The following is a 94,583-nucleotide window of genomic DNA, read 5'->3' on the forward strand; positions in this document are numbered from 1 at the left end:
AAGCCGACCCGCGTCGGCCACCGCGTCGAGGAGCAGACGAAGGATGGCGTGAAGCGCACGGTCCGCGTGCGCTACGCGAAGAAGTCAGGCAAGGACCTCTGAATATGAGCACCACTGCCGCGCCCGCTGGCAAAATCCAGCCGCGCCTGAAGCAGAAGTACAACGCCGAGATCAAGAAGGCCCTGCAGGAGGAGTTCGGCTACCCGAACGTCATGCAGATCCCCGGTCTGGTCAAGGTCGTCGTGAACACCGGTGTCGGTGAGGCCGCTCGCGACAGCAAGGTGATCGATGGTGCGGTCGACGACCTCACCAAGATCACCGGTCAGAAGCCCGTCGTCACGAAGGCCCGCAAGTCGATCGCGCAGTTCAAGCTGCGTGAGGGACAGGCCATCGGCGCGCACGTCACCCTTCGTGGCGACCGCGCGTGGGAGTTCGTGGACCGTCTGGTCAACCTCGCGCTGCCCCGCATCCGTGACTTCCGTGGCCTGTCGGGCAAGCAGTTCGACGGCAACGGCAACTACACCTTCGGTCTCCAGGAGCAAGCCGTGTTCCACGAGATCAACCAGGACAAGATCGACCGCGTCCGCGGCTTCGACATCACGGTCGTGACGTCGGCGAAGACGGATGCCGAAGGCCGTGCGCTGCTGCGCCACCTCGGCTTCCCCTTCCGCAACGAAGACCAGCAGGCCTGATCGACGGATGCCCCTGCCGGCGCGCCGCGCAGGCGGGGCATCCGGTCTCCACAACTGAAGATCGTCATCATGGAAGGTCGTCTGTCGTGTAACGGCAGCCGAAACCTCCTGAACAAAGGAATCAACTCATGACAATGACAGACCCGGTCGCAGACATGCTGACCCGTCTGCGCAACGCGAACTCGGCGCACCACGACTCCGTGTCGCTGCCGAGCTCCAAGCTCAAGACCCACATCGCCGACATCCTCAAGCAGGAGGGCTACATCGCCTCGTGGGACGTCAGTGACGCCCGCGTCGGCCAGACCCTCACCCTGACGCTCAAGTACGGCCCGAACCGCGAGCGGTCGATCGCCGGCATCAAGCGCGTGTCCAAGCCGGGCCTGCGCGTCTACGCGAAGTCGACCGAGATCCCCCGCGTGCTCGGTGGCCTCGGCGTCGCCATCCTGTCCACTTCCTCCGGTCTTCTCACCGACCGTCAGGCCGAGCAGAAGGGCGTGGGTGGGGAAGTCCTCGCCTACGTGTGGTGATCTGACATGTCGCGTATCGGTCGTCTCCCGATCGACATCCCCGCCGGTGTGACCGTCACGGTCGAGGGCCAGGGTGTCGCCGTCAAGGGTCCCAAGGGTGAGCTCGCGCTGACCGTGGCCCGTCCCATCGAGGTCAAGGTCGAAGACGGACAGGTCGTCGTGACCCGTCCCGATGACGAGCGCGAGTCGCGTTCGCTCCACGGCCTGACCCGCACGCTCATCAGCAACAACATCATCGGTGTCACCCAGGGCTACACCAAGGGCCTCGAGGTCGTCGGCACGGGCTACCGTGTCGCGCAGAAGGGCAGCGCGATCGAGTTCGCGCTCGGCTTCTCGCACCCCGTGCTCGTGGAGCCGCCCGCCGGCATCACCTTCGCGGTGGAGGGCAACAACAAGGTCACCGTGAGCGGCATCGACAAGCAGGCCGTCGGCGAGGCGGCTGCCAACATCCGCAAGATCCGCAAGCCCGAGCCGTACAAGGGCAAGGGTGTGCGCTACGCCGGCGAGGTCGTCCGGCGCAAGGCCGGAAAGAGTGGTAAGTAACCATGGCTGTTAAGACGAAGACCGACGCCCGCGCGCGTCGTCACGCCCGCCTTCGCAAGAAGGTCGTCGGCACCCCTGAGCGTCCGCGCCTGGTCGTCACCCGTTCGGCACGTCACGTGTTCGTCCAGATCGTGGACGACAGCAAGGGCCACACGCTGGCCTCGGCGTCGACCCTCGAGACCGACCTGCGCGTGTCCGATGACGACAAGACCGCCAAGGCCCGCAAGGTCGGCGAGCTGCTCGCCGAGCGTGCGAAGGCCGCCGGCGTGTCCGCCGTCGTGTTCGACCGTGGTGGCAACCGCTACGCGGGTCGTGTCGCCGCGATCGCCGAAGGCGCCCGCGAAGGAGGTCTGAACCTGTGACCGAGAACAAGGAGAACAACGTGACCGAGCAGGCTGCTGCCGAGGCTCCGGCCGAGGCCGCTACGGCGCCCGCCGAGCGCGAGCGCGAGCCGCGTCGCGGCGGTCGCGAGCGCAACCAGACGCGTGGTGACCGTGGTGGTCGCGACCGCAACGAGAGCCAGTTCCTCGAGCGCGTCGTCACCATCAACCGCGTGTCGAAGGTCGTCAAGGGCGGTCGCCGGTTCAGCTTCACCGCGCTCGTCGTCGTCGGCGACGGCAACGGTGTGGTCGGAGTCGGCTACGGCAAGGCCCGTGAGGTCCCGCTGGCGATCTCGAAGGGCGTCGAGGAGGCCAAGCGCAACTTCTTCCGCGTGCCCCGCGTCGGTGCGACCATCCCGCACCCGGTGCAGGGTGAGGCCGCTGCCGGTGTGGTGCTGCTGCGCCCCGCCTCGGCCGGTACCGGTGTCATCGCCGGTGGTCCGGTGCGTGCCGTGCTCGAGTGCGCCGGGATCCACGACGTGCTGTCGAAGTCGCTCGGCTCGTCGAACACGATCAACATCGTCCACGCGACGGTGGAGGCCCTGAAGCAGCTCGAGGAGCCCCGTGCGGTCGCCGCGCGTCGCGGACTCGAGTTCGACCAGGTCGCCCCCGCCCGTCTCGTCCGTGCCGAGGCTGAGGCCGCGGCCGCCGCGAAGGCAGGTGTCTGATGGCTGCGCGTCTGAAGGTCACGCAGGTCAAGTCCAAGGTGAGTGAGAAGCAGAACCAGCGTGACACGCTGCGTTCGCTCGGTCTGAAGCGGATCGGCGACTCGGTCGTCCGTCCTGACGACGCGCAGACGCGCGGTTACGTCCGGACCGTCGCTCACCTCGTGAAGGTTGAGGAGATCGACTGATGGCTGAGAAGGCCGAGAAGAACGAGGCCGTCGAGGCGGAGAAGACTGCTCCCGCCAAGAAGGCTCCCGCGAACAAGGCTGCCGCCAAGCCGGCTGCCGACAAGGCTGCCGCCAAGCCGGCCGCCGACAAGGCTGAGAAGGCTGCCGCAAAGCCGGCCGCCGCCAAGGCTGAGAAGGCGCCTGCTGCCAAGAAGGCTCCGGCCAAGAAGGCGGCTCCGAAGGCCGATGCTCCGGCATCGCGCCCCGGCGTGCTGAAGGTGCACCACCTGCGTCCGGTTCCCGGATCGAACACCCCCAAGACCCGTGTGGGTCGCGGTGAGGCGTCGAAGGGCAAGACCGCCGGTCGTGGCACCAAGGGCACGAAGGCCCGCTACCAGGTCAAGGTGGGCTTCGAGGGTGGGCAGATGCCTCTGCACATGCGCACCCCGAAGCTGCGCGGATTCAAGAACCCGTTCCGCGTCGAGTACCAGGTCGTGAACCTGGAGAAGCTCGCGGAGTTGTACCCGGCCGGTGGCGACGTCACCGTCGGCGACCTGGTCGCCAAGGGTGCGGTGCGCAAGAACGAGAAGGTCAAGGTGCTCGGCACCGGCGACATCTCGGTGAAGCTCAACGTCGCGGTCGACAAGGTCTCGGGTTCCGCCGAGCAGAAGATCGTCGCCGCGGGCGGCACCGTCAAGTAAGCGGTCACAGTGGGGGTCGGAGCTTGCTCCGGCCCCCACTGGGTTACCCTGGACGTCGGTACGTCGCCGTGCGTACCGGCATCCCCTCTGGAGGAGTCCTCTTGTTCAGCGCCATCGCGCGGGTCTTCCGCACTCCCGACCTTCGGCGGAAGATCGCTTTCACCCTGGCGATCATCGCCCTGTACCGCTTCGGCGCGCACGTGCCGGCGCCGTTCGTCGACTTCCCGAACGTGCAGTCCTGTCTGGACCAGTCGCAGAGCACAGAGGGCCTGCTGTCGCTGGTCAACCTGTTCTCGGGCGGCGCGCTGCTGCAGCTGTCGATCTTCGCCCTCGGCGTCATGCCGTACATCACGGCGACGATCATCACGCAGCTCCTGCGCGTGGTCATCCCGCACTTCGAGACGCTCTACAAAGAGGGCCAGGCGGGTCAGTCGAGGCTGACGCAGTACACCCGGTACCTGACGATCGCGCTCGCGCTCCTCCAGTCCACGACGCTGGTCACCGTCGCTCGCAGCGGACAGCTGTTCGGCACCACGGGCATCCCCGAGTGCGAGCAGCTGCTCACCAACGACGTGTGGTGGGCGCAGTTGCTCATGATCATCACGATGACCGCCGGCACCGGCCTCATCATGTGGTTCGCCGAGCTCGTGACCGAGCGCGGCATCGGCAACGGCATGTCGCTGCTGATCTTCACCTCGATCGCAGCCACCTTCCCGGCGGCCATGGGCGCCATCTGGGCCTCGCGCGGCTTCGAGGTGTTCCTTCTGGTCCTGGCGGTCGGCATCGTCGTCGTCGCCCTCGTCGTCTTCGTCGAGCAGTCACAGCGCCGCATCCCGGTGCAGTACGCCAAGCGCATGGTCGGCAGGCGTACATACGGCGGCACGAACACGTACATCCCGATCAAGGTCAACATGGCGGGCGTCGTGCCGGTCATCTTCGCCTCGTCGCTGCTGTACATCCCCGCGCTCATCGCGCAGTTCAACATGCAGCCCGACGCCGACAACACGATCCCCGGCTGGGTGCAGTGGATCCAGACGTACTTCACCAACGGCGACAGCCCCATCTACATGGCGGTGTACTTCCTCCTCATCGTCGGTTTCACCTACTTCTACGTCGCGATCACGTTCAACCCGGTCGAGGTCGCCGACAACATGAAGAAGTACGGCGGGTTCATCCCCGGCATCCGTGCCGGCCGTCCGACCGCCGAGTACCTCGACTACGTCCTCACGCGCATCACGCTGCCCGGCTCGCTGTACCTCGGTCTCATCGCGCTCATCCCGCTCATCGCGCTGGCCACGGTCGGTGCGAACCAGAACTTCCCGTTCGGCGGCGCGTCGATCCTGATCATCGTCGGTGTCGGCCTCGAGACGGTCAAGCAGATCGACGCGCAGCTGCAGCAGCGCCATTACGAAGGGCTCCTCCGATGACAGCTCGCCTCCTCATCGTCGGCCCGCAGGGCTCGGGCAAGGGCACGCAGGGCGTCCGCATCGCCGAGACCTTCGGCGTCCTCCCCGTCTCGACCGGCGACGTCTTCCGCGCCGCCGTGTCGGCCGGCACACCGCTCGGCGAGCAGGTCAAGGCGATCATCGAGGCGGGCGATCTGGTGCCCGACGAGCTCACGAGCGCCGTCGTGCGCGACCGGCTCGCGCAGCCCGATGCCGCAGACGGCTTCCTGCTCGACGGCTACCCGCGCAACATCGCGCAGGTCGCCCACCTCGAGGAGTTCCTCGAGGGTCGTGGCGAGTCCCTCGACGCCGTGATCGAGCTCGATGTGCCGCGCGATGAGAGCATCGCCCGGCTGTCACGCCGCGCCGCCGAGCAGGGTCGCAGCGATGACACCGAAGAGGGCATCGCGAACCGCCTCGCGATCTACGAGCGCGAGACGGCGCCCATCCTCGACGTGTACCGCACGCGCGGGATCGTCGACCGGATCGACGGCGTCGGCTCGCTCGACGAGATCACCCAGCGCATCATCGCGGCGCTCGAGGCGCGCGGGCTCGACCGCCCCGCCGCCGCCTAGTCGTGTCGCTGCGCCGCTCGATCTACAAGACGCCCGCCCAGCTGCGGGCGATGGTGGAGCCCGGCCTGATCACCGCTGCGGCACTCGAGGCCGTGCGCGAGCTGATCGCACCGGGGGTCACCACGGCGGAGCTGGATGCCGCGGCATCCGATGTCATCACCGCCCGGGGCGCGAAGTCGAACTTCCAGATGGTGCGCGGGTACCGCCACACCATCTGCGCCTCGGTGAACGAGCAGGTCGTCCACGGCATCCCGGGCGACCGTGCGCTCGAGCCGGGCGACATCCTGTCGATCGACGCCGGTGCTGAGTACAAGGGCTGGAACGGCGATTCGGCGTTCACCTTGGTCGTTCCGGATGCTGCCCGCCCGGAGCTCGTCGCCGAACGGCAGCGACTGTCGGACGTCACCGAGGGGTCGCTGTGGGCCGGCATCGCCGCGCTGGCGACGGCCAAGCACCTCGACGAGGTCGGCGCCGCGATCCAGGAGTACATCGAGGCCAACTCGCCGGGTTCCTCGGACGGCGCGGGGGGCTCGTACGGGATCCTGCGCGAGTACGTGGGGCACGGCATCGGCCGCAAGATGCACGAGTCGCCGTCGGTGTTCAACTATCGCGTGGCCGACCCCGGCCCCGAGGTGCGACCGGGCCTGGCCCTCGCGATCGAGCCGATGGTCGTCATCGGAGACCAGGCGACATTCGTCGAGGACGACGGCTGGACGGTGTCGACGATCGACGGCACGGCAGGCTCCCACTGGGAACATAGCGTCGCCGTGCATGATGACGGTATCTGGGTGCTGACCGCACCTGACGGCGGTGCCGCCGGCCTTGCGCCTTTCGGCGTGACGCCGCGCGAGCTCGCATAGTTTTCGGCGCCGGATGGTCGGCGCAGGGTTTCGTAAGGAGTCGACATGGCACAGGGTGCGCGCAAGGTCAATTGGTTCGCGATCTGGGTGAGCGCCGCGGTCGTCGCCGCGCTGGTGATCGTCGCCGTGCTCGTCGTGACACTCAACAACGCGGCGGCCCCCCGGCCGGTGCCCACCGACGTGAATCCGCCCAGCGCCGCGGGCATCGAGGTCGAGACCGGAGCGATCCTCATCGGCGACGGCGAGAACCGCCTCGACACCTACATCGACTTCATGTGCCCGGTCTGCAACCAGTTCGAGCAGATCTACGGCGCTGAGATCGAGGGCATGGTCGAGGACGGCAGCATCACGCTCGGCATCCACCCGATCGCGATCCTCGACGACCGGTCCCGGGGCACGCAGTACTCCACGCGCGCGGCGAACGCGGCATACTGCGTCGCCGAGGCCGACCCCACGGCGTCACTGTCGTTCCTGCAGGCGATGTTCGCGAATCAGCCCGCCGAGGGTTCGAGCGGCCTGACGAACAACGAGATGCTTCAGATCGCGTCGGGCGTCGGCGTCACCGGCATCGACGCGTGCGTGAACGACGGCACCTACGCCGGCTACGTCACCGAGATGACCCCGCAGACCCCGATCCAGCCCGGGTCGGAGGGCATCGGCACGCCCACCGTCGCGGTCAACGGCCAGGTCATCTCCAACAGCCAGCTCCCCGAGCCGGGCCAGCTCGCCACGCTCTTCGAGTAGGCCGCCGGCACCGGCGCAGGCAGGCCGGCGCGGCGGCGATCCACCATCGCGACGCTGGTTTGCCGAGGCATCCGATATCACGTATGATTGATCTTTGGTGCGTTGCGCCTATATTGGCGTGTCGCCGCACCGAATCCCATCCACCGCAGACCGGCCGGTCTGCAGAAGCGTAAGCGAGTATATGGCGAAGAAAGACGGTGTCATCGAGATCGAGGGCGTGATCTCCGAGGCGTTGCCCAACGCGATGTTCCGCGTCGAGCTCACCAACGGACACAAGGTGCTCGCCACGATCTCAGGCAAGATGCGGCAGAACTACATCCGCATCATCCCCGAGGACCGCGTGGTCGTGGAGCTCAGCCCCTACGACCTGACCCGCGGCCGCATCGTCTACCGCTACCGCTAGACCGGTCGAGAAGTAACGCCCCAGGCGTGCCCGAGAGGGTCGTGCCTGCCCGGCGAAGACAGCGAAACAGGAAAATCATGAAGGTCAATCCCTCCGTCAAGCCCATCTGCGACCACTGCAAGGTCATCCGCCGCCACGGCCGCGTCATGGTGATCTGCAAGAGCAACCCGCGTCACAAGCAGCGCCAGGGCTGACGGATGCCGCGGCTCGCGGCATCCCGAATCTCATAACTCAATACACACACGGCAGCATCAGAACCCGTCCTCGACAGAGGCCGGCGGACACCTCGGGCGGAGGCCCGGGCACCGATGCTGCTCCACACCTCCACTCACTCCTTAGGAGAACCGCATGGCACGTCTTGCTGGCGTGGACATCCCGCGCGACAAGCGCGTGGTGATCGCACTCACCTACATCTACGGCGTCGGCCGTACCCGCTCGAACGAGATCCTCAAGGCGACGGAGATCGACGAGAACGTCCGCGTCAAGGACCTCAGCGACGAGCAGCTCGTTGCGCTCCGCGACTACATCGAAGGCAACTACAAGGTCGAAGGTGACCTTCGCCGCGAAGTGACCGCCGACATCCGCCGCAAGGTCGAGATCGGCTCCTACGAGGGCATCCGCCACCGCCGCGGCCTCCCGGTGCGCGGTCAGCGCACGAAGACGAACGCTCGCACCCGCAAGGGCCCGAAGCGCACCGTCGCCGGCAAGAAGAAGGCGCGCTAAGGCGCGGCCCCCAGGGTTTAGGAGAGCAGAGCAATGGCACAGGCCAAGACCGCCGCGCGCAAGCCGCGCCGCAAGGAGAAGAAGAACATCGCGTTGGGCCAGGCCCACATCAAGTCGACGTTCAACAACACGATCGTTTCGATCACCGACCCGTCGGGCGCCGTCATCAGCTGGGCGTCGTCGGGTGGCGTGGGCTTCAAGGGCTCGCGCAAGTCGACGCCGTACGCCGCCGGCATGGCCGCGGAGTCCGCTGCCCGCCAGGCGCAGGAGCACGGCGTCAAGAAGGTCGACGTCTTCGTGAAGGGCCCCGGCTCGGGTCGCGAGACCGCGATCCGCTCGCTGCAGGCCGCCGGCCTCGAGGTCGGTTCGATCCAGGACGTCACGCCCCAGGCTCACAACGGCTGCCGTCCGCCGAAGCGCCGCCGCGTCTGAACTTTCGCAGCCGGGGCACCGTCATGGTGCCCCGGCAACCGTTCGTTTGCGGATGCCTCTGCCCGGGGCATCCCTCGAGTAAAACTCAACACCTCACCAACCGCACGTGTCATATAGCGGGCACGTGATCGAAAGGAACACATAGTGCTCATCGCACAGCGTCCCACTCTGACCGAGGAGAAGGTCGGGGAGTTCCGCAGCCGTTTCGTCATCGAGCCGCTGGAGCCCGGCTTCGGCTACACGATCGGCAACGCGCTGCGTCGCAGCCTCCTGTCGTCCATCCCCGGCGCGGCCGTGACGTCGATCCGCATCGACGGCGTCCTCCACGAGTTCAGCACCATCCCGGGTGTCAAGGAGGATGTCACCGAGATCATCCTCAACATCAAGCAGCTGGTCGTCTCCAGCGAGCGCGATGAGCCCATCACCGCGTACCTGCGCAAGACCGGTGCCGGTCAGGTCACCGCCGCCGACATCTCCGCTCCCGCGGGCGTCGAGGTGCACAACCCCGAGCTGGTCATCGCGACGCTCAACGACACCGCGAAGTTCGAGCTCGAGCTGACGATCGAGCGTGGCCGCGGCTACGTCTCGGCGACGCAGAACCGCAACGAGTACGCTGAGGCCGGTCAGGTCCCGATCGACTCGATCTACTCGCCCGTCCTCAAGGTGTCGTACCGCGTCGAGGCGACGCGTGCCGGTGAGCGCACCGACTTCGACAAGCTCATCCTGGACGTCGAGACCAAGTCGTCGATGGCCCCGCGTGACGCCGTCGCGTCGGCCGGCCGCACCCTGACCGAGCTGTTCGGTCTGGCGCGCGAGCTGAACGTCGAGGCCGAGGGCATCGAGATCGGCCCCGCGCCGGTCGAGACCGTCCTGTCGAACGAGCTGTCGATGCCGATCGAAGACCTCGATCTGTCGGTCCGTTCGTACAACTGCCTCAAGCGCGAGGGCATCAACACCGTGTCGGAGCTCGTGGCCCTGTCCGAGACGCAGCTCATGAACATCCGCAACTTCGGTCAGAAGTCGGTCGACGAGGTGCGCGACAAGCTCGTCTCACTCGGCCTGTCGCTGAAGGACTCGGTCCCCGGGTTCGACGGTGCGCACTTCTACGGCGGCTACGACGACGAGACCGTCTGACCGGATGCCTCAGCCCGAGGCATCCGTCATATCGACCGACTTTTCCCACTGGAGTAATTGAGAATGCCCAAGCCCACGAAGGGTCCCCGCCTCGGAGGCGGTCCCGCACACGAGCGCCTGCTGCTTGCGAACCTCGCCGCGGCCCTCTTCACGCACAAGTCGATCAAGACGACCGAGACCAAGGCCAAGCGTCTGCGTCCGCTCGCCGAGCGCCTCATCACGTTCGCGAAGCGCGGCGACCTGCACGCGCGCCGTCGCGTGCTGTCGATCATCGGCGACAAGTCGGTCGTGCACGAGCTCTTCACCGAGATCGCGCCGCTGGTCGCCGACCGTGAGGGTGGCTACACCCGCATCACGAAGGTCGGCAACCGCAAGGGCGACAACGCCCCCATGGCCGTCATCGAGCTCGTGCTCGAGCCCGTCACCAAGAAGCCGTCCGCCAAGAAGGCGGCCAAGGCGGATGCCGCTGCCCCGGCTGCTGCTGCCCCTGCCGCTGACGCTGCCGAGGAGTCGAACGTGAGCGACGAGCCCATCGAAGACACCACTGCCGAGGAGTCGGCGACCGCGGCCGGCGCCGAGTCCCCCGAGGAGGGCGCTGCCGCCGAGGCTGCTGCCGAGGACGCCGTCGAGGCCCCCGCCGAGGAGAAGTCCGAGTAATCGGACCGCCGGGCGTCGCCGTCCGGCCGAGCCGGGACATCCTGTTCCGGCGTCCCTTGCACCCGCGAGACCCGCGGCCCTTCGGGCCGCGGGTCTCGCTGCGTTCCCGCTCGGTTCCGCCGCCCGTCCTCCGGGTGTTTCCACCCCCTGTGTCGCCGCCGAGCATGTGGGTTTCCCGCCGAGCATGTGCCTCTCGCGCCGAGCATGTGGGTTTCTCGCCGAGCATGTGGGTTTCTCGCCGAGCATGTGGGTTTCTCGCCGAGCATGTGGGTTTCTCGCCGAGCATGTGCCTCTCGCGCCGAGCATGTGGGGCATGGTCGCTGAGAAACCGACATGGTCGCTGAGAAACCGACATGGTCGCGGGGTCGCGGGGTCGCGGGGCGGAGCGGTCGCTCGGACCCACGCAACCGCGGGGCGAGGGGTTACGGGGTGAGGTCGATGCCCAGGTTGCTCTCGATGCGGCGGATGGCGTTCGCGCGGCGCTCGAGGTGATCGCGCTCGGCGGCGTCGACGGCGTCTGCGATCGTCTCGGCGAAGAGCCGCCCTCCTTCGCCGCCCGGATGCACATGGTCGCCGGCGAGCAGGTCGACCCGGGCAGAGATCGCGCCCGACCAGTCGGCGATGCTCACGTTGTGCCGCGCGTCGGCGAAAGCCTGCAGATCGGCGTTGACACCGGGAATCCAATCGCGCGGAGCGTACGCGTTCACGAGCACGAGGTGCCGCTCCGGGCCGATCGCGGCCGCCATCCGCTCGAGCGACTCGATGTTGACCGGGCCGTTCGTTCCGAGGGCGACGACGACGTAGGGTCTCAGCACGCCGCCGGCGGCAAGGGAGTCCAGGATGCCGGGACCCGCCCAGATCGACCGCGACACCTCCGCGTCCACCGCGATGCCGGGCAGGCGTTCGAGCAGCCCTCTGGCCGACGCCAGCATGACCGAGTCGCCGACGGCGGTGATGCGGTCACCGGAAACGTGGACGGCGGCCGGGTCTGCAGCATCCGTCGCCCCCGGCTCGCCCGAAGCGCCCGGAGCCTCCGTCGCGCCGGGAGTCGCGGTCGCGTCCGCGGTTTCCGTCGCGTCAGGAGTCGCGGTCGCGCCAGGGTCGCCGCCGATCTCGGCCTCCCGCTGCGCCTGCTCGAGCGCGTGGCGGCCGGCGGCGACGACGGCTTCGCTGGTCGACGCGGCGGGGGCGGCGGCGATCGCGGCGCCTGTTCCGGCGACGAAGACCACGCCCGCGAGCGCGACCCCGATCGCGCGGATGCGGGCGCGCGGGCCGCTGCGCAAGCGCGCGGCGAGCACGCGGGCCGAGCCGCGCAGTCCGCGGCGGCGCACCGGCATTTCGACGAAGCGATATGACAGAGCGGATGCCACGGCCGTCGCCGCGAGCACTCCGAGGCCGATCCACACCGGTACGCCGGCGGAGGTTCCTGTGCCGGCGAAGGCGGCGACGGCGAGCACGAGCAGCGGCCAGTGCCACAGGTAGATGCCGTAGGAGCGGTCGCCGATCCAGCGCAGCGGAGCGACATCGATCGCCGGTCCGAACCAGGAACCGGGCCAGACGCCCGCCGTGATCGCGACTGCGGTGAGCACGCTCGCGACGAGCAGGGCACCCGGGAAGGTGGCGGCGGAGTCGACCGGCGGGAGCATCGAGACCGCGACAACGCCGAGGATCGCGAGGATGCCGGCGATCCCGGTGACCAGACGGGCGCGGGGCGCATCGACCCACGCGGGTCGGGTCACGCGTGCGACGGACGGCGGCGCCTCCGTGGCGACGGGGCCGGTGCCCCCGCCGAACCTGGGGATCACGACCATCCACCCAGGGGCGAGTGCGGCGGTGGACGGTGACGCGGGAGCGGGCGGAGCAGGCGGCCGCGCGAGCATCGGTGCCAGGAGGAAGGCGAGTCCCACCCCGAGGAGGAGCCCGAAGGCGTGCGTGTCGGTGCCGAAGTACGCGCGGGTGAGGTCGTCGCCGCGATCGACCGCGGTGCCCATCCACACCGCTGATGCGGTGGCGAGGGCCAACGCGACGCCGACCCGTGCCCACGCGCGCGGCAGGAGCAGGAAGATCGGGAACAGCAGCGGCCACAGCACGTAGAACTGCTCCTCGACCGCGAGCGACCAGAAGTTGCGGAAGAGTTCGGGAGTGGCGGCGGCGAAGTATCCGCTGCCGGCCGCGATCGAGACCCAGTTGTAGCTGAACGTCGCCGCGCCGAGGACCTGTGCGCCCAGATGCACGAGCACGTCGCCGCCGATCAGCCACGCCAGCGTCGAGCAGACCACCACGACGAGGGCGAGCGCGGGGAGTAGGCGCCGGGCACGGCGTTGCCAGAACGCGCGCAACCCGACTCGTCCGGTCGCGTCGTGCTCGCGCAGGAGCAGGCTCGTGATGAGGAATCCGCTGATGACGAAGAAGACGTCGACCCCGACGAAGCCGCCGGGCAGCAGCGCCGGCGGAAACAGGTGATAGACCACGACGAGTGTCACCGCGATCGCGCGCAGCCCATCGAGACCCCGGTAGCGAGCGGGGCGTTCGGCGGGCGCGTTCGACGTCATGAAGTTCTCTCGAGGGGGGAACCGCAATTCTACGACGGGGCCTCTGGACTCTCCCCGTGAACCTTTTGTCCAGCATCCCGTGCCGTGTCGCCCTGCCCCCCCGTCAGTGCCGCGACCATGTCGGTTCTCCCGCGACCATGTCGGTTTCGCAGCGACCATGTCGGTTCTCGCGCCGAGCATGTCGGTTCTCCCGCGACCATGTCGGTTCTCCCGCGACCATGTCGGTTCTCCCGCGACCATGTCGGTTTCGCAGCGAGCATGCCCCACATGCTCGGCGAGAAACCCACATGCTCGGCGCGAGAGGCACATGGTCGGCGCGAGAGGCACATGCTCGGCGAGAAACCCACATGCTCGGCGAGGACGGCACATGCTCGGCGAGAAACCCACATGCTCGGCGAGAGACCCACATGGTGGGCGAGGCGTGGGAGCCGCGCCGAGCCAGCGAGGCGGCGGGGGATAGCGGGGGATAGGCTCCAGGGGTGCGGATTCGGCTCGACATCGCGTATGACGGCACGCACTTCCGTGGGTGGGCCCGCCAGCCCGGTCTGCGCACGGTGCAAGAGACGCTCGAGTCCGCGCTCGGGCGGGTGCTCGGGGGCGACCCACGGCTGGTCGTCGCGGGACGGACGGATGCCGGAGTCCACGCCAGCGGCCAGGTCGCACACGTCGACCTCGACGAAGCCCAGGACGCGCGGCTGCTCGCGCGCCGTCCGCGCGCCGGACACACCTCGGCGCCCGAGGACCGCGTCACGGCTCTCGCAGCCCGCATGACCGGCGTGGTCGGCTCCTACTCCGACGTCGCGGTCACGCGCTCCGCGCCGGCCGCGCCCGGCTTCGACGCCCGCTTCTCGGCCGTGTGGCGGCGTTACGAGTACCGCATCGCCGACACGGTGACCGGGTACGACCCGCTCGAGCGGCATCGCACGACCTCGGTGCGGGCATCCCTGGATCACGAGGCGATGGATGCCGCGGCCCGCAGCCTCATCGGTCTGCATGACTTCGCCGCCTACTGCAAGCCCCGCGAAGAGGCGACGACGATCCGCACGCTGCTCGAGTTCGACTGGCGCAGGGACGCCGCGGGCGTGCTCGTGGCGAACGTGAAGGCCGATGCCTTCTGCCACAGCATGGTGCGTGCCCTCGTGGGAGCGTGCGTCGCCGTCGGGGAGGGCCGGCTCGATGCCGAGGACGTCGTCGACATCCGCGACGCCCGCGACCGCGTGCCCGACGTGAAGGTGCTGGCGGCGCGCGGGCTGACGCTCACCGCGGTGGGCTATCCCGCCGACGAACTCCTCGCCCAGCGCGCCGAGCAGACCCGGGCACGCCGCGACCGCGAGTGACGGGGCCACGCCGCTAGACTGTCCCGGCCGTTGCTGAGCGGCGCATGCCCTGTGGGGCCGACGTGCCAGGGGGCGAAATGAGCAGGATTCGACGATTCGCCGGGATCGCGGCGCTGAGTGCGCTGGCTGCGAGCGTACTGGCGGGCTGCGGCCCGGCGCCGTGGCAGATGGATGCCGCGCCCACGAGTTCGTCCACGGGCACCGCGGTGCCGACTCCGGTGCCCAACGACCTCTCGGGTGGGGCGACGCAGCGCGAGCTGGTGGCCGGCGCGGTGAGCGCTGCGGTGGACTACTGGTCGACGCTGTCGATGGACCGGTGGACGGCCGAGGCGATCAAGCCGGTCAGCCTGTCGATGCTCACCACGGTGCAGCCAGACGACGGGCAGAAGGTCTACCTCCAGCGCGCGTCGATGACCGCCGTGCCGTCAGCCGGATCCCAGACGCTCGCAGCGCTAGAGCCGCAGACCGACGCCGCGACGGTGAGCCCGGGCTACCTCGTGCTCTCGCCCTACAGCTACTCGCAGACCTTCAACGTCGGGCCGGTGCCCGATGACGCCACGCTCGTCACGCTGCACTTCACGTACGACTTCCTGGTGCAGACCACGCCGACCTCGAGCGAGTACGCCAAGCAGACGGCGACCGACACGCTCACCGTGGCTCTGACCGGCTGATCAGACGGTCGACGACCGTCGCCCCGACGCGCTCCCACCGGTCGCCGCCCTTCTCGCTGGCGATCACCGCAGCCTCGCGAGCTGTGTAGACGAGGGCGTCCAGGTCGTAGCCGAGGACGGATGCCGGAGCCCAGCCCGCGCTCGCGGTGGGACGGATGGGCAGGCTGCCCGAAGCATCGAGAGAGGGCACGCGCTCGAGGGTGGTGCGCAGGCTGTCGCGCACCGAGGCGTCCGGGCGGGGCATCAGCGCGACGACGGAGCCGGGTGAGGGCGCCACGATGTCGGATTCGGCTGGGAGCGTCGCTCGCACCTCCTCCTCGAAACGGGCGGCGAGGGCCGCGGAGGCGCTCGCACCCGCGGTCTGGCGGATGTCGATGGCGTCGTCGAGCCGCAGGTAGACCACTGACCACGCCTCGCCGGTCTGCTGCGCGCGCAGCAGGCGATCGGAAGCGGTCCGTTCGAAGCGCTGCCATTCCGTCGAGGGGCCGCCGGTGCGCGTCAGCGCGGCGTCGCGCGTCGGAAGCCCGACGACGGCGACCAGCGCGCAGCCGACGTACGCGAGCATTCCGATCGACGAGAGCAGTCGCTGCAGCGCGAAGTCGTCGCCGCTCGAGGGAGGGAAGACGAAGCCGGCGGCGAACGATGCGAGACCGGCGACGACGAAGACGGCCGAGATGACCGCGAGCGGCAGCAGCAGGCGGTCGTTCCTGCGCGCGGGCGCCCGCATCCAATCCAGGACGAACAGCCCTGCGAAGACGGATGCCGCGAGGAAGCCGGTTCGGTATGCCCATGTGTACCAGGCCGGCCCCGGGGCGAGGGCGAGCGCGAGAGCGCAAGTCACCGCCAGGACGATGCCGGTCCACGCGTGCGGGCGCAGCCCCCACTGGGCGCGGAAACCCGACCACAGCAGGGCGGGTGCGCCCAGCAGGGCTCCGAGCGCGGCGCGGCGCAGCGATTCGTTGTCGCTCAGGTCTCCCATGACGACGCCGTACGTCGCCACCATGGCCAGGACGAACGCGAACCCCCAGTACAGCGTGGCCGTACTCGGCTTGATGAGGAATGCTATCCCGATGGTCAGCACCGTGGCCAGGGTGGTGATCGCCGCATGGGCGATGCCGAGCTCGAAGCCGGATCCGGCGAAGACGTCGCTCATGGCCGGCTCCCTGGGTGCGTGGCGGGGCGGTGCGCACCGCGGGGGAGGCGCACGGTGACGGTGGTGCCGATTCCCTCGGTGCTGTCGATGGTCAGTGTGCCATCGTGTGCCGCGACGATCTCACGGGTGATCCCGAGACCGAGGCCGGTGCCGGTAGCGGTCTCGCGCGCGTGGGCGCTGCGGAAGTACGGCGTCATCACGCGGGCGAGGTCGACGGCCGGGATACCGATGCCGGTGTCGGTGACCATGAGCGTCATCGCCTCGCCGGCGGCCTCGCCGACGATGCGCACGCGTCCGTCCGGGGGCGTGTACTTGATCGCGTTGCTGACGATGTTGTCGACGACCTGGCGAAGGCGGAAGCCGTCGGCGGTGACGGGCAGCGGCTCGGAGGCCTGAACCTCGAGTGCGACATCGTTCGCGTGCGCGGTCGGGCGGAACGAGGCGACGGAGTCCAGCACGATGGATCGCAGGTCGATGTCGTCGAAGTCGTCACGTCCGCTGAAGTCCTTGCGTGAGGCCGAGAGCATGCTGTTGGTCATCTCGAGCATGCGTTCGCTCGCGTGCAGGATCGCCTCGAAGCGCCCGCGGGTGCGGGGCGCGAGGTCGTCGGCTTCGAGCGCGAGCTCGGCGTTGCCGATCATCACGGTGAGGGGGTGCTTCAGCTCGTGCGAGGCCATCGCAGTCAGTCGTTCGCGCTCGCGCTGCGCGTAGGTCATGGCCGTCACATCGTGCACCACGAGCAGGATGCCCGATCCTTCGTCTCCGACGGCGCCCAGGCGCTTGGCTGTCACCGAGAGAACCCGCCATTCGCCCTCGGGGGTGAACAGCCACACGGAGGCATCGGTGAACGTCTCGCCGCGCAGCGCGCGGGAAAAGGGCCGTTCCGACAGAGGGACCGGCATTCCGCGCAAGCCGGTGTACTCGACGGATCGCGCCGGGAGCAACGGATCGCGTGTGTCGAGCCCGTACAGCCGCGAGTACGCGTCGTTGACGGCGAGCACACGCCCGTCATCGGCGATGCGCGCGATGCCGGTGTCGATGCCGTTGAGCACCTCGGCCGTACGACGTTCCTGGTCGGATCGGCGTTGCGCCGTCGTGGTCAGGCGCTCGGCCTGGCGACCCAGCAGACGCCGCAGCGACCGGGTGCGGCGCAGCGCGAGGTGAGAGGTGATGCCGATGAAGGTGAGCGAGAGCAGCACGATGAACACGCGCAGCGCGGATTCGGCCCCTGGCTCCATTGCGGTCTCGACGAGCAGGCTGATGCCGATCGTGCCGAGCATCGCGGCGAGGGCGATCACGCCGAAGTGCATGCCCACCCACATGACAGGGAAGACCCAGAGGAATCCGAACCGCAGATCGGTCGTGGCCCCGATGAGGCCGATCGCGATCGCGTCGGCGAACGGCACCGTGAGCACCCACGCGGGAGGCAGCCGTCCCCAAGGGATGGCGAGGGTGGCAAGCGTGATGGCGATCACCGCGACGGCACCCACTCCGTAGGTCCAGCGGACGAAGACCGTCGGCTGCAACGCGAGCACCAGCAGGTTGATGATCACGAAGCTCGCGGCCAGCACCAGCTGTGTCAGCCACACCGAACGGGTGCGCGGATCGGGCGCGCGCAGCGTGAACGCCGCCTTCGCCAACCCCCCGGTAGCCATGTGGCGATTCTATGGGCGGTCGGCGCGGGCGCCTTGCGGAGGCCTTGCGGTTGTCTTGCGCAGACCTTGCGCCGGCGTGACGGATGCCGCGGCGGACCGTTGCGGATGCTCCATGACACTTGATCGCGGGCCGACAACGGCTCCCTCATCCCGAAGGAACGATCGTGACCGACCTGATGCTCCGCACGGCCGCGGCGAGCGATGCGGATCTCGCGCTGCCCGACGACTTCGAGGCGGTGCTCGACGACACCTCGGTGCATCGTTCGACGATCGGCTGCGTCATCCCCGCCTACAACGAGGAGCAGTCGATCGCACAGGTGATCGAGTCACTGCTCGGTCAGACGCGGGTGCCCGACGTCATCCACGTCGTCGTCAACAACACCTCGGACGCCACCGTGAAGATCGCGTCGCAGTACGCCGGTCCGCACGAGATCACCACCGACCTCGGCGAGCAGTTCACCGAGGTGTTCGTGCACGACATCGGAAAGAACCCCGACAAGAAGGTCGGCGCACTCAACTACGGCTACACCCTGGTCGAGGGCTACGACTATCTGCTCGGTGTGGACGGCGACACCGTCGCCGGCGCCCGCGCGGTCGAGTACCTCGAATCGGAGGCGACCTCCGACAGCCGCATCGGCGGCATCTCGGCGATCTACTCGATCGACGACAAGCCCATCACGGGTCTCGTCCCGAAGTTCCTCATCACCGGTCAGCGCTCGCAGTTCGCGGCGTTCAACATGCACAACCTGCTGCGCGGGCGGAACATGGCGGTTCTGGGCGGACAATTCTCGATCTTCTCGACGCAGGCGCTGCGCGAGGTCATGGCGCAGAACCACCAGTCGACGCCGTGGGTCAAAGACAGCGAGGTCGAGGACTCGCTGCTGTCGCTGCAGATCAAGAGCGCCGGCTTCCTCACCAAGATCAGCCCGTTCGCCCGCGCCGACGTGGGCGGTATGACGACCATGCGGGCCTTGGACGCCCAGCAGGTGAAGTGGACGTACGGAGCGATCGAGCTGATGTGGCCCGGCCAGCGCGGCGACACCAAGGGGCAGCCGTTCCACCCGAACCTGCGGGTGCGGTGGCTCGAGAACTTCGGGATGCTCACGAACATGTTTGTGCGCCTCGCGTTCCTGATGCTGCTGGCCGGCTCGCTCTCGATCGGTGCCTTCGTCTTCTCGCCGTGGTGGCTGTTGCCGGTGGGCGTCGCGATTCTGCTGAACCTGCGCATGGCGCTCTCGATGCGAGACCGCAACGCGCGCGACATCCTTTTCGCGGTGATGTTCCTGCCGGCCGAGATCTACATGTGGCTGCGACTGAGCTACTTCCTGCGTTCATGGACGCGATTCCTGTCGCGCAAGAAGGTCGACAACTGGGCCATGCAGGCCAAGGCCGAACGGGGCTCGGGCAGCGGTCATTGGACGCCGTTCGTCATGATCGTCGCCGTGGTGATCGCGCTCGCCGTGGTGTGGTCGATGCTCGACCCGGTCGTGCAGTCCACGATCCTCTGGATCGGCTGGCCGATCGTCGGCGTCGTGACAGTGGTGCAGACCCTGTCGATGTTCTTCAAACTCATCCGTCGTCAGCACGGATACAAGGTCTGATGCGAACCCGAATCGCATCAGAAACTGGGGAGCGCCGTTAGCTGGGGAGCGCGGCGCAGGGGAGAAAGAGGAGGCATCCGGCTTCTGGGGAGACGGATGCCTCCGCTTTCGCCCTCCCCGGTCAGGCCGTCTCGGACGTGAGGCGGTAGCCGACGCCTCGGACGGTCTCGATGTAGGTGGGGTGGGCGGCGCTCTCGCCGAGCTTGCGGCGCAGGTTGGTCATGTGCGCCTCGACGGCCCGCTTGTCGGCATCCCCCACGAAGTAGCTGGTGACATACGACTCGCCGCGCAGCACCAGCGTCAGGTCTGCCTTGCTGCGCACGCGTCGCTTCGACTCGAGCAGCGTGGCGAGCAGATCGAACTCGGTGCGGGTGAGGTCGAGCTCGGCACCATCGATCGTCACGATGCGGTTCTCGGGGTGCAGCCGAAGGCCGCGGTGCACGAGCCATTCGTTCGCCGCGCCGTCGATCGGGGCCGGCTGGTGGGCGGATGCCGCAGCATCCGGCGTCGTGCCCGTGGTGGCCTCAGGCGTCACTGCCGTCGAGCGGTCGGCGGTGGGGCCGGATGTCTCCGCCACGACGTGTGTACCGGCTGCGGGTGCGCCTGGCGAAACGGTGGGGACAGCCGACGTCGCCGGTCGGGCCCCCGGGAAGGAGGGGCCGACGCTGCCCTGGGTCGGGATCGTCGTGGCGGGTCCCGCGATGCCGGGCCGTGCCCGACGCATCGCGGCGTCGATGCGTGCGCGCAGCTCGCGGGGGCGGAAGGGCTTCAGCAGGTAGTCGTCGGCACCGGCGCCCAGGCCCGCGATCACGTCGGCTTCGTCGCTCAAACCGGTGAGCATGATGATGTACGTGTCGGACTGCGCGCGGATGCGCTTGGCCGCCTCGAAGCCGTCGATGCCCGGCATGTTGACGTCGAGGGTCGTGAGCAGCGGCTTGTAGGTGAGAACGGCGCGCACCCCGTCGATGCCGTTGCCGACCGAGACGGTCGAGAAACCGGCGGATTCGAGCACCTCGGCCAGGATGTGCCGGATCTCGGGGTCGTCCTCGATGATGACGGCGGTCTGCAGGTCGCCGGTGACGGACGTCATGCGCGGTGGGGTCCTCTCGTGAGATCGACGTGCCCCGGACCCCAACCCCCCAGCAGCGGCCCCCGACGCATGCGGCAAGTACCCCGATGCTACACAACCCCGCCGGGTCGACCGGGTCTCACTCGGTGATCGCTTCGCGGGTCAGCTCGACGGCGCGCTCCGGCCACCAGTCTCCTGCCGGGGGCCCGCCGCCGCAGGGGCCGTCGCTCTCGCCCGGGGGCTTGATCCACAGGTTGGTGTCGACGGCATCGTCGCCGAGGGTTCCGCCCGATTCGCCGACCAGGCGGCGCGGCGGATTGCACCACTCCCCGGTCGCTCCCGCGCCGTTGCGCGAGGTGTCGATGAGGGCGTGGAGCCCGTCCAGCTGCTCCGACAGCTCATGGGCGTATGCGACCTCGTCGGAGGTGGCGTTGTAGTTCGACACGTTGGTCGCGAAGCCGCGGATGCTCTTGAGGTCGAGTCGCGCGATGAGGTCGGCCATCTCGGCCACCGGCAGCCACTCCGAGTGGCCGCCGTCGACGTAGATCCACGTCGCTTCGGCGGCGAGGTCGTCGATCGCGTCGTCGAGCTGACGGATCCGGGCGGCGATATTGCCGTCAGGGTCGGCGCAGTCCGGCGCGAGGGCGAGGCTGTCGGGCTCGAGAACAACGATCGGAGACACGTCTGCCGCAGCGGCGAGCGCCTCGCCGATGGTCGCCGTCCACTCGCCGTACGCCTCTTCATCGAGCCCGCCGGCCGAATGATTGCCGCAGTCGCGCCCGGGCAGCCCGTACACGACGACCGCGAGCCGCGCGGACTGCGCCCGGGCTTCGTCCGCGAGGGCGGCGATCCGTTCGGCCACGACATCGGTCGGATCGGCTTCGGGGGTGAGCCAGAACGCGGTGGGCTGCTCGGCCAGGTACTGGGCCGCGGCGTGCTCGGCGGTGCCTGGGGAGGCGGTGGCTGCGGCATCTGTCGCCTTGGAAAGCTCGGAGGCGACAACGACTGTTCCCGGCCCTGGAGGTTCGGCCGTCGAAGCCTGCGCGGTGAGGATGCCGATGACGACGGCGGCGGCCGCGAGCACCACGACGCCGATAACCGTGATCAGGGCGATCGCGCGGCCGCGGGTGTGTGCCATGGAGTATGAGGTTACTGTGAGAGCCCGTCGGATCCACCCGTCGGATACCCGCTCGCCATACTCGCGCCCTAGGCTGGTGGCCGACATGAAGGTGATCTCGTACAACTTGCGCAAGCATCGCGCCGTCGGCGAGCTCGTCCAGCTGGTCGAGCGTCACGGAGCCGACGTGCTCTGCCTGCAGGAGGCCGACACGTCAGATCTGCCACCGGTGATCTCGGGCCTGCGGCTGGCCGAGTCCACGCAGCGCAACCGGCTGGGCCTGGCGGTGTACTACCGCGAGAACACGTATCACGCGGTCGACGTGCGCGCTTTGGCGTTGAAGAAGTCGCTGCACGATCGGGTGCTGAAGCCGGCGGAGGAACGGATGCTGGGCGTCCGGCTGCATGACATCGACGAGAACCTCGACCTGATCGTGGCGTCGTTCCACGCGGCGCCGCTGACCGCGTTGAACTCGTTGCGGCGCCACCAGATCCGCACGGCGCTGGCTGAGCTGCAGCAGCTCGGCGAGGGGCTGCCCTCGTTGATGGTCGGCGACTACAACTACCCGGTGTTCAAGGAGCATCTGAGCCAGCACGTGCGCGATCAGGGGTATGAGCTGAATCTCAGCGACTCCCGCACCTATACGCGGTATCGGTTCTTCCGCGGCCATTACGACTTCGCGACGTCGATCGGCTTCGAGATCGACCGGGTGCGCACGCTTCCTCAGGGTCTCAGCGATCATCTGCCGATCCTCGTGACGGCGCGGCCGACTGCTGGGGTTCACCGCGCGGTCGCGGCGCAGAGCGGCGTCGCCTGACCCTTCTGGTTGCCGCGGGGGTATCGTGGCGTCACGCGCGGCATCGGGGCGGCGCCCGATGAGAGGGATGGCCCGATGGATGCTGAGGCGCGGGTGTGGCGCGATGCGCGGCTGTGGCTCGTCGTCTATGTCGTGGCGCTCGCGCTCGTCGCGTTCTGGCCGGTTCCCGTCGATCGCGGGGCGCAGGGGCTGCTGGCCGCGATCACGCGGGCGGTGCCCTTCCTGACGTATGACGTGATCGAGACCGCGGCGAACGTGGTGTTGTTCGTGCCGCTGGGTGCGTTGCTGGCGCTGGTGCTGCCGCGGCGTGCGCCGGTCGTGCTCGGCATTGCGCTGGCCGCGACGGTCGTGATCGAGGTCGCCCAGGCCGTGCTGCTGCCTGAGCGGACGCCGAGTCTGCGGGACATCCTGGCGAACCTGTGCGGCGCGGCGGTGGGTCTGGGCGTCGTGCTGCTGCTTCGACGGCGTCAGCGCCCCGTGAGCCCCGTTCGTTGAGCGAGGAGCTGTAGCGACGAGACGAGACGCCTTTGGGCTTCGTGGGAGGTTCGGGGTGTTTCGTCTCGCTTCGCTCGCTCAACGACCGAGGGCGCGAGTAGAGGACGCGAGGGGCGCGGTCAGGCGGCGTAGTCGAAGCGGGCACGACCGCCGAGGCGCGGAGTGCGGGCGGAGTCGACGTGGGCAGGCGGAATGAACCACACGCGTGCCCTGGTGCCGGCGCCGTCGATGCGGATGTCCCAGCCGTTGTCGTGGATCCGGTGATGGCAGGACTCGCAGAGCAGCACCCCGTTGGAGAGGTCTGTCGGTCCGGCATCCCTGGCCCACCATCGGATGTGGTGGGCCTTGGTATGGGACGGTGGTGCGCCGCACATGGCGCAGCCGCCGTCACGTTCGACGAGCGCCAGCCTCTGAGGCTCGGTGTAGAGGCGCTTCCGGCGGCCCCAGTCGAGGATTTCGCTCTCGGAGCCGAACACGCACGAGATGATGCCGCCGCCGCCGGCCATGCGCCGCGCGGTGGCGACCGAGATCGGCTGGGTGAGCCCGTCGATGGTGGCGTATCCGGTCTCGTTCACGAGGTCGGTGTGGTCGATGCGCACCACCACGGTCGCCCCCTGGGAGGGGAGGTCCTTGCCGGCGCAGCCGAGGGCATGCGCGGCCAGGTGGGCGAGCGCGTCGGCCTGAAGTTGCGGGATCGTGGGGCGTGCAGCATCCGGTGCGTTCTCATCCCGCTGCGCGGCGAGCTGGGCGCTCACGTACGTCTCGATGTAGGCCTTGACGGGGGCACCGTGCTCGGGGTCGAACTTGCTGTTGACGACGAGCATGCCGTTGCGGTCTTCGTACATGTGCGTGGACCGCTCGGCGCGCAGCTCGTCTTCGCGGCGAGCCACGCCCGCCGGGTCGAGAAAGGCCTCGGCGCGTGCGACGAGCTTCGAGAATTGGTCGGCGGCAAGTCCCGGCGCCTTCTCGACGAGGGTTCGTTCGGCCTCGGTGAGCGCGTCGGGTTCGGCGCGCAGCGCGACACGGTCGAGCATCGTGATGATCGCGCTCGCGGCGGGGGAGCCGATGAGGCCAGCCTCGAGTGCCGCGGCGACGAACGGATGCCGTGCCGGCTTGGTCTCGCCGGTCAGAGTCATGCGCGGCGCGGTCGCTTCACCGACCTTGACCAGGCGTGCTGCCTCGCCCGAACCGGAACCGGTCACCGACGCGATCAGCGCGGTGGGGTTGCGGAAGCCCTGCGTCTTCGCCAGCCCGGCCGGGCCCAGCTCCGGACGGGACTGTCGCGCGATCTCTGCCGCCACCCGCGCCCGGCCCGCGTCGAGCAATCGCTGCGCCTCTGCCAGGCCCTCCATCAGCTTCATCAGTGCGCCCGGCGCTAGAGACTCGATCGCCTGCTCGCCCCACACCGCGCGCGCGGAATCCACCGCTGCGACGAGGGGAGCGAGGTGATCGGTCACAGAACTAATGTACGAGAGTCCTCCGACATTCGGCGCGCCCAATGTCGTACCTGTGGATAACCCAGAAGGGCCCTGACGCCTACCGCAGCGTGGGGTCGGGGTCGTTCCACTTCTCGACACCCTGCACCACCCAGAACGCGAAGAACAGCACGAGCGCGGCTGTCTCGATGATGAGCACGACCGGGATGCCGTGGGGGTCGGCCAGCGCGAGCAGAAGGATGTACGCCACCAGCACGAGCGCCAGCCCCACGGCGATCGCGGTGTACAGCACCCGGTACACCCGCTCCGGCGGAACGGTGCGTCGCGGGAAGGCGCTGCGCACAGCCACCGCGGCGAACAGCGCGAAGAACGCCACGGTCGCGACGAAGTGCCCGTACTCGAGGAACGTGCTGCGCGCGAACGCCCAGGTCAGCCCCACGGAGACCAGCACGACCACCGCGACCACGAGCGAGAACCGGATCGCGGCGAGCGAGACCTGCCGAAGCGCAGCGAGCAGCACGGCTACCAGCACCGTGATCGTGCCGACCACGAGGTAGGTGCCGACGCCGTTGGCGGCATCCGGTTCGTACTCCGCAGGAAAGCAGCGCTGCGTGCACGAGGCGACGACTCCGGGGACCGACCCGGCGGCCACCGGGGTGGGGACCACGGCGATCAGCGGCGCGAACAGGGCCGCGGCATCCAGCAGCCCCCGTTCGGCACCACGGCCCGAGAGCGCGAAGAGGGCGAGGGCTGCGGCGATGAGGGCTCCGACGAACGCGTTGCGCGCGGGAGTGTAGAAGTAGTCGCTCACCGAGGAGAGCCAGCCGACGCCCCCCGCGGCCCCTCCACTCGCCGCTGGCGCGTCGAGCGGAGCCTCCGGCAGCGTGGGCCCAGCCGCGGCCAGGCCCACCGCGACGAAGATGACCACGACCGTGCCGGCGAGCCCGATGCGCAGGTAGCGGTAGGTGCGCTCGAGCGACGTCGACAGGGGGACCGTCATGGCCCCGACCATACCGGTGCCCGCGGACGCCCCCGGGTCGCCACCGCCCCCCGTTCGTTGAGCGAGGAGCGAAGCGACGAGACGAAACGCCTCGAGCTAACGAGCGGGTCGGGGCGTTTCGGCTCGCTTCGCTCGCTCAACGAGCGGGTGGGGACGCGCTCAACGAGCGGAGCCGGATCGGACGGACCCGCACTCAACGAGCGGAACCCCGTGAAACCGCGAGTCAGTCCGAGTCGCGTCGGCGGCGCACGATGGCGGCGATGCCGAGTGCCGCACCCGCGGCGATGAGGGCGCCGCCACCGATCCACAGGCCGAGCATCGACGAGCTGTCGAGTCCGGTCACGGGCAGGCCGTCGGCGCCAGTGATCGAGACGGCGGCGGTGCCGCCGGCCGAGGTCGACGAGATGGCGGCGATGTTGTAGGTGCCGGTCGCGTTGGCCGGCATCGTGATGCCCACGCGGGGGAGCGACCCGTCCGCCCCGGACGAGACGACCTCGCTCGCCGTGGTGATCGCGAAGCGCACCATGCCGATCGTGGCGGCCGCGCCGTTCTCACCGGTGATCGTGACGGTGACGCTCTCGTTGCCCGAGAAGGTTCCGGCCGCGCATTCGAAGGCGATGGTCGAGCCGGGCTCGGCGGTCGCGGGGCTGGTGGTGCAGGCGCCGGACGGCGGGTAGATCGTTGAGGCCTGCGCGGCAGCCGGAGCGCCGAAGACCGCGAGGGTCGCCACTGCGGCTACGAGGGCGGCGCGGCGCGCGGTACGCAGACGTGTGGCTATCATCATGCTGATCCTACGGAGTGGCGCAGGTCGAAGCAACTTGCTCGGGCACGGTGATCGTGGGCGTGCTCACGACCTCGATCGTCGGGGCGCCGGCGGTCGAGGTGTGGGCGGTGATCGCTGCGGTCATGGACTGCCCGGGGGCGAGGTCGACCGAGAGGCTCACGACCCGCCGCCCCGCGTGCATGCCGCCGCCGAATCCCGACCCGTCAGAGGTGGTCGCATCCGCCAGCTCCCAGCCCTCGGGCAGATACACGTACGCCACCGTCCGGGTGACGCCTGCGGGCACACCGAAGTTTCCGCCGCCAGTGATGTAGTCCGGGAGCGAAGCGGCATCCGCGGGCGCATTGTTGGCGATGGTGACCGACATGGTCGCATCGCCGACGGCCAGCCCCGAGGTATCCACGCTGCACTCGTTCCACGTGACGGTGCTCGTGGCGGTCTGGTAGAAGTCCATCTTCGAGCCGGTGCCGTCGTTGAGGTACACGCCGAAACGCGCGGTGGCGGCATCCGTCACCGGCAATCCCCCGGCGAGCGTCGTGTCGGCCAGAAGCGCCTGCTCGTCTTCGTGAGCGCTCCACAGCAGCAGGCGGCGCTCGTCGCCGGCCCTCCCCAGCGCCTGCACCAGCGCGGCCGGGTCGACGCCGCCGTTGGAGAGCCGGTCGAACACCATCGCGGCCGCGCCGGCGAAGAAGAGATCCTGATCGGCGGGGCGCTCGTAGCGGTGATACACCTCGTTGAGCAGCAGGGGCACCGCGGATTCGGTCGTCAGCACGTCGCCGGTGGGCAGCTCGATCGGTCCGGTGGCGGCGAGAAGATACGACAGAGCCACCGGGTCGAGCGCGATGACGCCGTCGACCTGCTGGCCGCCGTGCTCGCGGGCCCACATCTCGCGCGCCAGCGCTGCCGAGACGGCGAAGTCGGGCACCTGGGTGACGTTCTGGATCCAGCGGCCCGGTCGCTCGCCGTAGATCGGCGTGATCTCATCGCCGAGGGGCAGCACCGAGGTGTCGTAGCGGCTGTAGTCGCTCGAGGACTCCTGCGCCGCAAGGCTCAGCGCGCCGCCGTCGGTGTGCAAGAGCGCCATGGCACCGGGGATGCCGCCGAGCGAGCGCCACTCGGCGTTGTTCTGGAACAGCACCAGGTAATTGCGGGGGCCTTCGGCGCCGAGCATGGCGGGCAGCAGCGTGGTCGCTCGCGAAAGGGCGTCGGTCGCAACGCCGGTCTCGGCGAGCAGGGCGTCGACCTGGTCGACGGCATCGCGCACGGGAGACAGCAGCGGGGCGCGATCGATGGCCGAGACGGATGCCGCGGCACCCGTGATTCCGTCGGCGGCCGTGTGCGCGGCATCCTGAATCTGCGTGATCGCGGTCAGGTCGATGCGACCGCCCTGCGGGGTGAGGGCCTCGACCGAGAATCCCGAGGCCGCGTCTGCCAGTGGGGCGAGGGCCGTCGAGGCGATGTCGTCGAGGGATGCCGCCACGGTCGACACGGCCGAGAGCTGCGGGCCGATCCACGGGACTCCCTCGGCCAGTCGCCACACCGGGTCGGAGGTGAGGTCGTGCGCGGCGGCCGTGTGGGGTGCGATGTCGGCGACGACGTCGGCGGCAGCTGCCGGGTCGGACAGTTGAGAGCCGACACCGGATGCCGCGGCCTGCGCATCGCGCAGGTGACCGTAGGCGAGGGCACCGCGCACGCCGATCCAGGCGATCACGAGAACGGCGGCGATGAGCACGCCGGCGAGGATCCAGGCGAAGACGCGACCCGCTGTGCGCGCAGAGGAGGGCAGCGGGGAAGTCACCGCACTACCCTACGATGCCCGCCCGAGCGTTGCCCGCCCTCGTCGCTGCACCTAGGTGACGGCGGCGCGCGGCTTCGGCCGGGTACGGATGCCGGGAGCCGGCGGTTCACCGGTCGTGCCCGAGTACACCTCGAACAGCGGTTCGAGGGCGTCGATGGTGGGGTGAAGCGGCGCCGGCGTGGAGTCTAGGAGCGGGTTGGGGCCGAGCGCGCTGGCGGCGGGTTCGACCAGTGGCACGGCGAAGCCGCGCGAGGGCGTAGGCGGCAGAGCCGCGTTCGACCGGGCGAGGATCTGCCACTTCGAGAGGTACTCGACGGGTTTCCAGGGTGCGATATTTCCCGGTGCGAGGTTGAGCTGGTGCGCCCAGAGTTCCAGCCGCAGCTTTCGGATCTGGCGGGGGTGACTCCAGGCGATGTTCACCTCGGTGTCGACCGCGAACCCGCGGCTGTTGAGGTTGGCGGTTCCGATCGTCGCGAAGACGTCATCGACGAGCATGATCTTGCTGTGCACGTAGATGGGTGGTGTGTCGGGTAGTGAGGGAATGGTCGGGGTCTTCGTGCGCATCGTGAAGAAGCCGGCTCTCTTGGTCGCCGTGAGGTCGGCGATCAGCTCGGCGCGGATCACGCGGCCGCGATGCGTGAAGGGGTCACTGAGGTCTTCCTCCGGCCGTTCCGGCAGCACCACGATGACCCGCAGGGCCGGCGATGCCGCGAGGGCCTTCTTCAGCCAGTCGCCCACCTTCGCCGAGCGAAAGTACTGGTTCTCGATGTAGATGTAGCGCTTGGCGCTGAGAATGGCGGCTTCATAGGATTCTTCGATGTCGCCGCGCAGGACGTCGGGCAGCGGTGGCAGACCCGACCCGGCTGGTGGATCGTCGAGGAGGCCGGCGAAGGTGCGGACGAGCTGGACGACCGAGGTGTGAGGTCTGGACTTCGGCATTGGTGCGACCACGACCTGGTTCGCAGGGCCGAGGGGGAGCTCGCCGAACGGGGGAGCGAGCGGGTTGCGGCCGGCGATGTACGAGACGGAGACTCCGTAGTACAGGTTCCAGATCCCCTGGAAGAACCGCGAGAAGTCGCCGACGATGTCGCCTTCGAGCATGCAGTTGACGTCATGGGTCAACCCCCTCGGGTCGGGCACCTCATGCTCTTCGCCGTCGAGGATGCGGCCGTTGAGATTGCTGCCGCCGACGACCGCTTTCAGGCCGTCGATGATCGCGAGTTTCACGTGGTGGCTGGCTGGGCACATCGCGCGGGGCAAGGATCCGCGCGAGACGAACGGGTCGGCCACGGCGGCGGTGAACTCGATGTCGGCCCACAGCCCGGGCGAGTTGGAGAACTGTGCGACAGCACCCACGCGATCAGTCTTGGCCATGGCGTTCAGAGCCTTGATCACCTGCTTCAGTTGTCGATCCTGCACCCGTCGCATCACCTCGGGGCTGGAAGTCGTGAGCCCCTGCAAGGAGTCGGGGGTGAATTCCGAGCTCGGCAGGGCGCAGACAACCTGGAACTTGTCTCGATCGAAACCGGGGTCGCCCGAGGCGCGGGCATCGGCCGCCACGACGAGCCGGCGGTAGGCCGCCCAGCTCTGCAGGTGGCGTACGGGGTCACCCAACGGCTCCACGTCGGTGAGGAAGACCCGCACGTCCACCCCGGCGGCGGCGGCCTCGAGCAAGAGCTCTCCGAACTGTGTGAATCCGACTGCCCTCGCTGCGCGCGACTGCACGGGGAGCGCTGGTTCCAGGTGCCAGTACGCGAGGTGGATCGAGTCGGCGGCACCCAGAATCGCCTCCTCGATGGCGACCGCCGTCGCGGTGCCGTCGATCACCGGGGTGACGTGACAGCTTCGACGCGGCGGCGGCCGGAAGTGGTGGTCGGCGCCGGTCTGCTCGGGCAGGAATCCCGCCGGCATCGAGGTTCGCGCCATTCACACCCCGGCCGCGTGCATGTCAGTCGACGGGAAGCCAGCGACCGTCGTCGCCCTTGACCCACTCCGGCAGCGTGTGGTCGGGTCGCAGTCGCACCAGCGTCGTCGGAATGCGCACCTCCCACGGTTCCCCCACCGGCGTCTCCGCGAGGCCGATCGTCGAGGGCAGCCGCAGGTCGGTTGCACCGGCGACCGGCTCGCGGCTCGCGGTGATCTCGTCAAGCAGGGCGACGTAGTCGTCGCTGACCACTTCGGGCGGGTCGCCACCGTCCCAGATCCCGTTCCCCTCGAGAAAGTGCAGCACGGCGGCTTCGTAGCCCGGTGCCACGGCGAACCGCACGAGTGCCGCGCCGGCGCTCACGAACAGCGCGTGCAGCGGATCGGTGTCTTCGAACAGCATCCGCGCCCACGAGTCGCGTGTGGTCCAGAAGTAGGGGAGCAGCCGCCACTCGAGGTTGGGCCAGTCGATGCACTTCTCCCAGAATGCGGCGTAGCGTCCGGCATCCATCGCTGCAGTGAAGTTGAACTCGGCGGCCTGCGGCGACAGGGCGACACCCGTGTTCGCGAAGTGCTGCCCGGTGAGCATCGAGGTGCACAGGCGCTTGATCTCTTGATGTTCGAGCTGACGGTTGATGCCGGGATTTCGGCCCGTGGGCACGATGTCTTCTTCTGCCGCGAGGACGGCCAGCTTCTCTTCATAGCGAGACCGCTGTTCTGCGAAGCCGCGCTGCAGGGCGTCGTAGGTCTCGAGTTGCCACCTCTCGAAGGAGTGCCAGGTGAACACGCAGTCGATCGTCACCGTGGCGGTGAACAGCGTGACGTTGTTCGCTGCCACGGTGACCGGGATCTCGCCGGCGATCCCGGGGAGCGTGTCGGTGTAGTCGCTGTCGATGTCTCCCTCATCGCCGCCGGCGTCGGTGACGCGGCGGAACAGGGTGCGTTCGGCCACCGACACGATGACGTCATGGGGCTCACCCAGTGGACCGTAGGACGCGATGTCGACCTGACAGCTGGTGGCCTTGTAGCCCTCTGGCACCGCGAGCAGCACCTCGTCGGTGTGAACGCCGGCGCTGCCTTCCTCGGGCGTGAAAGCGAAGGTGTGCCCGATGCGCTGCGCGTACCCGGGTGGTGGGGCGACGCCTTCCGCGGCATGCCGCTTCACGTAGGCGGCGTAGTTTCCGCGGGTCAGGTCGCTCGGCTTGATCGTGAGAGCCGGTGGTGCCGCAATGCCTTCGGTCTGGGCGATCTGCGATTCGATGGCGCGCAGCAGCAGCGCAGAGGGCTCGGGCACGACGCATTCGAACAGCACCCGCAGGCCGTAGTTGTACAGCTGCATCTCGTAGACGCGGTCGAGCCACTGATAGATGCCGATGGCGTGCTCAGTGCCTTCGGTGTTGTCGAAGCCGTGGCTGTTCTTCTCCTCGAACTCCTCGATCGTCTTTCGGGTCTGCTCGGTGCGCACCCGCGTGCTCAGCTTCTGCACCGTACGGTCGACGACTTCTTTCGCGACCGTCGACACCAGCGCGTTGGTCTGCTCCGTCGAGGTCGATGTCTCGTAGCCCGTCGTGGCTTCGACCTGCACGAACGGGCCGTAACCAGCCGAGATCGAGGTGCCGAGGCTGAAGCGCTTGTCTTCCTTGAGCGTCTGCTCCATCTCGGTCTGGACTTCGTTGCGATCGGTCGTCTGCAGGTCTCGTTCGTGCTCCTGCGTCTCTTCGCGTTCGATGACGAAGGTCTCTTCGCTTCGCTGCAGGCGACGTGTCTCGCGGCTCCGGGTCTCGGTGCGCATGACGTTCTCGACGTGCGAGATCTCACCCGCTTCGTACCGCTTGATCTGCTGGCGGGTCACCAGCAGGTCTCCGACGCCCAGTGGCCGAAGCGGGCCCACGGTGTCGGGCGGTCCTGAAGAGGGATCGGAAAGGACGGCGGGCCCGAGTGGGCTCGAGGTGCCGTGCGCAGGGATCGTCGAACTGCTCACCCGCAGGCGCGGTGGTGTGAGGTCGAGGCCGACGGCTTCGGCGAAGTTCTGGGCCACCAGGAGCTGTTCGGCCTCCAGCCGTGTGACCAGCTCACCGATGGGTGACGACGCGGGGTCGATGCGCAGCTCATCGAAGAGCGCGAGCGACTCCGCCGAGAGTTGGGAACGCGCGCTGTCGGCGAGCACGATCACATCCCGCGTCGTCCGTTGCGGGCCCCCCGCGATCGCGGAGGTCAGCGCTGTCGCTCCTGTCGCTCCTGTCGCTCCGGTCGGTCCTGTCGCGGCGGTCGACCGAGGCTGCGGTTCGGTCGGCTGCGCTCGCGCGACGGTGAGGCCGTATCCGGCCATTGAGGCGATCTCGAGCGCGGCGCGGTCGATCCTGCGGGAACGGGCGTCGAATGAGGCGGCTGTCGGGGCGTCCTCCTCCGGGTCAGGCGGCGGCTGAACGTCTTCGGGTTCTTGGGGTGGAAACAGTTCGGGTGGCAGTGCGATCGGTGCGGTCAGCACCGTGATGGGGCTGGCTGCGGCATCCGTCCCGTCGTCAGCGAGGCGGCGGATCAGCTCCATGGTGCGCAAGATGGAAGACACTCGCTCCAGCGGCACCCGCCTGGACGGCTCAGCGAGTTTGAGTGCGATCAGCGCGTCGCGCAGGAACGCCTCGTCGTCGTTGAACTCGCCGTCGTTCGCGAGCACGACTGGTGAGAGCCCCAGCACGTCTTCGACGATCTGGGTGGATTCCGCGGCCGATTCGGGCCGGTCGTCGATCAGGTGCCGCCGCAGCCGGGTGTAGTCGCGCGTGTTCTCGATGGCGCGCAGCCGTGCCTCGAGCGATGCGCCGTCGAGAAACCTTCTGGCGCGTGCGCGCATCGCCACGCGGGGCTGAGGCCTACCCAGAGCGTCGACGAGATCGGCGACGAACGGCGACTCGAGCGCCGACAGTGCGACGGACATGATCGCCGGCCGCCGTCGAGGCGCGCGCACAGAAATGCACCGGAACACCTCAGTGGGAAGAGACATGACGCCGACCCTGGACTCTGTCCGGCCGACCGCCGGACGGCGAAGCACCCCCAGTTTCCCACCGGGGCTGCACCCGGTCAACGCACCCCGTGCCGAGCCACCATTCCATGGCTGTTCGCACGGCGGGAGCGGCTAATAGCCATCGCGCAAGTAGGCTACATTGATGTAGGTTACATGCATGTCTTTGACGTCGATTCCCCGTGTGAAGGTTCTTGATGGTCTGGCCCGCGAGCTCGCGGCAGTCCGCGAAAGCGGTCGTGCTCGCATGGTCGCGATGCGAGGGCGCCGACAGATGGGCAAGTCCACGGCGGCAGAGCAGTTCGTCGCCGGCACGGGAATTCCATACGTGTTCGCAACCGGGTTGTATCGTCAACCGGTGAAAGCGCAGCTTGCGGCTGCCTCAGAGGCGTTCAGAGAGTCTGCACACCCATTGCCGGGGCTCGACGCTTCGGCGGTGGCTGAAACGTGGCGTGAATGGCTGGGACAGGTGGCGCTCGCCGCAACCGAAGGTCCCGTCGTCGTCGTCCTCGACGAGTTTCCCTGGATGGCGGGCGGAGACGCCTCGAGCCTTGCGAACCTGGAAGGAATACTGCAGTCGTCGTGGGACCGGACGCTGTCAAAACTGCCGGTCCTGCTCATCCTCATCGGGTCAGACATCGCAGTCATGGAGCAGCTTGGGCAGCACGACCGGCCCCTCTATGGGCGGTTTCAGCCGCTTGTCGTGCCTTCGCTGAACCCGGGCGAGGTCGCACAGGGGATGGCCGGTGCAGCATCGATCGATGTCTGGGATGCATACCTCCTCACCGGCGGGTACCCGCGACTCCTCAGTTCTCTCGCGATGACCGGAGACACGCCCGCGCAGTGGGCGCGGCGCTCACTCTCGGATGCGACCGCGCCGTGGGTCGTCACCGCCCGGCTTGCCTTCGATGCCGAGATCGCCGACAGTGCGGCCGCATACCGTGTGCTCTCGTCTTTGGGGGCGGCGGAGCGCGGAGAGCTCAATCTGGGATCGGTCGCTGCGAAGACCAGTACCACCGGCGTCGCGACGAAGACGGAGCAGACGGCGGCCCTTCGTGCCCTGCACCATCTGCGTGAGAAGGGGCTCATCGACGTCGACGAGCCGGCATGGGCGACGTCGTCACGTTTGCGCCGGTATCGGGTTGCCGACACGTACCTGCGGGTGTGGTTCCGCTATGTCGAGAAGCACCAGGGCGTGATCGCGCGTGGCCGCGGAGACATCGCAGCCAACGCGTTCGACCGCGACTGGCCCACGTTTCGGGGCATTCTCGTCGAACCGGCAGTGCGCGAAGCGCTGCTCCGGATCGCCCGGACCGACGCCAGGCTCGCCGGAACGGAAGACGTCCGACCGTGGTGGACCCGTGACGGCCAGAAGGAGGTCGATGCTGTCGGAATGGGGCGCTACCGCAGCACATTCATCGGCACGATAAAGTGGCGCGTCTCGCGAGGAGTCACCGAGAATGATGTGCGTGCACTGATCGCCGCAGACACCCCGCGCGCCGATGACGCCGCCGTCGTGGCTGTATGCCCCAGCGGTGAAGTTCCGTCATCCGCGGTGGGGTTTTCTGCCGCAGATCTCTTGACAGCCTGGAGCTGAACTGCCGGCCCACTGCGGGGCAGAGCGGCCCCTCGCGCGTTGAGCCTCCCGCCCCCTCGTTCGTTGAGCGAGCGCCCCCACCCGCTCGTTGAGCGAGCGAAGCGAGACGAAACGCCCCCGCCGCGCCCCCTCTACGACCCGAAGTACTCCCGAGCCGAGCGGGTGTAGAGCAGGATCAGTCCGATGATCGACAGGATGCTGCCGGAGATCGCCGACCACAGGCTCTCACCGTTGAACATGCCGAGCACCTCGAGCACGATGTTGATGATGAACACGATCGTGGCGACCGTGCGGGCGGTGGAGTTGCCCTTCCAGAGACCGACGCCGACGATCAGCGTGATGATGCCGATCGCCAGGCTGAACCACGCGATGAGGGCCACGGGGGTGATCACCAGGCCGGCGATGATCACGAAAATCGAGGCGATGATCTGAATGAGGCCCGACAGCCAGGCGATGATGGCGACGATGGTCACGCCGACGGGACGTTGTGCCATGAGAATCTCCTATGCGAGGTGGGAGTTACTGTGTGCTGGCACTCACCGTAGCGGCGACCCGCGCCGAGCGCGAGAGGTCCGAGCATCTCTGTTCCGGCGGGGTTCTCGATCAACCCTCCCCCGGGCCGAGAGCCTCTGCCCCGCGCGGACGACGTACACGGATCACCGGGTGCAGGTGATCTGGGCAGGGATCCCCTCGGCTTACTCGGGGGCGAGAACGAGGGGACCCCAGGTCCGCCGTGGCACTGTGAGTGGGAGCTCGGCCGCCGGTGGACTGCCCTGACAGTAATCCCTGGGACGCGATGACGTATCCGGGTCTACCCCGATGTCGCGCCCCGAAACCCCGTAAGCTTCGCGCCCGGATGCCCGCCTCGTCAGCCGCCGATCCCGCTGGGCCTAGGGCCGTCCCATGCCGTAGTACGTCCAGCCGGCTGCTCGCCACGCGGCGGCGTCCAAACCATTGCGTCCGTCCACGACGACGCGTCCGGTGGCGAGGGTCGACGCGTGCTCGGGCGAGAGCTCGCGGCGGTACTCGTCCCACTCGGTGACAAGGATGAGAGCGTCTGCGCCGCGGATCGCCTCGTCTCGGTCGGGTACGTAGTTCAGCTGCGGGTGCAGACGCTGGGCGTTCTCGAGGGCCGCAGGGTCGGTGATCGTGACCCACGCGCCAAGACCGTGCAGTCGCACCGCTACGTCAAGGGCGGGGGAGTCGCGGATGTCGTCGCTGTGCGGCTTGAACGCTGCGCCGAGAACGGTGACGTTCTTCTTGAACACCGATCCACCGAACGCGTTCACGACGAGGTCGACGGCGCGATCGCGTCGGCGCAGGTTGATGGCGTCGACTTCACGAAGGAACGCGACGGACTCGCCGCGGCCCAGTTCCTCAGCGCGTGCCGAGAACGCTCGAATGTCTTTCGGGAGGCATCCGCCGCCGAACCCGATGCCGGCCCCGAGGAAGCGACGGCCGATGCGTTCGTCGTGCCCGAGCGCGTCGGCGAGCTGGGTGACGTCGGCCCCGGTGACCTCGGCGATCTCTGCCATCGCGTTGATGAACGAGATCTTGGTGGCGAGAAAGGCGTTGGCGGCCACCTTGACGAGCTCAGAGGTCGCTAGGTCGGTCACGATAAACGGTGTGCCCTTGGCGACTGCCGGGTGGTACACCTCGCGCAGGACGTCGGCCGGGTTGACTTCCCCGTCCCCAGTCGTTGCTTCTGCCCCGGTCGTTGAGCGAGCGAAGTGAGACGAAACGCCCACAACCAGCCGGTCGGGGTCGATCGTGTCCTTGACCGCCCATCCTTCGCGCAGGAACTCCGGGTTCCACACCAGCGTCGCGCCCGTGGCCTCGACGCGCGGCGCCAGCTCGGCCGCGGTGCCCACGGGAACGGTCGACTTGCCGGCGACGATGTCACCCGGCGACAGGTAGGGGAGCAGCCCGTCGATCGCGGCGTTCACGTAGGTGAGGTCTGCGGCGTATCCGTCCTTCTGCTGCGGCGTGCCGACGCCCACGAAGTGCACCTTCGATCCGGATGCCGCGGCCATGTCGGTGGTGAACCGCAACCGCCCCGACTCGATGCCTTCGGTGAGGATTTCCTGCAGGCCGGGTTCGAAGAACGGCGCCTCACCCTTGGATAGGGTCTCGATCTTTCGTTCGTCGACGTCGATGCCGACGACGTCGTGACCGATGGATGCCATGGCTGCCGCGTGCACGGCCCCGAGGTACCCGCAGCCGATGACAGACAGACGCATGCTTCTCCGTTCCCGACTAACGAAAGCAACGGGACCATTCCTACCAGACTCATGCGGCGTCGATGTTTCGCGGGGTGAGCTGGCCCAGCAGGCTTGGGGCGCGGCCCGCGTTCCACGACAGAATGGCGGAGTGACGTTTTTGCCCGACGAGCTCTATGCAACCATCGAGCAATCGATTCCCATTGCGTGTGTTGACTTCGTGCCTATCCGTCGACTCAACCGCGGTACAGAGGTCGGGCTCATCCTTCGAGAGTCGCCGTTCGGGCGCGTTTGGTGCCATCTGGGCGGTCGGATCCATCGTGGAGAAACGATCCGGCAAGCGATTACGCGGCACGCCGTTACCACGTTGGGAGTGGACGTCGTGCTGTCCCTCGATCCGCAACCCGACTTCGTCTACCAGTGGTTCCCCTCCGACATCGCACCGCGCAACGGCACATCTCACGGCGACGACCCCCGCAAGCATGCCATTGGCCTCTCGTATGCCGTCGAGTTGGAGGCGCAACCAAGCCCTCGAGGTGAAGCGCTCGACTTTCAATTCGTGAGCGCCGAAGGGCTCCCTGTGCGCACGTGGCCCGGCTCTACAGAGCTGATTCGCGAACTCGTGCGGCGATCGACGTGACCTTCCCACCACTGCAGGAGCGACGCCGGAGCGAGTCGCCAGCGCCTCAGGCGACGTCGAAATGGGTAGGGACATAGTCCCCCACCCACCAGTCTGCGATCTCGGCCATCGTCTGAGTCGCGCTTACGTGTTCTGGGCTGGCCCGAAACACTTCGAACGACTCGGCATCGTCGAACGCCGCGTCCTCGATCACGATTCTGCCCTTCCGCTCGTCTAGAGAACGCGCGACCGACCAAGACCGTACGCTCGGAAGCCTTGCAAGTGCCCGGAGGCTATCCATAGCTTGCTCAATGCGCAGCTCATCAACCTCGTCATGCACGCGAAACAGCACGATGTGACGTAGTGCCATGCCTACTGCCGGATCGACTCGGCGTGATCCCGGTACCACGCGACGGTGCGCTCAAGACCTTCTTCGAGCGTGATTTTCGACGTCCATCCCGCCTCGGCAAGTTTGGACACATCCAGCAACTTCTGTGGAGTTCCGTCGGGTTTGGTCGTGTCCCATTCGGTCTCGCCTTCGAAGCCGACGACACCGGCGATCGTCTCAGCGATCTCCCGGATCGTGACGTCGCTACCCGTACCGACGTTGACCTGCTCAGGGCCGTCATAGTGTTCGAGCAGGTGGAGCACTGCGTCGGCCATGTCGTCGGAGTGCAAGAATTCCCGACGAGGGGTTCCGGTACCCCAGTTCGTTACTGCGGCGGAGCCGGTCTTCGCGGCCTCGTCGTAGCGACGAATGAGGGCGGGCAGCACGTGGGAGCCCTTCGGCGAGAAGTTGTCGTTCGGCCCGTAGAGGTTCGTCGGCATCGCCGAGATCCACGGCAGGCCGTACTGGCGGCGTACGGCCTGGACATTCAGAATGCCGGCGATCTTCGCGATCGCATACGCGTCGTTCGTCGGTTCCAAGTGTCCGGTGAGCAGTGAATCCTCGCGGATCGGTTGTTCCGCGAACTTCGGGTAAATGCACGATGAGCCAAGGAACGCAACGCGCTCAACGTCGTTGGCGAGCGCGGCATCGAGGACGTTCGACTGTATCCGAAGGTTCTCGCTGAGAAAATCGACAGGATAGGTGCTGTTCGCGAGGATGCCGCCGACCTTGGCCGCGGCGAGCACGAGGTACTTGGGTCTGATCTCGGCCATGTAGGCGAAAACCGCGTCGCGATTCTTCAGATCGAGCTCGGCCGATGACTTCCCAACGACGTTCGCGAACCCGGATGCCTCAAGCTTGCGGACAATCGCTGATCCGACGAGCCCGCGATGGCCTGCGACGTAGAATGTTGCGCCCCGGTCGAGTTCGCGTGGTTCGTAGGCAACGCTGTCCGGTGCCGCTGTCACTTCACGACCATCGACGGGTCTGAGTTCCACGAGCCGAGCGTGACGGTGTCGATCCACTCGGGGCCTTCTGCCAACGCCTTCACGTCGGCTTCAACCATGAGCCTCGCCAGTTCCTTCCCATCGATGGTCGTGGTCCAACCGAGCTTGTCAGCCGCCTTCGTCGGGTCGCCGATCAGGGCATCGACCTCGGTGGGGCGCAGGTAGCGGTCGTCGAACTTGACGAACTCTTGCCAGTCGAGTCCAACATGACCGAAGGATGTCTCGAGGAAGTCGCGGATCGTGTAACCGACGCCTGTTGCGAGGACAAAGTCCTCCGGTTCGTCAACCTGCAGCATGCGCCACATTCCTTCGACGTACTCGGCGGCATAGCCCCAGTCCCGGATCGAGTCCAGGTTGCCAAGGTAGAGGTCCTCCTGAACGCCCGCGTGGATGCGGGCGACGGCCCGTGTGATCTTCCGCGTCACGAACGTCTCGCCGCGCCTTGGAGATTCGTGGTTGAAGAGGATCCCGTTCACCGCAAACAGGCCGTATGCCTCACGGTAGTTCTTGGTGATCCAGTAGCTGTACAGCTTGGCCGCCGCGTAGGGCGAACGCGGGTAGAAGGGCGTCGTCTCGTTCTGCGGAGGTGGCGTGGCCCCATAAAGTTCGGACGTCGACGCCTGGTAGAAACGCGTCTTGACGCCCGAGAGGCGGACAGCCTCCAACAGGCGGATCGTGCCGGTGCCGGTGGTGTCGGCGGTGTGCTCAGGCTCGTCGAACGACACCCGCACATGCGACTGCGCTGCGAGGTTGTATACCTCATCAGGGTTGATCTCGGCCATCAGGGTGACGAGTCGGGCACCGTCGCTCAGATCCCCGTAGTGCAGAAAGAGCTTGGCGCTGGGATCGTGGGGATCGACATAGAGGTGATCGATGCGGTGCGTGTTGAAGGTCGACGCGCGGCGGATCAGACCGTGCACCTCATACCCCTTCGCAAGTAACAGTTCGGCGAGATAGGAGCCGTCCTGCCCTGTGATGCCGGTGATGAGTGCGCGCTTGGTCAACTTGATCTCCATCGTGACAGGTATCGATACAGGTATGGCGACCTAGTAGCCTGTCGCCGGACCGAGCTTCGAACGGGTCGGGCTTCACCATATATCGGTTGAACGCTACGGGTTCGTTTCTCGTGTTCGAGTCCCTCAGTTGGTAGGTGTCGCGAGCAGAGACGTTGACTCCCTTGGCCGGTGCGCGCCGGCCTTTCACCCGGCTCGTGGAACACTCCTGCGCCGGCGGGCGACTTTCCGATCGACCCGCGCTAACATCCGAAGGTCCGAAGATCACAGGCTGGATGATGGCGTCCGCCGCGTCGAACAGGAGAGACGTGACGACCACCAAGGAAGCGATCTTCATCGCAGGCCTGCAGCGGAGCGGAACGACCCTGCTCGGCCGTCTCATGGCTGCTCACCCTGACATCACCGGGTTGATCGGCACGCCTACGCGCGAGGACGAGGGACAGTTTGTACAAGACGTCTATCTAAGTGACCATCAGATGGGCACCATCAACGGACACGTGCGGGGTCGCACGTTCAGATGGGTATATCATCCGGAGGCCCATCTGACCGAGGATGACCTCGCTGATCGCCCCGATGCCGCAGCAAGACTTGTCACGGCTTGGGGGCCCTACTTTGAGAAGCCGGGCGCGCCGTACTTCGTGGAAAAGTCGCCGTCGAATCTCACCCGTGCCCGATTCCTGCAGGCGGCCTTCCCAAGCGCCCGGTTCGTGGTCGTCACCCGCAACCCAGTGGTGCAGGCTCTTGCGACTCGTAAGTGGCTTCCGCGCCACATGCAGGTGGGAATCGGCTTAGATCCAGTCGTTGCGCATTGGGTCAAGGCAATGGAAACTTTTGCGGCGGACGAGGCTGCGCTCAACAAGGTCATGGTGATTCGTTACGAACACTTGCTTGCCAACCCCGACGATGTAATGGACGGGGTATGGCGGTTTCTCGGTGTGCGCAAGGTACCGCTCGCACCGGGAAGCGTGCGTGACGAGAACGCCCGGTATCTGCGGTACTGGGCAGCGATGGAGCAGGGGTTGGGTGCGCTGGGTAAACTCGAGCCATTGAACCCACCGACGCGACGGCTGAGCGCGATCCCACGCACATTGGAGCGAACGGTGGTTCCGTTCGTGGGGAAGAGAACCACGACTTCGGTGAAACGGAAATTTGCCGAGCCGGTTGCCAGCTTCGGCTACTCCTTGAGCGATCTCAGCATGACTACTCAGTGGCCTCTTCCGCTCACGGCCGCGAATGGCGTCGTCTGAAGGCGGCGTCATTGCCTGCGAATGGTCTCCATGAACGCGGACACGAACTCATCCGGGCCCGCGAGATCGAGCGGTGCGCGGTGTCGTACGGTCGCCGTTTCGACAGCCACACGCATAGTCTCGGTCAGAGCCTGGTCGGTGAGCGGGCAGTACAGCGCTCGATCACCCAACAGTTCGATGGCTTCAGCTAGTGCCGGGGTGCCTGAGGCCACGACAAGAGTGCCCAGCGCGACCGCCTTGCCGAAGATGCCGCTAGGAGCGTCGTTCGAGTAGACGGCTGCGACGACATCTACCGACGCGACAGCCGAGTCCAGCTCGACATCACTGAGGAAGCGGTTTTCCAGATGGACGATGTAGCCGCGTTCGCGTGCCTTCGCGAGTGCGCCCTGCAGTTCAACCGCATAGCCATCGTGCACCTTTCCTGCCAGCAGGAATCCGACTCGATTCGGCGGAGCAGCTGACATCACTGCATCAAGTACGCGCGTTACGTTCTTCCGCGCATGGATTGCTCCGAATACTCCCACCCATACACGCTCGGATTGTTGATCGGTTACGGGGAGGAACTCAGGGTGGCAGCCTTCCGCGCGAGCGATCTCGACTGGATCGGGGGCAGCCGCGAAGCCGCGCCACTGATAGTCGGAGGACACCGGCACGGATGGCGAGAGGACTCGTACCTTGCCGCCTCGGGCAACGAGTTTCACGGCCGCTCTCTTGGGATTCGAGAAGAGGCGACCTGTTTCGGCGGGCACGCGCATTACGAGGACTCCGACGCGTCGCCGTTCCCTTGGGCGCAGGAGCCAGAGGAATGGAACGACCTGGTCGCCTTCCGGCAGCAACACCGATGCGCCCGGAAACTCTCGCAGGACCCTTCGTAACTGGTTGATCACCCAGAGTGGGTAACGGGAGGTGCCTACGTGACGACGGACTCCAAGGTCGAATGTGTCAACCTTTACCTCCCTCTCAAGGACCTCCCGGTACTCAGCGGAGCCGAACGTGTCGGACGCTGTGGCTAGGGTGCAGGCCATATCCCGTTCGCGCAGCCACGACGCGATCCATCGCGCGTAGTGCATGCGATGGCCCGTGTGATTGGGCTCGAGGACGATCACGTGCTCTTTAGGCACCGGAGACTCCTTGCGCGCGGACGCGTTGCAACAGCAGATCGCGGGCTTCGGTGGCCGCTCATCAGCGATGGTACTTTGATTCTGTTCTGGGTCTGGATCCGAAGCGATCCGCTCGCCTATGCAGCTTGACTTGCCCCGCCGATCATCACCACAACCGAAGGATCTGATGTCCGGAGCAATCGTTCACGAGTGGATTGAGCAGTCAGGCGGAGCGGAGAAGGTGCTCGATGCGTTCGTCGACGCGTACCCGGATGCTGACATTTTCGCCCTCTGGGACGATGCGCCGGGACGGTACCCTGACCACGACGTTCACGAGACCTGGCTGGCCCGGACTCCCTTGCGACGCCACAAGGCGTTGGCGCTTCCGGCGCTTCCGGCAGTCTGGCGACGACTTCGGGCCAAACGAGACTACGACTGGATGCTGGTGAGTTCCCACTTGTTCGCACACCATGCAGACTTCGTCGGCACGACCGGCGTACCGAAGTTGGTGTACGCGCACACCCCGGCGAGGTACATCTGGGCCCCAGATCTCGACAAGCGAGGGCAAAGCTCCGTCGCACGCGCTGCTTCACTAGTTCTGAAGCCTCTCGATCGAATGCGCGCCGCCGAAGCTGTTTCCATTGCAGCAAACAGCGCCTTTGTGCGTGACCGTGTGTGGCAAGCGTGGGGTCGCGATGCAAGGGTAATCCATCCGCCCGTCTCAGTGAAAAGGATCTCCTCGGTCGCCGATTGGAGCGCTGAGCTGGACGATGGCGAACGAATAACTCTCGGAGCTCTCGGCACGGGTTTCGTCCTCGGCGCGTCTCGATTCGTTCCGTACAAGCGTCTGGAGGAAGTGATTCGAGTCGCCGAGTACCTCGGTATCCCGGCTGTTATCGCGGGCAAAGGTCCGGACGAGCCCCGCCTTCGACAGATGGCGTCCGACGCGTCGGTGCCAGTCACGCTTCTTCAGTCTCCCTCCGATGGCATGCTCTACGCCCTATACCGGGCTGCCGGGGTTTTCGTATTCCCCGCAATCGAAGATTTCGGAATCATGCCCGTTGAGGCGATGTCTGCCGGGTGCCCTGTGGTCACGACAAACGTTGGGGGGGCCCAAGAGTCAGTAACCCAAGGGGTATCGGGCATCATTGCGGCAGGCGCATCCGTTGTCGAGCTAGCGGCTGCGGCTGCTGCGGCCATCGATCTTCCAAGGGCCAAGATCCCGAGCACTGTTGAGCGCTTTTCGGTCGATCGCTTCCAGACGGAGATCACCACATGGGTAGAGGAAACGGTGATGCTCCCATGACAACGCAGGTTCTCATGATCGGGACCGCGGATTGGAATCAGCCCATCGCAACCAACCAGCACTATGTCGCCCGCGAACTAAGCCGTGACAGAAGCGCCGAGCTCGTCTTTCTCGAGTCGCTAGGACTTCGCCAGCCGGAGATCTCACGGCGTGACCTCAGACGCCTGCTAGTTAGGGCCAAGCGTCTCATCTTGGGACGCCGGGACACGACCCACACGCGACCGAAACCCGCTGGTGTGACTGTGGTTTCGTCCGCGGTGCTGCCTAAACATGTTGGCGTTGCGGCGTCCTTCAATCGTCGGCTTCTCCGACGCCAGGTTCGTCGCTGGATTGAGTTGCCCGGGCGCAAGGTCCTGTGGACTTATTCACCAGTTACGTACGGGCTGGAAGAGGAAGCCGATGATGCCTTCTACCACTGCGTCGACCTTCTAGGAAAATTTCCTGGCATCGACGAGGAGCTTATTGAGAGTAATGAGCGTCGACTTGCCCGGAAGGGAGTAAGGGCGATTGGCTCTAGCCCGGTCGTTGTGAGCCACCTGGAATCGATGGGCTTCACCGGCGTGCTCCTCTGGACAAACGTCGCCGACACGGAGACAATCGCCGCCGCCGATCCGGTCAGTGCCACACGAAACCCGCGCCGAGCGATCTTTGCCGGAAACCTCACGGCCAACAAGGTCGACCTCGCCCTGCTGCAACGGCTCGCGCGCTCGGGAATCGATGTCCGCGTCGCAGGCCCCGTCGCTGAAGGCGGCGGCGGGGATGTCGATGTCGATGATCTCCTCGCTGCTGGCGTCACGCACTTGGGAATGTTGAGCTTGCCTGAACTCGCAACCGAGATGGCTAGCGCGAGCGTCGGGCTGATTCCATACCTGAGCAACGAGTACACGCGCGGGGTGAGCCCGCTCAAGACCTACGAGTACCTTGCGGCGGGGCTTCCGGTAGTCTCCATCGGGGTGCCCTCGGTCACTCCGATCGCTGGTCACGTGACCGTAGTCGCGAGCCACGACGAGTTTATTGAGGCGGTGTCCTCCTTTGGGCGCGCGGCTCCAGGCGCCGACCTGGTCACAGCCAGAGCCGCGATCGCGAGGGATCACAGCTGGAGCGGCAGGGGTGTCGAAGCTCGCATCGTCGCCGGCCTCTCCCCGAGACCGGAACCGGCCACCCAACGCGACCTATCGTCGTGAGGAGAGAAATGACCATACCCGGGCCGCCGCACGTGCGAGCGCTCGTCGTCGTCGCCGCGGAAAAGGCCGGCGGTGCTGAGCGATATCTCGCCCGCCTCTATGCAGGTCTCAAGCAGCGGGGGTTTGTGACGTCGGCGATCGGTCGACTGCCCGGGTGGCCGGACCACCTCCGACGGGTCGATGATAGTGTGCGGCTCGGTCCGAAATGGTCGCGTCGAACGTTGCTTCCGGGTCTTGTACGCGCGCGTCATGAGGCGCGCCGCGTCGAGGCGGTCGCACGGGCCATACCGCACGACTTGGCGCACCTGCAGTTCAAACGTGAACAGATCGCGTTTACCGCGCCGTTGAGCGCACTGTCGCCGGTCGTGTGGACAGAGCACGGCGTGCTGTCCCCAACGTCGCCGCTGCGGGGCTTATATGCTCGCGCGGCTACGCACGTCTCGCAGGTGATCTGCGTGTCAGACGAAGTCGCAACATCAATTGCGGGCCTGGTGCCACGAGATCGGATCGTCGTCATCGAGAACGGTATTGATACCGGGCGGTATCGACCGCCGTCGGAAGAAGAGCGCACGCGCGCCCGAGCCGATCTCGGGCTGCCTATGGGGAAGAAAGTCATTCTCTGGGCTGGTCGGCTCGACGCAGGAAAGCGCCCCGAACTTGCGGCGATGTACGCGCGTCGCCATCGAGACCAATTCCTCTTGATTGTCGGCGACGGAAGTGAGCGCGAGCGGATCAAACGCAAGACCTCTGATCTCACGAATGTGTTGGTCGTCGGTCACGTAGACGACATGCTGCCGCTCTTCCATGCCGCCGATGCGCTCATGTTCACGTCAACTGGCAAAGGTGAGGGCATGCCTACAGTCATCGTCGAGGCGTCGTCAGCGGGGCTTCCGGTTGTAACGCATCGGGGATCCGGCGCCGAGTCGTTTGTCACTGGAGCCGGCGGTGCCGTTGTGAGTTCTCCGGGCGATATGGATATGTGGGGCGTAGCGTTTGATGCGCCGCATCTCGCTGCACCCGAACCGAGAACCTCGTGGGTGAAGGCTCACGACGAGCGCCAATGGCTCGATCAGCACCAGATGGTGTTCGAGCAACTGGTTCGGCGGCCACGGCCTGGCTCACCGGCAGGGACGTCTTAGCTCGGCCGCAAACCGTCAGCCTGCTCGTCGTCGCAAGAGAGGGATCATCTCGTATCCGTGATAGTCAACTGTAGGCGCGCCGTCACCCGGTATCGTCGAGCCGCAGGCTGCTGGCAAAGTTTGATGCATGCCGGGCCTCGCGATTCAGCGATGTCCAAGAAAGACGTCCGACGTGACATCCCGGCGTAGATCGATCCTCCGCCGTGTGGCGATCTCGTTCGGTGGTCGTGCGGGAGCTGCAGTGGCTCAGGCGTTCTTGCTGGCGCTACTCGCAAGATCTCTAGGTGTTGATGACTTCGGCACCTACGCAGTGACCTATGCAACGTGCATGTTCGGCTTTGGAGTGCTGGATTATGGGCTGACAGTGCGAGCACTCGCTGCACGCGGCATCGAAGACGTGCGCGGGCTTTTTGGCGCGCTAGCGATCTTCAAGGCAGCTGCCTTCTTGCTCGCAATGGTCGTCGTCGCGATCATCCTCAGTACGGGATTAGTGGCGAGCGGGCCTCCTCAGCTCTTGCTCTTCGTGTCCGTTCTGTCGGCGGCGGGAGATGCCTTCGGAAATACGTCGTTGGTTATCCAACAGGGAGAGAGGCGCACGTGGTCCGCGACCGGTTGGCAGTTGATACGCCGCCTACTGGCACTCATACCGTTCGCCTTCGGATTGACCCTCACCACAGCATTCGCGTGCTTGGCGATATTGGGCATATCGGGTGTAGTTATATTCTTTGTTCTGGCTATCAGGCGGGCGGGTAGACCAACACCACTTATGAGTATTCTGCGAGCGAATCACTCAAGCTTCCTCGTTGGCCTTGGGCCAAACATTGCCCAACTCGATTCCGCGGCACTCGGTGCCACTGCGGGAGCGCAAGTCGCGGGCCTATACGGAGCCTCCACTCGACTCGCTGCACCGATGAACCTCGTAGTTGTGAGCATGATGCAGGTTGCCGTGCCAGAGATGGCCGGCGACACCGATCCCAACCGACGGGCACAGATCTTCCGCGCATCTCGTCGAACGGCGCTCGGGTTGGCTGCGGCATTCCTTCTCGGATCACCGCTCGCTCCAGTGATAACGGAGATCATGCTCGGAGACCAGTTTGGTGAGGCGGCCCCGATCGTTGGCGGTGTGATGGTCGCAGCGGGCTTCATCGCAATTAGTCAAGCGTACCTGGGATGGTTCAACGCGACCCACATTCCCAAGTCGGTTGGCTACAGCATGCTGTGTTCAGCAGTTCTACGAGTCATCGCCTGCGCCACAATCGGTGCAATCTGGGGGCCGTGGGGATTGGCCCTCGTGCTTCCAGTCACGGCGGTGCTCACCTTGACCGCTCTACACATCATCTGGCTGCGCACGCGATCAACGATGGCATAGTCGCGGTAGCGCTCGATGGCCCCAGAGGGGGAGCGCATCCCTGTCCCAAGGGCGATCGAATCGCCCCTTGCGTCGGACCCAATTTTGCCAGCCGGTGACACTGCAGCTCCAACGAATTCGGCGCTCGTCGGCGCTGAATCGTGGCTGCCTCGCCCGCGATACGACTAGTAGAACGTGCGACTCTTCCGACGTGCCGATCACAGGGCATCCGTGGACGATCGTCGCGCATGAATCCGATCGTCGTTGAAGCGTCGATCTAACATCTCTTTGGAACCGTGCCGTACTCGACCGTACAGACAAGTGAGCGGTTAACCTCGGTGAGGTCGAGCTACTACTGGTGATGGGCGTCCAATCGACAAGCCAGTCGGGAATCTGCTCGAGATTGTTCTCGACTTTGGCCTCTTAGGCAAGCGTTTGCTTGCCCCCAACGGGTGAATGCTAGGAAGCCGCTGAGCGGACGGTTGGAGACGAGCACGTGCTTGGTTCCGTCTGCGCGCCCGCTATCCGATTCACCGGAGCGGCAGAATCTCCGTGTTGTCGCTGGTGAACGCGACAACGATGACAGTCCAACTCTTGTCGTTCGGCCACGGGCGTGTCTTGTGCTTCAGTTATGGCGCCGAGGATCGATGTTGTTCACAACGAGATACTTTGCCACCTCGAGAAGGGTGAACAGGTAGTCCCTGAGCGCTGAACTCGTGGTGGCCGACTCGACAAGTTTGTCGAGCGTCCGGATGTCGTGGATCCAGGCTATGGCGAGTCGACGCGTCAAAGCCTAGTTGGGGCGAACTAACCCTCTTGTTGCTACTTCGTGTCTCCATCGTCATACGACCAGTCGATCGCATCGGGAGGGACGAGCGAGCGAAGAATCTGCCGATCGGCGTGGTAGATGGCTCGCATGCGCGATCGAACGTGCTCGTCCAGCGCGGGTGGCTTGGCCCCCGGATCCGCCAGCCGTGTCGCAACGTGAGTCACGGCACTGCCCGCGCCTCTCAAGATCAGGTTCCGCCGAGGCCCGCGGCGGTCCGTGCCGCCCAGCCGCACTGTCTTCAGCCTGTGCCCGAACCGGTACAGGCCCAGATAGCGTGAATCATAGATTCCAATGTTCTCCGACCGATCAGTCGGGCGCCACGATCGTGCAAAACGGACACCGATTAGCGCGCAGCACTCCTCAAGCGTGTCATCTAGATTCGCCGTGACGGCACGCTGCGTGAGGAATAGAAAGTTCTCCGACGGCATTCGATCAAGCCACCGGGCGATTGAGGCGCCGTACATTCCGTATCCGATCACCGAGGAGAGGGGCGATTCTTCGCCGCGGTCGTAGGAATCGAGCGCATCGCGCAAGCCGTCACTCAACGGCTTGACGGGCAGGTGTGCGTGCCGCACAAGGTGGTAATAGGCAGAGACTGCGCGTCCGATCGGCTCTCGGAACACCACGATGAGTTTCGCGTTCGGGACGGCATCCGCGACGCGGTCGGCGACTTCTCTCCGAGCGAGGTTATCGGGTCTCTTTATGCCGCACACGGCGTCAGGCTGGCCGAATGAGATCCATTTCCCGTCGGCAAAGTCGGGGTCCTCGAAGAATGGGCTCTCGCCGGCGGGCATGTAAACACCGGGAACGCGCCGCAGTCCACTTTGAAGTGAAGACGTCGCTGCTTTCTGAGCGCCGATGATAATGAAGTCAAGTGTCACGGGCGCCTCATCTGTGGACTGCTCTGATCGTTGCCCAACCGCCGCTTTTCGGAACCGCGGTTCATAATTACAAGAAGGGCGAATAAAAGGAAGCCGGATAGGAACATCGGAGCCACGCCGTTGAGGGCGCCACGCAAGATGATCACGATATAGCCCATCAAGAGGGCGGCGAGGATCGCGGACTGACTGAGGATCCGTCGCGAGAACGCATCCCGCGAAAGGCCTTCTACATAGCTGACCAGAACGCCCAGTACCAGCAGGACGATGATGACCCCCGGGAATCCAAAGCTGATGAGTGCCTCAGCGGGGAGTGGGTTCGAGACATTGGTATATCGATAGCCCAATGTGGATGAAACTATCTCGCCGGAGTCAATAGGTTTCGACGGCCACAGTGAACGCGGTACCCAAAACAACGCAACCCCTAGAAAGTTCTCGCCGTAGCGAAGGGGATTCGTTTGCGTGTAGATCCACGTGTCGATGATCTGCTTGAACCCGTCGAAGTCGACGCGAAGCAAATAGGCCTCGACATCGCGGCTGATGGCCTGGGAGATGTCGACGCCGGTCCCATATCCGAGTGCCTTGATCGCTGGAAAAAAGAAGAAGAGGAAGACAGGTGCCGTCATGCCGAAAAGTAACTTCCATCTAGTCTGGAAGAACGACGTTGCTGCAGCGGTCAACGCCAAGATGGCCCCGAGTAGCTGGAAGCGTGGAAGACCGAGCGGCCAGTTCAGCACCACACACGTGAAGATTGACAGCGTTGTCAGCAGGAGGTATCTCGGTTTCCGACTCGGCCTGTGGTTGGCGAGAAGGTAGACGCAGATTACGGCTCCCAGAAGGCTGATCGACCGACCGATGAATAGAAGCTGCTCCCAACTTTCCTCAGACGATGCGAAGTCCAGTGATCGTTCCTCGCGATTCAAGAACAGCCTCGAGGGCCCCACTGCCGCTGCGATCGCCAAAGAAGCGATCAAGATCAGAGCGACCGCACGCCAGTAGAGGTGTGGGTTGAGCGGAGTAGTTGCTGTCCGTGTTGTCCTGTACTTCATTCGCGAGTCGATCCACCACTCGCCGAGGATGTACGCGCACTGCGCCAGAGAGAGAACGACGTAGCCTTGGACAATCTCCGGCCCGTACGTGGATTGCCAGGGGAAGCTGGACCTCTCAATCTGCAGGTTCGCTGGGACCGCGACGAAGAATAGGAAGAAGAACGCGACTAGCAAGGAGACGCCACCCCTCCGTGAGCTAAGGATCACAAAGAGGAAGATCAGGGCATTCGCGACGATGTAGGCGGATCGAGCGAACGAAAGGCCGTCTTCGCCTTCGAGGACCAAGCACGCGATCAATGTGAGCGCGAGGGCGACAAAACCCCCGACCTGCAGAAATCGAGCCCAGACATCCATGGGCAGGAGCTTCTCACCGGTCAGCGGCTCCTCGCCGATTCTGCCGATCGGCTTGGCTCGCGCGGTGGGCCCTGACCTACTGATGTCTGCCTGTCCTTTGTATCCGTCGTGCTGGTGGATCCAGAACTTAGTCGGTCTCGCTGATGGTTCCAGCGCCGACGGTGCGGTTGGTCGACTCGTTAATCAGGACAAACGCCCCCGTGGTGCGATTGCGCGAGTATGGATCCGCAACTAGCGGCGTAGTCGTTCGAAGTCTTACACGGCCGATGGAGTTCAGCCCGAGCTCGCGCTTGAGCTCGCTGCGGTGCAGCGTGTTGACGTCGAGCTCGTACGCGATCTCCTTGACAACCGTCCGGGCGGAGCGGGTGGTATGGAGAATCGACAGCTTGTCGCCCTCCTTCAGGGGTTGATCGTCCATCCAGCAGACCATCGCGTCGATGTCCTGGCTGATCTCGGGATGGTTGTTGACACGGCAGATCACATCACCGCGCGAGATATCAATCTCGTCCGCCAGCCGTAGGGTGACTGACATCGGGGGGAACGCTTCATCGACCGCGCCGTCGGCGGTGTCGATGCCGGCGACAGCAGACGTTAGGCCGCTTGGAAGGACCAGGATCTCGTCGCCAACTTTGATGACACCACTCGCTACTTGACCCGCGTAGCCGCGATAGTCGCGGGGAGTGCTCTGTTGCGGACGGATCACGTACTGCACCGGGAACCGCACGTCTTGCAGGTTTCGATCGCTCGCGATGTATACGTTCTCGAGGTGATGAAGGAGCGAGGTGCCCTCGTACCACGGCATGTTCTCCGAGCGATTCACCACGTTGTCGCCGGCGAGCGCCGAGAGCGGTATCGCCGTCATATCCGTGATATTCAGCTTTGATGCAAACGCGAAGAACTCATCGCGAATGGAGTCAAAGACCTCTTGAGACCAGCCGACCAGGTCCATCTTGTTCACAGCGAGCACGATGTGCGGCACACGCAGGAGCGAAGCGATCGTCGCGTGACGCCTGCTTTGTTCGAGGACGCCCTTCCGAGCGTCTACGAGCACGATCGCGAGGTCCGCGGTCGAGGCGCCAGTGACCATGTTCCGGGTGTACTGAGTGTGCCCTGGGGTGTCGGCGATGATGAACTTGCGCTTGGGCGTCGCGAAGTATCGATAGGCAACATCGATCGTGATGCCCTGTTCGCGCTCGGCACGGAGTCCGTCCGTCAGGAGCGAGAGATCGGTGTACTCGTCTCCACGGCTCTTGCTTGTGGACTCAACACTCTCGAGTTGATCCTCGAAGATCGACTTCGAGTCGTAGAGCAGGCGACCGATGAGCGTGCTCTTACCATCGTCCACCGAACCCGCGGTCGCAAACCGCAACATGTCCATGTTCAGAAGTACCCCTGCTTCTTCCGGTCTTCCATAGCCGCTTCACTCACACGGTCATCCCCGCGCGTAGCTCCCCGCTCTGTCACTCGGGTAGCGGCGACCTCCTCGATGACGAGCTCCACCGTGTCTGCCTCGGAAGCTACAGCCGCGGTCAGGGTCGCATCGCCGACCGTGCGGTAGCGCACCTTTCGCGTAGTGACAGTCTCGCCGTCCTTGGGCTGGCAGAACTCGTTGGCGGCAAAGAGCATGCCGTTTCGCTCGAAGACTTCTCGGTCGTGCGCATAGTAGATCGCGGGGATCTCGACGTCGTACTCGGCTATGTACTGCCAGATGTCGAGCTCGGTCCAGTTCGAGAGTGGAAACACGCGGATACTCTCCCCGGGGTGAACCCGGCCGTTGTAGAGGCTCCAAAGCTCGGGCCGCTGGTTCTTCGGATCCCACTGCCCGAACTCGTCGCGGAACGAGAAGACTCGCTCCTTCGCGCGAGCCTTCTCCTCGTCGCGACGCGCCCCGCCCATGCACGCGTCGAACTGGTTCTTCTCGATGGTGTCGAGGAGAACCGGCGTCTGAATGCGGTTGCGAGAGCCATTGGGCTCCTCGCGCACCTCGCCGCGGTCGATAGCCGCTTGCACGGACCCAACGACAAGCTGCAAACCGTGCTTCTCGACGATAGCGTCCCGGTAGTCAATCACCTCAGGGAAGTTGTGCCCGGTGTCGACGTGGACGATAGGGAACGGGACTCGCGCCGGGTAGAACGCTTTCATCGCGAGATGTAGCAAGACGATAGAGTCCTTGCCGCCGGAGAAAAGCAGTGCCGGCTTCTCCATCTGCGCGACAACTTCGCGAATGATTTGGATCGACTCGGCTTCAAGCAACTGCAGCTGGGTCAATTGGTACTGGTTGGGTGACGTCACCTTAGGCCTCTCTCTCGGAGTTCATCGCGTCGGCGATGGCGGCGAGCACGCGTGGTGCGAGTTCTGGTGCGCACACAACGAGGTCGGGAAGATACGGGTTGGGCTGGTTGTAGAGCATCGCGCTGCCGTCGAGCCGCGACGTATGGAATCCGGCGGAACGAGCTATCGCAATTGGGGCTGCCGAATCCCACTCGAACTGGCCCCCGCCGTGGACGTAGAGATCCACTTCACCGCGCACTGTCGCGCAGACCTTTACCCCCGCGGAGCCCATTGGCACGAGCTCGGCGCCGAGGGACTCAGCGACCGACTCGACGAGCGCGGGCGGCCGCGACCGACTGACGGCGATGCGAAGCCTTTCCGCAGGGTTGAGAAGCGGAAGATCGTCGGCGGTCGTGACGATAACGTCTGGCCCGCCCAAAGCGACCGCTCCCACCCTCAACTCACCGTCTTGCCAGAGTGCGACGTGCACTGCCCAGTCATTGCGCCCCTCGGAATACTCGCGGGTGCCGTCGAGAGGATCGATGATCCACACGCGGTCCGCACGGAGGCGGGCGTCGGAGTCCTTCGCCTCTTCGCTCAGCACTGCGTCCGTTGGGCGGTGCGCGTCCAGAAGGGCCGCGATGTGAGCCTGTGCGCCTGCGTCACCTGCATCTTTCAAGGCATGCCCATCCATGGTGCCTCGTTGCTCGCGAATGCCTATGAGTTCGGCGGCGGCCGACCGCGCGACATGGCGCGCGAACTCGACGTCGGAGACTTGCGCGAGAGAGGAGGTCACAGAGCGGTTGCCAATCTGGGGTAGACAAGTCGAACGATAGCGCAGCCGCCGTGGGTGCCAGAACAGTGAACACTTTACGCGTTACACCCGTGTGACGATGGAGTGCTATCTTCACCGTGCCCACCCATCTGGATGGAAGGTCGGGGTATGGCGACACAGTTTCGCATCGCGCTTAGCCGCCTTCATCGAACGAGCAGGGAAATTTAGTGGATTGGGGGCTTGCGCTCGCCGCACTTGGGATCGGGGCTGTCGTCGGCCTCACCGGAATGGGCGGCGGCGCTCTCATGACGCCGGTGCTCGTGTTGTTCTTCGGAGTTCCACCGTTGACGGCTGTTTCCAGTGACCTGATCGTCAGCGCCGCGATGAAGCCCGTTGGCTCGGCGGTGCACATGCGCCACGGCACTGTGCAGTGGAAGCTCGTTCTCTGGCTGGTCATCGGCTCGGTGCCCGCTGCGTTCTCTGGGGCGCTGATCATCGCAATCGTCGGTCCCATCGCGGGACTGACGAGCTTCGTAAAGACCGCGCTTGGAGTCGTCCTCCTCATCGCGGCGGCGGGACTCATTGTCCGGGCTTACTTCGCGCTAGCTGAGTACGCGCGCAACGATCGAGGGGAACGGGATCTACCGTCTGGCGGGTTCCAGGCCGAGGTACCTGTGCGGGTCTTTCCGACCCTGATCGTGGGCATCGTCGGCGGCCTCATGGTCGGTCTCACCTCGGTGGGATCGGGATCGTTCATCATCATCGCCCTGATGTTGCTCTACCCGATGCTCACCGCCAACCGCCTGGTCGGAACCGACCTTGTCCAGGCCGTGCCGCTGGTCATCGCAGCAGCCGCGGGGCACCTGCTGTTCGGGGAGGTTGATTGGCAGATTGTGTGGCCGCTCGTCGTCGGGAGCATTCCTGGAGCCTTCATCGGGGCCCAGCTCTCGTCGCGTGTATCGGGTGGGATCGTCCGTCGGGCTCTCGCTTTGGTGCTCCTCGCCGCCGGGCTGAAGATGCTTGGTGTTTCGAACGAGCTCACGGTCGTCGCCCTCGCCATCGCGTTCATCGGCGGGACCGTCGGTTGGATGTGGTTGAGGAGAAAACATGGCCTCCCGCGGACGTGGCGGCAAGAACGGCGTCAACGGCTCCAGGACGATCAGACATGACGCCTGCTCTCTCGCTACCCTGGCACGATGCGTGAGAAGGTAGCTGATGAATGACGGGCTGACGGCGAGACCCGCTACCGGAGTGCGGGTGATTCTCTTCGACGCCCAGCTCCGTGAACTCGAACTTGCCCTCGCGGGCGCATGGGGCACGCCGCCTGCGTTTGTCTCCCCGGCCGAGCGTGGAGCCCGAATCGTCACTTCGACGCCCCTCAACGCCGGCGACGATGTGGATCTCGTGGATCCCGAAGGGAGCTTGGTCGCACGGTTGATCGTGGAACATGTCGGATCTGCGGGCGCCGGAAGGTGGGTTGCCGGTGAGCTGGATGCGCGGCGAGCGCTGGGGCATCTCGACTTCGCCGACCTGCGTCTGACGCAGCAGAAGAGTTCGACTTTGGATCGCGGATCTTGCGAAGCCGCGGTGGTCATCACGGGGGACGTCCCATCCCGATTCGACTCGCGATGGTCACGTCTGGCACCGAACGCAACTGCTGTTGTGCTTGATCACGGTGATACCGCCGAACTCGTACGCAATGTCGAGGCGCTTCGGGACATGCGGCGTCCGGTCCTCGTGCTGCCCGCCCCGGACCTGGCGATCCGAGGGGAGAACGATTGGGCGCTGGCGGTGGAGGAGGTCGTGAGGCGACTTCTGAGCCCGCAAGTGGAGGTCTGGCGAACGCGCCGGTCGAGGGGCGTCGGCATGGTCGTTCTCCTGACTGGGCTCTCGGGTTCGGGAAAGTCCACCGTGGCGAAGCGACTCGCAGAGCGGCTCACCGCCCAGGACTCGCGGAAGGTCACGCTGCTCGATGGCGACGAGGTGCGACATGTGCTCTCGTCAGGCCTTGGATTCTCCAAAGAGGATCGCGAAATGAACGTCCGCCGGATCGGATGGGTTGCCGCACTCGTCTCGTCGCATGACGGCATCGCAATCTGCGCGCCAATCGCGCCATACGCTTCGATGCGGGCAGAGATGCGCGCACAAGCTTCCAGAGTCGGAGACTTCCTACTCGTGCACGTGTCCACGCCTCTCGCTGTGTGCGAGCAACGGGACCGCAAGGGGCTCTACGCCAAAGCTCGGAGGGGGGAAATCCCCCAGTTCACCGGCATCAGCGATCCGTACGAAGAGCCGACGGATGCAGATCTGGCAATCGACACGAGCGTCGTCGATGTCGACGACGCAGTGGATCGAATACTGTCAGCCGTGCGCGACAGGAGCGGATACGCGTCGCCTGCGCAACTGGAGTACGTCATCTAGCGATCTCGCTGTCGTCAGCTCAGCGTCAGTGCGCTGTTTCTCCCGGCGCGAGGGCAGCTTTGCCCGTCTTCATGATGATGACGATGTCGCCCAAGAGCGACCAGTTCTCGACGTAGGACAGATCGAGCCGGACCGACTCTTCCCATGACAGGGAGGAACGTCCGCTCACCTGCCAGAGGCCAGTGACCCCGGGCTTGGCGAGGAAGCGGCGGTGGACGTGGTCGGCGTACTTGGCTACTTCAGAGGGCAACGGAGGGCGAGGACCGACCAATGACATCGAGCCGCCCAGAACATTGAACAGCTGAGGCAACTCATCGAGGCTGTACTTGCGCATGATGCGCCCGATCGGCGTCACGCGAGGATCGTTCTTCATCTTGAAGAGCACCTCGTTGCCGGCATCACGCTGCTGCTTCGACAGCTGTTCGAGCATGTCCTCCGCGTTCACGACCATGGAGCGGAACTTGAGCATGCGGAACTCTTTGCCGCGGAGGCCGACCCGGGTCTGCCGGAAGAGAACAGGCCCTCGGCTGGTGAGTCGAACTGTGATCGCGAGAAAGGCGAAAAGCGGGGAGAGCACGACGACCCCCATCAAGCTGGCGACGAGATCGACCGTGCGCTTCAAGAAGCGCTGCCCACGCGAGAACTTCGGTGTCTCGACGTGGATGAGCGGCAGACCGGCGACGGGGCGGGTATGAATTCGCGGTCCCGCGATGTCGGTGATGCTGGGGGCCAAGACCAAGTGTTGACGACCCGCTTCAAGGCTCCAAGAGATCTGCTTGACCTTCATCGGGGGAAGGTCGTCAGTGCTGGTCACGGCGACAGTGTCGGCACCCGTCGCGGCGATCGCTTTGTCCACGCTGTCGACATTGCCCATGACAGGGATCGAGGTGCCAGGGATGGTGTCGGCAAGCCTTCCGGTCGGCGTGCACGCGCCCACGACGGTATAACCGGCGCTCGGCGTCCTGAGCAGTTCACGTGCGATCTGCGCCACCGATTCAGTTGAGCCCACCAACAAGACGCGGGCTGAGTACTCGCCAATGGTGCGATATGCGACGAGCCACTGCCGCCAGAGCCACCTCTCGAGCAGGAGCATGGTGACGCCGAGGGGAAGCGCGATCAGCAGGTAGCCTCTAGCGACATCAACGCGCAGGAGGAATGCCAGGATCGCGATGAAACCGAACAGTCCGATGCTTGCCCGGGCGACCCGTACGTACTCGGTGTTCCCAGCCCCGATGACGCGATAGTCGCGCGAATCCATCAGGCTGAGTGCCCACATCCAGGCGAGCACGAGGCCCCCGGAGAACAGCCAGTAAGAGATCTCGCTCAGCCGCGCATCCTCGCGAATGGCTACTTGCGCGTTGCCCCAACCGAACCAGAGCAGCTGGGTGCCGTAGACCGCCCAGGCGAGAACGAAGAGGTCGCTGAGCAACAGACGGTTGGCATACGCCCGGCGCCACGGAGTGCGGGGGCGCGTTTCGTCTCGCTTCGCTCGCTCAACGGCCGTGGGGCGGACAGCGGGCGCGCCGGTCGGCTCTGCGAGCGAGGGGCGTGCAGGCACGTCGAAGGCTGTGTTGCCGGGTTCGGCGGTGGAGGGCGACGTCGGCGTCGCGTCGATCTGATTCGACGTCACAGTGGCGTTCCTCGTCGCGGTTGGACTCGCTTTGCCTGCCGACGCGTCGGCAGACTTACGCAAAGGCGAGTCCGGTGTCGTCATGAAACGGTCCCTCGGGGGAGGTTAGCAGGTGCGGTGTCCGCCGTGTCCTCTCCCCAGGGCTCACGAACGAGTACTCCACGTCCAGTATGAGACATGACTCATGATCGGTGGGGGCGCCTGGCTGCTCGCGACGCCAAGCGCCCTGCGATGACCTCAACCAGGCGTGGTGGTGCCCACCGCGCTTGTCGGGAGCGCGGTGGGCAGTTCGAGGTCTCGGCTATTGACGCTTCGCCGAGAGAAGCAGGCTGAGCGGACCCGCCGAGCAGGGGCGAATGGAGGAGCGCGACGATGGCGTGGTCACGGTCGGAGTGAACCGGACGCGACGACGCAGACCGACCATCACTGATCACTACTCCCCAGGCCGAATCCGCGGGCAGGATCCGGACAAATACGCTCGGCGACCCCAGCGGCGCCGTGCTGCAAGCAATGATCCGCGCTGGGCGGAGGGGTGTCAATACCGGGGAGGGATTGGTCCTGAGTTGCTCGTATGTCGAGGCGTTTCGTCTCGCTCGTTCCTCGCTCGCTCAACGAACGAGTTGCTCGCGCTCGCTCAACGAAACGTGGGTTCAGGGGATCGGGAGCGTGACCAGCGAGTCGGCCGACCAGAGGGAGAGATCGGCGCCGGCCAGATCGATCGCGGTGGGAGCGGCGGGATCCACGCCTTCGGCACAGGCGACGGGAGACGACGACTCGGCAGTGGCGCGGGAGAGGGCGACTCCGGCGCAGTCTGGTGTCGTGTGCGCCACGATGACATCGCCACCGTCGAGAGTCAGCGCGATGGCGTTCTCGGGAGCGAGCTGCTGCCACTCCTCGCCCGACCAGCTCCAGGCGCGCGCGTCGCACACGAGCGCGACGGCATCGCCCGACGCGCGCAGCCCCCACGCCTGCGCACACGGCGCGGGAACCGGGCCCGAAGGCAAGACGACGGTTGCGGCATCCGTCGGACTCACGTAGCGCGAGATCGCGAGCACATCGGGGTATGACTCCCAGAACTCGCCGTTCGTGTACGTACGCAGCGCCTGGGTCTCGCACTCGGCCATCGCGGCCACCATCTCGGCGTCCTGGGCCGAGAACGCATCGAGAGACTGCACCTGGGCGATACCGCGATACGTCGGGGTCACATCGATCCACGTCTCACCGCCGTCGGGAGAGCGCTCGACGACCGGAGCGGGGCCGTCGCATGCACCGGCGGTCGCGCGCCACCATAGCGCCCCGCCGACCGACAGGTACCGCTGCGCCTCGAGGGCGATCGGTGCGGCAGCCGGCGCCGACGGGGTCGGCGTAGGGGTCTTGACTCCCAGATCGAACGACGGCACGGGGCCGGCCTCGGCGGGCGTGGGTTCGGGGTTCGCCCGCTGATACGCCGCGATCGCCAGCACGCCGACCACGATTGCGAGCGCCGCGACAGCTGCGATGGCGATCCAGCGCGACGCGCCCCACGATCTCATGCGGCGACTCGGCTCAGGCAGACGGCTTGGTGAAACCGCCGGACTCGCGGATGATGTCGTCGATCGTCAATGGCGTGCTCTCGGCGGCCGGCTCGGCCGCACGCGGGCGCGACGCCGGCGCTTGAGCGGCGGGGGTGGCGGGTTGCGGGGCGAAGGACTCGCTCTGCGTCGCGCGCTCCGCGGCCGGGGGCGGTGAGGCCTGCGCCGGGGTCGACGAACGGAGCGGACCCGCGGCGGCCGAAGCCTGCTGCTTCGGCTGCTTCGGGGCGGGGGTGACCTTCGCGGGCTTGGGCCTTTTGGGGGTCTTGCCGGTCTTGACGTTCTTCGAGTCGTCGACATAGCCGTAGGCGCCGTATCCGTAGCCATAGCCGTACGCGTACGAGTCGGGGCCGCGCGTCGGCACCATCGTCATCGCGACGCCCGCGACGTGAGCACCGACCGTCTCGAGCGCATCGAGCGCGCCGGCCAGCTGATGGCGGTTGGTCTTGCCGGCCGCCACGATCACGATGGCCCCGCCTGTCGCCTTGGCGAGGATGGCACCGTCGGTCACCGGAAGAAGCGGCGGAGCGTCGCACAGCACCACGTCGAAGTCGCGCTCGAGCACCTCGAGCAGGGCACGCATGCGGTCGGATCCGAGCAGCTCGCTCGGGTTCGGCGGAATCTTGCCGGCGGGCAGCACGTACAGCTGCCGGCCGCCCCACGGCAGCATGACGTCGCCGATGCGGGTGCGGCCGATGAGCACGTCGGTCAGGCCCACGCCGCCCTCGATGCCGAGGTACTCGGCCACCTTCGGCTTGCGTAGGTCGGTGTCGAGCAGCGCGACGCGCTTGCCGGCATCCGCCAGCGCGATCGCCAGGTTGATCGTGGTGGTCGACTTGCCCTCGGTCGGCACACTCGACGTGATCACGAACGACGACTTTTCGCCGAGATCGAGGAACTGCAGGTTCGTGCGCATAGCGCGGAACGACTCCGAGCGCGGGCTGAGCGGATCGGCGTGCACGATGAGCGGGCGCTCGCTCGCCTTGGGGTCGAACGCGATCGTGCCGATGATCGGGCGATCGGTGAGCTGCTCGACGTCACGTGGGGTGCGGATGCGGGTGTCGAGCACGGCGCGCAGTACGGCGATGCCCACGCCGAGCGCGAGCCCGACCAGCGCGCCGAGCGCGAGGTTGAGGGGCACGTTCGGGCTCGACGGCTCGAGCGGCGGCAGCGCGTTCTTGACCGGCGAGAGCCGCACGGGGCTGCTCGACGTTCCGTCGGGGCCCTGCACCGCCTCGATCTCGGCGACGGCCGCCGTCAGCGACGCGCCGAGCGCGTTGGCGGTCTCGGCTGCCCGCACCGCATCGGTGTCGGTAACCGTGATCGTGATGAGGGTCGTGTTGAGTGCGGCGGATGCCGTCACGTGGGTCGCGAGGCTGCTCGCGGTCGTCTCGAGTTCGAGCTCGGCGATCACCGGATTCATGACGATCGGAGTGGTGACCAGCTGGGAGTATGTCTGCACTCGAGCCTGCGTGAAGGTCGACCCCTGCTGCAGCTCCTGAATGGACGAGCCGGACTGCGTCGACACGAAGACGGTGCTCGAGGCCTCGTATTCGGGCGTGCGCGTGAGCGACCAGGCGGCCGCCACGCCGACACCGACGAGGGTCGCGACGACGATGATCACCCAGTTCTTGCGCAGGATCCGGATGTAGTCGGTGAGCTCCATGTCCGCCTTTCGGTGCCACCCCACGGGCGTTGGTTGGGCCATTTTGTCACACGGGTCACTCGCGAAACCCGCCGGGGACGACTCAGGCGCTTGTCGTCGCCGCCAGCGCCACCGCGCGCACCACCTGATCGATGGCGGGCGCCAGCTGCGATGCCGACAGCTGGTAGGTCTGCCACGACCGGCGGTAAGGGTCGATCACGTCGTCTTCGTCGGGGCTTGCCGGAGGCATCGCGAGGCCGCGCCGAGCCGCGACACCCAGGCCCATCGCGCGGACGCGGGCAGCGGCATCCGTTCCGCCCTCGCCGGCGGCAGCGCGCAGCTCGTCGTCGCTCATCGTCGACGCGATGCGGGCGAACTCGCGGATCGTGAAGGTCGAGCGCAGCCGCGCGGGCGCGAGCTCTGCGACCTCACGGCGGTGGTCGCGCGTCATCGTGAGAATGAGGTCGGGCTGGGCGAGCATCGCGTCGAGCAGGAAGCGGGAGCGGTGGGTCGCGGCCACCTCGGCCGGCACGCCGAGATCGACGGCGAGCTGCACCGCCTCGTCGGTCATCGGCGCCGAGGCGAGACCGCGTGTGCCGGCGCTCGCGATGACGGGCGAGTACGGGGCGAGCTGTGCACGCAAGAGGTGCTCGGCAAGAGGCGACCGGCAGATGTTGCCCGTGCACACCGTGAGGATCTCGAACAAGGGAGCCGTCCTGCGCGTCGGATAACGTGGGCGAGTGCTCGACCAGCCTAGTGACCTCGCGACGGGATCGACCCCGCCGGCGACGCGCGCGGGGAGGCGGTCCGGCAGCGGTCGACAGCCGCGAACCGACTGGCGGCTCGGCGGCCGGACGGTGCGTGCGTGGCGCGAAGGCCTGCTGGCCGTGGCGCTCATCTCGCTCGGCATCGCCCTGCTCGCCGGCACCCTGATCGACACGCTGTGGGAGTCACCGCTGGCCGGACCAGTCGCGCTGGCCCTGATGTGGATCGGGATGCTGGTGCCCGTGGTGTTGGCCCTCACTCGGTCGCGGCCGATCGGGCTGCTGCGGGTGCGCTGGATCGACCTGCTCTACGGCGTCGCCCTGGCCCTGCTGCTGCGTCTGATGCAGGGGTGGCTCGCGCAAGGGCTCGGAGGCGACCGCTCGCTGCCTTCGGTCACTCTCGTGGACGGCCGGCTGCCGACCTCGTGGTGGCTGACCGACGGACTTGCCTCGATCGTGATCGCCGCCCCGCTCGAGGAGTTCTTCTTCCACGCCGTGGTGCTCGTCGCGCTGTACACGCTGATGCGACGCCCGTTCGGCAAGACAGCGGCCGGCGTCGTCGCGGGGCTTGTCAGCACCGCGCTCTTCGTCACCCTGCACGCCCTCGCGGGTGGAGCCTTGCCGGTGGATCAGGTCGTGTCGCTGCTCCTGCTGGGGCTCACGTGCGCCGCGCTCGTGCTGCTGACCGGACGCATCTGGGGCGCCGTCATCGTGCACGCTCTCTTCAACGCGACCTGGGTCGTGCTGGTCGTTCTCGGCACCATCTGGGGGTGAGGACCCGGTTCGCAGGCGCCATCACGAGAGATTGGTTGGACCAGAAGCGGTGGATTCTCGCGATTCGGCGAAATTTCTGGTTGGACCAAACGAACTGCGATCTGCACGCCGAAAGCCGCTCGATGGCTCAGACTGCGTTCCAGCGTCGGCAATCGCTGCGCAGATCGGCGATCCTGTCCCCCATACGGGGGACATGCCCGACCTAGCATGTTTACACATCCGTAATCCCGCGACGTGGATATATCCTGTGAGTCTCGTTAGAGTGACGAGGGCAGGTCAGTCACCCCCCCCAAGAATGGCTGCCCTCATCAACGCACGCAACGCACCTCGCCGCGTAACGTTAACTGACTGTCGGGAGTCATTCACATGTTCAAGAAACTTCTCAGTGCCGCCGGCATCGCCGCGGTCTTCGTCTTCGGCTCCGCTGCTGCTGCTGCAGCCGATGAGTACCCCGCCACCGCTCCGGTTGTCGCCTCTGACACCACTCTTACGCCGGGCCAGTCGGTGACCATCACCGTCAACGACCTCGGCGACTACGAATCCGTCTTGTTCAGCGCCAACGGAGGCACGCTCGCCTCCATCGTCGCCGCCGCGGGCAGCGGCACGTCCGTCGAGAAGACGGTCGTCAACGGCAGCGCTTCGGCGACCTTCACCGCACCTTCTACCGCCGGCACGTACGTCGTGACCGTCACCGCACCCGGTGGCGAGGTGCTCGGCTCGGTCACCCTCACGGTGGCAGCAGCCGGCGGTGGCTCTGGCGGCGGCCTCCCGGCAACGGGTGGCTCGGTTCCGGCCGCGATGATCTGGGCAGGCGTCGGCGCGCTCGGCCTCGGCGGTATCGCCGTGGCAGCCGTCGCAGCTCGCCGCCGCGCGGCAGCCAGCAACTGACCAACGATCCCACGATGACCCCGGGCGCGAGCCCGGGGTCATCGTCGTTCTATCGGCGGCCGTGGATCGCCCTACTCGTCGCGGCAGCGGGCGTGGTGATAGCCGGGCTTGTCGTCTCGCTATATAGAGGTATCGGCGCGACCGGTTGGATCGGCAGTCTCGCCGACCTGGTCATCATTTCAGTGCCCTTCGTCCTGGCCGCCGTGGTCGCCATCCGGCTTGCCGCGACGCCTGGCTTCGTGCGACGCGTGCTGCTGCGCTGGCGCTGGACCGACGTCGCATTCGGCCTCGGTGTCGGGCTGCTGGTGCGGGCCCTGCTCGAGCTGCTCGTGCCGACCACCGGATCACTGCTCGGCGGGTTCGGCACCGTCTCGATCGCCGCCGTCGCCGTGATCGCGCTCGGTGCCGCGCTCGTGACGCCGATCGTGGAGGAGCTGTTCTTCCGCGGGGTCGCGGTGGCGGCGCTGCTCGACGTCTTCGGGTCGCTCGGCCGCGTGGTTGCGGCCGTTGCGTCCGTCGCGGTGTCGACGGCGGCTTTCGTCGCCTTGCACGTCGTGGCTGCGGGCGGAATGGTGACGTGGGGTGCGCTGCTCGGTCCGCTCGCCATCGGCGTGGGCTGCGGCATCCTGTTCGCGGTGACGGGACGAGTTGCGGCGGGGATCTGTGCGCACGTGGTGAGCAACGCGATCGGCGTGGCGCTGCTGCTGGTGTGAGCGCTCGTCAGTTATCCACAGGAGCCACCACTCTCGGCGAGTGTCGTACGTTTGTTCTACTCTGGAAGTATGACCAGCGCCGCCGAGCCCGACCCGCCAGACCCTCAGGGGCTGGACGGTGAGTGGCTAGGCGATGTCTTCTTGCCGCCCGTGCCCGACGCCGTCGACCTCGTTCTCGAAGCGGCGACGATGGAGTCGGTTTTCGCGGCGCAGCGACTCATGCGAATCGACGCGATGCGGCGAGAGATGCTGGCCGAAGATGCTGGTCGCGGGGCGGGAGTGACCGATCTCGTCGAGCGGTCGATCCGGTTGGAGCTCGCCTCGGCGATGCGGGTGACTGAGTACGCGGCAGGGCAGATGATCGTGCAGGCCGAGGCGCTGGTGCATCGGTATCCGGCGGCGCTCGCGGCGCTCGCTGCCGGACGGATCACCACGAAGCACGCGGCGATCCTGGTCGAGAAGGTCGATCAGGTGCAACCCGAACTCCGCGAGGAGGTCGCCGCCCGCGCGGTGGAGCTGGCCGAGGCGGAGCCGGTGGGCACGTTCCAGCGGGCGCTGCGGGCGCTGATCCAAACTCTGGAAGCACCCACGCTCGAGCAGCGGTACCAGACGGCTTTGCAGGCCCGGCGTGTCGTCGTCGAGCGGGGGACCGATGGAATGGGCGCGCTCATCACGTACGCCCCCGAGGTCGAAGTGCATGCGATCTTCGCGCGGGCGACAGCGATCGCGAAGACCATCGCCGCTCAAGACGGCGAGACGAGGACGTTGGACCAGATCCGTGCCGACGTGGTCTGCGACCTTCTCATCGACGGGGTCACCGGCGCGATGCCCACCGAGGCGAGGGGCATCCGCGCATCGGTCGTCGTGACAGTGCCCGTGCTGGCGCTGCTGGACGACGAGCTGGCCAAGACCGCTGACCCGCCGGTCGTGGAGAGTATCGGGCCGATCCCGCTCTCCCGCGCGCGCGAACTCTGCGGCGGCGACGCCTCCTGGATGCGGGTGCTCACACACCCCGAGACTGGCATGGTTCTCTCCGTCGGCCGCAAGCAATACCCGCCACCGCCCCCACTGCGAAAGCTCACCAAGTGGCGGGCGGACCGATGTATGGGACCGGGATGCTGGATGCCGGCGTCGCGATGCGAGGTAGACCATCAGATTCGGTGGGTAGACGGCGGCGAGACGTCGCTCGAGAACCTCGCGCCGTTCTGCAAGAACCATCATCTGATCAAGGACAACACCGACTGGGTGGTGGCCCAGGTTCCGGGGAGCGGCGGCGCCGTGGAATGGATCTCGCCGACCGGCCGACGACATGTCGTGCAACCGGAGCGTCGAGTACCGGTGTTCACGGTCGCTGCCGAGCACGACCCCGCACCTGCGCCGTTCTAAACCCCCGTTCGACGCGCCCCGTTCTACGCGCCCCGTTCGACGCGCGCCGTGCTGATGCACGCGAGCGATCGTGGAGTCGATCGAGACGGCCGTTCTGAGGTCGGCGTTCTCGGGTGGAGCCGTCACGCCGGCTTCACATCGACGACCGGATGAGGCATACCTGACGACCGGATCGGGCATACCTATAGAGTGGCCGCGGGCTGGCGTTACCTCGGGAGGGTGGTTCGACGTGTCGTTTTTCGGCGTACCGCGGCTGCCGCCCGGGCTCATCCCACGGCCGCGCGTGCAGGCCGCGCTCGACTCGGCGGCTCCGCTCACCGTGCTGCACGCCCCAGCCGGCTACGGCAAAACCGTCGCTCTCGCGCAGTGGGCGACCGCGACCGATGAAGACGGCGTCTGGCTGCGCCTGCGCGAAGACAGCGCCGAACCCAAAGGTTTCGTCTCGCAGCTGGCGCACGCGCTCGACGACTTCGGGCTGCTGGACGAGCGCAACCCGCTCGTCCAGGCCGACGCGAGCCTGCAGGTGGCAGAGCCCTGGTCCCTTCTCGAGCGAGGCCTCCGGCGCATCGGCACGCCGCTCGCCATCGTGATCGACCAGAGCGAGTACCTCAGCGACACGACGATCCGCGGCATCCTGCGCCTGCTCGCCGACCTGCCGCAGCTCTCGGTGAAGACCAGCACCCGCACCTCGAACGCCTTCACCGAATCGGGCGTGGCACTGAGCATCGCCGTGACCCGCATCGGCCCGGCCGACCTCGAACTCACCGTCTCGGAGGCGGCGGCGCTGGTCGGCGACACCGAGCATTCCGAGCGCGTGCGAGAGGTGCTCGACTTCGGCGCCACGCCGGCCCTCGCCCGCGTCGTCGCCCTGGACGCGGATCCCCACGCCGTCACCAGCACGTCGGCCATCGAAGAACGCATCGAATCGCTGCTGCGGCTGCGCGGCTCGGCGGCCGACGCGCGCTTCGCCGCGTTCATCCAGCGGGTCGCGCTCACCGACGCGATCGACGCCGAGTTCGCCGCCGAGCTGACGGGCGAGGCCGATGCCGCCGAGCTTCTGGACCGCGCCGAGCGGGAGGGTCTCGGCATCTGGAACGCAACCTCGCCGCACGCTCCGAGCCGACGCAGCTTCGAGCTCTCGCCGGTCTTCCGCCGCATCATCGAGCGCTACAGCCGCCGCGAACTGCCGGCCGACACCGTCCGAAAGCTCGAGCTGCGTGTCGCACGCTGGCATCTCGCAGGGCGCCGGCCGTTCCCGGCGATGCGCATCGCGGTCGCGTGGAAGGAGTGGGGGCTCGCCACCGACATCGTCCGCGAGAGCTGGAACGAGATCATCACGGGTGGAGGCGGGCTCAGCACGCTCTTCGCCGACGTGCCGCTGATGACACTGCGCAACCTGCCCCTGGTCACCATCGTGCTGGCCATCAGCGCCAACGCCCAGGGCACCCAGCGGCTCCGCGCGCTCGAGTACTTCGCCCTCGCCGCCTACGGTGCGCGCATGCACCGCACCAAGAGCGGGCCCGCCGATCGAGTGGTGCTGCTCACCATCGAGACCGCCGCGTACCGCGTATCGGGGCGGGGAACCCCCGCCCTCGCGGCAGCGGTCGCCGGCCTGGACCTGATGCGGACCATGGGGCCGGCCGAACACGATCTGCTCGGCCGCAACGAGCCCACCCTCTACAACCACCTCGGCACGACACTGCTCTACGCCGGACGCGCGGCCGACGCCCTCGAGTGCTTCCGGGCATCGACGGCCGTCAGCGACGCGAAGGGGCTGCGGGCCGGCCTCCAAGGCCTCGCGCTCCAGGCCGGCACCCTCGCCATCAGGGGCGACATGCCCGAGGCCGCCCAGGTGCTCGCAGACGCGGACCGACGAGTCTGGCCCGACAGCTGGGCCGACGGCTACCCCGGCAGCTTCGCCGTCGCCGCCCGCGCCTACGCCGCGCTCGAGGCGGGGGATCCGGATGCCGCTGCCGCGCACCTCGCGGTGCTCGAACCGCACCGCGCCACGATCGAGCACTGGTCGGTGCTGGCTCACCTCGACGCGCTGATCTCGCTCCTCAACGGTTCGCCCGAGACCGCGCAGGTGCGGCTGGACACCGTCGTGCGCGAACAGAAGGCCCGGCACGCGCTCCACAGCGACATGGCCGCCGATCTGCGGCACACGAGCGCCCTCATCCGGCTCGCGAGCGGGGAGGTCGCCGCGGCCGAAGAAGCGCTCGCGAAGGGACCCGACACCCCGCGGCGCCGGGTCGGCCGCGCCCGGATCGCCCTGGCGCGGGGGGATCTGGAACGCGCGATGCAGCTGCTCGCCGGCTGGGGCGACAACGAGGGGGACGATGCGGTGTCGTCGCGCGTGAGAGGGGAGCAGCTGGCGCTCGTCGCCGGCGCGATCGCTCTCGCCGAGGCGACCTCGCCGCGACCGGAGCGCGCCGAGCACGTCCACGTCGCGCTGCGGCGCTTGGCCGCGTTCGTGCGCGACCGCGGCCTGAGCCTGCCCGTCATGCTCACCCCCGTCGCGGCCATCGACGCGATGTTGAGCGCCGCGATGCTGCGCGCGGGCACCGCCGACGCGTACGACGAGGACTTCGTCGCGCTGCTCACCCGTGCCCGCGACGCCGGCGTGATCGGAAGCCGGGGCGTGCGCCCGCGGCTCACCGAGCGCGAGCTGGCGGTCGCGGCCACCCTCGCGCACCACAGCTCGGTCGACGACATCGCCGCTGCCATGTCGGTGTCGCGCAACACCGTGAAATCGCAGTTGCGCGCGCTCTACCGCAAGCTCGAGGTGGGAAGCCGCGACGAGGCGCTGTACGTCCTGGCCGCGTGGGAACTCAGCCCGTCCGCGCAGGACCTGCGCTGACCGGCCGTGCGCCGGCATCCGCCCGACTGCGAAGCAGCGACCGCATGGCGGGAAGCAGCGCGATCGTCGCCAGGGCGACGACGGCACCGGTGAGGTAGAGCGTCACGTAGTTGTCGACGCCGCCCGAGAAGGGGTCCACGCCTCCCACGCGCACGAGGCTCGCGGCCACGAGCGGCACGAGCAGCTGCGGCAGCGTCTCGGCGATGTTCAGCACCCCGAGATACGTGCCGGTGCGCGCGGCCGGCACGCTGCGCATCGCCAGCGCGAAGTTCAGCGCCAGGATCGCCCCCATCCCCAGGCCCGCGCACAGCGCTGCCGCCCACAGGGTCGGCGGGGCGGTGGCGACCGCCTTCAGCACACCGGCGGCGGCCAGCAGCACCGTGCCGGCGACGAGCGCCGGAACGTAGCGGCCGCGACGCGACGCCCACGCGCCGGCGACCAGGGCACCGGTGACGACGCCGGCGCCTCCGAGCAGGGTCGCGAGCGACGCGGGGGATGCCGCGGCCACGTCGTCGCCGGTCATCCGGTCTGACACGAGGTACAGCGTGAAGGCCGCGATCAGCGAGAACGCCACGCCGACCGCGAACCGCTGCACCCACACCGCGACGAAGACGGCGCGGGGGCGTTCGAACGCCGCTTCGTCCTCGGCGGTGTCGTGCGCGGATGCCGGGGCCGCGGCATCCGCCATTCCATCTGATTCTGCTTCAGCAGCTGTCGGGGCGTGCTGCCGCGCGAGCGGAGAATCGGGAACGACGAACGCGCACGCGACGGCGGCCACCACAGCGGCCACCGGCATGACGAACATCACCGTCGAGACCTGGTGGGGCAGCACCGCGATCAGCAGGAGCGGCGGAAGCGTGCCGACGAAAGACGCAGCTGTGAACACGCCACTGGCCGAGGCCCGCTCGCCTTCGGTGACCGAGTCGGCCAGGAGTGCAGACGTGCCGGCGAGCACGGCGTTGTAGGCCGCCTGCGTCGCCATCCACCACAGCGTGACCGGCCCGAGATCCGTCGACATCGCGAACCCGGTCGTCGTGCCGAGCCCCACGATCGCGCCGCCGACGATCCAGGGCGTGCGTCGCCCGAACCGGCCGCGCGTGCGGTCAGAGAGCGCGCCGAAGAGGGGCGAAGCCACCAGCGCCACGACGGCACCGAGCGCGACCAGCGTCGCCAGCGTCGCGGTGCGCTGATCGTCGGGCACGGCGGCGGAGACCTTGAGCGGCAGTCCGGCCACGACCGGCGCGGTCAGCGCGCCGAGCGCGGTGAGGTTGACCGCGGCGAGCGGCAGCACGACCCGGGCAGGCCAGGAACGGCTCACGAATCGCTCCCACGACCACCGGCGAGCGACGCGCCGAGGGGCGCGCCGTCCTCGCGGCCAGGCGGGATGAGGAACGACGCGCTCGCCGTGGCGCGTGTGAAGGCCATGAGGTCGTCGGTCTCATCGAGGCGGTGCTGCGTGCGCACGAACGTCTGAAGGTCGTTCTGGAAGCACATGAAGAGCAACCCGTCGTCGCGCTCGGGACCGGCGTTGCTGAAGGCATACCCGCGCCGCAGCATGAGCGGGCTCGCCGTGAACGACGGATGCGCCGCCCTCGCGTGGGCGCGGACGGGAATGAGGTACTCGCCCTCGGGGGTCTTTGCACCGAGGTCGACCTGGTCGTCGCGCGACCCGCCCGACAGCGGTGCGCCGCTCGCGCGCTCGCGGCCGATGACGGCGTCCTGCGCGGCGGGCGCGAGTGCGCCGAACCCCGCGACGTCGAGCCGCAGCCGGCGGATCACCGCGACCGTGCCGCCGGCGGCCGGGCCCGAACCGATCCACACGCCCGCGGCCAGCTCGTCCTCGGTGTGGGGCACGATGATGCCGTCGTGGTAGCCGAGCGGGTTGCGCACGACCGTGCCGGTGCCCGCCCCGCGCACGGCCTGCTGCGCCCAGCGGCGGCGCGCGCCGGGAATCGCGGCGAGCACGTGGTCGGCGACGGGATGCAGTGCCCCGGCGTCGCCGGCATACACCGCGATCAAGAGGTCGCCGCCGGTCGCCTCGGCCGTGAGGCCATCGTCGCTGCGGAAGGCCGGCAGCTCCTCGGCGCCCGGGAGCGCAGGGTCGATCGTCCGCACCAGACGCGGCCCGAGTCCGATCGTGACCGTGACGTCGCCGGGTCCGTCGGGGAGGACGACGCGGTCGTAGCGCTCGGGGTCGGTGCAGGCGTCGATGGCGTCGCCGGCCGCCGCCAGCGCGGCCAGGACGGTCGCGGCATCCGGATCCCGATCGGCTTCGAGATCCGCGACGACGATGAGACCGTTGCGCTGGGGCGTCGCGGGGCGGGCGATGCCGGCCTGCTGCGCGCCGTGCGCGGGCACGGGGCTGCCCACCGGGACGGGGGCCGCGGTTGGTCCGGGCTCGGCGGAGGGGGTGTTGGCCGTCGACACCGCGACGGCGGTCGCCACGACGCCCAGGCCCAGCCCGCCGCCGCCGAGAAGCAGCGCGCGGCGGCTGATGCCTCGCGCGGGCGCTGCCGGGGGAGCGGGCGCGGGAGACCGCTCGGGTTCGGGAAGCTGCTCGTCGCTCATCCGGCATCCCCGTCCGTGGTGTCCGTGTCGGTGTCGGTGGCGGTCTCGGCCTCGGCGAACGGGTCGCCCAGCGTCACGTCGTCGGCGGCGCCGAAGGTCACGGTGGTCCAGGCCTGTTCGCCGCCCAGCCGCAAGTCGAGCCGGTGGAGCGTCGCGCGGTCGTCGATCCAGTACCGCACGGTGGCGGCATCCGGATCGGCCGTCTCATCCGCCGCGAGCGCCTCGTCGGACGGCGGCCCGGCATAGACGGTGAGGTCGATGCCGTCGACCGTGCGCTCGCCCAGCCACAGCGTGCCGTTCTGCTGCAGCAGCAACGGGTTCTCCGGGCGGTCGGCGCCGAGCGAGCCGATGGTCGCGAGCACCGTGTCGAGCCGTGAGGCCGCCGGATCGAGCGGGCTGCCCTGCCACGCCGTGGCGAGCTGGTTGACATCGGGGATGGGCAGGGGTGCGGCATCCGTCGTCGCGGGATGCGAGCCGACGACGTGGGTGTTCCACAGCAGCAGCTCGTCGGGCTCGCCGGCTGCCAGTCCGTAGCCCACGCCCGACTCGTAGTCGAACCAGCCGTCGAACGCGAGGTCGGACGCAGTGCCCAGATCGAAGGCGACGGTGCGCGTGCCGGCGTCGAGGTTGCGCAGGCGCATGGCCGCGAGAGTCTGCGCCTCTTCGGTCGTGAGCGGCCGGGCGTCGCCTGTGGCGAACTCGTCGCCGCCGGGAGCGCAGGCCGCGAGAGACAACGCAACCGCGGTCGCCGCCACCAGGCCGAACGCCCGTATGCCGAGAACGGAATGTGCGCGCATCACCATCGCGATCGCTCGCCGAGGAAGTCGGCCGCGGGCAGCTCGATCGCCCCCAGATCCAGGGTCGGCAGCACGTCGGGGAGCACGCGGGCCGGCGCCTCGGGATCGTCCATCGAAGGCTGCGGCGGCGGCGGCGCCACCTTCAGGAAGCTGACCCCCGGCGGCACCTCCGGAGCGGGCAGCGAGGCGGCGTCGGCGGTCGGCTGATCGACGCCCGGGGCGCACGCAGCGAACAGGTCGCCCGGAAGCGTCTGGGGTGCATCGCCCTCGAGGCAGTTGCCGCGCGCCGCCGCCCGCGGCGACGACGCGTTGGCCACGCCGACGCCGTTGCCGGCGATCACGTTGCCGCGGAAGAGATTGTCGAGGCTCGCGAGGTCCTCGGTGTTCGAGAGCACGACGCCGGCGCGGGGATTGCCCTCGATGCGGTTGCGGTCGAAGACGTTGGCCGTGCCACCCGAGATGCCGATGCCCACCCCGAAGCCGCCCTCGGCGTGGGCCGGGGCATCCGTCGCCGCATTGCCGGTCACGAGGTTGCCGGCCACCGCGTTGCCGCGCTGCGGCGCGAAGGCCTCCTGATAGTTCGAGAGGAACGTCATCCCGACGCGATTTCCGCTGAACCGGTTGCCGACCACGACCACGCTGTCGGACGCATTGGCGTTCTCGAACCCGACGGCGTTGTTCTCGGCGACATTGCCGGTGACGAGGATGTCGCAGTCGCGGCACTGGCCGACGTAGATGCCGCTGTCGGCCGATCCGGAAGCGTACGAATCGCGGATGACGCCGTGCTGCGCGTCGAACGCGTAGAGCCCGTAGAGGCCGTTGTTGTACGACGTGACGTGGTCGATCGCGAAGCGCTGTACGGGAGGGAACTGCTCGGGGTCCAGCCGCGAGTAGCCGTCGACCCCGTGGGCGGTGGGCCCTGACTCGTCGTGCATGCCGGTCACCAGCACCCCGTAGAAGGTGGCCCCGGTCACGGTGAGGTTCTCGATGCTCACGCCGTCGGCCACCGCGACGACCCCGTACGGCCGGAGGTTCTCGGCGTCGATGATCGTCTCGTTGCGGTCGAGGCCGCGCAGGGTCACATCGGGCTTGTCGATCAGCACCTGTTCGGCGTACGTGCCCGGCTCGACGAGGATCAGGCCGCCCTCTGCCACCAGCTCGACGGCGGCCGAAATCGTCTCGGCATCGGCCGGAACCCGCACGGTCCCGGGTGCCTCCGCAGGCGCCATCGCCTCGGGAGCGCACGCCGCCGTGCCCACGACGACCGTGGCGGCGACGGTCGCCGCCACGAGGGCACGCCGAAGCACGGCGGGAGAAGTGGGCATGACGGGATTGTAACCACGCGCCGCGCCGACGCCCGGGTCCGGCGGCCCTCTCCAGCGTGGTGCGCCGCACGTTGCCGCGCCGAGGGTGAAGTTCAGGGTGAAATCGGCCCCACTCTGTTCTGCGGGCACGCCTGCGCCGCCAGCATGGCATCACCCGAAGACAGGTCTGTACGTCGTGCCCTCGATGACAGACCACCCGCACACCGGTGTGCACGTCGCGCCCGACGGCGTTCACACTTCGCCCGCACTCGTCCGATGCGCCCCCGCGCGCCGGACGGGTGCGGGCGAGAAAACGACGCGTGCCAGCGACACACGGGGACCAACTTCACACAGCAGCAACCTGGGGGAACACCGAATGAGCATCGCGTTCAGACGTCGCATCACGTCGAAGCCGACCGCCGGCAGAGGACGGTGGCGCGCACCGTTGGCTGCGCTCACCGCCGTCTCGCTGGCCGTGGGCGGTGTGATCGTCACAACGGCTCCGGCCCACGCCGCGCCGGGGCAGATCAGCGGCACAGTCTTCCGCGACTTCAACGCGAACGGCACCTTCGACACCGGTGCCGCCGGACGCAGCGGCATCGCGAACGACGAAGGCATGGCTGGGGTCACCGTCACGGCCACCGACGGCTCCGGAGCGTTCACGACCGCCGCCCTGACGGCATCCGACGGCTCGTACGAACTCGACACGACCGGCTTCGACGGAACCCCCCTCCGTGTCGAGTTCTCGGGATGGCCCGACGGCTTCGAGCCCTCGGGCACGGTCGCCGCCGACGCGACGAACGGCACGAGCGTGCAGTTCGTCGAAGGCGGCGCCGAAGACGTCGACTTCGCGCTCAACGCGCCCGAGGACTACGCACAGGATGCCGCGCCTCTGGTGACGGCGATCCAGCGAGCCGGTTCGCCGTTCGTCGCCGAGGGCGGCACCGCGACCTCGATCAACGGACCGGCGATCGCCGGCACGCCCTTCCAGCGCAACTACACCGGCGCGCAGCCGGGCGGCTTTCCCGACCGCGTGACGCTCGCGACCTTCGGCGAGGTCGGCGCCGTCAACGGGCTCGCCTTCCAGCCCGCGAGCAACAGCCTCCTCGCCTTCGCCACGTACAAGCGTCAGAGCGGCCTGGGCGCCCTCGGCCTGGGCGGCATCTACCGCGTGCACGACGTGCTCGACGAGAACGGCGAGCTGTCGGACGACGGCGTCGTCACGCTGTGGCTCGACGTCGCCGCCCTCGGCATCGACGTCGGCACCGCGCAGACCAACGTGGAACGTGGTCTGAGCTCGGCCACCACGCCGACACGCGACGCTCACGGCTTCGAGAACACCGGCAAGATCGGATTCGGCGGCGTCACGCTCAGCCCCGACGGCAACACCCTCTACTTCGTCAACCTGCACGACAAGAAGCTCTACGCGCTGGACGTGTCGAACATCGATGCCCCGCCGACGAGCTTCGAGTCGTACGACCTCGGCCTCGGCGTGGGCGAGCGCCCGTGGGCGGTTGAGATCCACCAGGGCCGCATGTACATCGGGTACGTCGACAGCGGCGAGACCGACGCGGGCGCGCAGCCCGGACAGTCGGCCGCGGCAGCGGGAATGAGCGCGCACGTGCTCGCCGCGCCGCTGGGCGCCCTCGACACCTTCACCGAGGTCGCGACCGTGGGCCTCGGCTACGCCAAGGGCGACGTGTACCAGAACACCCTCGCCCCCCAGTCGCAGCGCTGGAACACCTGGACCGACACCTGGTCGTGGACCGGGGGCCGCGTCTCGCAGAACAACGGCGGGTGGCAGATCTACCCGCAGCCCGTGCTGAGCGACTTCTACATCGACGAGGACGGCTACCTCACGGCGGCCTTCTCCGACCGCACCGGGCTGCAGGGCGGCAACCGCAACTGGGCGTCCGACGCGACCCTTCCCGGAATGTACGAGACCGGCGCGAGCGGCGACATCCTGATCGCCGCCCCGGACGGCGACGGCACGTTCACCTTCGAGAACAACGCGGTCGCCGGCGACCGCACCGGCACCACCGGCGGGATGAACGAGGGCCCGGGCGGCCGCGAGTTCTACAACGACCGCATCAACGTCGGCACCGGCAGCACGCACCGCGAGATCGCGCTCGGCGCCGTCGGCGGGCAGCGCGGCACCGGCACGGTCGTGAGCACCACGTACGACCCGCTCGCCGGCATCCGCCTCGCCGGGCTCGCCTGGTACGACGTCGAGAACGGCAGCGCGCTGGCCGGCTACGAGCTGACGGGCGACGGCGGCGGGTCCGCGAGCCCCGACGGCACGTTCCAGAAGGGCGGCGGCCTCGGCTCGGTGTCGCTTCTGGCTCAGCAGGCGCCGGTCGAGATCGGCAACCGCGTGTGGTTCGACGCCGACCAGGACGGCACGCAGGATGCCGACGAGCCCTCGATCGAGGGCGTCACGGTCGAGCTGCACGACGCCGACGGCAACGTGATCGCCACGACCACGACCGACGCCTCGGGTGAGTACTACTTCCGCTCCGACGAAGACGACTTCGAGCCGTCCGGCGACTATACGGTCGTGTTCGTCAAGCCCGAAGACGGCAATCTCGCCCTCCGCGGTCCGAACGCGGACCTCTTCGGCGACGTCGACTGGGCAGACACGGTCTTCACCACGCAGGCCGCCGGGAGCACCACGACCGATTCGAACGCGGATGCCGAGGGTGAGGCATCCGTCACCGTCACCGGTCCCGGCTACAACGACCACACCATCGACGCCGGCTTCCGCGCCGACGTGGCCTTCACCGTGCAGAAGCTCATCGGCGACGGCGGCGACCCGGCCCCGGCGCAGGAGTTCACGATCGACCTCGCGGCCCGCGACTTCCGCGGTGACCCGCTGGCGCTCAACCCGAACTCGGTCACGCTGAGCCCGGATGAGACATCGGCGCCCATCACGCTGCCCGTCGGCTCGAGCGTGAGCGTGACCGAGGACGACGAAGGACTCAAGGACGTCACCATCACCGACCCCGCCGGCGCGGACCACGAGGGTTTCTACCGCCTGCAGGGCACGGGCGCGAACTTCGCGTTCCGCGTGACCAACACGCTCTTCGCCCCCGGCGCCTTCGAGGTGACCAAGGACGTCACCGGAGCCTTCGACCTCGACGCGGCCGAGCTCGCCGACGCCTCGTTCACGGTCGCGTACACCTACGCCGGAGGCGGCGGTGAGCTGACACTCGACGCCGGCAACGGCTGGACGGCGACCTCACCCGAGATCCCGTACGGCACCGACGTCACGCTCAGCGAGCCCACGATCACCGGGGCGGGCGCGAGCGTCGGCTTCGAGACGCCGTCGTGGAGCACCGGCGACCAGGCCGACGGCACCGCCGTCCTCACGATCGGCGACGGCACCACCGCCGAGGTGACGCTGACCAACCCGACCACCGAGCTCGTCGGCGGCTTCGCCGTGACGAAGGACGTCACCGGCGACGGTGCGGACCGCGTGCCGGCCGAGACCGAATTCGTCATCGAGTACTCGATCGACGACGGAACCAGCTGGACGCCGCTGCCCGCCGTGAACGACGGCGAGATCGCGACCGGCCCCGCCGACCTCGCGGCAGGCACCGAGGTGCTGCTGCGCGAGCAGGCGCCGGCCGACCTTCCCGACGTGGACTGGGCGCCCGCCGAGTTCTCGGGGACCGGCATCGTCGCAGGCGGCGACGGCACGGCCACGCTGACGATCGCCGACGGCGTCGTCGCGGCGGTGCTGCTCGAGAACCCGACCACGCCCCTGAACGGCCAGTTCTCGGTGACCAAGGACGTCACCGGGCCCGGCGAGTCGCTCGTCATCGGCGACCCCGAGTTCGTCGTGGACTACACCTCTCCCGCCGGTGACGGCCAGCTGCTCGTCCGCGACGGCCAGACCGCGACCTCCCCGGCGCTCCCCACCGGCACCGTCGTGACCATCACCGAGGTCACGCCCGCCGCCGATTGGCTGCCGGCCGGTGCGACGTGGGGCACCCCGGTGCTGCGCATCGACGGGACCGAGGCATCCAACGGCGCCACTCTCACCATCGGCGACGCGACCGTCGTCGAGGTCGAGATCGACAACCCGACCACCGTGACGCCGAGTGTGGCGATCAGCAAGGGCGACGGAGACGCGGATGCCGGCACCATCGCGCACGAGGCCGACACGGTCGCGGGCGGCGAGACGTACGCGCCCGGCGAGACCCGCGACATCGTCATCCGCGTGCAGAACACCGGCCCCGAGCCGCTGCGCGAGGTCGCGCTGGGCGACACCACCCTGGCGGGCGGCGTCGTGGAGAACCTCGTGTTCACGTATCCCGACGGCTCTACGGCCGCGGCCACCCTCGACGAGGCGACCGGCGAATGGACCGCCACGTGGGCGGCTACCTTCGAGCCCGGCACGGCGACGTGGGCGCCCGGTGACTGGATCGTGGGCGTCGCGACGCTGACCGTCGACACCGCTGACGGTGCTGTTCAGAACAGTGCGCACCAGAACCGCGCCTCGGTCGATGCCGTGGGCGCCCTGTCGGGCACCCCGGTCGAGGCCGACAACGACTACAACGCGTTCACCGGAGCCATCCAGGTCATCAAGTACGACGGCGAGAAGGCCGACCCGCAGGTGACCGAGGGCGACGAGTGGGTCGTTCCGCAGAAGCCGCTGACGGATGCCGCGCAGGATGCCAACACGCCCGAGACCGCCGTGTGGTACCCGGTGAACACCGAGCGCACGGTGCGCTGGGTGGTCACCAACACCGGTGACACGTGGCTGACGAACGTGACGCTCGACGACACGACGCTCGCCGGTCCCGCGATCGGCGACGACTGGACGGCCGATCTCAGCCCGCTCGGCGGGCCGGCGGACTACTCGTTCGCCCAGGACGGACCGTGGCAGGGGCTTTTCGCCCCCGGCGCGTCGTTCTTCGCCGAAGGCACGCTGACGCTGCCCGCCGAGACGCAGCACGCCGACCGGGTCGACGTCGTCGGCACCGTCGTGGTGCCAGCGACGGACGGCGACGGACGCCCCACCGACGAGCCCGCGCTCGACGGCGAGACTCCGGTGCCCGCCACCCGCGACGACGGCTCGCCGTTCACCGTGGACGACGACGACCCGTTCCACGCCGAGACCGGCATCGGACCCGTGGTCGAGATCCACAAGGGCGACGGCGGTGCGGACGGCGGCAGCGCCGAGATCGTGAACGAGGCCGACACGCTCGCCGAGGGCGAGGCGTATGCACCGGGTGAGACCCGCACGGTCGTGATCGAGGTGACCAACACCGGTGACGAGCCGCTCGTCGACGTGGTGCTCACCGACGCCACGATCGCCGGCGGCACCGTGCAGGGCCTGGAGTGGACGCTGCCCGACGGCTCGGTGCTCGAGGCTCAGCTCGACGAGGCCACCGGCGTGTGGACCGCGTCGTGGCCGGGTGTGTGGCAGCCGGGTGAGACCATCACCGGACTCGCGACGCTGACACTCGGCTCGAGCTCGGCCCCGCACGTCGACCGCGCTGCCGTCACGGCCCGCGGCCAGGCATCCGGAATCCCCGTCGAAGACCAGAACGACTACAACGCGTTCACCGGCGACATCCAGGTCATCAAGTACGACGGCACGAAGGCCGACCCGGTGGTGACCGACGACAACGGCTGGGTGATCCCCGCGAAGCCGCTGGCGGATGCCGCACAGGACGCCAACGACGTCGACCACGCCGTCGAGTACCCGGTCGGAGTGACCAGCCCGGTGCGCTGGGTCGTCACCAACACCGGCGACACGTGGCTGACCGACATCACGCTGACCGACGTCACCGACGACGGCCCGCAGGTCGGTGCAGACTGGACGGCCGACCTGTCGCCGTTCGGCGGCCCCGCGGACTACTCGTTCGTCGAGTCCGGACCGTGGCAGGGACTGCTGCCGCCGGGTGCGTCGTTCTTCGCCGAGGGCGCGCTGACGCTCGAAGCCGAGATGCGTCACGCCGACACCGTCGATGTGGTGGGAACCGTCGTGGTTCCCGCCGTGGGTGACGACGGCCAGACGCCCAACGGCGAGCCGCTGCTCGAGGGCGACGAGCCGGTGCGCGCCACCGTGCCCGACCCCGAGAACCCGTCCGAGCGCGTGCCGTTCACGGTCTGGGACGACGACCCGTTCCACGCGTGGACCGGCGTCGGACCCTACGTCGACATCGAGAAGGGCGACGGCGAGGGCACCGAGATCGCGCACGACGCCGACACCATGGCAGACGGCGAGCTGTACGAGAACGGCGAGACCCGCACCATCGTGCTGCGGGTGACGAACACCGGCGACGAAGACCTCGCCGACGTCGTCCTGCTCGACGAGAACGTCTCGGGAGCGCAGATCGAATCGCTGGTCTGGACGCTGCCGAACGGCGACGAGCTCGTCGCGGTCCGCGAGGGCGACATGTGGTCGGCCGCGTGGGAAGACACCTTCACCGGTGACGCCGTCTGGCAGCCCGGTGAGGTCATCACCGGCACGGCCACGCTGACCCTCTCCGGCGGAGAGCCGCACGTCGACCGGGCGACCGTCGACGCGCGGGGCGCAGCATCCGGAATCCCCGCCACCGACACCGACGACTACAACGCGTTCACGTCGGGCGTGCAGGTCATCAAGTACGACGGTGAGAAGGCCGACCCGGCGGTGAAGGATGCCGAGGGTGACTGGATCACTCCGGTCAAGCCGCTCGTCGACGCCGCGCAGGACGCCAACGACCGCGCTCACGCCGTCAGGTACGAGCCCGGTACCGCCAACACGGTGCGCTGGGTCGTGACGAACACCGGCTCGACGTGGCTCACCGCCATCGACCTGGCCGACGTCACGGGGGAGGGCCCGGCGATCGGCCGGTGGACCGCCGACCTCAGCGCCTTCGGCGGCCCGGCGGCGTACGACTTCGTCGCGAGCGGCACGTGGCACGGGCTCATCCCGCCCGGCGCATCGTTCTTCGCCGAGGGCACGCTGACCCTCGCCGACGACCAGCGCCACGACGACACGGTGACCGTCGAGGTCACCCCGGTCGTGCCCGCCGTCGACGAGCAGGGCGTGCCGACCGGCGAGCCCTCGCTCACCGAGGACGGATCGCCCGTCGTGGTGACCGACGCCGACGGCGCCGCCGTGCGGCTGACCGACTCCGACCCGTTCCACGCGTGGGCTCCCGGCCCGCTCGCCGCCACCGGCGCGGCGCTGTCGGCCGGAGCGTGGCTGCTGGTCGGGATGCTCCTGCTGGTTCTGGGGGCACTGGGACTCCTCATGGCGCGTCGCCGCCGCACCGCCTGAGGAATGCAGCGAGAGCCCGGGCCCCCGACGGCCCGGGCTCTCCTGTGTGCGCGGCGACCGGTGGCATGCCGGCCGGTTTGGCCGGGGCATCCGGATGCCGTAGACTCGACCCTTGGTGTGCGGCTCAGCTGACCCGGCACCACGAACGTGAGCCCTCCACTGGCGCTGTTCCTGACGTTTCGTCTCGCTTCGCTCGCTCAACGAGCGAAGCAAGGAACCACCCCGGAGCGGGATTCACGAGCCTCTCCGTTCGAATCAAGAAAGCAGCACTACTGTGACGCGCACCTACACCCCCAAGGCTGGCGAAACCCAGCGCGAGTGGCTGGTCATCGACGCGACCGACGTCGTCCTGGGCCGCCTCGCCTCGCACGCCGCCACGCTCCTTCGTGGCAAGCACAAGCCCACCTTCGCGAACCACGTCGACACCGGCGACTTCGTCATCATCGTCAACGCCGGCAAGGTGGCCCTGACCGGCCAGAAGCTCGAGCAGAAGAAGGCCTACCGCCACTCGGGCTACCCGGGCGGCCTCAAGTCGGTCACCTACGCGGAGCTCATCGAGAAGAACCCCGTCCGCGCCGTCGAGAAGGCCGTCCGCGGCATGCTCCCCAAGAACACCCTCGGCCGCAACCAGCTGTCGAAGCTCAAGGTGTACGCCGGTGCCGAGCACCCGCACGCCGCGCAGCAGCCCAAGACGTACGTTTTCGACCAGGTCGCCCAGTAAGCGCCGTAGAGATTAAGGACACACTCGTGGCGAAGATCGAAGAATCCACCGAATCCACCGATTCCAACTACTCGACCGAGACCCCGGTCGACGAGACCGCAGCCGTTGCCGCTGAGCGCCCCGTGCTCTCGGTTCCCGGCGCAGCCGTCGGCCGTCGCAAGCAGGCCATCGCCCGCGTGCGACTGATCCCGGGCTCGGGCACCATCACCGTCAACGGCCGTGAGTTCGAGGACTACTTCCCGAACAAGCTGCACCAGCAGCTGATCACCGACCCGTTCACGGTGCTCAACCTCACCGGCGCGTACGACGTCATCGTGCGCATCTCCGGCGGCGGCCCCTCGGGTCAGGCCGGCGCGCTGCGCCTGGGCATCGCCCGTGCACTGAACCAGATCGACGAAGAGAACAACCGCCCGACCCTCAAGAAGGCCGGCTTCCTCTCGCGCGACGCTCGCGTCATCGAGCGCAAGAAGGCCGGTCTCAAGAAGGCCCGCAAGGCTCCTCAGTACTCGAAGCGCTGATCGGATCTCGCTCCGTATGCCGCTCTTTGGCACGGACGGGGTGAGGGGGCTGGCCAACGGCTCCCTCACCGCCGATCTTGCGCTCACCCTGGCCCAGGCGACTGCCGTCGTCCTGGGCCAGGGCCGTTCCGCCGAGGCGCGTCGCGCCGAAGGCCGTCGTCCCACGGCGGTCGTCGCGCGCGACCCGCGCGTCTCGGGCGAGTTCCTCTCCGCCGCGGTCGAGGCCGGCCTGGCGTCATCAGGCGTGGACGTGCTCGACGCCGGCGTGCTGCCGACGCCCGCAGCGGCGTACCTGATCGCCGACATCGACGCCGACTTCGGCGTGATGGTCTCGGCGTCTCACAACCCCGCGCCCGACAACGGCATCAAGATCTTCGCGCGCGGCGGCGTCAAGCTGCCCGACATCGTCGAAGCGCGCATCGAAGCGGCGCTCGCGCTGCCGAAGCTGCAGCCGACCGGCGCCGACGTCGGACGCATCCGCCGCTTCGCCGACGCCGAAGACCGCTACGTCGTGCACCTGCTCGGATCGCTGCCGAACCGCCTGGACGGGCTGCATGTGGTCCTCGACTGCGCCCACGGCGCGGCATCCGGAGTCTCTCCCGAGACCTTCAAGGACGCAGGCGCGCGCGTCACCGTCATCGGCGCCGACCCGGATGGCATCAACATCAACGACGGTGTCGGCTCGACCCACCTCGATGTGCTGTCGAAGAAGGTCGTCGAGCTCGGCGCCGATGTGGGCATCGCGCACGACGGCGACGCCGACCGCTGCCTCGCCGTGGACGCCGCCGGCCGTGTGGTCGACGGCGACCAGATCATGGCGATCCTCGCCGTGGCGATGAAAGAGCGCGGCGCCCTCGCGCACGACACCCTCGTCGCCACCGTGATGAGCAACCTCGGACTGCACCGCGCGATGTCGGCCCACGGCATCCACGTCGAGACGACCGCGGTCGGCGACCGCTACGTGCTCGAACGCATGACCGAGGGCGGCTTCTCGCTCGGCGGCGAGCAGTCGGGCCACGTCATCATGAGCGAGTTCGCCACCACCGGCGACGGTGTGCTGACGGGCCTGCATCTGGCGGCCGAGATGACGCGCACCGGCAAGACGCTGGCCGAGCTGGCGTCGATCATGACCGTCTTCCCGCAGGTGCTCGTGAACGTGCGGGGCGTCGACCGATCCGGCGTCGGCGACGAGGTCGTCCAGGATGCCGTCGCCCGCGCATCCGCCGACCTCGGGCTGTCGGGCCGCGTGCTGCTGCGCCCGTCGGGCACCGAGGAGATGGTGCGCGTCATGGTCGAGGCCGCGTCCGAGGACGAAGCCCACCGCCACGCCGACGCGCTGGCCGCCGTCGTCCGGGAGCGGCTCGCGCTGTAGCGCCCGAAGTCCGTGAAGGGCGCACTCGCGGCGCGGCCGGGAGTTCGCGGCTCAGCTTCGGCTCATTTGTGCCACAGCAGCGAACCGGACAGGCACCGCCGCTCGCGCGGTTCGGGCCAGTGGGCTCTAAGAGCAACGACCGGACAGCTTGCTCAGCAAACCCTCATTGCTCACCTCGCGGAATAAACCGCCGGTAGATCCGCGGTTCGCCACGGGATACGTTCCTCGCAGCGGCACTCTTGGGGGGCGCCAGGCCGGCATCGATGTGGCCAAGGGAATCCTCGCGTGCCGAAAACCGCACGTGAGAAGGGGACTCCCAGTGGCACTCAACCGCACACCATCAGTCAGCAAGAGCCTGCGCCGGCGGCGCATCCTCGCCGTCCTCGCCGGAGGCCTCGTCCTCGGCGTCGGCGGCACCATGACCCTCGCCAGCTGGACCGACTCGGAATGGGTCTGGGGCGGCGCCGACGGGGGCCCCGGCATCGGGACGAGCGAGTTCGTCGTTCTGCAGAACACGCTGAGTCCGGCCAACGGCGACGTTGCGACCGGCTGGGTCGAAGAGCCCGACAACCCGGGTGGGGAGCTCGTGTTCTCTCCGCTCACCGTGGGCGACGACATCCTCGCCCTGACTCCGGGTGAGACGTTCTACGCACCGGTCGCGTTGAAGACCTCCGACACGTCGATCGCCGGAACGGTCGACCTGCTCGGCGCCGTCGCCGCGGCGGGCGTCACGGTCGACGACGCCGGTGACCTGCTCTGGGACAACCTGGGCGCCCGCGTGGCGCTCGAGATCCTGCCCGCGGCCGACACCGCGCCGACGTGTGACCAGGCATACTTCGCCGCCGCGGGCGTCGACGTGATCGTGGGCGCCGGCGGAGCTGCACCGCTCGACACTGCGGGTCTTGCCGACCAGCCGATCTCGGGCGGGGGAGACGACGTGCACTACTACTGCTTCGAGATCTCGCTGCCCGACAACGCCGTGACGCAGACGCTCCAGGGTCGCACCGTGGCACCGGCCTGGCAGTTCTTCTCGACCTCGGTCTGATGACGACCGCCGGCCTTCGGCCGCGCGCTCGCCACGCCGCCGGGTCCCCCGCCGATGGGCGACGCCCTTCGGCGGGGGAGCAGGCCAAAGACATCGGTCTGTGGATCGTCGGTGTGATCGGGTTGGTGGCGGTCGTGTGGTTCGTGGCTTCGCAGCTGCTCGGCCTGTCGGTCATCGTGTTCCGCACGGGATCGATGGCGCCGACGCTGCCGCAGGGCGCGGCCGCCGTCAGCGCGCCCGTCGCGGCGGCCGAACTGCGGATCGGCGATGTCATCACGGTGCAGCGCTCGGGCGAGGCGCTGCCGGTGACTCACCGGATCGTCGCGATCGAGCCGGTGCCCGGTGAATCGGATCGGCGCAGCGTGGTGCTGCAGGGCGATGACAACGAGACACCCGACCAGCTGCCCTATGTCGTGTCCGAGACCGATCGGGTGCTCTTCGGCGTACCGGGAGCCGGTGCGGCGCTCGTCGCGCTGCAGACGCCGGTCGCGCTCGGGGCCCTGACACTGCTGCTGGCCGGCGTCATCGCCTGGGGGCTGTGGCCGGCGCGAGAACGGGAGACGTGATGGCGGCATCCGGGGTGCGGGGGTGGTGGTGGCGACCGCTGCGTCTGCTGGGCGCGGCGCTCCTCGCCGCGGGCGTCGTCGTCTCTGGCGCCCACGCCGCCGCGGCCTTCACCGCCATCGCCGAGAACGGGACGCCGGGACACCTGCGGCTGGCGTGGGGCGACACCCCGCGCTTCATCGATCCCATCGTGCCCGGCGAGGCCTACCACTGGCAGATCCGCGCGACCCTGGACGGGGCGAGCTCGCGGGAGTTCTCGCTCACGCTGCGCGCCGCCGGCGCGCTCGTGGAGGATCCGATGGGTCTGCGCATCGCGATCCGGCAGTGCAGCCAGGCCTTCACCGGACTGACGGGCGACCCGACCTGCGCCACCCCGGCGGAGCTGCTGCTGCCCACCACGCGGGTCGCCGAGGTCGCATCGCCCACGACGGGGGACCTGTGGCAGCTGGATCCGCTGCTCGTGGACCAGTCCCGCTACTTCCTCGTGACCATCTCGACACCGGCGGAAGCGGCCGACCTCGGCCTGGAGGGCCTCGAGGGTGAGGTGGGATTCGGGTTCACGGCATCCGGCGACTCTCCCGTCGCCGAGCTGCCGGCAACCGGAGCCGACCCCCTCGGCCCGCTGCTGCTGGCCCTCGGTCTGCTCGTTCTGGGTGCCGTGCAGGTCTTTGCCGGTCGCACGCGCGGGCGGGAGGCGAACGATGCCTGAGCTCGCACGTACGCCGCGGACCTCGCGTGGATCCATTGCTCGACGGATGCTGTCGGCCGCGGTCGCGGCGACGGGCCTGGTGGCCGCGATGCTCGTGCCCGTCGTGGCGACCGACGCGGCGTGGAACGACAGCGAGTGGGTGAACGGCGCGATCGGGACGCTCGACTGTTCCGCGACCGAAGGGTTCACCTCACAAGCGACCGGCCGAGTGCTGTCGGGATCACTGCTCGGAGAGAGTCTCGATCCGGTGGCGGGGCTGAGCGGCATCGTCGTCACCAACGACGGAGCCACGTCGTCCGTTCAGCCGGCGAGTTCGACGGCACTGGGCGCCGATGCCTACAACTCGCCGATCGCGCTGAACGCGATCGGCGGGCTGGTGTCGGCAGGGCTCGGGCTGACCCTGCCGCTGGAGACGGGCACGGGCGTGTACGCCCAGTACGGGCAGGCGCTTCCGGACGGGGTCTCGACCGGCGCCTCGGGCGTGGTCACCGACCAGGGCGCGATCGACGCGGACGCGGTGCAAGCGGGCACGGCACCGTCGATGGGCACGTTCCAGCTGAGCCAGCTTCCGGGTCTCGGCGCGGCGCTCGGCGGGATCGCCGACCTCTCGCTCGAGGTCGGCGCCGTGGCGTCGAGCGCCACCGTCGACGGGTGCGAGGAGCAATGGAGCGGTGCGGCGAACGCCGTGCAGCGGGACTATCTCGTGGCGGGGCTGGATCTCGGTTTCGAGAGCCCGGCGGTCGCGGCGTTGAGCGCGACCGCCGACACAGCGGTCGGGACGCTGCTGACGGGCCTGAACACCACCGTCGGAACCGTCGAAGGACTCCTGAGGACCGCGGTCATCAACGGGCTCACGCCTCTGCTCGCCGGCCTCATCGACAACGCTGCGCTGTCTCTGGGAACGGTAACCGTGGACTCGCTCGAGATCACGCTCGACCCCACCTCCCTCAACGCCTTGCTGGATGCCCCGCTCACCGATGGCGTCGTCTCGGTCGACCTGACATCCGGCACGGTCAGCGTGGACCTCGCGGCGCTCGTCGGCGACGTGTACCAGAGTTCTGACGGGCTCAACGGTCTGGCGCCGAACACGTCGGTGCTGAGCTCCCAGGTGATGACTGCGCTCGTCGAGCGAGTCGGTCTGCTCCTGCGCGACCCCGCGACGCAGACGGGTCTGCTGTACGACCTCGAGCGCGCGGCGGCGAAGATGGTGCTCGACGCCTCGGTCGCGATCGAGGCGAGTGCCATCGTCCGCGCGCAACTGACCCTCATCACCGTGGACGCTGTCGATGTCGGCGTGACCATCGACGGTAACGTCGGCGGCTTCCTCGGCACGCCGGGGTACCCGGCTCCCGACGTCGATGTCACGGCCGCGGTTCTCAACAGCGGTCTGCTCGGCCTCCTCCTCGCGCCGGTGAACGCGTTGGTCGCGAGCATCCTGACCTCGCTCGAGCCCTTGATCGTGTCGACTCTGCTCCCGAGTCTGGCCACGATCCTGCAGAACTCGCTCGTGACACCGGCTACGGGGCTCATCGGCACGATGACCACGACCCTCGTCAGTGCGGTGACGACGGCGCTCGGGGCTCTCGATGGCGAGCTCGATCTCGTCTCGCAACTGGTCGCGGTGACCGTCAACTCCCAGCCCGACCAGCCGCCCCAGCCGGCACCGCCATACGCGATCGCCGACGGAGAGTACGCCGTCAGCGCGTTGCGGATCGGTGTGGTCGACGGGACGACCGCGGGCGCGGCATCCCTTCTCAACGCCTTCCTGGCGTCGTCGACAGCAGGCCCGAACGCGTCCTGATCCCGGTGCGTTCGGGCTCGCGCAGCGTCCTCGGCTGTTTCATGTGGCGCAAACACGCGGCATCCCCCGGCGGATCCCGCGTGCTGTGACACCGGAAGCCGACCTCAAGGCCCCCACGTGCGGCCACGCAGGCGGGGGTTTTTCACCCATGACCGGGGGGAGTCGTTGCGCGTACGCTGGCGCCGTCCGGTACAGGACGGGGCGAACACATGGGGACTCGGGGAAGGGCCGACGCGCCACGGGGCGGTGCGTCGGCCGCACACGAAGAGCTCGATCGAGCGGGTCATGCCGAGCACGAGCGCGAAGAGGCACTCGCCCGCCTCTTCGGTCCGCCGCTCGAGGGTGAGCGCTCCCGGCCGACAGCCGTGGCTGCCGCAAGCGCCATCGCGATCGCTCACCTGGGCACCACCGCGGCGCCGCTCCCGGAGGACGCGCCCACCGTGGCGGCGCTCGAGGTGGCGGTGCTGCGAAGCCGCCCCACGCGCTCGGTCGCGCCGGCAGTCCCGGCCTCGCCCGAGGACGCCCGGGCGGCGATGAAGCCACCGGCGCTGCCGCTTCCCGCCCTGCCGCCACTGCCGCCACTGCCGTCGGCGTTGTCGCCGGTCGAGGAGGCGACAGCGGCGATGTCCGCCTCCGCGGCCGACGCCCTGACGAACAGTGGCAGCGCTCCGGCTGCCGCTTCCGTCGGTCGATCGGTGGCAGCAGACTTCGACACCGTGATCCTGCCGGAGCCCCTGCCCGAACCCGCGCCGCTGCTCACACCGGCGCCGCTGACCCCGCGCAAGCGGCGGACCGGGCGTTGGGTCGTGGCTGCGGCATCCGTCGTCGTCATCTCGGGCATGGTGGCCGGCGGACTCGTCACCGTGCAATCCGCCCAGGCACGCGAACGCCTCGTCGTCGCGACCGCGGCACTGGCGCGGGCCGAGAGTGACGTCGCCTCTGCGCAGGAGCGGATGGATGCTGCCACCGCCGCCTACGACAGCGCCGAGGCGGCAGCCGCCCAGACCGCCGGCCGGGCCGGGCCGGTACTTGCGGCGCTGGCCGGACTCGCCGACGAGCCGACGCGGCTCGCGGCACAGGAGGCGCTCGACGCGCTCACCGCCGACCTTGCCGCGTCGCCCGACGCCGCACCGCCCGCGTACGAGCCCGCAGCCGTCGATGACACAGACCCGGCGGCGTTGCTGACCGCCGCAGACGACGCCGGCGCACACAGCGAAGTGCTCGACGCGGCGGCCGCAGCCGTGCGGGCGGAGACGACGTCGCGCGCGGAGCGGCTGGGGGCTCTGCGGGCCGCGCTTCTCGCTCTGGGGAGCGGGCTTCCGGCATTCGCCGAGCGGATCGTCGGCGACAATCCGCTGCCGGAGGCGCCGCTGCGAGAGGCCGTCGCCGCCGCGGCGCACGCGGCCGAGGCGGCGAGGGACGAGGACGCCGCACTGGCGGCGATGGAGTCCTATGCCGCAGCGGTAGCCGCGCTGCACGCGGAGCAGACACGACTCGCGCAGGAGCAGGCGAGGCTGCGTGAGGCGGCGGAGCAGCGGTGGCAGCCTCCGCGACCGCAGTCCGGACCCGACACGGCGCCCGCTCCGGTTCCGGTGCCCGACCCGGTGCCGAACCAGGGACCTCAGCCTGACCCCGGCCCGGGGCCGCTCCCGGGGCCCGACCCGCAGCCGCAGCCCGAACCGGAACCAGAACCGGAGCCGGAGCCGCAGCCGCAGCCTGAGCCGGAACCCGAGCCGGAGCCCGAGCCGGAGCCCGGCTGGCCGTGGCCGTGGCTCCCGTGATTCACGTCATCCATCTCTCCGAACTCGAGTTCATACTCCCGGCGGATCGTCGCTCCCGCGGGCAGGTCCGCCCAGAATGGACGGGTGGGGGGGAGAACACGACATGAGCCTGGAACTTTGCGTACTGCTGTGGTCCTTCGACGGTCAGGAAGATGCGCTGACACACTATGAGGACACCGTGCTCTCGCTCCTGCCGAAATACGGTGGACGGGTCGTCAGCAGGGTTCGCAACACAGGCGGTGGTACGGGCCCACTCGAGGTGCAGGTGATCCACTTCCCAGACGACTCCGCCTTGAGCGCGTACATGGAAGACTCCGAGCGGCTTGCGCTGGTGAATGTGCGACGCGACGTGGTGGCGCGAACGGAGCTTCTCACCGTGGAGACGATCGTCTGACGGGGGCCCCGGGGTAGGAAGATCGCCGGATCGACCACGTCGTGGGTTCTCAGACACGGATACTCGCCGCCTCTGCACCTCGTCTGCGCCGGCCAGCGTATCGAAAGGGTCGAGAGCTAGGACGGCGCCGGCCCGCCATCGGCTCCTGCGCCCACCTCGTGGCGACGTGACTTCTGGCACCTGTGGGTGTCACACCGTCCCTTCTACCGTCGACTCATCAGCTGCTCGCACGCTGCGAGGATCTCTACCCGGAGGAGCGCCCCGATGACCGCCACCTACACGTTCGACGTCTTCTCGACCCTTGATGGGTACGGTTCCTACGGTGAAGAGGGGGATCGGCTGAAGAGGGACTCCGCCGTGCCGTTGCGCTCGCACGGAAGCCTGTCGATGAACCGAGCGTTGATGGCGGCAGGGCTGGTCGACCAGATCATGGTGACCGTCTTTCCCGTGATCAGTGGGCAGACCGGTACGGCGCCCCTCTTTCGAGGTGCCGCCGACTTCGACCTCGAACTGATCGAGGCCCGCACGCTCGACGGCCACACTCAAGAGCTCACGTACCGGCCCAGGTTGCATGGGTGACGACGGCCATGACGGAATCCCCGACGACCGAGGCCGTGGGCGGCGGCTCCAGGGCGACTGAAGCGCTGCGAACCGCTCCGCCCGGCGGCTTCCGGATGTTCCTGCACGTGCTTGTCAACACCGCGATCGCGAACATCACGACGAGCTTTCTCTGGTTCGCGCTCACGTTCTGGATCTACGCGGAGACCCGGAACGTCATTGCGACGGGGCTGATCGGCGGTGCGTACATGCTGTTCGTGTCGGCGTTCAGCATGTTCTTCGGCACGCTCGTCGACCGCTTCCGCAAGAAGGCGATCATGGTGTGGGCGACCGTCGCCGCCTTCTCGGTCTTCGTCGTCGACTCGGCATTCTTCTTCGCGGTCGGCCAGGAGCAGATCGTCGATCTCGCTCAGCCGTGGTTCTGGATCTTCGCGGTCGTCATGCTGGCCGGGGCGGTCGTCGCGCAACTGCGCAGCATCGCCCTGTCGACCACCGTCACGCTACTCGTGCCCGACGAGCGCCGCGCGAAGGCGAACGGTCTGGTCGGTGCGGCGCACGGGATCGGGATGCTGGTCACCAGTGTCTTCAGCGGGTTGTCGGTGGCATTCTTCGGCATGGGCTGGACCCTCGTCATCGGGGTGACCGCGCTCGCGGCCACCCTGCTGCACCTCCTCCCGTTGCGGATTCCCGAACCCCACATCCTGCGTGCCGAGCAGCAGATGCACTGGGTCGACATCCGCGGTGGCTGGTTTGCCGTGCGTGCCGCCCCCGGACTGCTCGCGCTGGTGCTGTTCACCGCGCTCAACAACGTGTTCCTCGGCGTTGCGATGGCCGTCACCGACCCATACGGCATCGATCTCTTCGGGGTGCAGGGGTGGGGCCTGTGGTTCGCCGTCGCGTCGACCGGCTTCATTCTCGGCGGGATCGTGATCGCTGCGCGAGGCGTCGGCACCAACCCGATCCGCACCCTGCTACTCGTTGCCGCCGCGATCGGCGCGGTGGGAGCGCTGTGCGCCATCCGGGAATGGGGCTGGCTCTTCGTGGCCGGCTGGTGGGTGATCATGGCCCTGATTCCCGCCGTCGAGGCCGCGGAGCAGACGGTGATCCAACGCGTCGTGCCCTATGAGAGGCAGGGGCGTGTGTTCGGCTTCGCGATGACGTTCGAGGCGGCATCGGGCCCCATCCTGGCCGTGATGATCGCACCGCTGGCCGAACTGTGGGTCATCCCGTACATGCGCACCGATGCCGGCCGCCAGCAGTGGCAGTGGCTCCTCGGAACGGGGGACTCCCGCGGTATCGCTCTGATCTTCCTGGTCGCCGGGGTCGTGTGCATGGTCTTGGCCCTCGCGGCGCTCCTCACCCCGCAGTACCGACTGATATCCGCGCTATATCGCAACACGGCGCCCGCGTCCGTCGATGACTGACGCCTCCCTTTCCGCAGGCGCCAGGTCGCCGGCGCTCTCTCATTCATCCCAGGGTGACGAGACTCATCCGGCCGGAGCGCTTGCCGTCCCGCGTGAAGCGCGAGCCTCTTCGCGCGCGACAGCGGCCCCACGGCTGCGGCCCGGGTTTCCGCGCGGCGGGCCCACGGCGCAGGGACCGCCGGGTCTACCCTGGGGGCATCCGAGAGGAGCCCATCATGGCCCACCCCATCGTCGTCGGCGTCACCTCCGCGCCCGCCTCGCACCGCGCCGTCGAGTGGGGCGCCAAGCGTGCGGCCGCCCACCGGCTGCCCCTCAAGCTGATCGAGGTCGTCGGCGGCGCGATCGGCGCGGTCGGTGAGGACGCCGTCCTCGACCACGCCGTGGCCGAGGCCCGCGAGCGCGTCGAGGCCGAGGCATCCGCTCTTCCCCGTCTCGGGCTGAAGGTGCTCATGAGGGTCGACCGCGGCAATCCGGTGGCGGTGCTGACGGATGCCTCGTCCCACGCCTCGCTGCTCGTGATCGGCAGCGATTACGAGGGGCCCGGCGGCCGCACTCGCGGTGCCCACGGCATGCGGATCGCGGCGGGCGCGCACTGCCCCGTCGTCGTGGTGCCCGACGTGGACGTATCCGGCCGCTCGGGCGTCGTCGTCGGCGTGGACGGGTCGCCGGTCTCGGAAAAAGCTGTGGCCTTCGCGGCCGCCGAGGCGGACCGGCTCGGCGAGCCGCTGATCGCGGTCTCGGTGTGGACGCCGCTCGAGGCGCCGCGCAACATGGGCGTGTACCCGGTCGAGTACCTCGACAACATGGAGAAGCTCACCGAGGAGGCGCAGGCGGTGGCGCTCGCCGGGCTGCGGGGCCAGTACCCCGACCTCGAGATCGTGGCCAAGGTGCAGCGGGGCTACCCGTCGCAGGTGATCAACGAACTGGCCGCGTCGGCGCGACTCGCGGTGGTCGGCTCGCACGGCCGCGGCGCCCTCGCACGGTTCCTGCTCGGCTCGATCAGCCACGAGGTGCTCGCCCGCCTCGCGACGGTGACCGCCGTCGTGCGCTGACCCGGTGCGCTGACCCGGGGCGTTTCGTCTCGCTTCGCTCGCTCGACGAACGGGCGCGCGAAGGGTATCGGCGATACTGGATAGCGTTATCAACGAGGAGCCAGGGGAGCCGATGTCGAAAACCGCCAAGCCCGCCACGCTCGCGGACGTCGCCCGGCTCGCGGGGGTGTCGGTTCCCGCCGCCTCGCGCGCGCTCAACGGCGGAGTCCGCGGCAAGCAGAGCGGATCGCCCGAGCTTCGCACCCGCGTCGAAGAGGCGGCCCGCACCCTGGGCTATGCGGTGAGTCCCGCGGCGCAGACCATCAAGGGCGGCCGCTCCCGCACGGTGGCGTTCATCGTCGGCGACATCGACGACTTCGGCTCGGCGACCATGATCTCGGGGATGATGCACGCGGCCGAAGAGCGGGGTGTCTCGGTCGCCGTCCGCACCACGCGCGACGACTCCGCCCGCGAGATCGAACTGCTCACGCAGCTGCGCGGCGAGCGGCACCTCGCGGTCGTGATGGCCACCAGCCGCACCGTCGACGCCGGGCGCGAGGCATCCGTCAAGGAACAGCTCTCGGTGCTGAGCGAGCACGGCGCGAAGGTCGTCGTGATCGGCGACAACGATCTGGGCTTTCCCACCGTGACCGTCGACAACCGCGGCGCAGCGCGGCGACTCGCGCAGGGGCTCGCCGACGCCGGCAAGCGGCGGTTCGCGATCGTGTCGGGCCCCGAGGCCGAGGTCACCGCCCTCGAGCGCGTGGGCGGGTTCGTCGAGGGACTGGCCGAGCGGGGCATCGCCGTGGAGGACCGCGACGTGGTGCACACCGAGTTCTCGCGCGACGGCGGCTACCGCGCCGTCGACGAACTGCGCGACCGGCTCGACGACTTCGACGTCGTCGCCGCGATGAGCGACGCGATGGCCGTGGGCGTTATCGCGCGGCTGCGCGAACTGGGCGTGGAGTTTCCCGACGGCATCGAGGTGACGGGCTTCGACCACGTGCCGATGCTGGGCGATGTGCTGCCCGGGTTCAGCACCGTAGAGGTGCCGCTCGAGGAGTTCGGCGGCGCTGCGCTCGCGCTCGTCCTCGACGAGCCGGACGGGACGGATGCCGTCGCTCTGAGCGCTACTCCCATCCTTCATGGCGTCCCTCTCGACGGGCACTGAGCAGCGCCGATCCGCACCTCGAGGATCAATCGCAGAAACTAGTGGCAAACGTTGTCCACTTTGAGGTACGCTCGCCCGGACGGAATCATTCCGGCACGAATCAAGGGAGATCACATGCACGACGCAACGACGCGGGCAGGTGTGCGCGCCCGGACCGGCCGCCGCCCGGCCTGGATCCTCGGGGCCGCCGGCTTCGCCGCCGCGAGCCTGGCGCTCGCCGGCTGCGCAGGCCCGAGCAGCGGAGGCGAAGGCGACGCCGCCACCGAGAAGACGACGATCCGCTTCCTCTACGCCACCGGCGACGACACCTGGAACTCGGTGGTCGAGTCCGTCGTCGACTCGTTCAACGAGCAGAGCGAGACCACGACCGTCCAGCTCGACCCGCTTCCCGCGGGCAGCGACTACGCGACGGCCCTGAAGACGATGGATGCCACGGGCAACTGGCCGGCCGTGGTCGACATGCGCGACACCCTGACCTACGTCGGCGCGGGCAAGCTCGCTCCGATCCCCGACTCGGTGACCGAGCTGATCGATCCCGAGGCGGTCGGCACCGCCTCGGACGGGAACGTCTACACCGTGCCGTACAGCGCGCTCAACGGCGAGATCGGCCTGAATGTCGTCTACAACAAGGACTACTTCGAAGAGAACGACCTCGAAGTGCCCGAGACGTACCAGGACTTCCTCGAGCTGATGGACGACATCAAGGCGAACGGCCAGGCGCCGCTGGCGACCGCCGCGGCCGAGGTGTGGCCCAGCGATCAGCTGTGGAAGCAGCTCGCCGCACCGTACTTCGCCGAGTGGAGTGACGAGGGCGGGTTCTGGAACGCTGCGGCCGCCGGCGAGGCGACGATCGAAGACCTGCGTGAGCCGTTGCAGGAGCTGGTCGACATCACGAACGAGTACGTCCTGGAGGGGTGGCAGTCCACCGCCGACGCGCAGACCACCACGCTACTGGTGAACGACATGGCCGTCATGGCCACCTCGTCGGCCGGCATCGGTCGCCTCAACGACATCAACAAGGTCGACCCCGAGTTCAACGCCGGGCTGTTCATCGTTCCCGACGAGGATGGCGCGATCAACGTGCTGAAGAACGCCGTGAACGGCGACACCGCCGGTGGACTGGCGATCTCGGCACAGGCCGCGGAGGACGAGGCGCAGCTCGCGTCGGCGACGGAGTTCCTCGAGTTCTTCTATGAGGTCGACACCGCCAACCTGATGGAGGAGAACGGCTGGCTCGCCCCCAACATCGTCGCCGCCGACGAGATCGAGCGCAACACGTCGATCCCGGGGGCCGAGGACTACTTCGGGCTGCTGGAGAACCCGAACCTGGTCTGGTACGAGAACGTGTCGGAACTGACGACGTTCAGCGCGTTCAACACGTTCTTCCGCCAGGCGCGCATCGAGCTGCAGGACGGCCAGAGCTCGCTCGACGACACGATCGCGAAGGTCCAGGCCGAGTTCGACAAGACGGTCGCCGCGGGCTGACCGAACCGGGCGCGGTG

82 protein-coding genes (1 of these 82 only partly in view) are annotated in these 94,583 nt (G+C 67.9%); 52 read left to right on the forward strand and 30 right to left on the reverse strand.

Annotation, left to right across the window (positions count from 1 at the left end; genetic code table 11):
• The 18 genes from rplX to rplQ form a co-directional block, all read left to right on the forward strand.
• On the forward strand, positions 1-102 hold the end of the coding sequence (gene rplX, locus K0817_RS16040) for a 50S ribosomal protein L24 (protein WP_019181718.1). It extends 258 nt beyond the left edge of the window; the window shows 102 of its 360 coding nt (coding positions 259-360); its start codon lies off the left edge, out of view; its stop codon occupies positions 100-102.
• Between the two features lie 2 nt (positions 103-104).
• Positions 105-692, forward strand: coding sequence for a 50S ribosomal protein L5 (gene rplE / locus K0817_RS16045; protein WP_219982662.1), 588 nt, complete (start codon positions 105-107; stop codon positions 690-692).
• A gap of 128 nt (positions 693-820) precedes the next feature.
• Entirely contained in the window at positions 821-1,219 is a 399-nt protein-coding gene (rpsH, locus tag K0817_RS16050) for a 30S ribosomal protein S8 (RefSeq protein ID WP_219982667.1), read from the forward strand.
• A gap of 6 nt (positions 1,220-1,225) precedes the next feature.
• Positions 1,226-1,762 (forward strand): 50S ribosomal protein L6, encoded by a 537-nt coding sequence (gene rplF, locus K0817_RS16055; RefSeq protein WP_219982669.1) that lies wholly within the window; start codon positions 1,226-1,228, stop codon positions 1,760-1,762.
• A 2-nt stretch (positions 1,763-1,764) separates the two neighbouring features.
• Complete coding sequence (gene rplR, locus K0817_RS16060; RefSeq protein WP_219982671.1) at positions 1,765-2,124, forward strand: 50S ribosomal protein L18; 360 nt, start codon at positions 1,765-1,767, stop codon at positions 2,122-2,124.
• The gene (gene rpsE / locus K0817_RS16065) at positions 2,121-2,810 is read left to right on the forward strand and encodes a 30S ribosomal protein S5 (protein WP_219982673.1); all 690 of its coding nucleotides are present in this window, start codon (positions 2,121-2,123) and stop codon (positions 2,808-2,810) included. The genes rplR and rpsE overlap by 4 nt, the downstream gene beginning before the upstream one ends.
• A complete protein-coding gene (gene rpmD / locus K0817_RS16070) occupies positions 2,810-2,995 on the forward strand; it encodes a 50S ribosomal protein L30 (RefSeq protein ID WP_018171461.1) in 186 nt (61 codons plus the stop codon). The genes rpsE and rpmD overlap by 1 nt, the downstream gene beginning before the upstream one ends.
• On the forward strand, positions 2,995-3,675 hold the full coding sequence (rplO, locus tag K0817_RS16075) for a 50S ribosomal protein L15 (protein WP_219982675.1): 681 nt from the start codon (positions 2,995-2,997) through the stop codon (positions 3,673-3,675). Before rpmD ends, rplO begins: the two co-directional genes overlap by 1 nt.
• Positions 3,676-3,776: 101 nt before the next feature.
• Positions 3,777-5,102 carry a preprotein translocase subunit SecY gene (secY, locus tag K0817_RS16080; RefSeq protein ID WP_219982677.1) on the forward strand — a complete coding sequence of 442 codons (1,326 nt, stop codon included), beginning with the start codon at positions 3,777-3,779 and terminating at the stop codon, positions 5,100-5,102.
• Complete coding sequence (locus tag K0817_RS16085; RefSeq protein WP_219982679.1) at positions 5,099-5,695, forward strand: adenylate kinase; 597 nt, start codon at positions 5,099-5,101, stop codon at positions 5,693-5,695. Before secY ends, K0817_RS16085 begins: the two co-directional genes overlap by 4 nt.
• A 2-nt stretch (positions 5,696-5,697) precedes the next feature.
• Entirely contained in the window at positions 5,698-6,555 is an 858-nt protein-coding gene (gene map / locus K0817_RS16090; protein ID WP_219982681.1) for a type I methionyl aminopeptidase, read from the forward strand.
• A 45-nt stretch (positions 6,556-6,600) separates the two neighbouring features.
• Positions 6,601-7,299, forward strand: coding sequence for a thioredoxin domain-containing protein (locus K0817_RS16095; RefSeq protein ID WP_219982683.1), 699 nt, complete (start codon positions 6,601-6,603; stop codon positions 7,297-7,299).
• A 181-nt stretch (positions 7,300-7,480) separates the two neighbouring features.
• Positions 7,481-7,702, forward strand: a complete 222-nt coding sequence (infA, locus tag K0817_RS16100) for a translation initiation factor IF-1 (RefSeq protein ID WP_028496510.1) — start codon at positions 7,481-7,483, stop codon at positions 7,700-7,702.
• Between the two features lie 77 nt (positions 7,703-7,779).
• Entirely contained in the window at positions 7,780-7,896 is a 117-nt protein-coding gene (gene rpmJ, locus K0817_RS16105; protein WP_005050492.1) for a 50S ribosomal protein L36, read from the forward strand.
• 154 nt (positions 7,897-8,050) lie between these two features.
• Positions 8,051-8,425, forward strand: coding sequence for a 30S ribosomal protein S13 (rpsM, locus tag K0817_RS16110; protein ID WP_219982687.1), 375 nt, complete (start codon positions 8,051-8,053; stop codon positions 8,423-8,425).
• 33 nt (positions 8,426-8,458) lie between these two features.
• The gene (rpsK, locus tag K0817_RS16115; RefSeq protein ID WP_056117708.1) at positions 8,459-8,857 is read left to right on the forward strand and encodes a 30S ribosomal protein S11; all 399 of its coding nucleotides are present in this window, start codon (positions 8,459-8,461) and stop codon (positions 8,855-8,857) included.
• A gap of 144 nt (positions 8,858-9,001) precedes the next feature.
• Complete coding sequence (locus K0817_RS16120) at positions 9,002-9,991, forward strand: DNA-directed RNA polymerase subunit alpha (RefSeq protein ID WP_219982690.1); 990 nt, start codon at positions 9,002-9,004, stop codon at positions 9,989-9,991.
• 63 nt (positions 9,992-10,054) lie between these two features.
• Positions 10,055-10,648: a 50S ribosomal protein L17 gene (rplQ, locus tag K0817_RS16125; protein WP_219982692.1), complete on the forward strand. Its 594-nt coding sequence runs from the start codon at positions 10,055-10,057 to the stop codon at positions 10,646-10,648.
• 422 nt (positions 10,649-11,070) lie between these two features.
• On the opposite strand, the gene K0817_RS16130 is transcribed toward rplQ, so the two are convergent.
• Entirely contained in the window at positions 11,071-13,200 is a 2,130-nt protein-coding gene (locus K0817_RS16130) for an acyltransferase family protein (protein ID WP_219982695.1), read from the reverse strand.
• 479 nt (positions 13,201-13,679) lie between these two features.
• On the opposite strand from K0817_RS16130, the gene truA reads away from it, so the two are divergent.
• Both truA and K0817_RS16140 read left to right on the forward strand, forming a co-directional pair.
• Entirely contained in the window at positions 13,680-14,537 is an 858-nt protein-coding gene (truA, locus tag K0817_RS16135; RefSeq protein WP_219982698.1) for a tRNA pseudouridine(38-40) synthase TruA, read from the forward strand.
• Positions 14,538-14,614: 77 nt separating this feature from the next.
• Positions 14,615-15,208: a hypothetical protein gene (locus tag K0817_RS16140; RefSeq protein ID WP_219982699.1), complete on the forward strand. Its 594-nt coding sequence runs from the start codon at positions 14,615-14,617 to the stop codon at positions 15,206-15,208.
• On the opposite strand, the gene K0817_RS16145 is transcribed toward K0817_RS16140, so the two are convergent.
• Both K0817_RS16145 and K0817_RS16150 read right to left on the reverse strand, forming a co-directional pair.
• The gene (locus tag K0817_RS16145; protein ID WP_219982700.1) at positions 15,186-16,361 is read right to left on the reverse strand and encodes a hypothetical protein; all 1,176 of its coding nucleotides are present in this window, start codon (positions 16,359-16,361) and stop codon (positions 15,186-15,188) included. The genes K0817_RS16140 and K0817_RS16145 overlap by 23 nt on opposite strands.
• On the reverse strand, positions 16,358-18,016 hold the full coding sequence (locus tag K0817_RS16150; RefSeq protein WP_219982701.1) for a cell wall metabolism sensor histidine kinase WalK: 1,659 nt from the start codon (positions 18,014-18,016) through the stop codon (positions 16,358-16,360). The genes K0817_RS16145 and K0817_RS16150 overlap by 4 nt, the downstream gene beginning before the upstream one ends.
• 176 nt (positions 18,017-18,192) lie before the next feature.
• Here K0817_RS16150 and K0817_RS16155 point away from each other — a divergent pair, with 176 nt between their 5' ends.
• Positions 18,193-19,617, forward strand: a complete 1,425-nt coding sequence (locus K0817_RS16155; RefSeq protein ID WP_219982794.1) for a glycosyltransferase family 2 protein — start codon at positions 18,193-18,195, stop codon at positions 19,615-19,617.
• Positions 19,618-19,738: 121 nt separating this feature from the next.
• On the opposite strand, the gene K0817_RS16160 is transcribed toward K0817_RS16155, so the two are convergent.
• Both K0817_RS16160 and K0817_RS16165 read right to left on the reverse strand, forming a co-directional pair.
• Complete coding sequence (locus K0817_RS16160; protein WP_219982702.1) at positions 19,739-20,707, reverse strand: response regulator transcription factor; 969 nt, start codon at positions 20,705-20,707, stop codon at positions 19,739-19,741.
• Between the two features lie 118 nt (positions 20,708-20,825).
• Positions 20,826-21,824 (reverse strand): glycoside hydrolase family 6 protein, encoded by a 999-nt coding sequence (locus K0817_RS16165; protein WP_219982703.1) that lies wholly within the window; start codon positions 21,822-21,824, stop codon positions 20,826-20,828.
• An 85-nt stretch (positions 21,825-21,909) separates the two neighbouring features.
• Between K0817_RS16165 and K0817_RS16175 the strand changes: the two genes are divergently transcribed.
• Both K0817_RS16175 and K0817_RS16180 read left to right on the forward strand, forming a co-directional pair.
• Positions 21,910-22,620: an endonuclease/exonuclease/phosphatase family protein gene (locus K0817_RS16175; RefSeq protein ID WP_219982704.1), complete on the forward strand. Its 711-nt coding sequence runs from the start codon at positions 21,910-21,912 to the stop codon at positions 22,618-22,620.
• A 75-nt stretch (positions 22,621-22,695) separates the two neighbouring features.
• On the forward strand, positions 22,696-23,115 hold the full coding sequence (locus K0817_RS16180; protein WP_219982705.1) for a VanZ family protein: 420 nt from the start codon (positions 22,696-22,698) through the stop codon (positions 23,113-23,115).
• 119 nt (positions 23,116-23,234) lie between these two features.
• On the opposite strand, the gene K0817_RS16185 is transcribed toward K0817_RS16180, so the two are convergent.
• From K0817_RS16185 to K0817_RS16210, 6 genes are all read right to left on the reverse strand, one after another.
• Positions 23,235-24,572: an HNH endonuclease signature motif containing protein gene (locus K0817_RS16185; protein ID WP_253735444.1), complete on the reverse strand. Its 1,338-nt coding sequence runs from the start codon at positions 24,570-24,572 to the stop codon at positions 23,235-23,237.
• Between the two features lie 79 nt (positions 24,573-24,651).
• Positions 24,652-25,551: a hypothetical protein gene (locus K0817_RS16190; protein WP_219982706.1), complete on the reverse strand. Its 900-nt coding sequence runs from the start codon at positions 25,549-25,551 to the stop codon at positions 24,652-24,654.
• Between the two features lie 223 nt (positions 25,552-25,774).
• Positions 25,775-26,332 (reverse strand): cell wall protein, encoded by a 558-nt coding sequence (locus K0817_RS16195; protein WP_219982707.1) that lies wholly within the window; start codon positions 26,330-26,332, stop codon positions 25,775-25,777.
• A gap of 10 nt (positions 26,333-26,342) precedes the next feature.
• Entirely contained in the window at positions 26,343-28,130 is a 1,788-nt protein-coding gene (locus K0817_RS16200) for a DUF4012 domain-containing protein (RefSeq protein ID WP_253735445.1), read from the reverse strand.
• A 51-nt stretch (positions 28,131-28,181) separates the two neighbouring features.
• Entirely contained in the window at positions 28,182-30,056 is a 1,875-nt protein-coding gene (locus K0817_RS16205; RefSeq protein WP_219982708.1) for a phospholipase D-like domain-containing protein, read from the reverse strand.
• Positions 30,057-30,078: 22 nt separating this feature from the next.
• On the reverse strand, positions 30,079-33,051 hold the full coding sequence (locus K0817_RS16210) for a hypothetical protein (protein ID WP_219982709.1): 2,973 nt from the start codon (positions 33,049-33,051) through the stop codon (positions 30,079-30,081).
• A 454-nt stretch (positions 33,052-33,505) separates the two neighbouring features.
• On the opposite strand from K0817_RS16210, the gene K0817_RS16215 reads away from it, so the two are divergent.
• On the forward strand, positions 33,506-34,666 hold the full coding sequence (locus K0817_RS16215) for a DUF234 domain-containing protein (RefSeq protein WP_253735446.1): 1,161 nt from the start codon (positions 33,506-33,508) through the stop codon (positions 34,664-34,666).
• 131 nt (positions 34,667-34,797) lie between these two features.
• Here K0817_RS16215 and K0817_RS16220 read toward each other — a convergent pair whose 3' ends face one another.
• Entirely contained in the window at positions 34,798-35,160 is a 363-nt protein-coding gene (locus tag K0817_RS16220; RefSeq protein WP_219982711.1) for a hypothetical protein, read from the reverse strand.
• A 396-nt stretch (positions 35,161-35,556) separates the two neighbouring features.
• On the reverse strand, positions 35,557-36,906 hold the full coding sequence (locus K0817_RS16225; protein ID WP_219982712.1) for a UDP-glucose/GDP-mannose dehydrogenase family protein: 1,350 nt from the start codon (positions 36,904-36,906) through the stop codon (positions 35,557-35,559).
• A gap of 130 nt (positions 36,907-37,036) precedes the next feature.
• On the opposite strand from K0817_RS16225, the gene K0817_RS16230 reads away from it, so the two are divergent.
• Positions 37,037-37,525 (forward strand): DUF4916 domain-containing protein, encoded by a 489-nt coding sequence (locus K0817_RS16230; RefSeq protein ID WP_219982713.1) that lies wholly within the window; start codon positions 37,037-37,039, stop codon positions 37,523-37,525.
• 46 nt (positions 37,526-37,571) lie between these two features.
• Here the strand turns inward: K0817_RS16230 and K0817_RS16235 are convergent, their stop codons facing one another.
• Genes K0817_RS16235 through gmd form a run of 3 tightly spaced genes read right to left on the reverse strand, consistent with a single transcriptional unit; the run spans position 37,572 to position 39,903 of the window.
• Complete coding sequence (locus tag K0817_RS16235) at positions 37,572-37,874, reverse strand: Dabb family protein (RefSeq protein WP_219982714.1); 303 nt, start codon at positions 37,872-37,874, stop codon at positions 37,572-37,574.
• A 2-nt stretch (positions 37,875-37,876) separates the two neighbouring features.
• Positions 37,877-38,890 carry a GDP-L-fucose synthase gene (locus K0817_RS16240; RefSeq protein WP_308211911.1) on the reverse strand — a complete coding sequence of 338 codons (1,014 nt, stop codon included), beginning with the start codon at positions 38,888-38,890 and terminating at the stop codon, positions 37,877-37,879.
• Positions 38,857-39,903: a GDP-mannose 4,6-dehydratase gene (gene gmd / locus K0817_RS16245; protein WP_219982798.1), complete on the reverse strand. Its 1,047-nt coding sequence runs from the start codon at positions 39,901-39,903 to the stop codon at positions 38,857-38,859. Before gmd ends, K0817_RS16240 begins: the two co-directional genes overlap by 34 nt.
• 317 nt (positions 39,904-40,220) lie before the next feature.
• Here gmd and K0817_RS16250 point away from each other — a divergent pair, with 317 nt between their 5' ends.
• Complete coding sequence (locus tag K0817_RS16250; RefSeq protein WP_219982715.1) at positions 40,221-41,159, forward strand: sulfotransferase; 939 nt, start codon at positions 40,221-40,223, stop codon at positions 41,157-41,159.
• Between the two features lie 8 nt (positions 41,160-41,167).
• Here K0817_RS16250 and K0817_RS16255 read toward each other — a convergent pair whose 3' ends face one another.
• A complete protein-coding gene (locus K0817_RS16255) occupies positions 41,168-42,280 on the reverse strand; it encodes a hypothetical protein (protein ID WP_219982716.1) in 1,113 nt (370 codons plus the stop codon).
• 166 nt (positions 42,281-42,446) lie between these two features.
• Between K0817_RS16255 and K0817_RS16260 the strand changes: the two genes are divergently transcribed.
• The 4 genes from K0817_RS16260 (at position 42,447) to K0817_RS16275 (ending at position 47,257) form a co-directional block, all read left to right on the forward strand.
• Positions 42,447-43,565 (forward strand): glycosyltransferase, encoded by a 1,119-nt coding sequence (locus K0817_RS16260; protein WP_219982717.1) that lies wholly within the window; start codon positions 42,447-42,449, stop codon positions 43,563-43,565.
• Positions 43,562-44,749 carry a glycosyltransferase gene (locus K0817_RS16265; protein WP_219982718.1) on the forward strand — a complete coding sequence of 396 codons (1,188 nt, stop codon included), beginning with the start codon at positions 43,562-43,564 and terminating at the stop codon, positions 44,747-44,749. Before K0817_RS16260 ends, K0817_RS16265 begins: the two co-directional genes overlap by 4 nt.
• A gap of 8 nt (positions 44,750-44,757) precedes the next feature.
• Positions 44,758-45,888 (forward strand): glycosyltransferase, encoded by a 1,131-nt coding sequence (locus K0817_RS16270; protein WP_219982719.1) that lies wholly within the window; start codon positions 44,758-44,760, stop codon positions 45,886-45,888.
• 205 nt (positions 45,889-46,093) lie between these two features.
• Positions 46,094-47,257 carry a lipopolysaccharide biosynthesis protein gene (locus tag K0817_RS16275; RefSeq protein ID WP_219982720.1) on the forward strand — a complete coding sequence of 388 codons (1,164 nt, stop codon included), beginning with the start codon at positions 46,094-46,096 and terminating at the stop codon, positions 47,255-47,257.
• Positions 47,258-48,058: 801 nt separating this feature from the next.
• Here K0817_RS16275 and K0817_RS16280 read toward each other — a convergent pair.
• From K0817_RS16280 to K0817_RS16300, 5 genes are all read right to left on the reverse strand, one after another.
• Positions 48,059-48,946, reverse strand: coding sequence for a sulfotransferase domain-containing protein (locus K0817_RS16280; protein WP_219982721.1), 888 nt, complete (start codon positions 48,944-48,946; stop codon positions 48,059-48,061).
• A complete protein-coding gene (locus K0817_RS16285) occupies positions 48,943-50,346 on the reverse strand; it encodes a hypothetical protein (protein WP_219982722.1) in 1,404 nt (467 codons plus the stop codon). The genes K0817_RS16280 and K0817_RS16285 overlap by 4 nt, the downstream gene beginning before the upstream one ends.
• A 127-nt stretch (positions 50,347-50,473) precedes the next feature.
• Entirely contained in the window at positions 50,474-51,724 is a 1,251-nt protein-coding gene (cysN, locus tag K0817_RS16290) for a sulfate adenylyltransferase subunit CysN (RefSeq protein ID WP_219982723.1), read from the reverse strand.
• 2 nt (positions 51,725-51,726) lie between these two features.
• A complete protein-coding gene (gene cysD / locus K0817_RS16295; protein ID WP_301340044.1) occupies positions 51,727-52,614 on the reverse strand; it encodes a sulfate adenylyltransferase subunit CysD in 888 nt (295 codons plus the stop codon).
• A gap of 25 nt (positions 52,615-52,639) precedes the next feature.
• A complete protein-coding gene (locus K0817_RS16300; protein ID WP_253735447.1) occupies positions 52,640-53,296 on the reverse strand; it encodes a 3'(2'),5'-bisphosphate nucleotidase CysQ in 657 nt (218 codons plus the stop codon).
• 323 nt (positions 53,297-53,619) lie between these two features.
• Here K0817_RS16300 and K0817_RS16305 point away from each other — a divergent pair, with 323 nt between their 5' ends.
• Both K0817_RS16305 and cysC read left to right on the forward strand, forming a co-directional pair.
• Positions 53,620-54,561 carry a sulfite exporter TauE/SafE family protein gene (locus K0817_RS16305; RefSeq protein WP_219982725.1) on the forward strand — a complete coding sequence of 314 codons (942 nt, stop codon included), beginning with the start codon at positions 53,620-53,622 and terminating at the stop codon, positions 54,559-54,561.
• A gap of 46 nt (positions 54,562-54,607) precedes the next feature.
• Positions 54,608-55,813, forward strand: coding sequence for an adenylyl-sulfate kinase (gene cysC / locus K0817_RS16310; RefSeq protein WP_219982726.1), 1,206 nt, complete (start codon positions 54,608-54,610; stop codon positions 55,811-55,813).
• 25 nt (positions 55,814-55,838) lie between these two features.
• Here cysC and K0817_RS16315 read toward each other — a convergent pair whose 3' ends face one another.
• From K0817_RS16315 to K0817_RS16330, 4 genes are all read right to left on the reverse strand, one after another.
• The gene (locus tag K0817_RS16315) at positions 55,839-57,443 is read right to left on the reverse strand and encodes a sugar transferase (protein ID WP_219982727.1); all 1,605 of its coding nucleotides are present in this window, start codon (positions 57,441-57,443) and stop codon (positions 55,839-55,841) included.
• Between the two features lie 650 nt (positions 57,444-58,093).
• Positions 58,094-58,975, reverse strand: a complete 882-nt coding sequence (locus K0817_RS16320) for a hypothetical protein (RefSeq protein ID WP_219982728.1) — start codon at positions 58,973-58,975, stop codon at positions 58,094-58,096.
• Between the two features lie 13 nt (positions 58,976-58,988).
• A complete protein-coding gene (locus K0817_RS16325) occupies positions 58,989-60,680 on the reverse strand; it encodes a polysaccharide biosynthesis tyrosine autokinase (RefSeq protein ID WP_219982729.1) in 1,692 nt (563 codons plus the stop codon).
• 82 nt (positions 60,681-60,762) lie between these two features.
• The gene (locus K0817_RS16330; RefSeq protein ID WP_219982730.1) at positions 60,763-61,365 is read right to left on the reverse strand and encodes a low molecular weight phosphatase family protein; all 603 of its coding nucleotides are present in this window, start codon (positions 61,363-61,365) and stop codon (positions 60,763-60,765) included.
• Between the two features lie 34 nt (positions 61,366-61,399).
• Between K0817_RS16330 and K0817_RS18730 the strand changes: the two genes are divergently transcribed.
• The 5 genes from K0817_RS18730 to K0817_RS18735 all read left to right on the forward strand — a co-directional run bounded on the left by K0817_RS18730 (position 61,400) and on the right by K0817_RS18735 (position 68,044).
• Positions 61,400-62,197: a CPBP family intramembrane glutamic endopeptidase gene (locus K0817_RS18730; RefSeq protein WP_219982731.1), complete on the forward strand. Its 798-nt coding sequence runs from the start codon at positions 61,400-61,402 to the stop codon at positions 62,195-62,197.
• Positions 62,198-62,563: 366 nt separating this feature from the next.
• Entirely contained in the window at positions 62,564-63,085 is a 522-nt protein-coding gene (locus K0817_RS16340) for a hypothetical protein (RefSeq protein WP_219982732.1), read from the forward strand.
• Positions 63,086-63,099: 14 nt separating this feature from the next.
• Positions 63,100-63,798, forward strand: coding sequence for a type II CAAX prenyl endopeptidase Rce1 family protein (locus tag K0817_RS16345; protein ID WP_219982733.1), 699 nt, complete (start codon positions 63,100-63,102; stop codon positions 63,796-63,798).
• A 69-nt stretch (positions 63,799-63,867) separates the two neighbouring features.
• Positions 63,868-65,184 carry an HNH endonuclease signature motif containing protein gene (locus K0817_RS16350; RefSeq protein WP_219982734.1) on the forward strand — a complete coding sequence of 439 codons (1,317 nt, stop codon included), beginning with the start codon at positions 63,868-63,870 and terminating at the stop codon, positions 65,182-65,184.
• 229 nt (positions 65,185-65,413) lie between these two features.
• On the forward strand, positions 65,414-68,044 hold the full coding sequence (locus K0817_RS18735; RefSeq protein ID WP_219982735.1) for a LuxR C-terminal-related transcriptional regulator: 2,631 nt from the start codon (positions 65,414-65,416) through the stop codon (positions 68,042-68,044).
• Here K0817_RS18735 and K0817_RS16360 read toward each other — a convergent pair.
• From K0817_RS16360 to K0817_RS16375, 4 genes are read right to left on the reverse strand one after another with little or no spacing between them, the layout of a single operon-like run.
• Complete coding sequence (locus tag K0817_RS16360; RefSeq protein WP_219982736.1) at positions 68,016-69,362, reverse strand: MFS transporter; 1,347 nt, start codon at positions 69,360-69,362, stop codon at positions 68,016-68,018. The genes K0817_RS18735 and K0817_RS16360 overlap by 29 nt on opposite strands.
• The gene (locus tag K0817_RS16365; protein ID WP_219982737.1) at positions 69,359-70,612 is read right to left on the reverse strand and encodes a Dyp-type peroxidase; all 1,254 of its coding nucleotides are present in this window, start codon (positions 70,610-70,612) and stop codon (positions 69,359-69,361) included. Before K0817_RS16365 ends, K0817_RS16360 begins: the two co-directional genes overlap by 4 nt.
• Positions 70,609-71,409: a hypothetical protein gene (locus tag K0817_RS16370; protein WP_219982738.1), complete on the reverse strand. Its 801-nt coding sequence runs from the start codon at positions 71,407-71,409 to the stop codon at positions 70,609-70,611. The genes K0817_RS16365 and K0817_RS16370 overlap by 4 nt, the downstream gene beginning before the upstream one ends.
• The gene (locus K0817_RS16375; protein ID WP_219982739.1) at positions 71,409-72,734 is read right to left on the reverse strand and encodes a nitrous oxide reductase family maturation protein NosD; all 1,326 of its coding nucleotides are present in this window, start codon (positions 72,732-72,734) and stop codon (positions 71,409-71,411) included. The genes K0817_RS16370 and K0817_RS16375 overlap by 1 nt, the downstream gene beginning before the upstream one ends.
• A 355-nt stretch (positions 72,735-73,089) precedes the next feature.
• On the opposite strand from K0817_RS16375, the gene K0817_RS16380 reads away from it, so the two are divergent.
• The 15 genes from K0817_RS16380 to K0817_RS16450 all read left to right on the forward strand — a co-directional run bounded on the left by K0817_RS16380 (position 73,090) and on the right by K0817_RS16450 (position 94,566).
• Positions 73,090-79,992, forward strand: a complete 6,903-nt coding sequence (locus tag K0817_RS16380) for a DUF5979 domain-containing protein (protein ID WP_219982740.1) — start codon at positions 73,090-73,092, stop codon at positions 79,990-79,992.
• Positions 79,993-80,266: 274 nt separating this feature from the next.
• Complete coding sequence (rplM, locus tag K0817_RS16385) at positions 80,267-80,713, forward strand: 50S ribosomal protein L13 (RefSeq protein ID WP_219982741.1); 447 nt, start codon at positions 80,267-80,269, stop codon at positions 80,711-80,713.
• Positions 80,714-80,739: 26 nt separating this feature from the next.
• Positions 80,740-81,231, forward strand: coding sequence for a 30S ribosomal protein S9 (gene rpsI, locus K0817_RS16390; protein WP_219982742.1), 492 nt, complete (start codon positions 80,740-80,742; stop codon positions 81,229-81,231).
• Between the two features lie 16 nt (positions 81,232-81,247).
• Positions 81,248-82,603, forward strand: coding sequence for a phosphoglucosamine mutase (glmM, locus tag K0817_RS16395; protein WP_219982743.1), 1,356 nt, complete (start codon positions 81,248-81,250; stop codon positions 82,601-82,603).
• A 319-nt stretch (positions 82,604-82,922) separates the two neighbouring features.
• The gene (locus tag K0817_RS16400; RefSeq protein WP_253735448.1) at positions 82,923-83,648 is read left to right on the forward strand and encodes a SipW-dependent-type signal peptide-containing protein; all 726 of its coding nucleotides are present in this window, start codon (positions 82,923-82,925) and stop codon (positions 83,646-83,648) included.
• Complete coding sequence (locus tag K0817_RS16405) at positions 83,648-84,214, forward strand: signal peptidase I (protein WP_219982744.1); 567 nt, start codon at positions 83,648-83,650, stop codon at positions 84,212-84,214. Before K0817_RS16400 ends, K0817_RS16405 begins: the two co-directional genes overlap by 1 nt.
• Positions 84,187-84,921 (forward strand): hypothetical protein, encoded by a 735-nt coding sequence (locus K0817_RS16410; RefSeq protein WP_219982745.1) that lies wholly within the window; start codon positions 84,187-84,189, stop codon positions 84,919-84,921. The genes K0817_RS16405 and K0817_RS16410 overlap by 28 nt, the downstream gene beginning before the upstream one ends.
• Positions 84,914-86,722 (forward strand): choice-of-anchor G family protein, encoded by a 1,809-nt coding sequence (locus K0817_RS16415; protein ID WP_219982746.1) that lies wholly within the window; start codon positions 84,914-84,916, stop codon positions 86,720-86,722. Before K0817_RS16410 ends, K0817_RS16415 begins: the two co-directional genes overlap by 8 nt.
• 209 nt (positions 86,723-86,931) lie before the next feature.
• Complete coding sequence (locus tag K0817_RS16420) at positions 86,932-88,503, forward strand: hypothetical protein (RefSeq protein WP_219982747.1); 1,572 nt, start codon at positions 86,932-86,934, stop codon at positions 88,501-88,503.
• Between the two features lie 103 nt (positions 88,504-88,606).
• Positions 88,607-88,897 (forward strand): hypothetical protein, encoded by a 291-nt coding sequence (locus K0817_RS16425; RefSeq protein WP_219982748.1) that lies wholly within the window; start codon positions 88,607-88,609, stop codon positions 88,895-88,897.
• Positions 88,898-89,161: 264 nt separating this feature from the next.
• A complete protein-coding gene (locus tag K0817_RS16430; protein WP_219982749.1) occupies positions 89,162-89,476 on the forward strand; it encodes a dihydrofolate reductase family protein in 315 nt (104 codons plus the stop codon).
• A gap of 8 nt (positions 89,477-89,484) precedes the next feature.
• On the forward strand, positions 89,485-90,879 hold the full coding sequence (locus tag K0817_RS16435) for an MFS transporter (RefSeq protein WP_253735449.1): 1,395 nt from the start codon (positions 89,485-89,487) through the stop codon (positions 90,877-90,879).
• Positions 90,880-91,094: 215 nt separating this feature from the next.
• Positions 91,095-91,931: a universal stress protein gene (locus K0817_RS16440; RefSeq protein WP_219982750.1), complete on the forward strand. Its 837-nt coding sequence runs from the start codon at positions 91,095-91,097 to the stop codon at positions 91,929-91,931.
• Positions 91,932-92,043: 112 nt separating this feature from the next.
• A complete protein-coding gene (locus K0817_RS16445) occupies positions 92,044-93,081 on the forward strand; it encodes a LacI family DNA-binding transcriptional regulator (RefSeq protein WP_219982751.1) in 1,038 nt (345 codons plus the stop codon).
• 114 nt (positions 93,082-93,195) lie between these two features.
• Entirely contained in the window at positions 93,196-94,566 is a 1,371-nt protein-coding gene (locus K0817_RS16450; RefSeq protein WP_219982752.1) for an ABC transporter substrate-binding protein, read from the forward strand.
• The last annotated feature ends 17 nt before the right edge of the window (positions 94,567-94,583 follow it).

The organism is Microbacterium sp. HD4P20, assembly GCF_019449275.2.
Lineage (GTDB): Bacteria > Actinomycetota > Actinomycetes > Actinomycetales > Microbacteriaceae > Microbacterium.

Bases quoted from the DNA above. Each gene is read 5' to 3' on its own strand.
- rplE (WP_219982662.1), top strand. From the start codon at position 105: ATGAGCACCACTGCCGCGCCCGCTGGCAAAATCCAGCCGCGCCTGAAG.
- rpsH (WP_219982667.1), top strand. From the start codon at position 821: ATGACAATGACAGACCCGGTCGCAGACATGCTGACCCGTCTGCGCAAC.
- rplF (WP_219982669.1), top strand. From the start codon at position 1,226: ATGTCGCGTATCGGTCGTCTCCCGATCGACATCCCCGCCGGTGTGACC.
- rplR (WP_219982671.1), top strand. From the start codon at position 1,765: ATGGCTGTTAAGACGAAGACCGACGCCCGCGCGCGTCGTCACGCCCGC.
- rpmD (WP_018171461.1), top strand. From the start codon at position 2,810: ATGGCTGCGCGTCTGAAGGTCACGCAGGTCAAGTCCAAGGTGAGTGAG.
- rplO (WP_219982675.1), top strand. From the start codon at position 2,995: ATGGCTGAGAAGGCCGAGAAGAACGAGGCCGTCGAGGCGGAGAAGACT.
- K0817_RS16085 (WP_219982679.1), top strand. From the start codon at position 5,099: ATGACAGCTCGCCTCCTCATCGTCGGCCCGCAGGGCTCGGGCAAGGGC.
- K0817_RS16095 (WP_219982683.1), top strand. From the start codon at position 6,601: ATGGCACAGGGTGCGCGCAAGGTCAATTGGTTCGCGATCTGGGTGAGC.
- infA (WP_028496510.1), top strand. From the start codon at position 7,481: ATGGCGAAGAAAGACGGTGTCATCGAGATCGAGGGCGTGATCTCCGAG.
- rpmJ (WP_005050492.1), top strand. From the start codon at position 7,780: ATGAAGGTCAATCCCTCCGTCAAGCCCATCTGCGACCACTGCAAGGTC.
- rpsM (WP_219982687.1), top strand. From the start codon at position 8,051: ATGGCACGTCTTGCTGGCGTGGACATCCCGCGCGACAAGCGCGTGGTG.
- rpsK (WP_056117708.1), top strand. From the start codon at position 8,459: ATGGCACAGGCCAAGACCGCCGCGCGCAAGCCGCGCCGCAAGGAGAAG.
- rplQ (WP_219982692.1), top strand. From the start codon at position 10,055: ATGCCCAAGCCCACGAAGGGTCCCCGCCTCGGAGGCGGTCCCGCACAC.
- K0817_RS16130 (WP_219982695.1), bottom strand. From the start codon at position 13,200: ATGACGTCGAACGCGCCCGCCGAACGCCCCGCTCGCTACCGGGGTCTC.
- K0817_RS16140 (WP_219982699.1), top strand. From the start codon at position 14,615: ATGAGCAGGATTCGACGATTCGCCGGGATCGCGGCGCTGAGTGCGCTG.
- K0817_RS16145 (WP_219982700.1), bottom strand. From the start codon at position 16,361: ATGAGCGACGTCTTCGCCGGATCCGGCTTCGAGCTCGGCATCGCCCAT.
- K0817_RS16150 (WP_219982701.1), bottom strand. From the start codon at position 18,016: ATGGCTACCGGGGGGTTGGCGAAGGCGGCGTTCACGCTGCGCGCGCCC.
- K0817_RS16155 (WP_219982794.1), top strand. From the start codon at position 18,193: ATGCTCCGCACGGCCGCGGCGAGCGATGCGGATCTCGCGCTGCCCGAC.
- K0817_RS16160 (WP_219982702.1), bottom strand. From the start codon at position 20,707: ATGACGTCCGTCACCGGCGACCTGCAGACCGCCGTCATCATCGAGGAC.
- K0817_RS16165 (WP_219982703.1), bottom strand. From the start codon at position 21,824: ATGGCACACACCCGCGGCCGCGCGATCGCCCTGATCACGGTTATCGGC.
- K0817_RS16175 (WP_219982704.1), top strand. From the start codon at position 21,910: ATGAAGGTGATCTCGTACAACTTGCGCAAGCATCGCGCCGTCGGCGAG.
- K0817_RS16180 (WP_219982705.1), top strand. From the start codon at position 22,696: ATGGATGCTGAGGCGCGGGTGTGGCGCGATGCGCGGCTGTGGCTCGTC.
- K0817_RS16190 (WP_219982706.1), bottom strand. From the start codon at position 25,551: ATGACGGTCCCCCTGTCGACGTCGCTCGAGCGCACCTACCGCTACCTG.
- K0817_RS16195 (WP_219982707.1), bottom strand. From the start codon at position 26,332: ATGATAGCCACACGTCTGCGTACCGCGCGCCGCGCCGCCCTCGTAGCC.
- K0817_RS16205 (WP_219982708.1), bottom strand. From the start codon at position 30,056: ATGGCGCGAACCTCGATGCCGGCGGGATTCCTGCCCGAGCAGACCGGC.
- K0817_RS16210 (WP_219982709.1), bottom strand. From the start codon at position 33,051: ATGTCTCTTCCCACTGAGGTGTTCCGGTGCATTTCTGTGCGCGCGCCT.
- K0817_RS16220 (WP_219982711.1), bottom strand. From the start codon at position 35,160: ATGGCACAACGTCCCGTCGGCGTGACCATCGTCGCCATCATCGCCTGG.
- K0817_RS16225 (WP_219982712.1), bottom strand. From the start codon at position 36,906: ATGCGTCTGTCTGTCATCGGCTGCGGGTACCTCGGGGCCGTGCACGCG.
- K0817_RS16235 (WP_219982714.1), bottom strand. From the start codon at position 37,874: ATGGCACTACGTCACATCGTGCTGTTTCGCGTGCATGACGAGGTTGAT.
- K0817_RS16260 (WP_219982717.1), top strand. From the start codon at position 42,447: ATGTCCGGAGCAATCGTTCACGAGTGGATTGAGCAGTCAGGCGGAGCG.
- K0817_RS16265 (WP_219982718.1), top strand. From the start codon at position 43,562: ATGACAACGCAGGTTCTCATGATCGGGACCGCGGATTGGAATCAGCCC.
- K0817_RS16270 (WP_219982719.1), top strand. From the start codon at position 44,758: ATGACCATACCCGGGCCGCCGCACGTGCGAGCGCTCGTCGTCGTCGCC.
- K0817_RS16285 (WP_219982722.1), bottom strand. From the start codon at position 50,346: ATGGATGTCTGGGCTCGATTTCTGCAGGTCGGGGGTTTTGTCGCCCTC.
- cysN (WP_219982723.1), bottom strand. From the start codon at position 51,724: ATGGACATGTTGCGGTTTGCGACCGCGGGTTCGGTGGACGATGGTAAG.
- cysC (WP_219982726.1), top strand. From the start codon at position 54,608: ATGAATGACGGGCTGACGGCGAGACCCGCTACCGGAGTGCGGGTGATT.
- K0817_RS16320 (WP_219982728.1), bottom strand. From the start codon at position 58,975: ATGAGATCGTGGGGCGCGTCGCGCTGGATCGCCATCGCAGCTGTCGCG.
- K0817_RS16325 (WP_219982729.1), bottom strand. From the start codon at position 60,680: ATGGAGCTCACCGACTACATCCGGATCCTGCGCAAGAACTGGGTGATC.
- K0817_RS16340 (WP_219982732.1), top strand. From the start codon at position 62,564: ATGTTCAAGAAACTTCTCAGTGCCGCCGGCATCGCCGCGGTCTTCGTC.
- K0817_RS16345 (WP_219982733.1), top strand. From the start codon at position 63,100: ATGACCCCGGGCGCGAGCCCGGGGTCATCGTCGTTCTATCGGCGGCCG.
- K0817_RS16350 (WP_219982734.1), top strand. From the start codon at position 63,868: ATGACCAGCGCCGCCGAGCCCGACCCGCCAGACCCTCAGGGGCTGGAC.
- K0817_RS16365 (WP_219982737.1), bottom strand. From the start codon at position 70,612: ATGAGCGACGAGCAGCTTCCCGAACCCGAGCGGTCTCCCGCGCCCGCT.
- K0817_RS16370 (WP_219982738.1), bottom strand. From the start codon at position 71,409: ATGCGCGCACATTCCGTTCTCGGCATACGGGCGTTCGGCCTGGTGGCG.
- K0817_RS16375 (WP_219982739.1), bottom strand. From the start codon at position 72,734: ATGCCCACTTCTCCCGCCGTGCTTCGGCGTGCCCTCGTGGCGGCGACC.
- K0817_RS16380 (WP_219982740.1), top strand. From the start codon at position 73,090: ATGAGCATCGCGTTCAGACGTCGCATCACGTCGAAGCCGACCGCCGGC.
- glmM (WP_219982743.1), top strand. From the start codon at position 81,248: ATGCCGCTCTTTGGCACGGACGGGGTGAGGGGGCTGGCCAACGGCTCC.
- K0817_RS16405 (WP_219982744.1), top strand. From the start codon at position 83,648: ATGACGACCGCCGGCCTTCGGCCGCGCGCTCGCCACGCCGCCGGGTCC.
- K0817_RS16415 (WP_219982746.1), top strand. From the start codon at position 84,914: ATGCCTGAGCTCGCACGTACGCCGCGGACCTCGCGTGGATCCATTGCT.
- K0817_RS16420 (WP_219982747.1), top strand. From the start codon at position 86,932: ATGGGGACTCGGGGAAGGGCCGACGCGCCACGGGGCGGTGCGTCGGCC.
- K0817_RS16425 (WP_219982748.1), top strand. From the start codon at position 88,607: ATGAGCCTGGAACTTTGCGTACTGCTGTGGTCCTTCGACGGTCAGGAA.
- K0817_RS16430 (WP_219982749.1), top strand. From the start codon at position 89,162: ATGACCGCCACCTACACGTTCGACGTCTTCTCGACCCTTGATGGGTAC.
- K0817_RS16435 (WP_253735449.1), top strand. From the start codon at position 89,485: ATGACGGAATCCCCGACGACCGAGGCCGTGGGCGGCGGCTCCAGGGCG.
- K0817_RS16440 (WP_219982750.1), top strand. From the start codon at position 91,095: ATGGCCCACCCCATCGTCGTCGGCGTCACCTCCGCGCCCGCCTCGCAC.
- K0817_RS16445 (WP_219982751.1), top strand. From the start codon at position 92,044: ATGTCGAAAACCGCCAAGCCCGCCACGCTCGCGGACGTCGCCCGGCTC.
- K0817_RS16450 (WP_219982752.1), top strand. From the start codon at position 93,196: ATGCACGACGCAACGACGCGGGCAGGTGTGCGCGCCCGGACCGGCCGC.